Raw genomic sequence first — 115,343 nt, forward strand, 5'->3', positions numbered from 1 at the left:
ACATTTATGAACAAGATTCGTAAACATAAAACATACCGTAATTCTGTTCATACAATGTCAATCTTAACAATCACATCTAACGTTGTATACGGTAAGAAAACTGGTAACACTCCAGATGGACGTCGTACTGGAGAACCATTTGCACCGGGCGCAAACCCAATGCATGGCCGTGATACAAAAGGTGCATTAGCGTCATTATTATCTGTAGCTAAATTACCATATGAAGATGCACAAGATGGTATTTCAAATACATTCTCTATTATTCCAAAAGCACTTGGTAAAGAAGATGATGTACAAGTACGCAACTTAGTATCTATGCTTGATGGATATGCAATAAAACAAGGACACCACTTAAATATTAACGTATTTAACCGTGAAACATTAATGGATGCAATGGAGCACCCTGAAAAATATCCACAATTAACAATTCGTGTATCTGGTTACGCTGTTAACTTTATTAAATTAACTCGTGAACAACAAATTGATGTAATTAACCGTACAATGCATGAAAGCATGTAAGTGAAAAAAGTGTTCCTCCGCTTTTAATATATAGCGGAGGGAGGCTGTTTCAATAAAGGAGGAAGTAACATGGTAAAAGGAAGAATACATTCTGTAGAGTCTTGCGGTACTGTTGATGGCCCAGGGATTCGTTATGTCATATTTACACAAGGGTGTTTATTACGTTGTCAATATTGTCATAATGCTGATACGTGGGAAATCGGTAAAGGTAAAGAAATAACAGTTGAAGAAGTGATGCAGGATGTGACATGTTACCTTCCATTTATTGAAGCTTCTGGAGGCGGTATAACAGTTAGCGGTGGAGAGCCACTATTACAGCTAGACTTCTTAATTGAGTTGTTTAAAAAGTGCAAAGAAGCTGGTATCCATACAACAATCGATTCTTCGGGCGGTTGTTATTCTGAAGAACCAGAATTCCAAAATAAGCTAGATATTTTAATGGATTATACAGATTTAGTTTTATTAGATTTGAAGCATATTGATTCAAAGAAACATCGTAAATTAACAGGGAAACCAAATGAACACATTTTACAATTTGCTCGTTATTTATCGGATAGAAAGAAACTAATTTGGGTAAGACATGTATTGGTTCCCGGTGTTACCGATGGTGAAGAGGATCTGCAAAAATTATCAAACTTTATTCAAAGTCTATCTAATGTTAAGAAAGTGGAAGTGTTACCATATCATAAACTCGGTGTTTATAAATGGGAGGCACTTGGACATAAGTATCCACTTGCGGATGTGAATCCACCGACAGAAGAAAATGTTGAGCATGCAAAACATATTTTAAAAGCAGTCTAATCCAAATATTGGATTAGGCTTTTTGTTTCTTTACCCCGCTATTTGTGGGACCCCTGCTGCCCGTAAACCCCCACTGATTATTAGCCTTCACTTTATAATAAAATCTAGAGTATATATTTAGAAAAGAGTATACTGAAGAGAGAATATCCATATTTTTGTAAAGGATAGGCGGAGAAATTTACATAATTGTAAAGGGAAAACAAAATAGTAAAAAGAATTAAGAAGTAAAAGAGTGAGTATCATGAAATATAGAACATTTGTAAGTTATTGCGAAAGCCCTTATAGGAAAGTATAATATAAAGATATGAGCACAGATAGGATTAAGGGGTCAATCTTATATGCTTTGCATATCCACGACAGGTACATAGCTAACAGGGGAATATTGGAATCCGAGTATGTAATGTTTAAGGAAAATGTTTTTCCTATTGTCGTATATGCAATATGGAGAAACAAAAAGCTAGGAGTGGATTTGTTTGATAAAAAACCCCAAGGTTTTAATATTAACTGCACATTACGGTAACGGTCATGTGCAAGTAGCGAAAACATTAGAACAAACCTTTCGTCAAAAAGGAATCAAAGATGTAATTGTATGCGACTTGTTCGGAGAATCACATCCAGTTATAACCGATATTACAAAATATTTATATTTAAAAAGCTATACGGTAGGAAAAGAATTATATCGTTTGTTTTATTATGGTGTAGAGAAAATTTATGATAAAAAAATAGCATCTTGGTATGCGAATTTTGGAAGAAAGCGTTTGAAGACGCTATTACAGGTGGAGAAACCGGATATTGTTATTAATACCTTTCCAATCATCGCTGTACCAGAATTGAAAAAGCAAATAGGTATTTCTATTCCTGTTTATAACGTATTAACGGATTTTTGTGTGCATAAAATATGGATCCATCGAGAAGTAGATCGTTATTTTGTAGCAACCGATCATGTGAAAAAAGTGATGGTTGATATCGGTGTACCTGCAGAGCAAATTGTTGAAACAGGGATTCCGATTCGCAGCAGTTTTGAGCTAAAGATAAATCCAGCAATTATATATAATAAATATCAGTTATGTAAGGATAAAAAGATGTTACTAATTGTAGCAGGTGCTCATGGTGTGCTAGGGAGTGTAAAAGAGCTATGCCAGTCATTTATGTCAGTACCAAACTTACAAGTAGTTGTCGTTTGTGGGAAAAACGAAGCTTTAAAGCAGGATTTAATGGAACTACAGGAACAAAGTTCTGATGCTTTAAAAGTATTTGGTTATGTTGAAAACATTGATGAGTTGTTCCGTGTTACTTCTTGTATGATTACGAAGCCAGGTGGTATTACATTAAGCGAAGCAGCAGCATTACAAGTACCTGTCATTTTATATAAACCTGTCCCAGGACAAGAGAATGAAAATGCGTTGTATTTTGAAAAAAAAGGGGCTGCAGTTGTCATTCGTGATGATAGTGAAGTTTTTGCAAAAACAGAGGCGTTATTACAAGATGATATGAAGCTTCTTCAAATGAAAGAAGCAATGAAAAGTATTTATCGTCCTGAGCCAGCTGGTCATATTGTGGATACAATTTTGGCAGAAAATCATGCAGAGCCGAATCATATACCTATTAAATCACCAGCTCTTGCCGAATCTTTTACTTAATATGAAACCCCTCTTTTAAGCATTTAAAGAGGGTTTTTTTATTGTTGTAAAAAAAGTAAACGTGAATTATTAACTTATCCACAAGGTATTACGCTTCTATTAGACAGTAAAGTCGGAATATTAACAACTATATCCACATAGTCCACAATTTTTAGAAAATTATCCACAATTCTCACGTTTAGAATTCATTTAAATAGATGAATTCGTAAAATACTTTTGGAATTTATGCACAATTCTACGATTTTTGTGGATAAAGTTGTCCACAAAAAAGATTCCTTATTTATAAGGAACCTTTTTTGCCAATCTATTGGAAAATCTTATGTAATGAAACTGAATAATTAGGGGGGAAACCTTCTAATTATTCAGTTTCACTTTAAATGCTTTTTGAGCGATAGCCCGCTGCACGATCTGCTTTTCGAAATTCTCGTTGATAGAGAACTTCTTGTGTACTAGATAATGTGTTTTTTGCTTTATCACGTTTCTTTTTATCCATTACAAATCACCTCGTGTCCTAAAGTCACTATCTATCGTTTCCAAAGACATGGGGTGATATACATATATGTCAAATTAGTAATGATTAATTATTATTTCTGAATTTTTAGATTATGCTTCTTTTAATTGGTGTGCTTCTTGGAATGTTGTATCTCGCATTGTTGCAAGTGTATATTGATCTTTTGGAATTTCATATAAATTATATACTTCTTCATGCGCGTTAATTTCATCATAAACGGCTTTTCTTGTTTCGTTTGCTAGATTTACATATTGTAGTTTTTCGGCAGCCTTAATAGACCGGATATTTATTTTACGAATACGCATAAAAATCGTTTCAATATCTAATTCGTAGAAAAGTTCGCTAAAAAATGAATCTTTCGCTAATTTATTATATCCTTTGCCATGATAGGGTTTGCCAAGCCAGGTTCCGAGGAATCCGGCTTTTTCTTGCACATCAAATAAAGTAATTGTACCGATAGGGTTACCCCATTCATCTAAAATTGTGCGTGAGATTAATTCTCCACGCTCTTCGGCTTCAATTGTTTGTTTCGTTAAAAATAAATATTCTTCATAAGAATAAGCCTTTTGACGCACAAAAGGGAAGACAGCTGGATCCACCATTAACTCGTATAGAACGTGGCTGTCGTGTAAGTCGCGTTTTTTCAACACACTAACTCCTCCTCACACGAGGGTAGCATGACGAAAAAACACCCACCCTCGAAATTTTTATATCAATCTTTAAAAAATTTCGGGGTGGGAATCGAACCCACTAGAACCAGTTTATAACGCTGGTGGCGCACCATTTGCCTTCCCCATTCATCAATTTGAAAATGATAATCACGACACAAATTGATTATGGTTTCATTCAGTTTATAATCGTATAATACTTTATCTAGTCAAAAAAATAAACTAGTTTTTTTTATTTTTTTTGTAAATTATTTTTCCGTCAATCATGGTGAGTACAGGCTTGGCTAAATAATGGAAAGGATGGTGAGTCCATAACACGAGATCAGCATCTTTTCCAACTTCAATGCTTCCAATTCTATTCTCTAAACGTAAATTACGAGCTGGAAAAATAGTTATTCCTTCCAAGGCCGTTTTTTCATCTAATCCTTCTCGAACAGCGATAGCGGCACAAACATTTAAATATTGAATGGGTGTATAAGGGTGATCTGTTGTAATAGAAACTTCTATGCCACTTTTAGATAATATATGATAAGTATCCCATGTTTTGTTTTTAAGCTCGATTTTCGAACGTCGTGTAAGGGTCGGACCAACTGAAATCTTTAAATTATGTTTCGAAAGTTCCTCAACAATAAAGTGTCCTTCTGTACAATGTTCAATACGTAAATCAAGATTGAATTCTGTCGCAAAGCGTAAAGCTGAAGTGATATCATCTGCGCGGTGAGCGTGGATACGTACTGGTATTTCTCGGCGGAGTGCTTTTAAAATAGGGAGAATTCGAAAATCAGCTTCATGCCCGTAGTGTTGTGCGTCATAGAATGTTTCACGAAGTAACCCCATAATTCCCATACGTGTTATTGATTCTTTTGTGCCGTTGCTATGGACCTTTTTAGGGTTTTCTCCAAAGGCAATTTTTAAACCAGCGGGTTCCTGAATAATCATATGATCAATACAAGTTCCAGCAGTTTTTATTACACAAGTAGTACCGCCGATAATATTTTGGCTTCCGGGCATAACGTGAACAGTCGTAACCCCATTTTGTACAGCGTCTTGAAATGCAATATCAAAAGGATGGATCCCGTCTAAAGAACGGATATGTGGTGTTGAAACTTCAGATGTTTCATTTGCATCATTACCAGCCCAACCAGTGCCTTCGTCATAGAGACCAAGATGAGTATGCACATCAATAAATCCAGGTAAAAGATGAAGAGCTCGTGCGTCTATAACAGTCATATCTTGAGTAGGCTTAATATAAGGTTTGACCTCGGTGATTCGTTCTCCTGTAACCAGTACATCTCCTTGAAATTTTGGAGAGGTAATAGGATATACGATGGCTTGTTTGAGCAATGTTTTCATAGGTACCTCATTTCTGTTACTTTGTAATATTTAGTGTAAGTTAAGACAAAGTAACTGAAAGGTTGTTCGTGTAGTAATGCTCCGGAGTTTAGAAAGTGAGAAGTTTTGAAGGAGATAAACTACCCGTAAAACTATTTTAGAAGTACTACATTGTATGCAAGAGTATATTTTGTAATGCATGGTTAACTGTAGGAAATGTGTATCGATATCCATGTTCAATCGCTTTATTGGGTAATACATGTTGCCCTTCTAATACAAGTATACTCATCTCACCGAGTAAAGCGCGCAGTACAAATGAAGGAACAGGTAACCAATGAGGTCGCCTAGTTATAGTGGCAATAATTTCACCGAACTCTTTCATCCGTATTGGCGTTGGCGCTGTAATATTAAAAGGTCCGTCAATTTCTTTTTTGTGAATGATGAAATCAATCATGCGAACGACATCGTCTATATGAATCCATGATAACCATTGGTTTCCAGATCCAATTGTCCCCCCAATATATAATTGATAGGGAAGTAGCATTTTTGGAAGAGCTCCTCCGTCTGCACCTAATACGACTCCAAATCTTGAGTAGATTGTTCTTATTCCAAGAGAACGTGCTTTAGATGCTTCTTGCTCCCATAAAAATACTGTTTCTGCTAAAAAATCATTTCCGGGAGTTTCTTGTTGCTCAGTAAAAGACTCTGTTTCAGATGTTCCATAGTATCCAATAGCGCTTGCGTTAATAAATGTGTGTGGTTTTGTTGCGAGTGCTTGTAATTGTTTCATGAGTCCTTTTGTTGTTTGAATCCTACTGTTTAAAATTGTTTCTTTTTGTTTCTTTGTCCATCTACTATTAATAGACTCTCCAGATAGATTAATAACTACATCGATAGAGGAGAGGGGGAAGGTCTGTAAATCCGGTGTCCACTGTACGTATTGAAGGTTAGTATGTGAAGTTTCAGCAGTTTTTTTTCGAGTAAGAATGTAAACAGTATACCCCTTTTGAATAAAAAAATTAGAAAGGTATTTGCCGATAAAGCCAGAGCCACCAGAAATTGCGATTTTCACAATCATTTCCTCCTCATTATATATATTCTTGAAAAGCAAAAACGTTCCTTGACTATGTTAAAATAATAGAGAGGTGAGAGTATGACTGTCATTACAAAAATAGAAGTGCAAAAACGCTCGAAAGAACGATTTAATATTTATATTGATAAAGGTCAAGGTGAAGAGTACGGGTTTAGTGTGAATCAATCAATCTTAATGAAACATGGGTTACAAAAAGGCTTAGAAATTGATGAAGTAGCGTTAGGGAATATTTTGTACAATGAAGAGGTACAAAAAGCATATTTACAAGCAATTTCCTATTTATCCTATCAAATGAGAACAAAACAAGAAATAGAAGATTTCTTACGAAAAAAAGAAGTGGGACAGGCCATCATCTCTGAAGTCATTTCGAAATTATTACATGATCGATATATTAATGATAAAGAGTACGCTATTTCATACGTGCGAACGCAAAGTAATGTGAATCAAAAAGGTCCAACTGTTATTAGGAGAGGGCTATTAAGTAAAGGTGTTCAGGATTTAATCATTACACATAGTTTACAAGAGTATCCAAAGGAGAAGCAAATTGAGAATGCTTTGTTTCTTATAGAAAAGAAAAAAAAATCTTATCAAAAGCATTCATTTTTACAAATGAAACAAAAATTAGAAGAAATGCTTGTTCGTAAAGGGTATTCTAGAGAGGTAATTCAAATTTGTCTGGAAGAATTGAAAGACGAAAAAGATGACGAACAGCAACAAGAAGCGTTACACTATCATGGGAATAAATATTATGAGAAATATAAGAAGTATGATGGTTGGACATTCGAAAATAAGGTGAAGCAAGCGTTATATCGAAAAGGATTCTCTATTGATGAGATAGATATATTTTTACAAATGAAACGTGAAGAGGGATGAGGAAATAAGATGGGTATGCCAAAACGCTACAGTGAAATGACACCACATGAGCTAAGGGAAGAAATTGGGGTTTTGAAGGAGCAAGCAGTAAAGGCTGAGCAACTTGGAATTGTAAATGAATTCGATGTATTAATGAGAAAAATGGCTATGGCTCGTGCTTATATGATAGATATAAATAAATTCCATATTGGTGAGACATATGAATTAGTAGAAGAACCTGGTGTGGTATTTAAAATTACGTATTTCAATGGGGTATTTGCTTGGGGATATAAGCAAAATGATAATGAAGAGATTGGAATACCAATTTCCTTGCTACAAGAAAAATAAAAACCAGAGAGCGAATCTCTCTGGTTTTCATCTTTGGTAGGCGTTAAAGGAGATAGGAGATTCTAAAATTGGCGTTTTTTACATTCGTTTGCCAGTATAATGAGAGACTGGGTTTGTTGCGTCTGTCCGTTAACTTGCGCCTTCGCATGTTTTGGACGAGTCCACGTATGGTTAAATAATTCAGAACGACGATCTAAATGGTCACGGTAGCTCATCTTTATCACCTCGTGTAGGAATTTAATTTGGACTACTCTTCCTGCTGATTTGCAGCACGCATACGTTCTTGTGGGTGCGTGTTAATTGTGCCGTTAGGTCGTTTCGAAGCGAAGCGTGATTTCGCTTTTGGTTGACCGTCGATTTTGCTGTTGTTTTTTGACTCAGACCAAAATTCGGCTTGTCTACCCATTAAGAACGCCCCCTCATTATCAGTCGATACCCCTTTAAGAAGTATCACTTATAGAATGTGCAAAATAGAAGAAACTATCCTTTAGAAATGAAGGGAATAAAATGCAACTTTAACCAGTGGTTTTTTTATCCCCCACTGGTTATTAGCCCGCACCAATCGGGATAGATAAAAGGAGAATGGAACATGAATGATATTTATGAAACATTAACGAAAGAATTATTAGATAAGAATGACAACCTTTCTTACGCACAAGCTCGTGCATGGGTTGAATTACTGTGGGAAGACTTCCGAACAACTTATGCTAAATCAGGTCGTTACCAAGGTGAGGAAATGACTGAACAAGTGGTACGAACATGGGTTAATAATCATGGAGAGCGCCTTCATGAAATGCGTACGAATAATCCGAAGTATAGCCATTTAATCAATCAAGAAGATCATTTGAAACATTAAAAAAAGCGACTTAGGTCGCTTTTTTTAATGTGGAAGCAATTCCAGTTTCTTTCGAAGTTTTTCTTCGCTGAAAATCCATCCTGTATATGAATTAATAATATTTAAATTTTGATCGAGCTGGACGATTGCGACGAATGGATAATAATCTTTACTTCGATACCGCAAATCAATAAATCGAACTTCATAATAGTTATCATAATCGAAAATATCCCAGCGATATACAGGCGAGAAAGATAAGAAAGCAGATATATTTTCATCTCGCACAGCAGCTTGCATAATGGCAGTATTCGGGAACGGTACGCGATTAAATTTATCGTATACAAGGATATTACCGCGGTGCCATCTTGCGACGTAGTAATGTTCAGTTGTAACGACGGCTAAATGATAATGATAAAATTTGTAAGAAGGAGAAATAATCACTTTCTCTACATTTTTGAAACGTTTGTATACTACACTTTTGATATTTCGATGCATCATAATGCGGCCGATGTAGTAAACAAACATTAATATATACGCTGCTAAAGCAGTATAGCCTTTATGTGCTCCGACAAGCATACAGGCGATAGCGAGTATATGGATAAAGAAAATGACCGTATCAAACGTATTAATTATGCCGAGCGCTACCCATTTTTTTGTGAAGGGCCTTAAAGCCTGTGTACCATAGGCATTGAAAATATCCACAAAGACATGAAGAAAGACGGCAATAAATGACCAAAGTAGTAGATGCAGATAGGGAGCGTCTGAAAAGAAGGCGAAAGAGATGCCACTTATAAGGAGTGACCAAAGAATCACTGCAGGAATGGAATGAGTAATCCCGCGATGATTTCTTATATATTTAGCGTTATTACGCAATTTTAAAACTGTATCGATGTCAGGAATATTGGAACCGGCAATTGTTGCAAGCATCACTGCTTGTGGCCCAATATCACTTTGTGCTATAGCTGGATCTAATGTTGCCAAACTGCCTAGAGTAACGCCCATAACAAGGTGAGTGGCTGTGTCCATAGAAATCCACCTCCGTTTTTTATTAATGTAACTCTTTTTATTCGATACCTCAAGTCCTTTGCCTTCTATTTCCTATGTCATCTTACTTAAATTTTTTCCTAAAATCTTTATAATAGTACATATATGCAAAAAAATGAGGGGGATCAAGTTTGACACTTGAAATATTAAATGAGTTTAACATAGAACAGTTTCAAAATGATTTAATTGGTTGGTTTGAAAAAGAACAACGTGATTTACCGTGGCGAAAAAATAAAGATCCATACCGTGTTTGGGTTTCGGAAATTATGTTACAGCAAACAAGGGTAGAGGCTGTAAAACCATATTACGCAAATTTTATGGGGAAGTTTCCTACGCTTGAAGCGCTAGCAACTGCCGATGATGAAGAAGTATTAAAAGCATGGGAAGGCTTAGGTTATTATTCTAGAGCACGAAATTTACACGCGGCAGTAAAAGAGGTAAAAGAAGTATATGGCGGGACAGTACCGAGCGATGTAAAGAAAATTGAAAAATTAAAAGGAGTAGGACCATATACAAAAGGTGCCATTTTAAGCATTGCATATGGCATACCAGAGCCAGCGGTTGATGGAAATGTTATGCGCGTATTATCTCGTATTTTATCAGTGTGGGATGATATTGCAAAGCCGAAGACGAGAAAAGTTTTTGAAGAGATTGTGCGTGAAATTATTTCGGTAGAAAATCCATCTTATTTTAACCAAGGTTTGATGGAATTAGGGGCATTAATTTGTATCCCGAAAAATCCATCTTGTTTACTTTGTCCTGTACGTGAACATTGCAGAGGGTATGCTGAAGGTGTTCAAAAAGAACTACCAGTGAAAAGTAAAGCGAAAGCACCTACAATGGTACCGCTCGTTGCAGGAGTACTTCAAACTGAAGATGGCCGTTACGTAATTAATAAACGCCCAAGTACGGGATTACTGGCTAATATGTGGGAGTTCCCGAATATTGAACTAGGTGAAGGTATTCGTAATCAGAAACAACAGCTTACGGATTATATGAAGGAGAGCTTTGATCTCTCTGTTTCAATTGATGAATACGCGATGAATGTACAACATACTTTTACACATCGTACTTGGGATATATTTATATTTTACGGAAAAGTAACAGGTAATATTGTCGAAACGGATACATTAAAGTTTGTGTCGAAAGAAGCGTTCGAACAGTTACCTTTCTCGAAATCACATCGTACAATTTACGAAAAGTGTGTTGAAAAAATTACAATGCAATAAAGTGAAACTTTAATCAGTGGGGGTTTTCTTCATCCCCCACTGATTATTAGCCTTCACCAATCGGGCTTTTACGGGCAGTTGATCCCTACCTAACTTCTTTGCTTTCGCTGCATTTTGAGGTGGGGGTCTTACTGCCTGGCGAATAGCGGGATAAATAATAAAAACGTGTTCCAGAAATTTGGAACACGTTTTTTATATTGAAAATAAATTTGTATTTTGAGGTTGGAAATCCACGCGTTTATAATCCGCCCCGTGACTCGATTTCTTTCACAATTTCTTTATAAATCGTTTGTCCCTCTACATTTAGATAAGGCATAATTTGCTGAAATGAATGATGAAAATAAGCTAATTCATCCTCTTTCCATTCATTTTTGGAAATCATAGTTAGCTCAGTCATATCACGCCCAGTATACATATTCCCACCTCCATCATATGTAGTTTGAATGAGTGATAAGAGATATATACGTGAATTTTTAAAAAGAAAATTAGGGATAACTTCTAAGCGAATTGGTTACATTATTGATTGTGGAGGTGAGAAAGATGAGTAAAAAACAACAAGGTTATAATAAGGCAACTTCTGGTGCTAGCATTCAAAGTACAAATGCTAGCTATGGTACAGAGTTTGCAACTGAAACGAATGTACAAGCAGTAAAACAAGCAAACGCACAATCAGAGGCACAGAAAGCACAAGCTTCTGGTGCTCAAAGTGCAAATGCTAGTTATGGTACAGAGTTTGCAACTGAAACAGATGTGCATGCAGTGAAAAAACAAAATGCACAGTCAGCTGCAAAACAATCACAATCTTCTAGCTCAAATCAGTAATGAAGGAAAAACACTTCTCCGTTCGAGAGAAGTGTTTTCTTTGTGTGCGTGTCACTGTAATGAAAATAAAGGGAACGACATAACTTCTAATAAGTCAACAAATATAGTCAAAGGAGAAAGAAGTTCACGATTAGAAATATGTAATAGGAATTATAACTGGCGAATGAATCAAAAGGGGGTAAGTGATGAACGATTTTGATAAGTTGGTAGGAGAGCAGTTGGAAACGATGGATGAGCTTTTAAAGTTACAATCACATTTAGAGAAGTATCAGCAAATTGAAATGAGTGGAAGGGATACGTGCGATAAAAAAGAATTGCATTTTATCCGTCAAGAAATATACAGAACAGAAATAGCATTAAAACTTTTGCATGAAAAATTTGAGCAGCAAACGAATAATGTGATTCAATCTTTTGAAACCGAAAAAATAATTTCAAATTAAGGGTGAGATATGTTGTTGATTTTAGGGGAAAGTCCTTTCTTAAACAGAGATGAGGGGGACTTTTCTTTTTGTTATATCTTCGTTTAATCTTCTAAAATACGTATTGCTAATTCATAGAGGATTTTCCTTTAGTAAAAGGGTTGGTGATGTGGTATTCAATAATACAAACTTCATTATATTCCTCATGAAAACAAGTGTCCTATCGCTTTAGTTTTAAAATTTTGACAAAAAAGTTATAATAGAAAAAAAGTGAATGCAGTTCAAGGGGTAGTTAAGACAACTTAAGAATGGCATTTGCAGTTGAAAGAAGGGAGCATATATGGGATTTCCCAAAGAAGGAGAAAAGGTACAAATACATAGTTATAAACATAATGGCTCCATTCATAGAATGTGGGAAGAGACAACGATTTTAAAAGGGACGCAGAGTCTTGTGATCGGAGCGAATGATCGTACAGTAGTTACGGAATCAGATGGCCGAACATGGATTACTCGCGAACCTGCGATTTGTTACTTTCATGCCAATTATTGGTTTAATGTGATTGGAATGCTAAGGGAAGAAGGAGTATATTATTATTGTAATTTAAGTTCTCCTTTTGCATATGACTCTGAGGCATTAAAGTATATTGATTACGATTTAGATATTAAAGTGTATCCGGATATGACATATACACTTTTAGATGAAGATGAGTATGAGAAGCATAGTCAAATCATGCAGTATCCACCTGTTATTGATACTATTTTAAAACGAAATGTAGCACATTTAACACAGTGGATTCATCAAAGAAAAGGACCATTTGCACCGGATTTCGTAGATATGTGGTACGAAAGATATTTAATGTACAGAAATTAAAACAAACCTGCAGGGGATTTCCCGGCAGGTTTGTCCTATTAGAGGGGGGATTATGTGCAAGGTATAAAAAGATATTTACAATTTGTTAAACCATATCGATGGCTTATTGCTATTACAATTATTATTGGTCTTGTGAAGTTTGGTATCCCGCTTATTATGCCATGGTTATTAAAGTATATTATTGATGATGTTATTCAAGGCACGGGATCGCTTCAAGAAAAAACGTCTCAATTAATAACCGCAATTGGGATTGCTTTTTTTATTTTTGCAGTAGTAAGACCGCCGATAGAATATTATCGTCAATATTTCGCGCAGCGCATTGCCAATACAATACTATACGATTTACGAAAATACATTTTTGGGCACTTGCAAAAATTGAGCTTACGTTATTATTCGAACACAAAAACAGGGGAGCTTATTTCACGTGTAATCCATGATGTAGAACAAACGAAGGATTTTGTAATTACGGGTCTTATGAATGTCTGGTTAGATACTGCAACAATTGTTATTGCCATTATCGTTATGTTTTCTATGAATATAAAATTAACCTTTGTTGCTTTATTAATTTTACCTATTTATGTAGTTGCAGTGAAATATTTTTTCGGGCGCCTTCGAAAATTGACGAAAGAGCGCTCACAAGCGTTAGCAACTATGCAAGGGTATTTACATGAACGTATTCAAGGGATGCAAGTGACACGTAGTTTTGCATTAGAAGAGTATGAAAGAGGACAGTTTGAAAAGAGAAATAATGAATTTTTAACGAAAGCACTAACTCATACGAGTTGGACAGCGAGAACATTTTCGGCAGTGAATACGTTAACGGATTTAGGGCCATTACTTGTTATTGGTTTTGCGGCGTATGAGGTAATTCAAGGATCGTTAACACTGGGTACTATGGTTGCTTTTGTTGGATATATGGATAGTTTATATAGTCCGCTTCGTCGCCTTGTTAATTCATCTACAACATTAACACAGTCTTTCGCCTCGATGGATCGAGTGTTTGAATTGTTGGATGAAAAATACGATATTGTTAATGTGCCAAATGCGGTGCAAACGAAAAGGTTAGATGGGGAAGTTATATTTGATAATGTTTCTTTTCGTTATAATGCGGATGAAAAAGAAATATTGCATAATCTGTCATTAACTATGCGCCCGGGAGAGAAGGTTGCGCTTGTAGGGGCAAGTGGAGGAGGAAAGTCATCTCTTGCTAGTTTAATTCCGCGTTTTTATGATGTTTCTGAAGGTGCAGTTTATATAGACGGGATAGATGTAAGAAAGTATAATATGAGAAATTTACGTAGTCATATTGGAATTGTGCTACAAGATAATTTATTATTTAGCGATACAATCGGGGCTAATATTTTATATGGCAATCCGAAAGCTACAGAGGCGGAAGTGATTTCAGCTGCCAAAGCTGCACAAATTCATAATTTTATTACAGAGTTGCCAGACGGCTATGATACTGTCGTTGGGGAACGTGGTGTGAAATTATCTGGTGGACAAAGACAGCGTGTAGCAATCGCGCGGGTTTTTCTAAAGAATCCGTCTTTACTTATATTAGATGAAGCAACGTCCGCTTTAGATTTAGAAAATGAACGGTATATTCAAGAGGCACTGCAAACGTTAGCTGCAGATCGGACAACAATTATCATTGCACACCGATTAGCGACGATCACGCATGTCGATACAATTATTTATGTTGAAGATGGTGAAATAAAAGAAAAGGGTTCTCATGAAGAGTTAATGAAAAAAAGGGGATTTTATTACAATCTATATCGACTTCAGCATATAACAGAAACAGCTCCTTTAGCGTAAAAGGAGCTGTTTTTTATTCGTCTTCTTTTTTATCTTCGATTTGGAGTTCGCTTTCTGGTTTATGGTATGTGTAGAAGCTATCCACAAGTAAATCTAAATGCTCTACTTCCTCACTGTAGTTAATAATTGAAGAAATAAGAGGGAAGAGGTGTAACCATATTTTATATGCTTCCTCATCGTCCTTATTTTGATAATCCATAAAGATATCAATCAATTCTTGTTTACCTGTTTCAACTTCATCAAGCATCTCAACAGATTGTTGTTTCTTTGCTTTACCAATAAATTTTAATAACACTTGTTCGTGATAATGCGTTAATGAATCAAGTTCGTTTTGAATAGATTCCTGAAACTCTTCTGGCATATAGCGCAGTTCATTTTCAGTGCGATGTAATGACTTTAACGTGCTTAAAGCACGGCTTGTTGTCGCTAACATTTGTCTGAATAAAACGAGCTTACGAATTTTCGCGAATTGTATTTTTTTCGTATAGCTTCTTTCTTCTTTATACAGCAAATAGTAATGATTTAGTTTAATCATTTTTTCTTTCATGCGATCAATATCGGTTTTTAGCGTTGTAAAATCAGAAGCTTGCCTACTGTTCATACGAATCCATTTAACAATTTCCTCTGTATTATCAACGATACGATGGTAAAGTTTTGTTTCATATTTTGGCGGCATAAATACTAAATTTACAAGCGAAGCCGCAATAATTCCAATCATAATCGTCGCGAATCGAAGTAAGGCAAAATTAAAGAAATCTTCGCCTTGATACTCCATAATGGCGATAACTGTTACTAAAGCGAGTGATATTGTTTTTTCTAAGTGTAATTGTAAAGTAAGAGCAATTACTAATATACACGTTAATCCAATAATAAAAGGATTATGTCCAAAAGCAGTAGCAAATACGATAGCGAATACCGCACCAATTACGTTTGCTTGAATTTGCTCAAGAGCTGTTAAATACGAGCGATATACAGACGGTTGAACAGCAAAGATAGCTGAGATTCCCGCAAATACTGGACTCGGTAATTGAAGTAAAATACAAGCAAATAAAGCTAATGTAATGGCAATACCCGTTTTTAAAATGCGAGCACCAAGTTTCATACCCTTATTGATATCCTTTCTCTTGTCATAATGAATGTACAACATGATACTATACATTCATTACAATATGTTAGCAAGTGATATTTTAGTGACGTTAAAAAGTTTAATAAATAAATTACAATCAATTTATAATTTCTCCAAATTCTCTTTAAACATCTATTCTTTAATAAAAAAACCTGCTGAATTTCAGCAGGTTTCAAATTGTTATTCTAGATTACTATGCGATGCTCGCTTCGTCAATTTTTTTATGAAAATAAATATTGTACATATCATTCAGTTGAAATAGATGGATCCGCCTGTTCTTTTTTCGGGATAATTTCATAGAAGTGAAGCTGGATATCATCTAATAATGGTGTTAACAAAGCGACTTCTTCATATTGTTCATGCTCATTTAATACACGAATGTAGTCTAATAATAATTCATTCACATCTTGCAAACCATTTTTACTAATTGGCTGCAATGTTACATTTGCACCTTTAGCAATTCTTCTTTTTAAAGCGTGTTCTGTTAAACCTAAGTTTGGCTCATGACGTAAATAAACAACACCACCAGTCATGCCGGCACAAATCCATGGACCAGGATCTCCTAAAACAAGAGCGCGACCATTTGTCATATATTCAAAAGCAAATCCTTTTATATTAGAATATACTCCGATATTTCCTTGTTCTTTTTCGCGGAGTGGTTTTGTAATTCTGCCTCCAATTATCATATCTGCTCCAGAAAGGCGAATGCCAGCACGAGCATCAGCGTTACCTTGCACGTATAATGCACCTTTTTGAGCGCCGTATCCAAATCCTTTTCCGACAGAACCGTTATAATATGTTCCATCTTTTCCTTTTGCTTTCGTTATATAAATGCCACCGCCAAATGAAGTTTTTCCAATTCCATCTTGCGCGCCACCATTTACGTGTATAAATAAGTTCTCGCTATTGTACGCGCCTAATCCGTTTCCGGGAACAGATCCGTTTGTATACTTTAATGTAAGTGGTTCAAGATGAGTGTTTTCATATAATTTGCTACGAATACGATAACAGGATTCTAGACCGCCCATTACGCGTTGCTCTACGCCGACGCTTACTAATTCTTTTGACTGGAGAGAATTTGTTGTTTCAAATTGTTTTTCTTGTACAGATGCCGTTATTTTCACGGATGAATCTTCTATCGTTTGTATTAAATTACGTAAGTCTAATAAGTCCTTGCCTCGAGTTTGTTCTAATAAATCCGATCGTCCGATAATATCTTGTAAGTTTGTGTAACCGAGCTGCCCTGTTAAACGTTTCAATTCTGTACCGAAAGTAGTGAATAGGCTTAATAGCCCTGTAACTGCGCTTTCTAATTCACGTGGAACGAAACGGCGCAGTCCATGTTCTTTCGCTTGAGCTTCAGATTCAATTTGTGTTGCAATTCCGACGTGGCACGTATCGAGATGACAACCACGGCAAGTTGTACAGCCAATTGCAATCATTGATAATGTGCCAAATCCGATCCGGTTTGCTCCAAGGAGCATGATTTTTAAGGCGTCATTGACACTTCGAATACCGCCGTCTGCCCAAATTTCTACTTTATGTCTCATATTTGCTTCTAGTAACGCATTGTGAGCAGCTTTAACACCGATTTCTACAGGAAGACCTACATGTTGCAATGCGTGAATACGCGCAGCGCCTGTTCCGCCATCAAATCCACTAATGTTAATAAAGTCAGCACCAGCTTTTGCGATACCGACAGCAATTGTTCCGATGTTAGGAACGACAGGAACTTTTACAGCTACTTTTGCAAGATGATTAGCCGTTTTAATTTCTGTAATCATTTGAGCCAAGTCTTCAATTGAATAAATATCATGGTTGTTAGAAGGTGAAATTAAATCTGAACCGATTGTAGCATTACGCGCTTCTGCAATTTTGGCAGTCACTTTTGAACCAGGCAAATGTCCACCTTCACCAGGCTTTGCTCCTTGACCGATTTTTATTTCAATTAAATTTGATGAATTTAGTAGTTCAGCGTTTACTCCAAATCGGCCAGATGCAACTTGTTGTCCGCGTGTATGTGGGTATTTACCAATCATATCTTTAATTTCGCCGCCTTCACCGTTCAAACTAATCATATTTAACTGATTGGCAGCTTCTGCATATGCACGAAAGGCAATTTCATTTTGAGAACCGAATGACATAGAACTAATAATAAATGGTAAATCATGATTGTGAATGCCGATGGACACTTCTTCAGTTGGAATTACATGTTTTGTTTGTTTTGTTTGAATAAGGTGCCTGATTGCGATAGGGTTATTTTCTTCTAATTCACTTAACTTGTCGCGGTAATCATCATAAGAGTTTCCTTTTGCAACATCACCAATTGCTTTCCAAATCCGCGGGAATATATGAAATGATTTTCGCATTCTAACTTTTGGATTGTTATAATCATCAGCTCGAATTTTCGCATCTTCAGCAAGTGATTCAAGTGAAAAAGCTAAATCATTTGAACCGAAGAAGTTTGTAATTTGTAATATGTTTGCGATTTCCTCATGTAATCCAATAGAGGAGAAGAGGCGACCGTAACCGCGTAATTCATGAATTCCAATCGTTGAAATTACTTTCTCTAGTCCTTTATTAAGTGCGGTATACAAATTAGTAATTGGTGCTTTTGTTCCATCATTTACCGTTGCGAACAATAAATATGGATTAATACCATCTGCCCCTAATCCGTATAGCGTGACGATATCGTGTAAGGAGCGAAGGGCGCCAGAACGTATAACGAGAGAGCATTTCCGGCGTAATTTATTTTCAGTTAATGTTTGATGTACTTTAGCAGTAACTAAATGTGGATCAATCCATAACAGTTCATTTTGATGAGATTTAGCGTCATCTAATAAAAGTAGGGAAGCCCCGTCTTTAACGGCTGCTATCGCCTCGGAACTAATTCGATTTAATGCGCTTTGTAAAGTTTCTGATGGGCTAAATGTAACAGGAATTGTAGAGACAGAGCTATGAGTGATGAATAGCTGTATAAGTTGTTCGTACGTAATCGTCTGTAAGTCTGCCGCGATAGATTGAGCTAAACTCCCTTCTAAAATAATTGGTGAGAGCATCTCAATTACAAATGGTTGTTTAGAGTTATCTAATAAACTCGGACGCTCTCCGAGTACAGTACGTGTGGAGAAGTGTTCGACTTCTCGATCACGATCGATTGCTGGATTGGTAACAACGGCTACACTTTCTTTAATGAAATCAGCAATATTTCGTCTATCTGTATCAAGTGCGGCAAGTGGTGAGTCATGCCCAAGTGACCGAATTGGTTCGACGCCTTTTGTTGCCATCTGTTCAAGGAGCTGAATATGTTCTCGATCCCAGCCGAAAGCGACGTATTGATTCGTTTCAACTTGAACCGAATCACATAATCCCTCAGTTTCTTTCGTTTCAGGGATAGATAAGTTTACATGATAGTTGGTAACATCGATTCGTTTATTAAAACGGTTGAATACTTCAATTTGATAATTGTCGTATTCATAGAGAACGAGCTCATCTTGTTCATTCCATTTTAATCCAACTTTTTCTCCAGGAGCGAGTGGTTTCGGCTCTGCTACATATTCGGCTGGTGATACAACTCCAGGTTCAGAAGAGAAAATATAGGAGCTCTCTGTCTCTACTTTCCAAACTGGGCGTAATCCAAGGGAATCGACACTGAAAACAGCTTCATCTTTATAACGTGAAATGATGCCAGCTGGACCTTGTGCGAAATGCCCCCAAGCCTCACGTATATAAGTGTATAAGTTTTGTAAGTTTGTTTCGTAAAGTTTTATTTCATTAATAATTGGTGGAAATAATATATCCATTGCTTCAAATAAACTGTAGTTATACTGAACGAGAAGGGTTTCTAAGGTGCGGTTTAAATCTTGGGAATCACTGCCCCCGGCAGTAAGTGGTACATTAATCATGTCAGCTTGATCACGTAATTTTGCAATCGTGTTAATTTCACCATTATGCCCGAGAATACTAAATGGTTGTACACGAAAAAAATTAGATAACGTATTAGTAGAATAGCGATTATGTCCTAGTGTCATAGTTGAAGCGATAAGTGGGTGTTGTAAATCATTGTAATAAGCAACGAGTGTATCACCAGCGCCCAGAACTTTATATACAACATGTTCATGACTTAATGAGGCAACATGAATTGCTTCATTTTCTTCGATTTTTATTGTTACAGAAAATAATGTTTGTTCAATATTTTTAACTTCACTTTGGGCGATAAGGGCAATTTGCCAAAATAAAGGTTCTTCTTGTTTACCAAGAGGACCGAGTGCATCTGAGTTTATTACATCATCATTTTCGAGAACAATTGTAAAGTTTTCATTGTTTAGTTGCGTACGAATGTAATCTTTTAACTCAGCAATGTTTTCTTTTTTGTTTAGAAAAAAATGTCCAACGATAAAGTGGGGATGATCCACAATCGTTGGATTATATCCGCTACTTTTTAGTTTTTCATTCCAAAGTGCTTTTGGCATGTCGATATGAATTCCGATGCCATCTCCTTCGCCATTAATGAAACCAGCTCTATGATTCATTTTGACTAGTGATTGTATACAAAAATCGATGTTTTCTTTTGTAGGAATTCTTCGTTTTTCCATAACGGAAACGATTCCACACGCATCATGTTCTGCATTTTTATAATTCCGAAATAAAGACGGTGTCCATTTATTTTTTTTATTGAGCATCCGTCAATCCCCCCTCTGGAAAATGAATTTTGAATAATCTTACTATTTAAGGCGTGAACTGCCTTGTATACAGGGATAGTAAGGATATAAAAGAATATAAAACAGATAATTATGAATAATTATACTATTAATGAGGGATTTATGAAATAGAAAAAAGGAAAAAAGAAAGATGGGCTTTCTTTTTTCCTTTTGAATGAAGAGATTATTTATTGTTCGCTAGGGTAGAAAATGCTCTGCCAACAGCTTCAATTGTATATTCAATATCTTCTTTTGTATGTTCTGTCGTTAAGAACCATGCTTCATATTTAGAAGGTGCTAAATTAATACCTTCTTGAAGCATCAGCTTGAAGAATCTACCGAACATTTCACCATCTGTATTTTTGGCTGCATCGTAATCTTCAATTGTATTTGTCGTGAAGTATACAGTTAATGCACCCTTTAGACGGTTTACTGTAATATCAATGTTATGTTTTGTAGCTTGTTCTAAAATTCCTTTTTCAAGCATTGCGCCAAGTGCATCTAATTTCTCGTATACGCCTTCTTGTTGAAGTACTTCTAGGCAGGCAATACCTGATGCCATAGAAGCAGGGTTCCCGGCCATTGTACCAGCTTGGTATGCAGGGCCGAGCGGTGCAACTTGTTCCATAATTTCTTTCTTACCACCGTAAGCACCAATTGGAAGTCCACCGCCGATAACTTTACCAAGTGCTGTTAAATCTGGGGTTACGCCAAGTAAGTCTTGAGCGCCGCCATACATAAAGCGGAAAGCAGTAATAACTTCATCATAAATTACTAGTGCACCAGCTTCGTGAACAAGTTCATTAACTTTTTCAAGAAAGCCAGGTTTTGGCTCAACAATACCGAAGTTTCCAACGATTGGCTCTACAAGGATAGCTGCTACTTCATGTCCCCATTTATCTAATGCTTCTTTTAAAGTTTCTACATTATTAAATGGAACAGTAATAACTTCTTGGGCGATACTTTGTGGCACGCCAGCTGAATCAGGAATTCCAAGGGTAGAAGGACCAGAGCCAGCTGCTACAAGTACTAAATCGGAATGACCGTGGTAACAACCAGCGAATTTCATAATTTTTGTGCGGCCAGTGTAAGCACGAGCAACACGAATGGTTGTCATAACGGATTCTGTACCAGAGTTTACGAAGCGGACTTTATCTAAAGCGGGCATTGCTTCTTTTAACATTTTTGCGAATTTTACTTCTAATGCTGTTGGAGTACCGTATAGTACGCCGTTTTCAGCCGCTGTTTTAATTGCTTCTGTTACGTGTGGGTGAGCATGTCCAGTAATAATTGGGCCATACGCTGCTAAATAGTCGATATATTTATTTCCATCTACATCCCAGAAATAAGCACCTTTCCCGCGTTCCATTGCAACAGGGGAACCGCCTCCAACTGCTTTAAAAGAGCGAGAAGGACTATTAACACCACCAACGATATGTTCTAACGCTTCTTTATGTAATGCTTCTGATTTCGTGAAATTCACTACAATTCATCTCCTTACAAAAATCTATGTATTATTCTAACATGTTTTTCGAAAAGACGTATTGTTTGTGATAGAAGGAGCAGTTGGGTAAACTATTCGTTGTGACATTTAGGAAGGGGGTCCGATTATGAAATCGGTAATTGAGGTACAAGGATTACGTAAAGAGTTTACAGCTTATTCAAGTCGTCCGGGCTTAAAGGGTGCATTTCGCGATTTATTAAATCGTAATTATAAAATAGTGCCAGCAGTAAATGATGTTTCTTTTACTATAAAGCAAGGTGAAATGGTTGGTTATATTGGTGAGAATGGTGCTGGTAAATCAACGACGATTAAAATGCTTACAGGGATTTTGACTCCGACATCAGGACAAATTACAGTGAACGGAATGAATCCACACAAACAGAGAGAAGAATTTGTAAGAACAATCGGTGTTGTGTTTGGACAGCGTTCGCAGCTTTGGTGGGATATTGCTGTACAAGAATCATTTCGTTTATTGAAGAAAGTGTACGGTGTATCAGACGCTCAGTATAAGGAACATATGGAACATGTTATTGAAACGTTAGATATCGGTCCTTTATTAGATAAACCGGTACGGAAATTATCTCTTGGTCAAAGAATGCGTTGTGAATTAGCAGCGGCGTTAATTCATAATCCGCCGTTATTATTTTTAGATGAACCAACAATTGGACTAGATGTTCTTGTGAAATTGAAAATACGAGAATTCTTAAAAGAGATGAATGAACGTTATAAAACAACAATTTTATTAACGACACATGATATTACTGATATTGAAGCTTTATGTGAACGCGTCATCATGCTTGATGAAGGAAATATTATGTATGACGGATCTTTAGATAATCTTCGTACGCAGTGGGGAGTAGAGAAGGAAATACATTTTCAGTTTGTTGCCCCAGTTTCATACCAGGAGTTATCAATGGTTATGCCAGATAGTCATGTTGTTTGGTCAAAAGCGAAAGAAGAAAACGCATGGGTTGCAAAAATACCGAATGAAGAAGTTATCATTTCTATGTTGATTTCTAAAGTAGTACAAGCCTTTCAAATTAAAGATTTGAAAATTAACGAAGTGTCTACAGAGGAAATTATTCGTAACATTTATGAAGAAGGTATTATGCATGGGTAAGTATATTGAAATGATTCGGATTCGTTTTTTAATGATGCTTGCTTATCGTACAAATTATTACAGCGGGATTTTAATTTATACGATTAACATTGGTGCGTATTATTTTTTATGGCAAGCAATTTATAGCGGAAAAGAGAATATTGAAAGTTTATCTATTTCGCAAATGACTACGTATATTGCGATCGCATGGATGGCACGCGCTTTTTATTTCAATAATATAGATAGAGAAATTGCGATGGAAATTCAAGAAGGACGTGTGGCGGTAGAGCTAATTCGTCCATATAACTATTTAGGTATGAAAGTTATGCAAGGGCTTGGAGAAGGGATATTTCGTTTTGCTTTCTTTTCAATTCCGGGTATGGTTATTGTTACGTTATTATTTTCATTACAAATTACAACGAATTTTCAAACGTGGTTATATTTCTTCTTATCTTTAATATTTAGTTTTATCATTAATACACAAATAAATTTAATGACAGGAATGCTTACATTCTTCTTATTTAATAATAGTGGAATTATGTATGCGAAACGTGTTGTTATCGATTTATTTTCTGGTTTATTATTACCGATTAGTTTTTATCCGTTATGGGCCCAAAAAGCAATGGTGTTTTTACCGTTTCAAGCAATTAGTTATATTCCGAGTATGATTTTCTCTGAAGGTATACAAGGAAGTAAGTTATATGAAGCTTTATTATTTCAAATGATTTGGGCAATTATACTTATTATTCCAATTGTACTGATGTGGAAAACGGCGAGAAAACGTCTAATCGTACAAGGGGGATGACGAGATGATATATATAAAATTATTTTTGCAATATGCAAGTCAATATATAAAAACAAAATTGGAGTATCGTGGCGATTTTATCGTCGGATTACTTTCAGATTTATCACTACAAGCTGTTAATTTAATCTTCATTCTCGTTGTGTTTGGGCATACTCAAGCACTAAAAGGGTGGAGCCGAGAAGAAGTAATCTTTATCTATGGGTTCTTTTTAGTACCGTTTGCCATTTTTTCAGCTTTCTTTAATATATGGGACTTTAATGATCGTTATATTATTAAAGGAGAAATGGACCGTATATTAACGAGACCGATTCATAGTTTATTTCAAATTATATTAGAAAGAATGGAACTTGAATCTTTAATTGGAGCTATTACGGGGATTATTGTGATGGGTTATGCAGCAATGGAGCTACAATTATCTTTTTACTGGTATGATTTCTTCTTATTCCTAATTATGGCAGGGGGAGGGGCACTTGTGTACGGCGGGATATTTGTTACGCTTGCAAGTCTTGGCTTTTGGTCGGATGCGAAAAGTTCCATTATGCCGCTTATGTATAACATAGGGAATTATGGACGCTATCCTGTTGATATTTATAACCGTGTTATTCGCTTTGTTTTAACGTTTGTTTTACCGTTTGCATTTGTTGGGGTATATCCAGCAGCATACTTTTTAAGAAAAACAGAGTGGAATAGCTATGCTTTCGCAACGCCAATTGTTGGTGTTATCTGTTTTACTATTGCAATTACCCTCTGGAATCAAGGGGTTAAACGATATCGTGGTGCAGGAAATTAATTATAGAAGCTTGTTCGTTTCTAAGGGATAAATCAGCTATAGTCCTCATACATATAAAATGAGGTGGAGGACATGTTATGGGGATTTATTCTATTAATTGCAGCAATCGCTATTTTGAGAAGTGTCCAATTATTATGGAGTTCATATTCAAACTCCAATCGTTTCTTTTCGCTGTACAATTTAGCTACGTTGTTTTTAATTTATACAACGGTACTGATTGCGTTTGGATTAAGTTATGTTGTGCTAGAGGAAATGGGTTTTGCAGTTTTGAAAGAAGATGGGGATAGGTTAAGTGCTCATTCCTTTCAGCTCGTTGAAATATGTTTATATTTTAGCGCGGTTACTTTATTGTCCGTTGGATATGGTGATATAGCTCCGATTGGAATCGGAAGATGGATTGCAATTGGAGAAGCGCTAATTGGATATACATTACCGTTTGCATTTGTGGTAAGGACTGTAATGGACAATGAAAAATAAGGTAGCATTTGTTATAGTAATAGAAAAGAAAAGGAGTGATAACAATGATCACAGTAGGAGAAATAGCACCGGAATTCACATTAGAGGGAAGTACCGGAGAACAAATTCGCTTAGCTGACTTCCGAGGTAAAAATGTAGTTTTATATTTTTACCCGAAAGATATGACTCCAGGGTGTACAACTGAAGCGTGTGATTTTCGTGATGCATATGGATTATTCCAAGAGAAGGACACGGTCATCCTTGGTGTCAGTCCTGATTCGGTGAACAGACATATGAAATTCATCGAGAAGCATGAGCTTCCATTTGTACTTTTAGTAGATGAAGATCATAAAGTAGCAGAATTGTACGATGTTTGGAAGTTGAAAAAGAACTTTGGAAAAGAGTACATGGGAATCGAGCGTTCTACATTCCTTATCAATAAAGATGGTGAACTTGTAAAAGAATGGCGTAAAGTGAAAGTGAAAGGACATATTGAGGACGTTCTTTCTTATATAAAGTGAAACTTTAATCAGTGGGGGGGTGTCTATCTACACTGATTATTAGCCCGCACCAATTGGGCTTTTACGGGCAGTTGATCTCCCGCCTAACTCCTTTGCATTTGCGGAATTTTGAAGTGGGAGTCTTACTGCCCGCAAATAGCGGGATAAAATAATCTATATTAATGTGGAGAAAAAATATATATGTAAGGCATGCGTCTATACATATTTTCTTGCGATACATAAAGTGAAAGTGTAGGGCATACCTCCTCAGATGATAGTATTCCAAGTGCGATTATGTCGCACTTTTTTCTATGTAAATGTATAGGAAATGGGGGAAGGTATATAAGAATAAAGATATATACAAAAATAAACCACATACTTATAGTAGAAATATTGACGATTTATAAGAAAAAGAGTACACTCTTTATAAGAATTATAAAATAATAATCCGTATAGAATCGGGGTGCATGACGGTGGTCAAAGAAGAATTAAAAGAAGCGCTAGAAATGCTGAAAAATACGGGTGTACGCATTACTCCACAGCGTCATGCTATTTTAGAGTACCTTGTGGAATCTATGACGCACCCAACAGCGGATGACATTTATAAAGCATTAGAAGGTAAGTTTCCAAATATGAGTGTTGCAACTGTCTATAATAACTTACGTGTGTTTAAAGAAGTTGGACTTGTAAAGGAATTAACTTATGGGGATGCTTCAAGTAGATTTGATTATGTTACAAGTCAACATTATCATGTGATTTGCGAAAAATGTGGTAAGATTGTTGATTTTCCTTATGGAGGTTTGGAACAGCTTGAAGAGGAAGCTGCGAAAACGACAGGCTTCGTTATTAATAGTCATCGCTTAGAAATTTATGGCGTTTGTCCAGAGTGTCATAAGGCGTAATATATAATGAAGAAAGAGGGTGACGAAATCGTCACCCTCTTTCTTCATTATATGGAGATGAAAAAATACTAAAGTGAAAGTACGTGTTATCCTTTATAGCTTTTTTTATTGTACTTCTCATTAAATTCTTTTCCTTCTAAACTCGGATCGAGTGTTAAAGGTTGGTTGCAATGCATACATGCGTCGACACGACCAAGCATTTTTGTTGGCTTATCGCAGCTTGGACAAATAATTTGTATCGTTTTTGTAGATAACATACCAATCCAAAAGTAAACAACAGTGCTAGCGATGACAGCTAAAAAACCAACCATCATAAAGGTTGTCATAATAATGATGTTTTCGCGAAAAAAGACACCTAAGTATGCAATGAAGAGACCGATAAATACTAAACTCAATGCAAAGGTTCGGATTTTATTAATTTTGTTCGAATATTTAATACCCATTCCCACCACACTCCTATAGGGATAATATAACACACAATTTAGAATATTTTATGAAAACGAAGGCAATGATTAAATTTATCACTTATTAAAGAACAGTAGTGCTTTCTTTTAAGATGCAATACAGAAAGAGATTAGGTGGAAGAAGTATGTCTATAAAAGAGGAGTAGTAATTTTTTTTCTATAGTTAATTTAGCTTTTTAACGGGATGTGAAATTTTTTTGTGAAAAGTATTGACCTTACATATACTGCATGATATATTAATAAACGTCGCTGATGCGGAAACGCAGTAAACGACAAAAAAGAAATTGAAAAACTTAGTTGACATCGAAAAACGAAGATGTTAACATAAGGAAGTCGCAATTGAGCGATGAAGTAGTTCTTTGAAAACTGAACGAAACAAACAACGTAAACGTCAATTTTTATTTTTAGATGCTAGACAAACTAACTTTATTGGAGAGTTTGATCCTGGCTCAGGATGAACGCTGGCGGCGTGCCTAATACATGCAAGTCGAGCGAATGGATTAAGAGCTTGCTCTTATGAAGTTAGCGGCGGACGGGTGAGTAACACGTGGGTAACCTACCCATAAGACTGGGATAACTCCGGGAAACCGGGGCTAATACCGGATAATATTTTGAACTGCATAGTTCGAAATTGAAAGGCGGCTTCGGCTGTCACTTATGGATGGACCCGCGTCGCATTAGCTAGTTGGTGAGGTAACGGCTCACCAAGGCAACGATGCGTAGCCGACCTGAGAGGGTGATCGGCCACACTGGGACTGAGACACGGCCCAGACTCCTACGGGAGGCAGCAGTAGGGAATCTTCCGCAATGGACGAAAGTCTGACGGAGCAACGCCGCGTGAGTGATGAAGGCTTTCGGGTCGTAAAACTCTGTTGTTAGGGAAGAACAAGTGCTAGTTGAATAAGCTGGCACCTTGACGGTACCTAACCAGAAAGCCACGGCTAACTACGTGCCAGCAGCCGCGGTAATACGTAGGTGGCAAGCGTTATCCGGAATTATTGGGCGTAAAGCGCGCGCAGGTGGTTTCTTAAGTCTGATGTGAAAGCCCACGGCTCAACCGTGGAGGGTCATTGGAAACTGGGAGACTTGAGTGCAGAAGAGGAAAGTGGAATTCCATGTGTAGCGGTGAAATGCGTAGAGATATGGAGGAACACCAGTGGCGAAGGCGACTTTCTGGTCTGTAACTGACACTGAGGCGCGAAAGCGTGGGGAGCAAACAGGATTAGATACCCTGGTAGTCCACGCCGTAAACGATGAGTGCTAAGTGTTAGAGGGTTTCCGCCCTTTAGTGCTGAAGTTAACGCATTAAGCACTCCGCCTGGGGAGTACGGCCGCAAGGCTGAAACTCAAAGGAATTGACGGGGGCCCGCACAAGCGGTGGAGCATGTGGTTTAATTCGAAGCAACGCGAAGAACCTTACCAGGTCTTGACATCCTCTGAAAACTCTAGAGATAGAGCTTCTCCTTCGGGAGCAGAGTGACAGGTGGTGCATGGTTGTCGTCAGCTCGTGTCGTGAGATGTTGGGTTAAGTCCCGCAACGAGCGCAACCCTTGATCTTAGTTGCCATCATTAAGTTGGGCACTCTAAGGTGACTGCCGGTGACAAACCGGAGGAAGGTGGGGATGACGTCAAATCATCATGCCCCTTATGACCTGGGCTACACACGTGCTACAATGGACGGTACAAAGAGCTGCAAGACCGCGAGGTGGAGCTAATCTCATAAAACCGTTCTCAGTTCGGATTGTAGGCTGCAACTCGCCTACATGAAGCTGGAATCGCTAGTAATCGCGGATCAGCATGCCGCGGTGAATACGTTCCCGGGCCTTGTACACACCGCCCGTCACACCACGAGAGTTTGTAACACCCGAAGTCGGTGGGGTAACCTTTATGGAGCCAGCCGCCTAAGGTGGGACAGATGATTGGGGTGAAGTCGTAACAAGGTAGCCGTATCGGAAGGTGCGGCTGGATCACCTCCTTTCTATGGAGAATTGATGAACGCAGTTCATCAATAAACGTTGACTTGTTTTGTTTCGTTCAGTTTTGAGAGAACTATCTCTCAAGTTTAAATGTATGTTCTTTGAAAACTAGATAACAGTGTAGCTCATATTTTTTTAATTTTAGTTTGGTTAAGTTAGAAAGGGCGCACGGTGGATGCCTTGACACTAGGAGTCGATGAAGGACGGGACTAACGCCGATATGCTTCGGGGAGCTGTAAGTAAGCTTTGATCCGAAGATTTCCGAATGGGGAAACCCACTATACGTAATGGTATGGTATCCTTACCTGAATACATAGGGTATGGAAGACAGACCCAGGGAACTGAAACATCTAAGTACCTGGAGGAAGAGAAAGCAAATGCGATTTCCTGAGTAGCGGCGAGCGAAACGGAATCTAGCCCAAACCAAGAGGCTTGCCTCTTGGGGTTGTAGGACATTCTATACGGAGTTACAAAGGAACGAGGTAGACGAAGCGACCTGGAAAGGTCCGTCACAGAGGGTAATAACCCCGTAGTCGAAACTTCGTTCTCTCTTGAATGTATCCTGAGTACGGCGGAACACGTGAAATTCCGTCGGAATCTGGGAGGACCATCTCCCAAGGCTAAATACTCCCTAGTGATCGATAGTGAACCAGTACCGTGAGGGAAAGGTGAAAAGCACCCCGGAAGGGGAGTGAAAGAGATCCTGAAACCGTGTGCCTACAAATAGTCAGAGCCCGTTAATGGGTGATGGCGTGCCTTTTGTAGAATGAACCGGCGAGTTACGATCCCGTGCAAGGTTAAGCTGAAGAGGCGGAGCCGCAGCGAAAGCGAGTCTGAATAGGGCGTTTAGTACGTGGTCGTAGACCCGAAACCAGGTGATCTACCCATGTCCAGGGTGAAGTTCAGGTAACACTGAATGGAGGCCCGAACCCACGCACGTTGAAAAGTGCGGGGATGAGGTGTGGGTAGCGGAGAAATTCCAATCGAACCTGGAGATAGCTGGTTCTCCCCGAAATAGCTTTAGGGCTAGCCTTAAGTGTAAGAGTCTTGGAGGTAGAGCACTGATTGAACTAGGGGTCCTCATCGGATTACCGAATTCAGTCAAACTCCGAATGCCAATGACTTATCCTTAGGAGTCAGACTGCGAGTGATAAGATCCGTAGTCAAGAGGGAAACAGCCCAGATCGCCAGCTAAGGTCCCAAAGTGTGTATTAAGTGGAAAAGGATGTGGAGTTGCTTAGACAACTAGGATGTTGGCTCAGAAGCAGCCACCATTTAAAGAGTGCGTAATAGCTCACTAGTCGAGTGACTCTGCGCCGAAAATGTACCGGGGCTAAATACACCACCGAAGCTGCGAATTGATACCAATGGTATCAGTGGTAGGGGAGCGTTCTAAGTGCAGTGAAGTCAGACCGGAAGGACTGGTGGAGCGCTTAGAAGTGAGAATGCCGGTATGAGTAGCGAAAGACGGGTGAGAATCCCGTCCACCGAATGCCTAAGGTTTCCTGAGGAAGGCTCGTCCGCTCAGGGTTAGTCAGGACCTAAGCCGAGGCCGACAGGCGTAGGCGATGGACAACAGGTTGATATTCCTGTACCACCTCTTTATCGTTTGAGCAATGGAGGGACGCAGAAGGATAGAAGAAGCGTGCGATTGGTTGTGCACGTCCAAGCAGTTAGGCTGATAAGTAGGCAAATCCGCTTATCGTGAAGGCTGAGCTGTGATGGGGAAGCTCCTTATGGAGCGAAGTCTTTGATTCCCCGCTGCCAAGAAAAGCTTCTAGCGAGATAAAAGGTGCCTGTACCGCAAACCGACACAGGTAGGCGAGGAGAGAATCCTAAGGTGTGCGAGAGAACTCTGGTTAAGGAACTCGGCAAAATGACCCCGTAACTTCGGGAGAAGGGGTGCTTTCTTAACGGAAAGCCGCAGTGAATAGGCCCAAGCGACTGTTTAGCAAAAACACAGGTCTCTGCGAAGCCGTAAGGCGAAGTATAGGGGCTGACACCTGCCCGGTGCTGGAAGGTTAAGGAGAGGGGTTAGCGTAAGCGAAGCTCTGAACTGAAGCCCCAGTAAACGGCGGCCGTAACTATAACGGTCCTAAGGTAGCGAAATTCCTTGTCGGGTAAGTTCCGACCCGCACGAAAGGTGTAACGATTTGGGCACTGTCTCAACCAGAGACTCGGTGAAATTATAGTACCTGTGAAGATGCAGGTTACCCGCGACAGGACGGAAAGACCCCGTGGAGCTTTACTGTAGCCTGATATTGAATTTTGGTACAGTTTGTACAGGATAGGCGGGAGCCATTGAAACCGGAGCGCTAGCTTCGGTGGAGGCGCTGGTGGGATACCGCCCTGACTGTATTGAAATTCTAACCTACGGGTCTTATCGACCCGGGAGACAGTGTCAGGTGGGCAGTTTGACTGGGGCGGTCGCCTCCTAAAGTGTAACGGAGGCGCCCAAAGGTTCCCTCAGAATGGTTGGAAATCATTCGTAGAGTGCAAAGGCATAAGGGAGCTTGACTGCGAGACCTACAAGTCGAGCAGGGACGAAAGTCGGGCTTAGTGATCCGGTGGTTCCGCATGGAAGGGCCATCGCTCAACGGATAAAAGCTACCCCGGGGATAACAGGCTTATCTCCCCCAAGAGTCCACATCGACGGGGAGGTTTGGCACCTCGATGTCGGCTCATCGCATCCTGGGGCTGTAGTCGGTCCCAAGGGTTGGGCTGTTCGCCCATTAAAGCGGTACGCGAGCTGGGTTCAGAACGTCGTGAGACAGTTCGGTCCCTATCCGTCGTGGGCGCAGGAAATTTGAGAGGAGCTGTCCTTAGTACGAGAGGACCGGGATGGACGCACCGCTGGTGTACCAGTTGTTCTGCCAAGGGCATAGCTGGGTAGCTATGTGCGGAAGGGATAAGTGCTGAAAGCATCTAAGCATGAAGCCCCCCTCAAGATGAGATTTCCCATAGCGTAAGCTAGTAAGATCCCTGAAAGATGATCAGGTTGATAGGTTCGAGGTGGAAGCATGGTGACATGTGGAGCTGACGAATACTAATAGATCGAGGACTTAACCATATAATATGAAGCAACGTTATCTAGTTTTGAGAGAATATAAAAAACTTATTGACTTTCTAAGTGAATCAAGTATAATAATATTTGTCTCAAGCGAATATAGTCTGGTAATGATGGCAGAGAGGTCACACCCGTTCCCATACCGAACACGGAAGTTAAGCTCTCTAGCGCCAATGGTAGTTGGGACCTTGTCCCTGTGAGAGTAGGACGTTGCCAGGCAATATTATTCCGCAGTAGCTCAGCGGTAGAGCTATCGGCTGTTAACCGATCGGTCGTAGGTTCGATTCCTACCTGCGGAGCCATTGGAGAGCTGTCCGAGTTGGCCGAAGGAGCACGATTGGAAATCGTGTATACGTCACAAGCGTATCAAGGGTTCGAATCCCTTGCTCTCCGCCATAAGCATTTTATAATATTTGGCCCGTTGGTCAAGTGGTTAAGACACCGCCCTTTCACGGCGGTAACACGGGTTCGAATCCCGTACGGGTCACCACTTTTGGAGGATTAGCTCAGCTGGGAGAGCACCTGCCTTACAAGCAGGGGGTCGGCGGTTCGATCCCGTCATCCTCCACCATATAAATTATATGAATAATATTGTCGCGGGGTGGAGCAGTACGGTAGCTCGTCGGGCTCATAACCCGAAGGTCGCAGGTTCAAATCCTGTCCCCGCAACCAAATATTTTCGTAATTTGGTTGCTAACACTTATCATATAATTATATAAATAATATTGTCGCGGGGTGGAGCAGTACGGTAGCTCGTCGGGCTCATAACCCGAAGGTCGCAGGTTCAAATCCTGTCCCCGCAACCAAATGGTCCCGTGGTGTAGTGGTTAACATGCCTGCCTGTCACGCAGGAGATCGCCGGTTCGACCCCGGTCGGGACCGCCATTTTAATAAGGCTCGGTAGCTCAGTCGGTAGAGCAGAGGACTGAAAATCCTCGTGTCGGCGGTTCGATTCCGTCCCGAGCCACCATTTTAATAAAATATGCCGGCTTAGCTCAATTGGTAGAGCAACTGACTTGTAATCAGTAGGTTGGGGGTTCAAGTCCTCTAGCCGGCACCATGTAAGTTTCGGAGGGGTAGCGAAGTGGCTAAACGCGGCGGACTGTAAATCCGCTCCTTTGGGTTCGGCAGTTCGAATCTGCCCCCCTCCACCATTTACACAGGGGCATAGTTTAAAGGTAGAACTGAGGTCTCCAAAACCTCCAGTGTGGGTTCAATTCCTACTGCCCCTGCCAAATATATAAACACAACATGGCGGTTGTGGCGAAGTGGTTAACGCACCGGATTGTGGCTCCGGCATTCGTGGGTTCAATTCCCATCAGTCGCCCCATTTTATTTTTTAAAATTACAAATAAATTAATGGATACTTACATATAATTAAGTAAAACTTCGGTGGGCTATAGCCAAGCGGTAAGGCAACGGACTTTGACTCCGTCATGCGCTGGTTCGAATCCAGCTAGCCCAGCCATTTTTGCGGAAGTAGTTCAGTGGTAGAATACAACCTTGCCAAGGTTGGGGTCGCGGGTTCGAATCCCGTCTTCCGCTCCATTTTAACTTCATATGGCGGCATAGCCAAGTGGTAAGGCAGAGGTCTGCAAAACCTTTACCACCGGTTCAAATCCGGTTGCCGCCTTTCTTATTATGCCGATGTGGCGGAATTGGCAGACGCGCACGACTCAAAATCGTGTTCCTTCGGGAGTGTCGGTTCGACCCCGACCATCGGTATCGGTGAATTAAAAAAGACCCTAACAGAAATGTTAGGGTCTTTTTTGTTAAATTATGCTATGTGATTCTAAAATTCGTAATAAACTTAGGAATTCATGTATAATATAACTTGTCGAAAGAACAAAATGATAGTGATTTATATTATGTCTGTAATATGAATCAAAAATGAACTTTTTATATTTCTTTTAAAAATGTGTTGAATACACATTATATTTTATATTAATATTTTTATGTAGATTTAAAATGGGAAAGAGAGTGGAAAGTATGGGTCGTAAATGGAACAATATTAAAGAAAAAAAAGCATCAAAAGATGCAAATACAAGCCGTATATACGCGAAATTTGGACGTGAAATTTATGTGGCAGCAAAACAAGGCGAGCCAGATCCAGAATCAAACCAAACGTTAAGAGTTGTATTAGAACGTGCGAAAACATATAACGTGCCAAGAACAATTATTGACCGTGCGATTGAAAAGGCAAAAGGCGGTTCAGAAGAAAACTATGACGAGCTTCGTTATGAAGGCTTTGGACCAAACGGATCTATGGTAATTGTAGATACACTGACAAATAACGTAAACCGTACTGCAGCAGATGTACGAGCTGCATTTAGCAAAAATAGTGGTAACATGGGTGTAAATGGTTCTGTGGCTTACATGTTTGATGCGACAGCTGTTATCGGTCTTGAAGGTAAAACGTCAGATGAGGTTCTTGAAATCTTAATGGAAGCAGATGTAGATGCACGTGACATTCTAGAAGAAGAAGATTCTGTTATCGTTTATGCTGAACCTGATCAGTTCCATTCAGTACAATCTGCACTTAAAGATGCTGGTGTTGAAGAATTTACAGTTGCAGAATTAACAATGCTTGCACAAAGTGATGTAGAACTTCCTGAAGATGCTCAAGAACAATTTGAAAAAATGGTTGATGCATTAGAAGATTTAGAAGATGTACAACAAGTTTACCACAACGTAGACTTAGGAGAATAATAAAAGACAGGAGACCCTTTCGTTTAACGAATAGGGTCTTTTTTTATGGAGTTAATTAAGGTGGTAAAGTATTAAAGGTATTTTGTAGCTGTTAGGGAATATGGTTATAGGTTTGTATTTTAAATAATCGTATCTCTAGGAGGTATTTCTGTGGAGCATAAAACACCAAAGCATATTGTTGCCGTAGCAGGTTATTTAACAAATGAAAAGAATGAGGTGCTTTTAACGAAAGTGCACTGGCGAGCTGATACGTGGGAAATGCCTGGAGGACAGGTAGAAGAAGGGGAAGCGCTCGATCAAGCTGTTTGCAGAGAAATAATGGAGGAAACAGGATTAACGGTGAAGCCAATCGGAGTTACAGGGATTTATTATAATGCTTCTATGCATATTGTAGCTGTTGTTTTTAAAGTAGCATATGTTAGTGGTGAAATAAAAATTCAACCTGAAGAAATACAAGAGGCTAAATTTGTTGCTTTAAACGAAGAGAACATTGATGAGTATATAACGCGTCCGCATATGAAATCAAGGACACTTGATGCGATGAAAGCAATGCATTTCATTCCATACGAAACATGGGAAGTTCAGCCATATAATCTTATAGGAAGATTGTAAAGTTTTGGTTAGTTATTTGAGGACATCTCAAATTGCTAACCTTTTCTTTATGTATACTGTTTCAGAAAAAGGTCACAATAATAAAGTGTAGGCTAATAATTAGTGGAGGAAGCAGGGCTACTACCTAATTTTCTAGCTTTAGCCAAGTTTTGAGGGAGAAGTCTTACTGCCCACAAATAGCGAGATAATCCGAAAGCTACTATTGATTTACGGAACGTTTGTTCTGTATAATAGTGATATATCATATATAATTAGATTGCTAGATGTTTAAAAGTATAAAAGCATAAACTGATATAATAAAAGAATAAAGTGAAATGAAGGAGAGTCCTACTTCCTATAAATAGTGTGATAAATAAATGTATATTCAATATTTCATATGAATAGTAGATAAAAAAGGACTGTGATACAATACATTTTTACACCTTACAATGTTGTAAGGTAGGTGTAAGAGAAATCGATGGGATATTCTTTTACAACAAGGTATTCTTAAATTAAGAGTTATATGCTGTGTAGAAAAGAGGTGTTCGAGATGAAAGAACGAGTATTATCTAGAGTGAATTATCATCAAAAAGTTGCATTAAATCCATTAAATAAATTTCTTTATAAAGCCATTATATTATTATTATTGTTAAGTTTTGCATTATTATTCGTTGGAAATGTAATGATTGAGCGAAGTGATATTAGTAAATTACATGTACCCGCTAAGTTAGAGGTGCCAGAATCATTAACACACGCATTTATTGCGACGGAAGATAAAAGGTTTTATCATCATAACGGTTTAGACTATATAGCAATTATTCGAGCTTCTATTGAAAATATAAAAGCTGGTGGTGTTGTGCAAGGAGGAAGCACGATTACACAGCAGCTATCTAAAAATGCTTTTTTATCTAATGAACGTACATTTTCTCGTAAGTGGAAAGAAATTTTTTATACGAAAAAAATTGAACGTACATTCACAAAGGATGAGATTTTAAAATTATATGTGAGTAATATTTACTACGGAGAAGGAGCATGGGGAATTGAAAAAGCAGCAAACCTTTACTTCGGTAAAAAGGTGGATCAATTAACATTGGCAGAGAGTGCAATGATGGCTGCTGTAGTAAAAGCACCAGCTTATTACTCACCTGCACAAAATTATGATAAAGCAGTTGAAAGACGAAATGTAGTTTTAAGACTAATGGAGAAAGAAGGATATATAAATCATGATGAGTATGTGCAAGCAGTTAGTGAGAAATTAGTAATTCGTCATGATATAAAAACAGAGCAGTCCATGTTAAAAAATGCACGTGAAAAAGCAGTAAGTTAAAAGAAGTTCCTATATAGGGGCTTCTTTTTTTGAATAATTTGTGACAAAAGACGACACAATATTGTCACAAATGTTGTATTTTTGTAATTTATGTGAGCGTGTTCATTGCGTGACCTATGTAAGTATTGATATTATGTGTATTGTGTACAATGCTGTATACAGAATATGAATTTAAAGAGGAATGTATATGAAATCATCGAACAAACTCATGGTTCTTGGTGTAGTTTTTTCTATCGCAGTATTGATTGTAATCGGGACGATTGTGTATAGCATCATAAATGACAAGAAAGATAAAGGGAATGAGATGTTTGCTTATTCTACGCAACAATCTTTAGGGAAAGATGATGCTCCAGTTAAGGTAGTTGAATTTGGAGACTTTAAATGTCCTGCTTGTCGTACTTGGGATGTAACGGTATTACCACGATTAAAAGAAGAGTATATTGATAAAGGTAAAGTGCAGTTATATTTTATTAACTTCCCGTTTATCGGAAAAGACTCTGATTTAGGTGCAGCTGCCGGTGAAGCAATTTATAAACAAGATCAAGATTCATTCTGGATTTTCTATGATGAGATTTATCAAAATCAAAAGAAAGATACGGAAGAATGGATTACAGAAGAATTACTTCTTAATATTGTGAAAGAAAAGCTTCCGAAAATTAATGTAGAACAGTTTAAAAAAGATTTACACAGTAAAGAAATGAAAGACAAAGTACGTAAAGATTCAGATCGTGCTCAAAAATTAAAAGTTCAAGGTGCTCCTTCAGTATATATAAATGGGAATCTTGCAAACCCTGATTTCGATAGTATGAAGAAAGCGATTGATAAAGAATTGAAAAAGTGATGAGGTATCTCATCACTTTTTCGACTTTTTTCGATAAATTTCTTGCTTCGATTTTTTTTACATGCTATACTACTTTACATAAGTTATTTCAATATCTTATATTTATTCATATTTGCGGGTGTAGTTTAGTGGTAAAACAAGAGCCTTCCAAGCTCTGGTCGAGAGTTCGATTCTCTTCACCCGCTCCAAATTTTATTTAATGTTTTTCTGATAAATTGTGATCAACGCAGTGTTTCGTTTCTAAGATAAACGAAGCATTGCGTTTTTTTAATGTTTGAAAATCATAATTATATGCGAAAATAGAAGTAAAGAATATTATTCCAAAAGTGAATTGCTAACCAATATAGTCGTTACATAAGGGATGGATTCATCGGAGGAGGCGATAAAGAATGGATTTTGAACAATTAAAGCAAGATGTAATTGCGTATAGTAAAACGATTGGTATAGATAAAATAGGTTTTGCCAGTGCTTCACCATTTGAGGAGTTAAAGCAGCGTCTAATCCAGCAACAACAGTTGAATTATCAGTCTGGATTCGAAGAACCTGATATAGAGAAGAGAACGAATCCACAGCTATTGTTACCTGGTGCGAAATCAATTATTGCGATTGCTTTAGCGTACCCTTCAAAATTAAAAAATGCACCATTAAGTAAGCGTGGAGAACGTCGCGGGATTTTTTGTCGTGCTTCTTGGGGCCAAGATTATCACCTTGTTTTACGAGATCGTTTGCAAAAGTTAGAGGCGTATTTAATCGAAAAGCTTCCGGATATAGAAGTGAAATCAATGGTTGATACAGGGGAGCTAAGTGATCGAGCTGTTTCAGAGCGTGCCGGTATTGGATGGAGTGGTAAGAACTGCGCTATTATTACGCCGGAATTTGGTTCGTATGTATACTTAGGAGAAATGATTACGAATGTTCCATTCCCTCCTGATCGGCCAATAGAAGATCAATGTGGAAGTTGTACGAAATGTATTGATATTTGTCCTACAGGTGCTTTAGTACAAGGCGGCCAGTTGGACTCGAAGAAATGTATTGCATTTTTAACACAGACAAAAGGATTTCTGCCTGAAGAATATCGCGATAAAATAGGAAATCGTATATATGGATGTGATACGTGTCAGACTGTTTGTCCGAAAAATAAAGGAATGGATTTTCATAACCATCCTGAAATGGAGCCTGATCCTGAATTAGTTAAACCATTATTAACACCACTTTTAACAATTAGTAATCGTGATTTCAAGGGAAAATATGGGGTTATGTCTGGTTCATGGAGAGGTAAAAAGCCATTGCAACGAAATGCTATTTTAGCACTTGCACATTTTAAAGAAACAGCAGCAATTCCTGATTTAATCGGTGTTATGAAAGATGATCCAAGACCAGTACTTCGGGGAACAGCAGCATGGGCACTTGGGAAAATTGGTGGAGATGGAGTAGGAGAAGACATTGAGAAAGCGATGGAACGTGAGAAAGATGAAGAGGTTCTTCATGAAATGAATCGTGGACTTGAATTGTTAGCACAGAAAAAAGAGTAGATAATATCTCCCTTTTTCATATTGTAATATGGGAGGGAGACGAAATGGTTGTAAAAGCGAATATTGAAAAGCAAGTGCAACAGTTTTTAGCATATATAACAGAGAAACGAACAGATGTAGATGGTATTGCAATAGATTTGTTACAAATGGTACAGAGAAAGAAACAATTGTTTCAAAAGCGTAGTGCACATATAGTGAAAGCAACTGCAGATATTTCTTTCATTAGACAATTAAATAGTAATGAGCATCAAGAAATTGATTATCAAATACACTTGAAATATTTAATTAAGCATAAAGAATTATTTTATATCGAAGAGGAACAATTAAAACGACGGGTTTGTTTGAAAAATAGTCGTATAATAGATGATTATGCTCTTGAAGTGTCAGAAGAAATAGAAATAGGTGAAACGTTAGAACGGGAAGTCACGAAAGAAAAATACGGTTCATATCAATATAATCGTTTAGAGGCAGTGAAATATGCAGAGCGTTGGTGGGATGATCGCAATCCTGCATACCGTAATTTTCCTGATAATTGTACAAATTTCATTTCACAATGTCTGCACACTGGAGAAGTGCCAATGAATGGACATCCTAATATTCGTAAAGGGTGGTGGCAAAGGGGAAACCAGTGGAGTTGGAGCTGGGCTGTAGCACACTCTTTTTATTGGTATTTGTCAGGTGCTACAGCTGGTCTTCGAGCAGAAGCAGTAGAAAAGCCAGAAGACCTTATTCTTGGCGATGTAATTGCGTATGATTTTGAGGATGATGGTAGGTGGAATCATACGACAATTGTAGTAGCAAAAGACGCAGATGGTATGCCGCTTGTAAATGCACATTCAGCGAATAGCCGCAGGCGTTATTGGAACTATGAAGACTCTAGTAAATATACACCACAAATGAAATATAAATTCTTTCATATTATTAATGGGTAGAGATTTTTCGTTCAAGTGGTATAATACGTAGTAGACAAAAAATAGAGGTGAATATCGCGTGGGAGTACATGTTGTTTTATATCAACCAGAAATTCCAGCAAATACAGGGAATATTGCACGTACTTGTGCAGCAACTGGAACAGAGTTACATTTGATTAGACCGCTTGGATTTTCAACGGATGACAAAATGTTAAAGCGTGCAGGACTAGATTATTGGCAGCACGTAAAAGTTACGTATTATGATTCAATCGAAGAATTTTATGAGAAAAATAAAGATGGTGAATTCTTCTATTTAACAAAGTATGGCGAGAAAGCTCATACAGCATTTGATTATAGCAAACGTGAGAAGGATTACTATTTCGTATTTGGAAGAGAAACAAATGGATTACCAGCTAATGTAATTGAAGAAAACTTCGATCATTGTTTACGTATTCCAATGACGGATAAAGTACGTTCATTAAATTTATCTAATACAGCAGCAATTTTAATTTATGAAGCGTTCCGTCAACAAAATTATCCAGGATTAGATTTAGAAATCGTTTATTAAAAGTCGCCATTTGGCGACTTTTTTATTTTTTAAAAAAATATGTAATCATACATTTTAAAAAAGGTACATATTCATATAGAATGAGATATATGAATAAAAATAGATAAGACGGGTTGAGATAAATATGAAGGAACAATATAATAATCAAAATACCTTTTTAAGTATGATAGATATGGATTTAGTAAGACAGGGACTGTTACATGCTATTCAAGATTTAGTGTTTATTGTGAAAGTTATTGACGATGAAACTTTTAAATATATTTATGTGAATAAAATAGGAATGGATCACGCCAGGCTAGGGAAAGAATGTTATGGAAAAACTTTTGCAGAAGTATTACCAGAAGATACGGCAAGGTTATTGCAAGGACAATATGAAAAAGTAATGAGAGAAGCGAGAGCAAATACGTTTTGTGATGTAATTAGTTTGCCAGCTGGTGATATACATTATGAATCTTCACTTAATCCAGTATGCGATGTAAATGGAACATGTCAGTTTATTATTTGTATTACTAGAGATATTACAGCACAGGTTAAGAAAAAAGCGGAAATAGAAGAAAAACAAATGTTATTTAAGTCATTACTAGAATATAATAATGATTCCATTGTATCTGTAGATTCTATTGGAAGAATTACATATGCAAATCCAGCAACTTATGAAATTTTTGGGTATCGATATGAAGAGTTAAAGGACCAATTTATTTTTCAGTTTATAAATAAAGAATATGAAAAAACTGTTCAAACTATATTTAAGAATGCTTTACAGGGAAAAGCAAAACAAATTGTTGCAAAGAAATATGTTCATAAAGAAGGATATGAACTTTATATTTCTGTGAGGACTATCCCCATTATTGTGAATAGTGAAATCGTCGGGGTGTACATTGTTACGAGGGATGTTACGAGGCAAGTATTAAATGAGATGAAAACAGAGTATTTGGCTTACTTCGATCAGTTAACGGGGTTAATGAATAGAATATCATGTACAAATAAACTAAATGAATTTTTAGATGATAATAAAGAATTTGCATTGGTTTTTATAGATTTGGATGAATTTCACCTTATTAATGATACATTTGGTCATAAAGAAGGGGATCAAGTATTAAAAAAAGTTACTGAATGCCTACGAGAACTAAAAATAGAAGATATGCATTTATTTAGAGAACATGATGATCAATTTGTTATGTTAATAGAAAATATAACGAAAGAATGCGTAGAGGAAGTGGCACAAACAATATTAAAAAGAATTAGTGAGAATTTTGTAATAGAAGAAGAGGATGTTTATTTGAGTGCATCAATTGGGATTGTAATGGCTCCAAAAGATGGAATGGATGAAAAAATGCTTTTCCAAAGAGTCGACACAGCTTTGGAAAAAGCAAAGGAAAAGGGAAAAGGATATTATCATTTTTATTGTAGTGGATTAGATTGTGAACGTGAACAAAGGTTTATAATAGAGAATCAGTTACATCGTGCTATAGAGAAAAATGAATTTTTCCTATATTATCAACCTCAAATTAATATTGAAACGGGAAAGATAGCCAGTATGGAAGCATTAATAAGGTGGGAGAATAAGGAGCTAGGATTTGTCTCGCCAAATCAATTTATCCCACTTGCTGAAAGAACAGGATTTATTATTAAACTTGATGAATGGGTAGTACATCAAGTTTGTGAACAGATACGTGAATGGTTAAATAAAGGGTATGAAGTTGTACCAATTGCAGTTAATATTTCAGCTAGACATTTTCGTTCTATTACACTAATAGAGATGATTACACGTGCTTTAAATAAGTACAACGTCCCCCCTCATTTATTAGCAATAGAAGTTACAGAAGGGGCTCTTATACATAAAGATTTATCGAAAAGAGTGTTAATGCAGTTAAAAGAACAAAATTTAAAGATTCATTTAGATGACTTTGGAACGGGATATTCATCTTTAAGTTATTTAAAAACATATCCGATTGATACGTTAAAAATTGATCGTTCTTTTATGGAAGGTATATATAAAGATGAAAGAGATACGAATATTACAGCTGCAATTATTCATTTAGCACATACTCTAGGGTTAAATGTAATTGCAGAAGGAGTAGAAAAAGCGGAACAAATACAATTTTTAAAGGAAAAGAATGTGAAACTCGTACAAGGTTATTTTTATAATCGTCCTTTATCGATATACGATGTGGAAAATATTTATTTTAAATAGTGTATAAAAAACAAGAAAAAAAGTGATGTGCTTTTCAGCACATCACTTTTTATGTGTACCTGGTTTATCGTTATAACCAGATGTGAAAATAGCTGTAAGAAATGTGAGTGATACACCTAAAATTAATAATAACTTCATCCTAATTTCCTCCTTACTTTTTCGGTTTACGAATCCTATTTGTGAATCGAAATGTATGTAAGGTTCCTAGAAGAAAAGAATTTATTTACAATGAATAGCAGCGTAAAAACTTTAATACCTTTATTATACAGAATTTTCTTTGAATTTTGGAGAGAATTTTATAGCGCTATTATATATTTCGTTTTGATTTAAAGAATGTTTAAGGACATCCTAGCATACCTTTTATAATAATCCGATTGAACAAGGAGATGGGGGAGGAGCTATAATGGATATTCTAAAGAAAGTTGAACAATATCGGGAAGCAGAAGAACGTTTACAATGGGAAGGTACGTTTGCGGAGTATTTGGAGCTTGTGAAAGAAAGACCATGGGTGGCTCAAACAGCACACTCTCGCATTTACAATATGATAAAAGATGCTGGGATTGAAGAAGTTGATGGTAGAAGAAAATATAACTTCTTTAGTAATCAGCTATTTGGATTAGAGGATGCTTTAGAACGCCTTGTGGAAGAATATTTTCATCCATCTGCAAAACGATTAGATGTTAGAAAACGTATTTTGTTATTAATGGGGCCTGTTAGTGGGGGGAAATCAACATTAGTTACGATGTTGAAACGAGGATTAGAAACATATTCACGAACAGATCGTGGAGCGATTTTTGCATTAAAAGGCTGCCCAATGCATGAAGATCCACTTCATTTAATTCCGCAGCATTTACGGAATGATTTCTTTGATGAGTATGGAGTAAGAATTGAAGGGAATTTATCACCATTAAATGTTATGCGTCTAGAGCAAGAATACGGGTCAAGAATTGAGGATGTAGTTGTAGAGCGTATTTTCTTCTCTGAAGATCGCCGTACAGGAATTGGTACATTTAGTCCTTCTGATCCAAAATCACAAGATATTGCCGATTTAACAGGTAGTCTAGACTTTTCTACAATTGCAGAATACGGTTCGGAATCAGATCCTCGTGCATATCGATTTGATGGAGAATTAAATAAGGCGAACCGTGGAATGATGGAATTCCAAGAGATGCTAAAATGTGATGAGAAATTTTTATGGCATTTATTATCGCTTACACAAGAAGGAAATTTCAAGGCAGGCAGATTTGCGCTTATTTCAGCAGATGAATTAATTGTAGCGCATACAAATGAAACAGAGTATCGTTCCTTCATAGCAAATAAGAAAAATGAAGCATTGCATTCACGAATTATTGTAATGCCGGTTCCATATAATTTACGGGTTAGTGAAGAAGAACATATTTATGAAAAAATGATTCGTGAAAGTGATGTGTCCAATGTTCATATTGCACCGCATACACTTCGCGTTGCAGCAATGTTCACTATTTTAACTCGTTTAAAAGATCCGAAGCGTCCGGATATTGATTCAATTAAAAAGATGCGTTTATATGATGGAGAAACCGTAGAAGGGTATAATGCGATTGATGTAGAAGAATTGCAACGCGAATATCAAGATGAAGGTATGAAGGGGATTGATCCTCGTTATGTCATTAACCGAATTTCTTCTACAATTATTCGAAAAGAGGTACCATCTATTAATGCACTAGATGTACTGAGATCGTTAAAAGACGGATTGGATCAGCACCCGTCAATTAGTAGTGAAGACCGAGAGCGCTATATGAATTTCATCTCATTAGCGAGAAAAGAATACGATGAAATTGCTAAGAAAGAAGTACAAAAAGCGTTTGTTTATTCATACGAAGAATCAGCTAAGACACTTATGGATAATTACTTAGATAACGTCGAAGCGTACTGCAATAAATCAAAATTACGTGATCCTTTAACAGGTGAAGAAATGAGCCCAGATGAAAAACTTATGCGTTCGATTGAAGAGCAAATTGGAATTTCAGAAAATGCTAAAAAGGCATTCCGTGAAGAAATTTTAATTCGCATTTCTGCTTATGCACGTAAAGGGAAGCGCTTTGATTATAATTCACACGAACGTCTTCGTGAAGCGATTCAGAAAAAACTATTTGCTGATTTAAAAGATATAGTGAAAATTACAACATCAACGAAAACACCAGACGAAAATCAGCTTAAGAAAATCAATGATGTTGTTGCACGCTTAATTGATGAGCATGGCTATAATTCTTCATCCGCGAATGAATTGTTACGATATGTAGGTAGTTTGTTAAATCGATAGTTTGATAACAAAACGCTGTCTCTTATTCTTGGGACGGCGTTTTGTTATCTATTGATATTTGTAAAAAATGTCATAGCTTGTCCGAATATAATAAATTAAGATGCGATTTTATGAATTTATTGTCAATTATTTTTACAATATGCATATGATAGAGTAACCAACCATTCATACAAAAAAGCCAACACAATACAATATGTTGCAAAACGAAAATGTGTGCAACAATGCATTGTGTTTCTTTCTTATCAACGGCTGAATGTTTCTTTCTATTATGTGAGTGGCAAAATTTTGTTTAAGATGCTCGGAGTATTGTATGAAAAACGCTATATATGTTTATGGGATGATTTTCGATGAACAGTTATTTTTCAAATATTATAGTTACGCACACTAGAAAACAAAATTATAGATTGCTGTTCATAAGAGAAAACCAATACAGTAAGGGGGGAAAGGCATGGGCGAAGAAAATCAACCAAACTATACAATTTCACAGGAAAACTGGTCCCTCCATCGCAAAGGATATGACGACCAACAACGCCATCAAGAAAAAGTACAAGAGGCAATTAAAAATAATTTACCAGATCTTGTAACGGAAGAAAATATTGTTATGTCTAATGGTAGGGATGTTGTGAAAATACCGATTCGTTCTTTAGATGAATATAAGATTAGATACAATTATGATAAAAATAAACATGTTGGGCAAGGGAACGGTGACAGCAAAGTTGGCGATGTCGTTGCGAGAGATGGATCAGGTGGTCAAAAGCAGAAAGGACCAGGAAAAGGGCAAGGGGCAGGAGATGCAGCTGGAGAAGATTATTATGAAGCAGAAGTCTCAATTTTAGAATTGGAGCAAGCGTTTTTCAAAGAGTTAGAGTTGCCTAATTTAAAGAGAAAAGAACTGGATGAAAACCGGATTGAACACATTGAATTTAATGATATTAGAAAAACAGGATTATGGGGAAATATCGATAAGAAGCGAACGATGATATCTGCATATAAACGAAATGCAATGCGTGGTAAAGCATCTTTCCATCCAATTCACCAAGAAGATTTAAAGTTCCGTACTTGGAATGAAGTGTTAAAGCCAGATTCAAAAGCTGTTGTATTAGCGATGATGGATACGAGTGGATCGATGGGGATATGGGAGAAGTATATGGCACGTAGCTTCTTTTTCTGGATGACAAGATTTTTACGCACAAAGTATGAAACCGTAGACATTGAGTTTATTGCCCATCATACGGAAGCGAAGGTCGTTACAGAAGAAGAATTTTTCTCAAAAGGAGAAAGTGGTGGAACGATCTGTTCTTCCGTATACAAAAAAGCACTTGAGTTAATCGATAATAAATATTCACCAGACCGTTATAATATTTATCCATTCCATTTTTCAGACGGTGATAATTTAACTTCAGATAATGCTAGATGTGTAAAGCTTGTTGAAGAGTTGATGAAGAAGTGTAATATGTTTGGGTATGGGGAAGTGAATCAGTACAACCGCCATAGTACGCTCATGTCAGCCTATAAAAATATTAAAGATGAGAACTTCAGATATTATATTTTAAAACAAAAAGCAGATGTATTTCATGCGATGAAGAGCTTTTTTAAAGAAGAATCAGGAGAGAAAATGGCATAACCCCTTTTGAAGGGGTTTATTTTTTTGTAAACTTTTTATTTTTTTAGTTGACAATGATAATGAAAATCATTATCATTTATTCGAGAATGATTACATTTTGATTTATATATTTCGGAGGAGATGTAAAGTTGAAAAAAAATAAAAGAAAACATATAAATGCAATGTTAATAGCGGCGACGTTATCGTTACCGTTTGCTGTATATTCGACACCTGCTTTAGCGGCAGTAGCAATTGAGGCAAATAAAACTGGATATGCTTTAGAAAATGGTACATATGATGCTGTTATTAAAGCGTATAAAGATAAAACAAATGAAGAGTCCATGGCAGCTGTTTATATAAAGGATCCGAAATTAACAATCGAGAACGGAAAGAAAATCGTAACGGCAACGTTAAGTGATAGTGATTTCTTTCAATACTTGAAAACAGAGGATATTCATACTTCTGGTGTGTTTCATGATGTGAAAGTAATATCTGAGGATAAAAAGAAAAATGGGACGAAGGTTATTCAATTTGAAGTTGGAGAATTAGGAAAAAGGTATAATATGCAAATGCATATTTATATTCCGACAATGGGATATAACAATAAATATCAAGTACAGTTTGAAGTAAATACTTTAAATTTAGAAAATAATGTTCCAGAAAAGCAAAAGGAAAATAAAGAGGATAAAGTGGAACAACAAGAAAAAGTTGCGAATGTAATAGTTGATAAGAAATTACAACAGCATATTAATAAGTACAATTTAGATAGAAAAAATATAAATGAACCTATAACGAAGGAAGATTTATTAAAGATTAAAACATTAACCATATATTCAGGTGAAGGAATAAATGAAATAGCTGGTTTAGAATATATGACAAACTTAGAGAAGTTGACATTAAGAGAGTCTAACGTAACAGACATATCTGTTATCTCAGAATTGAGACATTTGAAATATTTAGATTTATCCTCTAATCCAATTGAAAGCATTCAACCCGTTTCTAAGCTAGAGAATCTTGACATGCTCTTTTTAAGAGATAATAAAATTGCAGATCTTACACCGTTAAGTCAAATGAAAAAGATTAAAATATTAGATTTAATCGGTAATAATATAAAGGATCTTACACCATTATTTACAGTGTTATCGTTAGAAGAAGTATACTTAGCAAATAATCAAATTAGTAATCTTTCGGGTATTGAGAAGTTAAAGAATGTGAAACTACTATGGATAGGAAATAATAAAATTAGTGATGTTGAGCCTATTAGTAAAATGAGTAATCTTATTGAACTAGAAATTGCTGATAGTGAACTAAAAGATATATCACCATTATCTAAATTAGGAAAATTACAAGTACTGAATTTAGAAGAGAATTATATTTCTGATATATCAGCACTTGGCGAGCTAACAGATTTATACGAAGTAAACCTTGCAGCGAATGAGATTTTTGATATAAGGCCTGTTCAAGAACTAGGTAAGCGAATTGGGATTGACATTCAGAGACAAAAAATCTTTTTAGATGAAGCAAGCGTAGATGAAGAAATAACAATTCCAATATATAATCTTAAAGGAGAACCACTTCAAAATATTAATTTGAAAAGTGAGGGAGCTACTCTGAATAACGGATTTATAAAATGGAATAGTCCTGGAGAAAAAATATATGAATTTAAACTAGATATGAATTCTGCTGAAAGTAAAATAAGATTTAATGGGATGGTTGTCCAGAAAATAGTTGAAAAACAAAAAGAAAGTCAAAATGTAATCCTGGATAAACATTTACAACAACATATTAATAAAGAGAATTTAGGTAGAGAGAATTTAAACGCTCCTATAACAAAAGAAGATTTATTACAGATTAAAACATTAGAGATACTTAAAGAAAAAGAAAAAGAGATAAAAGATGTAACAGGTTTAGAGTACATGACGAACTTAGAAAACCTCACTTTAGAAGGAGTAGGCTTGAAAAATATTGAGTTCATCTCGAACTTGAAACAATTGAATAATGTGAATGTATCTCATAATCAAATTGAAGATATAACACCGTTATCTTCATTAAAAAACTTACAATGGTTAAATCTTGCAGACAATCATATTAAAGATGTAACGGTTATTGGTTCAATGCTAGACTTACTTAGCTTGAATTTAGCAGGGAATGAAATTCGTGATGTAAGACCGTTAATACAATTAGGGCAGTGGTTTTCAATTGATGTCGGGAGACAAAAAATCATTTTAGATGAAGCAAAAGTAAATGAAGAAATTCAAGTCCCTGTATATGACTTAGAAGGAGAAGCTATTGACAATATCAAAATGACAGGTGAGGGCGGAACGCTTAATAACGGAGTAATAAAATGGAGTACCCCAGGTGAAAAGGTGTATAAATTTGATTTGGATTCTGATGAAATTAGTATAAGTTTTAACGGAACGGTAATCCAAAATATAGTTGAAAAAGAAGAAGTGACAGAACCGACAAAAGAAGTTGAAGAAACAAAAGAAGAAGTAAAAGAACCGGAAAAAGAAGTTGAAGAAACAAAAGAAGAAGTAAAAGAGCCGGTAAAAGAAGTTGAAGGTACAAAAGAAGAAGTGAAAGAACCAGCAAAAGAAGTTGGAGAAACAAAAGAAGAAGTAAAAGAACCGACAAAAGAAGTTGAAGAAACAAAAGAAGAAGTAAAAGAACCAGCAAAAGAAGTTGGAGAAACAAAAGAAGTTGAAGGTACAAAAGAAGAGGTAAAAGAAGTGACAACTAGATTGGATCAAGAGCCAAAAGGGGATAATCAAGTTGGGTCAGTGAAAGTGGTAGAACAAGAGAGTACGAAAGAAAAAGATTCAAATAAACAACATGCTAAGAAGCAAGAGGAAAATCAGAAATCTTTAGCAGCAACTGGTGGTCAAGCTAACACATCGAGTTTACTTTCTGGATTAGCACTTGTTCTTTCAGCATTAAGTATGTTTGTATTTAGAAAGAGATTATTTAAGAAATAAATAACGTTTTATCTTATTATTACAAATAATATATATTTTTTTGAGAAGACCTTATCATAGCAATTTCATGTTGAAATATGCTTATGATAAGGTCTTTTTGAATAGGGGAAGGATATTAATACGAGGATGTTTTGATCACTTAAATAATGGAGAAACTGTAGCGGAAATTGTGAGTACTTTTCGTTCACGATACGTTCAAAATGTATGAAGAAATAATATGAAATATTGCATTTTATATCATTTTATCCAGATAATATGTTAATTTCGTGAATGGAATATATAAATAGGGGGTAATGATATGAACAAGAAATTAAAGATTAATAAAGTGATGCTTAGTATTAGTACAATGGCGCTATCGTTAGGAGCAATTCAAACGAATGTATTAGCAGAAGAAAAGGTCCCATATAATGTATTGCATTCGAAACCAGTTGGAATTGAAAAACCAGTAGATGAGATCGGACACGCTTCTAAAGCTGAGGAAACATTATCATTTCAAGAACGTTTAAAAGTAGGAGACTTTTCACAGCGACCAGCATCTATTATGAAGAGTTCAAAAGTAAAGCAGGTTAAAGAAAGTTATTCAATGGCGGATTTAAACAAAATGAGTCATCAAGAATTGATTGAAACGTTAGGAAGTATTAAGTGGAATCAAATTACAGACTTGTTCCAGTTTAATGAAGACGCGAAAACTTTTTATCAGGACAAAGGAAAAATGCAAGTAATTATAGACGAATTAGCTCATAGAGGTAGTACATTTACGAAAGATGATTCAAAAGGAATTCAAACGTTTACTGAAGTGTTACGTTCAGCTTTTTATCTTGCATTTTATAATAATGAATTAAGCGCCTTGAATGAAAGAAGCTTTCAGGACAAATGTTTACCTGCTTTAAAAGCAATCGCAAAAAATCCAAACTTTAAGCTTGGAACAAATGAGCAAGATACAGTAGTATCTGCATACGGTAAATTAATTAGTAATGCATCAAGTGATGTTGAAACGGTGCAATACGCATCGAATATTTTAAAACAATATAATGATAATTTTAATGCATATGTAGACGATCGTATGAAAGGACAAGCTGTGTACGATATGATGCAAGGCATTGACTATGATATACAGTCTTACTTAATTGAGGCTCGTAAAGAAGCGAATGAAACGATGTGGTATGGAAAAGTAGATGGGTTTATTAATGAAATAAATCGTATTGCTCTTCTAAATGAAGTAACGCCAGAAAATAAATGGCTCGTTAATAATGGAATTTATTTTGCTAGCCGTTTAGGGAAGTTTCATAGTAATCCAAATAAAGGATTAGAGGTTGCTACACAAGCGATGCATATGCATCCACGTTTAAGTGAACCGTATTTTGTTGCGGTAGAACAAATTACAACAAACTATAATGGGAAAGATTATAGCGGGAATACGGTAGATTTAGAGAAGATACGTAAAGAAGGAAAAGAGCAATACTTACCAAAAACGTATACATTTGATGATGGATCTATTGTATTCAAAACGGGAGATAAAGTATCCGAAGAGAAAATTAAGAGATTATATTGGGCAGCAAAGGAAGTAAAGGCTCAATATCATCGTGTAATTGGAAATGATAAAGCTTTAGAACAAGGCAATGCAGACGATGTATTAACGATAGTAATTTATAATACTCCGGATGAATATCAGTTAAATAGACAACTGTACGGATATGAGACGAATAACGGTGGAATTTATATTGAAGAGACAGGTACATTCTTTACATATGAGCGTACGCCAGAGCAAAGTATTTATAGTTTAGAAGAGTTATTCCGTCATGAGTTTACTCATTATCTTCAAGGAAGATATGAAGTACCAGGTTTATTTGGAAGAGGAGATATGTATCAAAATGAAAGATTAACTTGGTTCCAAGAAGGGAATGCAGAATTTTTCGCAGGATCTACTCGTACGAATAACGTTGTACCGAGAAAGAGCATAATTAGTGGGTTATCATCTGATCCTGCAAGCCGTTATACGGCAGAGCGTACACTATTTGCTAAATATGGTTCTTGGGATTTTTATAATTACTCGTTTGCATTGCAGTCGTACTTATATACTCATCAATTTGAAACGTTTGATAAAATTCAAGATTTAATTCGTGCGAATGACGTGAAAAATTATGATACATATCGTGAAACTTTAAGTAAAGATCCGAAGTTAAATAAAGAGTACCAAGCTTATATGCAGCAGTTAATTGATAATCAAGATAAGTATAATGTACCAGAGGTAGCAGATGATTATTTAACTGAACATGCACCAAAATCGTTAACAGAAGTGAAGAAAGAAATTAGTGAGAAGTTGTCTATGAAAGATACAAAAATGACAAAATATGAGTCTCAATTCTTTAATACATTTACATTAGAAGGTACGTTTACAGGTAGTGTAACAAAAGGTGAATCAGAAGACTGGAACGCAATGAGTAAAAGAGTAAATGAAGCTTTAGAACAATTGCCGCAAAAAGAATGGAGCGGCTACAAAACGGTTACAGCATATTTCGTCAATTATCGTGTGAATAGTTCCAATCAATTTGAATATGATGTAGTCTTTCATGGTATCGCAAAAGATGACGGAGAAAATAAAGCTCCGACAGTTAATATAAACGGTCCTTATAATGGGCTTGTAAAAGAAGGAATTCAATTCAAAAGTGATGGATCAAACGACGAAGATGGAAAAATCGTTTCTTATTCATGGGAGTTTGGAGACGGAAGAACAAGTACAGAAGTTAATCCAGTACATGCATATGAAAGAGAAGGAACTTATAAAGTAGCGTTAAGAGTAAAAGATGATAAAGGAAAAGAGAGTAGAAGCGAAACAAATGTTACGATTAAAGATGGAAGTTTAACAGAATCTGAACCAAATAATCGTCCAGAGGAAGCAAATCGCATCGGGCTAAACACTACTATAAAAGGTAGCCTTATCAGCGGGGATCACACCGATGTTTATACATTTAATGTAGCATCAGCGAAAGATATCGATATTTCTGTTTTAAATGAGCATGGAATCGGGATGACATGGGTACTTCACCATGAATCAGATATGCAAAATTATGCAGCTTACGGTCAAGCTAATGGAAATCATATAGAAGCAAAATTTAATGCAAAACCAGGTAAGTACTACTTGTATGTATATAAATATGATAATGGCGATGGAACATACGCATTATCAGTAAAATAAATGCTTTTCCAATGTATGTTTAACTTTACTTTTTGTGGAAAATAATATATTATATAGATATATAATATATCGGTTATTTACTAGGAGGAGCCTGTCACAATAGGTTTCTCCTGTTCTTTTTTAGGGGCCTGTCTTACAGGTTTTTCTTTAAAAATAAATAACTGAAAATTAAGAACAATAATCTTTGAAAGAGGTGATTCATACAAATAAAAAGAGGGTTGTTTAAGAAAGGGGGATAAGGAATGATCTTGTTTGGTTATCCACTTGAAACAATTTATTTATACGGATTTACAATTGCAACTATACTTACTGTTATTTATATCTTTTTTGGAGATATTTTTGAATCAATATTTAGTTTTGGAGGCGGATCTGTATCCGTTGTAACGTTGCTACTTAGTTTTTTCGCCATGTTATGTGGACTTAGTTATATAGGAGAATATTTATATTCCTATAATAGTCTCGTTATTTTCGGGGCCTCATTTGCTATATCTTTTATCGGTGTTTTCATAATGAAAATACTAATTTTAAAACCAATTGCAGAGGCTGAACAAAATACTGTACAACGTATGGATGAATTCATTGGTTGCAAGGGAGAAGTCATTACGACAATTCCTACAGAAGGATTTGGTGAAGTATTAATCTCCTCTAAATTTGGAAGTAATGCAATCCCAGCTAAAACAATTGGAAAGAAAGATATTTCACAAGGAACGGAAGTTATTATCGAGGGAGTTCAAGATGGTGTTTTGCTTGTACAAAACATCGCTTATTCTTTAAAAAAACCAAAATTATAAGGGGGAATTTACATGACGATTCCATTAATTATCGGTGGAGTTTTACTCGCAATTTTACTTCTACTCATTTTAGTATTCATTACGAAGTATCGTACAGTTGGTCCAGATGAAGCATTAATTGTAACAGGGAACTGGCTTGGTAGTGGAAAGAATGTTGTTACCACTGATGATGGAAAGAAGATTAAGATTATCCGCGGTGGTGGTACTTTCGTTGTGCCAATTATGCAACGAGCAGAACTTCTTAGCTTATTAAACTACAAATTAGAAGTTGGAACACGTGATACGTATACGAAACAAGGTGTACCGATTACAGTAAACGGTGTTTCTATTATTAAAGTAGGATCGACAATTGAAGAAGTTTCTACAGCAGCTGAACAATATTTAGGAAAAGAAACGGAAGAGTTAAAAGTAGAAGCAAAAGAAGTTTTAGAAGGGCATCTACGTGCTATTTTATCTTCTATGACAGTAGAAGATGCTTATAGTAATAGAGAGCAATTCGCACAAAAGGTGCATGAAGTAGCTTCGACTGATTTGAAGAAGATGGGACTTCGTATCGTTTCCTTTACAATTAAAGAAATAATGGATAAAAACGGTTACTTAGATGCACTTGGTCAGCCGCAAATTGCAATGGTTAAGCGTGATGCAACAGTTGCAAATGCAGAGCGTGAAAAAGAGGCGAGAATTGAAAAAGCTCGTGCTGAGAAAGAAGCAAAAGAAGCAGAATATCAACGTGATGCACAAATCGCTGAAGCTGAAAAACATAAAGAATTAAAAGTACAATCTTATAAGAGAGACCAAGAACAAGCTCGCGCAGATGCAGATCTTTCCTATGAATTACAACAAGCGAAAGCACAACAAGGTGTTACAGAAGAGCAAATGCGAGTTAAAATCATTGAGCGTGAAAAGCAAATTGAGTTAGAAGAAAAAGAGATTGCGCGTCGTGAAAAGCAATACGATGCAGAAGTAAAGAAAAAGGCAGATGCAGATCGCTATGCTGTTGAACAATCAGCTGAAGCGGAAAAAGTAAAACAAATGAAAAAAGCAGATGCGGATCAATATAAAATTGAAGCAGAAGCAAGAGCACGTGCAGAAGAAGTTCGTGTAGAAGGTTTAGCAAAAGCAGAAATTGAAAAAGCACAAGGTCAGGCAAAGGCAGAAGTACAAAAGGCACAAGGTACAGCGGAAGCAGATGTTATTAGGTTAAAAGGTTTAGCAGAAGCAGAAGCGAAACAAAAAATTGCAGAAGCATTTGAATTATATGGGCAAGCCGCGATTATGGATATGGTTCTTAAAATGCTTCCAAGCTATGCGAAAGAAATTGCAAGCCCGCTTAGCAACATTGATAAAATTACAGTTGTCGATACAGGCGGCGGTGGAAAGAATAGCGGCGCCGGAAAAGTTGCAGGGTATGCGACTGATTTAATGGCAACAATGCAAGAAACGCTAAAAGCTTCTTCTGGTATTGATTTAAAAGAATTACTAGAAGGATTTGCTGGAAAAGGCGCAGTACAGCAACTATCAAACGATAAACCTGTCGTATCTGTAGTAGAAGGTGAGAAAAAAGAAGTAGAGAAAGATAAGGAATAGTAAGGTGAAAAGCCCCTCTAGTAAATAGATATTAGAGGGGCTTTTGTGTGTTTATAGGACTCTCTGCTAACACTAAGGCAGAGTAGTGAATAATGATATAAAAGTAAAGAAATAAATGTGGTATGATTAAGTTGAAAAATCTGTATATTCTTTGAATTCTATCTTCAGTAATGTTAGGGGAATGATTTTGAAATTGAAGAAATTGAAACTACAACCGAGAATTACATTAACTATTAGTACACTTATTCTTGTTGTACTGCTGTTAACGAGTTATTTATTTTACTATATATTATCTGAAACAGTAGAAGAGCAAATTGGAAAAAGGGCGTTGCATGTTGCGAAAACAGTTGCTGCTATACCGGAAATCGGGGAAGCTTTTCAAAAAGAAAATCCAGCTTCTATTATTCAGCCAATTGCAGAAAAAATTCGAATCGAAACAGATGCGGACTTTATTGTAGTTGGAAATAAAGATGGTATTCGTTATGCACATCCTAAGCGAGAGAAAATAGGAGAAGCTATGGTGGGCGGAGATAATAAAGGGGTCCTATTAGAAGGGAAATCTTACGTTTCGAAAGCAACAGGATCATTAGGGCCTTCATTACGCGGAAAAGTCCCAATTCGTAATCAGGATAATGAAATTATTGGTGTAGTATCTGTTGGTTTTTCAATGGATGATATTCATGGAGCGATAGACGTGTATGGAAAGCGTGTGTTTTGGATTACAATAACAGGTCTGTTAATTGGGATAATTGGCTCTGTATATTTAGCAAAAAGTATTAAGCGGATGATGTTTGGAATGGAGCCAGAAGAAATTTCATCTTTATATGAGGAGCATAGTACAGTTATTCAATCTGTACGTGAAGGGATTGTAGTAATCGATAAAAATGGAATGGTTAGTTTAGTAAATCAAGCGGCATACGATATCCTTTCTTTAGATAAACAACAAAATATAATGGGAGAATTTATTTTAGATGTTATTCCTAATTCATCGATACTGGATGTACTTCAAACCGGAGAAGAACAATTTGATCGCCAATTAAATATAAAGGGGCAGGATGTTATTGCCAATCGTCTACCTATTAAAGTTAATCATAAAGTAACTGGTGTAGTATCCAGCTTACGCCTGAAATCTGAAATGGATCAATTAACAGCAGAATTGTCTCAAACGCGGCAATATACAGAGGCATTGCGGGCACAAACGCATGAATATAATAATTTATTGTATACGCTTTCAGGTCTTATCCAATTAGAGTCGTATGAAGATGCTTTAGAGCTTATTCATAAGGAAACGGCAGTATATCAAGAATTCGTTCAATTTATTATGAAACGAATTCAAAATCCGTGGTTAGGCGGGATTTTAATTGGATTTTATAATAGGGCGCGAGAGTTGAAGATTGATTTTATGTTAGATCGGGAAAGTAGTTTAGAAAAGTTAAGTCCGCATATTGAGAGTAATTACGTTGTTTCTATTTTAGGGAATTTGATCACGAATGCATTTGAAGCAATTGAAAGAAATCACGAGCATGATAAGAAAGTAAGAATGTTTGTAACAGACATTGGAGAAGAAATATTAATTGAAGTGGAAGATTCAGGACAAGGTGTTCATGATGAAATAATTACAAGCATATTCTATAAAGGTTTTTCGACGAAAGCGGGCGAAAAACGTGGATATGGGTTAGCAAAAGTGAAAGAGTTAGTGGAAGATTTAAATGGAAGTATTGCGATTGAAAAAGGGGATTTAGGTGGTGCTTTATTTATCATTGCATTACCGAAAGAGAGAGGCGAATTGTAATGAATGAGGGGATTGAAGTATTGATTGTAGAAGATGATATTCGGATTGCGGAAATTCATCGTCGTTTTACTGAAAAAATTGAGGGGTTTAAAGTAATTGGAACAGCAACGACTGGGGAACAGGCGAAGGAATGGTTAGAGTTTGTAAAGCCGCAACTCGTTTTATTAGATGTATATTTACCTGACATGCAAGGGACTGAACTCGTCACATATATTAGGCATAATTTGCATGATACAGATATTATTATGATTACAGCCGCATCAGAGACGGATGTAGTGCGGCATGCTTTACGAGGCGGAGTAACAGATTATATCGTAAAGCCACTTACGTTTGATCGGTTTAAAACAAGTTTAGAAAGTTATCAAAAGAAGATTACGAAGTTAAAGAAAAATGCTCAATTATCTTCAGAACAGATTGAACATCTATGGTCCCAAAGAGGGGTGCAGGCAAATCAAATAGAATATGCACCAAAAGGAATCGATCCTTTAACGTTAGCAAAAATAAAAAAGCATATGTTAACTGTTAATGAGGAGGGAATTACTGCAGAGATGCTAAGTTCAATGGTAGGTGTAAGCCGATCAACTTCGAGGCGCTATTTAGAGTATTTGATCTCTGGAAAGAAAGTGCATGCGGAGCTTATATATGGAAGTGTGGGGAGGCCAGAAAGAAGGTATTTCCGCGTTTCTTCATAGGGGACTTCCGCAACAATAAAAACAGTAGAGGATTACATTTCCTCTACTGTTTTTTCTAGTTTCATCTTATATTGGAATAATTCCAATTGCAATTCCAGTAATCAACATAACCATTGTCGTTCCAACAGCCCAAAGTAAAGTAAATCGTTGGTGTTCACCAAAATCAACCTTTGCCATACCGACTAATAAATAAGTGGAAGCAACGAGGGGACTCAGTAAGTGAACAGGTTGACCGAGTAACGAAGCACGTCCCATTTCTGCTGCACTAATTCCGTAAGCTGCAGCAGCTTTCGTTAAAATAGGTAATACACCGAAGTAAAAAGCATCATTAGACATGAAAAATGTGAACGGCATACTTAGTAAAGCTGTAATAATTGGAAGCTGGGGGCCAAGTGCATCTGGTATAAGAGTAACAACACTTTGAGCCATCGCATCTACCATTTTTGTTCCAGATAGAATACCTGTGAAAATTCCAGCAGCAAAGACGAGAGAAACAACCGCTAATACGTTTCCAGCGTGAGACGCAATACGCTCTTTTTGTTGTTCTAAGTTAGGGTAGTTAATCATAACAGCAATAGCAAAAGCGACTGTAAATAAAACAGGTAACGGCATAACTTCTAGTATGAGACAGACGAGGAGGGAAGCAGTTAATAAAAAGTTAATCCATAGCAGTTTCGGGCGTTTATGTATTTCAGCTTCAACTGTCGCAGCTTGCTCATCCATTGTTTGCATGTGTTTTAAGTATTGTACATCCATAATTCCTAAACGTTTTCTTTCTTTTTTTCCAAGATAGTAGGCAACGAAAACTACCCAAATTGCACCAGCAATCATTCCTGGTATAAGTGGTGTGAAGAGTTCTGATGCATCAAGTCCAAGAGCACTCATAACCCGAGCTGTTGGTCCACCCCAAGGTGTAAGATTTGTCACACCTGCTCCTAACATAACAACCCCAGCTAATATAAGTGGATTCATCCCAAGACGTTTATATAGTGGATACATTGCGGAAACTGTAATCATATATGTTGTTGTTCCGTCCCCATCTAATGAAACGATAATAGTAAGGATAGCCGTACCAACAACAATTTTTAAAGGATCACCTTTTACAAATTTCAAAATTTTACTAATGACAGGATCAAATAAACCACTATCAATCATAATCCCAAAATATAAAATGGCGAACATAAGCATAATACCAGTAGGTGCTAACTTTTTAATACCGTCTAACATCATAGGACCCATATTTGCATAAAATCCACCAATTAATGCGAAAATAATTGGAATTAATATTAATGCTACTAATGCTGACATACGTTTAGTCATAATCAAAAACATAAAGACAAATACCATTGCAAATCCAAGTAATGCTACCATGTAATTTCCCCCTCAGAAAATGATTGCGCTTTCAAAATAAAATAAAAATTCAGATAAAAGGTTTTTTATTTATAATAAAAGGTTCAATTCGAATGGTAAATAATTAAGAAAATAACATCATTAGAAGCATAATCTTTATTTTGATCATTTTGTTCACGAGGTAATTTTGAATTTTTAAAAAGATAAATACCTGTATACAAGAATGGTAGAATAAGGTGAAAAAGAGAAGCGCGTGAAGTAGGGAGTAGATTTTGAATGGAAACAAGAATAGAAGAGATTTATAGTTCATGTACAGGAATAGTAGAAGAGATTTGTATTAATGAATCCTCTTACGTATATGAATGGGAGAAATTAATGATGATCCGAAAAAATGACGGTGAGATTGAAAAAATCGCAGTAGGGATCAGTGGAAATATAAGATTAGTAAATGTAGAAGTTGGACAGAAAATTGATGCGGACACATTATTAGTTAAGTTAGAAGATGATTTATTAATTACTGGTTGTGAATGATGAGAGATGTGTAGAAGTAACTGCACATCTCTTTTTTGTTCCATATATTACAAAAATAACATTGTTTTTTCACAAATTTCACACAGTTTTTTGATATTCTTCTAGTTGAATATAAATATAACGAATAGATATTTTAGAATAATGTATTCTCGTTGAGGGGGATTATATTGTTTTTTAGGGAGGAAATAAAGATGAGAGTAAAGTATGTTGTGCTTGCTATATGTTTATGTTTCTTATTTACGATAGTGGGATGTGGGAAAAAGGAAACAACAGCTGTGGCAATTGATGAGAAACATGATAAGTGTGATATTTGTCAAATAGGGGTAATGGATAATCAATTCGCAACAGAAATTATTTTAGATAATGGAAAAGCCTTAAAGTTTGATGATATTGGCTGTATGTATAAATGGATGGATAACAATAAAAATGAGAAGACGAAAGAAAAGTTTGTACGAGACTATAATACGAAAGATTGGGTTCCATTACAGGACGCAACTTATGTATATGATAAAACAATAACAACACCTATGGCTTATAACGTGATCTCGTTTAAAGATAAAAAAGATGCGGAAAGTTTTGTATCTAAATATAAGGGGAAGGTCCTTTCCGACAAAGAATTATCAGAGCATAAGTGGGAAATGAATAAAGAGATGATGGGGAAACCGAAAAATGGGAATAGCGGAGGACATTCTCATTAATACGAAAAAGTAGCTAGAGTAAGGACAACCACCCCAAGGTTGTCTTTTTCTATTGTTAGTGAGATGCAAATAGAAAGATAAAAGGTGTAAAATGGTTAGAAGAACAGTTACAATATAAAATAGTGACATCTTTAGGGGAATTAAGGGTAACAAAGATGTACAAGTATCGCTGAAACATGCTAAACTAATTGCTCCATAATATTAATGATGGAGCTGGGTGGCATATCATTCCAAACATGAATTATATGTTGAGAAAACATGAGCATAAGTATACTATGACAATTGAAGAAGGAATATAAGGTACTTATGGATAAATCTATTGAAGAAGAGTTATTGCATGTGATGGAGGAATGGTTAAGAAAACATTATCTTTCATAGGAGCTGTAGTTGTGAGAAAACAAAAAATTTTATTATGTACATTATTAGGACTTTTAATGATGGTAGTGGCTTGTGATAAGCAAGAAGAACCTGAATCGAAACCGGTTCACGTGAAAAACGAAAAAAAGCAAGAAAAGCATAAAGAAAAGGAAAAAGATAAAGAAGAGACTGGTATAAATTTAATGGATAAGCAATTATTGCTTTCTGCGACCCTAGGTGATACAGAAACGACTATGAAATTAATAAAGGACGGGGCAAATATAAACGTAGAGGGCGATAATGGAGAAACACCTATCTTGGCAGCGGTGTATCAAAATCATATAGAGACAGTTAAAGCGTTAATTGATGCAGGAGCCGATATTGAAATCCAAGATGAAAAACAAAGCAATCCATTTCTTTATGCTAGCAGAGAGGGCTATACAGACATCGTAAAACTACTAATTAATGCAGGTGCTAATACGAAAGAAACTACTAGGTCGGGTGGAACAGCATTAATTTCTGCATCAGAGCGTGGTCATGTAGAGGTCGTAAAAGAATTATTAGAACATACGGATATTGATGTGAATTATAAAAATAATCGTGGTGGGACAGCATTATTAGAAACGATTGTGTTAGGAAATGGTAGTGACAGCCATAAAAGGGTAATTCAAATGCTTATTGAGCATGGAGCGGATGTAAATATGGCTAACAATGAAGGGACTACGCCATTGCAACATGCTGAAAAAAGAGGCTTTAAAGATATTGCAACTATGTTGAGACAAGCTGGGGCGAATGAAGTAGTGCAGCCACAACAACCAATGGAGTAAAAAGAAGAAGAAATAAAGGGTACGAATTAATCCCATTTAGATAGACAGAATGAAGAAGTCATTTAGTATGATGGATTCAGTAATGTGTATTTAAATGGGGTTTTTGTTTTGAACATGAAAAATAGAGTATGGATAGTATATGGAGACTACACATAGTAACTAAGGAGGATATAAATGAGGCTTTCAGAACTTGAGTTAATAGCAATTCAGGCAGAGGTTTTATTTGTTCATAATCAAGTAGGAAAAATGATATGTGTAAATGAACAGGGAAATCCGAAAGCACCGCGTTTTTTTCTTGGCAGAACTCGTGAAGGGAATATAAAGAGATATCATTATAATCTGGATAGTGAAATGATAAGTAAGATTGAGAAATTAATTTTAGAATGTTCAAATCATATAGAGATAGCAAAGATTATTAAAGTATTAAATGATGAGAGAACGGTGGAGAATATTTGGATGGGTTCTGCTTACATGTTTCCAAATAATTCAAATAAGCCGACTAGGGCGATACAAATAACAGAGAAAAATAAAGAGCTTTTGCGAGAAAATTTCCCTAATCTAATAGAACAGATGGAATGGAGGCAACCTTATTTTGCAATTGTTGAAAATGAACAAGTAGTTTCTATATGTTGTAGTGCAAGAAGCAGCCCAGAGGCTTCTGAAGCGAGTGTAGAAACGTTAGCTGAGTTTCAAGGGAATGGATATGGTTCGGATGTTGTTACAGCCTGGGCGATGTCGGTAAAAGAAGAAAAACGTATTCCACTGTATAGTACTTCTTGGGAGAATTTTGCCTCGCAAGCAGTGGCGAGAAAACTAAAATTGATTAAATACGGAATGAATTTACATATCACTTAAATTTTAAACACAGTTGTTTGCTGTTGGAGTTTATTCGAATATCTAGATTACTGTAAAGAAAGCCGCATCCTTGTTCAGGATGCGGCTTTCTTTACAGGGAGATAAGGGATCAAAGAAATGATGAAGTCTTATCTCTTTTATATGAGTAAAGGGTCTAGAATGAATTTTGTCCTTGTCATTATTTGTTTAACTCCATTGCAACCTGTTTCCCATTTACGAAAACCTCTGCCACCGCTACTAAAACTTCCATCACTTTTTTCATATCTTATCTCTCCTTGTTTTTTGTTTTATTTCTTACTTTTAGTATAAGGAAATACAGTAATTGCAACCATCGAATTGGATGACAAGAGACTTACAGTGTTGTAAGGATAATAGTTTTAGTTTGTAATAAATGTGATTTTGAATATCGATTCAGAAATTTCTGACGTTTTGAATTATAATTAGAAAGAGAATGGTTTAGAAAGAAGAGGATAATATGAAAAGAATTCTTGTTATTAGTGATATTCATGGAGAAATAGAAAAGTTCGAACAGTTATTGGAAGAAGCTCACTACGATGCAAAACAGGATCAACTAATTTTATTGGGGGATTATGTAGATCGTGGCCCGAATGCACGTGCTGTAATTGAAAAGGTGAAAGATTTAAAAGAAGAAGGAGCGTTCGTTTTAAAGGGGAATCATGAAGATATGATGATTAAAGCGTTAACGACTGATGAGGAACGTTCATGGAACCATTGGGTAAAAAGCAATGGTGGGGATAAAACATTATATAGCTATGGATTCGTAGAAGAAGACATTGCGGTTAATGAGGAGGACTTCCAAAAGCCGATTTTAAAATCTCATGTATTAGAGGAACATGTAAAGTTTATTCAAGAATTAGATCATTACATTGAAACAGAAGAGTATATATTTGTACATGCTGGTGTTGAGCCAATGAAACAAGTTTCTGAATCTGAACCGTACACGTTAATGTGGATCCGTAATGAGTTTCATAGTGGGTATAGTGGCGAAAAGGTTGTTGTATTTGGCCATACGGAAACAAAAACGCTTCATGGTAGTGAGAATTGCGGAGTGTATTTTGGTAGTAATCGTATTATTGGAATTGATGGCGGGGCTGTGTATGGTGGTCAGTTAAATTGTTTGGAGTTGCCGAGTAAAAAGGTGTATGTAGTAAAAAATTGAAAGAGATAAGGGCAATCTTATTTCTTTCAATTTTTTATTAAGCGAAATTTAAGAAAGAGCTTTTATAATAAAGGTTTAAAATTCTCTATCGAGCAAAAATTCAGCAGGGGATATGTGGGAATGGAATTACATGATATGATTACATTCTTTCGTTAGGAAGAGAAGAAATGTAATAATAAATAGAATTGAACTATATTGTGGAAGGTGAGAAAGGCCGATGCGCTTACTTGTAGTAGAAGATAATGCTTCTTTATTGGAGTCCATAGTACAAATTTTACGTGATGAATTTGAAGTGGATACGGCAATGAATGGGGAAGATGGTTTATTTTTAGCATTACAAAATATATATGATGCGATATTACTTGATGTCATGATGCCAGAAATGGATGGATTTGAAGTTATCCAAAAAATACGAGATGAAAAGATTGAAACGCCAGTTTTATTTTTAACAGCGAAAGATTCTTTGGAGGATCGAGTTAAAGGCTTAGATTTTGGCGGGGATGATTATCTCGTTAAGCCGTTTCAAGCACCGGAACTAAAAGCGAGAATTCGTGCTCTATTAAGACGAAGTGGTAGTTTAACAACAAAGCAGACAATTCGTTATAAAGGAATCGAATTGTTTGGAAAAGACAAAGGCGCGCAAGTCGATGGGCAAGCAATTAAGTTGACCTTAAAACAGTATGAACTTCTAGAGTACCTCATTCAAAATAGCGGTAAAATTTTAATGCGTGAACAAATTTTTGATCGTGTTTGGGGATTTGATTCAGATACAACAGTAGCTATCGTAGAAGTGTATGTTCATCACTTACGTAAAAAATTAGAGCCATTCGGTTATCAGAAAGATATTCAAACTGTTCGTGGTATTGGATATATATTAAAAGGACAATGAAAAAGGGAAGTATGTTTCAAAAAACACGTATTCGTCTGACTATAGTAAACTCATTAGTATTTATCCTATTAATAGGAGTATTAGGGAGTATTATTTATTCATACACATATAAGCGCATTTATAATGAAGTAGATACATCCATAGAAAAAATGGTTCAGCATAGAGAGATTTCAGATGATAAAAAACTACCTAAAAAAATCAGGGGATATCTTCCAATTGGGGATCCAAGGATAATAGAGTTAACTTGGAGTGGAAACAGAGTGGAGATAGGTGGCGAAAACGGCAAACGTCGTTTTATCTTCGAAGACAATTTGGAAAAGTTTTCTCCAAAAAAATTAGGATCTTTGCAAGATATTGAAGTGCAAGGGCTATATTTTAGAACGTTCGCGTTTCAAAAAGATGGAAAAATAGTTCAAATCGTACGCGATATAACAGCTGAAGAAGAAATGCTAAATACTTTATTTTTAATTCTTGTTATAGGTTGTAGTGTAGGGAGTGTATGTGCAATAGGAATCGGCTTTTTCTTAGCTGGTAGGGCACTCGTACCCATTCAAAATTCATGGGAGAAACAGCAGCAGTTCGTTTCTGATGCATCACATGAATTAAGGACACCACTTGCGGTTATTCAATCAAAAACAGATATATTATTCCAGTCACCATCTGCGACGATAGAAGAAAAAGCGATGGATATTTCTACGATTTCAAAGGAGTGTAGACGGTTATCGAAGCTCGTAGCTAATTTATTATTGTTAGCACGTTCGGATTCTAATCAAATCGAGGTGGATAAGAAAACATTTAAAATGGGTAAATTGTTAGAAGAAATAGTAGATCCATATAAAGAGCTTGCTTCTTATCAAAAAAAAGAGATGATATTAAAAGTAGAACGTGACATATCGTTTATTGGCGATAGAGAGAGAATCCATCAATTGATGGTTATATTGCTAGATAATGCGATGAAGTATACGAATGAAGGTGGACATATTCAAATTAATTGTATGCAAACGAGTAGTTCAATTCGCATACAAGTGAAAGATAACGGGATAGGAGTTAAAGAAGGGGATATTCCAAAGTTATTTGATCGCTTTTATCAAGGAGATAAAGCGAGAAGTCCATCAGAAGGAGCGGGATTAGGTCTTTCAATCGCTAATTGGATTGTAGAAAAGCATTATGGGAAAATATCGGTAGAGAGCAAATGGGGAGAAGGAACTTGTTTTGAAGTGATTTTCCCAAAAAATCAAAGATTATAAGTGAGAAGACGACCTTGTTTTTACAAGGTCGTCTTTTTTAAGGGAAAGTTAAGGAATAACTTGTAGCATGTATTACATAATGGAAACTTGTGATAGAAAGAAAAGCTGTAAGGTTTTTTGAATGAACTGGATAAATCAAAAGGTTATTTCTAACAGAGAGGAAGTTTATGTATAGTATAAAAAAATTTATGGGAAAGCTGGAAAAAGAAAGCGTGCGAGGGAGGAAGAAGTCTTGAAAAAGAAAATGATGACGGTATTTACTATTGGAGTAATGAGTTTAAGTATATTAGGGGGTGCCTCTCCTTCTGGAATGACAAAAGGAAAGACAGATTACACGCAGCGTAGTAAAGAACAATTAAATGATGGAAAAATACATGCAATGCATACGGAAGAAAAAGCGGAAAAGTTAGGCATTGAAACGGATGGGAAAGAACAAATTACGTTAGAAAAAGAAATTCATGAGACGGAAGTAGGAAGAGAAGCTGATCAATTAGGTATCTCGGCAGAAGGAAAAGATGTTGGAATTCTTTCAGAAGAAATTTATGAAACAAAAGTGAGGCAGGAAGCGTTGAAACTAGGAATATCTATAGAGAATACGTCGATTGTAAGTTTAATTGATCAAATTAATAACATTAAAATTAATAATGAAGCAGAAAAGCTTGGTGTTTCAACTGAAGGAAAAGAAATAGAAGAAATTGAGGAAGAAATCTACGGCACGAAAGTTAGAGAAGAAGCAGAAAAGCTAGGTATTGCTCAACAAGGAAAAGAGATGGAAGGGTTAGCACAAGAAGTGTACGAACAAAAAGTACAGGAAGAAGCAAAAAAATATCATATTGATTTATATGGCAAAGATATATATCAAGTATTAAGAGAAATAAATGAGCAAAAGGTAATAGAGATAGCAGAGGAGCTTAATATGGATAGAACGAATATGGGCATTCAAGAGCTAGCGGAAAAAATAAAACGAGAACAACCTGAAAAAGGAAACGAACTAAAATTTATACCAATGATTCAAACAGATGCAGATGCGTTTTATTCGTATTTAACGAATTAAAAAGGGCGTGAGAGTGATACGAAAATGGAAGTGGTATATATGTATTACCGTACTATGTATAGGAATATGGTGGGCATATACAAATGGGATTACAACGTATGTGGAGAAAGTAAAGGGGTTACTATTATCAAGTATACAAAGTCAAAAACGAATAGAGTTTAGTAATAACGATGAAACAGTCATGTTATCAAATGTGCCCTTAATTCAGCAGTTACCAGAGCTAGAGAGAGGCTGCGAAGTAACAAGCTTAGCGATGATGTTACAATACGCAGGCGTTTCAGTAGATAAGATGAAATTAGCAAATGAAATAAAAAAAGTTGATTTTATGGCCGATGGTGTACGTGGGAATCCGAATGAAGGATTTGTAGGGAATATTTATACCTTTTCTGAATCCGGATACGGTGTATATCACGGACCACTTTTTCAGTTAGCGAAAAAATATTTACCTAATAAAGCTGTGGATTTAACAGGAAAGAGTATAGAGGAAATGTATAAGAGTGTAAAAGCAGGGCAACCGGTAGTCATGATTACGAATGCAACATATGCTCCTTTAGATGAAGATGAATTTACTACATGGGAAACAAATAGTGGGGATGTTTCTATTACGTATAATGAACATTGTGTTGTACTTGTTGGGTACGATAAGGAATCTGTATATATTCGAGATCCCCTCGATGATAGCTTAGATGTAAAAGTGCCAAGAGGAAACTTTGAACAGGCATGGGTGCAGATGGGGAGTCAGGCAATTAGCTATATAAATAACTCCAAATAAATTAGGAAGGAGAGCATGAACTATATAACTATAAGGTGAAGGATAAAGATTTAAGGAATTGTAAGAGAAGTTTTGCAGGTTTTTTTTGAAGAGAAGCTGTTAAGAAATAAGAGAACTTTAGCTTATTATATATGCTAAAGTTCTCTTATTTTTTATGATTAAAATGTTTAGGAGAAGTGGATATGTAAAAATGCATAATTGAAGAAAAAAAATTACATGTTATCATTATATATTGTTTTATACATGTTGGTTGTATAAAATTACACAAGTGTTCTATTACATAAAGGAGGCTTATTATGCAAAATATATTCAATTGGGTTAAAAGTATGAGTATCAAGAAAAAATTAATCATTTCATTTTTTATTATTTTAACTATACCGGGACTTATTATCGGTAGTGTTTCATATCAAACTGCCAAAACAAATTTTGAACAACAAATTACAGGTAAAACAAAGGAAAACATTTCAGTTTTAAATACTGTTATTTCTCAAAATATAGAAGAGAAATTTGTTGATGCGACGTACTTTGCAGACATCTTAACAGAGGATACATATCCAAATGGACAAGAAGAGCTAGTAAGAACGAAGTTAGCGCAATATATAAAGCTTCATCCAGAAGTAGAAGGTATTTATATTGGAACGCAGACGGGAAAGTTTATAAGAGAACCATTTATTCAAATGTCTGATGGGTATAATCCAACAGATAGATCGTGGTATAAAGAAGCGCATGAAAATAAAGGAAAAGTAATTGTTACTGCACCGTATCAATCAGCATCTACAAAAAATATGGTAGTGACAATTGCTAAAGAAGTAAAAGATGGTAAAGGTGTTATAGGCATTAACTTGAATTTGGATAACATCCTAAAGGTTTCAAAAATGATTAACATTGGTGAAAAAGGCTATGCGGTTATTTTAGATCAAAATAAGCAAATTGTTAGTCATCCATCTAGAAAACCAGGTTCAAAGGTTACTGAGCCTTGGATTAAACCAATTTATGAAGACAAACAAGGAAATGTATCTTATACAGAACAAGATGATAAAAAGAATTTAATCTTTGCAACAAATGAGAAAACGGGATGGAAAGTAGTTGGAGTTATGTTTGACGAAGAAATTATTCAAGCTGCGAATCCAGTTTTTTATAAGACTTTGGTTGTCATAGCCATCGCTATTGTATTTGGTAGTGTATTAATTTATTTCATTATAAATTCTATTACAAGACCATTACGAAAAATAGCTGACTCGGCATATAAGATTAGTAAGGGGGATTTAACAGAGAAAATTACTATTTATTCCAAGGATGACATAGGAAAATTAGGGAATTCATTTAATGAAATGTCTGCTTCTTTACAAGACGTGATTACCCAAATTAGCTTTTCAGCAGAACATGTCGCAGCATCGGCAGAAGAGTTAACAGCGAGCGTACAGCAAGCGAATGATGCGACAGATCAAATTACAATTGCAATGGAACAAGTATCAGGTGGGGCTGAATCACAAAGCCAAGGTGTTGAAGAAGGCGCGGCTACATTACAACAAGTAAATACAGCAATTCAAGATGTAACTGGAAGTGCGGAGGGAATTTCCATCTCCTCACTACATGCGAGAGGAAGAGCTGTAGAGGGAGAAGAATTGGTTGAACAAACCGCAAAACAAATGCAGTCTATTTCTAGGTCGGTATCCCAGTCAGACGCTATTATTAAACTTCTTGATGAGAAATCAAAGCAAGTAGGGGCTATTTCTGAAGCAATTCAAAACATTGCTACTCAAACGAACTTATTAGCTTTAAATGCAGCTATTGAAGCAGCAAGAGCAGGTGAACAGGGACGAGGATTTGCTATTGTAGCAGATGAAGTTAGAAAATTAGCAGAGCAATCAGGAGAATCATCTGGAGAGATTGCAAATTTAATTGCAGAAATTAAGGCTGATATTGAACATACTGTTAAGGCGATGGATAATGTGAGTGTGGAAGTTCAACAGGGCTTAGAAGTTGTAACCAAAACGAAAGTAAGTTTTGCAGAAATTTCAAGTTCTACTACTCATATTGTTTCTCAAGTTAATCAAATGGTAGAAACAACGAAGAAAATCGCTGGAGATGCAAATGAAGTGACAAATGCTATTGATGAAATTGCAGCGGCGGCAGAAGAAAATACAGCTAGTATGCAAAGTGTTGCGGCTTCAACAGAAGAACAAGTGAATTCGATGGAAGAAATTAGTTCGGCTTCGCAAAACTTAGCTGAGATGGCAGAAGAACTACAAGCAATGACTAGTAAATTTAAAGTATAATAACAGCAAATAAGTAAGGTGAAAATGATACCACCCTACTTATTTTTCTATTTAATAACTAGGGGAGCTATTGAAGGAATGAGAAAAAGAAAAAAACTATGGAATTTATGGAAAACGATTACATTATTAGTGTGTACAGTTGTAATTTTTTCTTTACTCGTAACAGATATTTTAATTAGCCATAATGTTGAACGAACGACAGAAGAAAGCCAAGCAGAGAAGGCAAAAACGATTGCACATATTGTAGCGAATGATTCGGTGGTAATCGATGGTTTAATTGGGAAAGCAGATACTTCCGCCATCCAAACGTATACAAATAGGATATTAAAAAATACAGGTGTTCAATTTATTGTCGTTATGGACATGGATGGAATAAGAAAATCTCATCCAAATCCCCAAAAAATAGGTCATCATTTCGTTGGAGGGGATGAAGGAACGGTATTGAAGGGAAAGGAACATGTATCTTTAGCAGAAGGAACTTTAGGGATTTCAATGCGAGTATTCGTTCCTGTTTTTGCTGACACAGGTGAACAGCTTGGTGCGGTTGCTGTTGGTATTTCAGCTGATAATGTAAAAGAGAGAGTTAAGGAAAGTAGACATATTATTTATATAGGTGTCGGAGTTGGATTGTTAGTTGGCATTATAGGAGCGATATTGCTAGCTAGACATATAAAGAAAAGTTTATTTGGTCTTGAGCCGCATAGGATAGCGAAAATTCTTGAAGAAAGAAATACGATGTTACAATCGGTCAAAGAAGGTATTATTGCTGTGGATAAAGAAGCGAAAGTAACGTTAATTAATAATGAAGCAAAACGGCTATTTAAGAAAAGTGGACTTGAAGAAGACTTTATTGGTAAAGATGTTGAATTGTATATGCCGAATTCACGTATAAAAGAAGTGTTACAAACTGGAGAGGTACAATTAAATGAAGAACAAAATATTTATGGAATTACGATTGTTACGAATCGTGTTCCTTTATATGTAAAAGGTGAAATAGTTGGTGCGATTGCAACATTTCGTGATAAAACAGAAATCAGAAAATTGGCAGAAGAACTAACTGGTATTAGGCTATATGCGGAAGCATTACGGGCTCAATCTCATGAATTTATGAATAAAATGCATGTCGTATTAGGGCTAACACATATGAAACAGTATGAAGAATTGCAGAAATATGTAAGTAGTATGGTATCAGAGCATCAATATGAAATTGGGGGGATTATGAAAAAAATTCAAAGCCCAGTATTTGCTGGGTTTTTACTAGGTAAACTTAGTTATGCTAGAGAGAAAAATATAAAGTTAATTATAAAAGAAGATTCTTACTTACCAGAAATATATGATGAACGTATCATTCATGAACTGATCACCATTGTCGGAAATTTAATTAATAATGCATTAGACGCGGTGACGAATTGTGAGAAGAAGCAGGTTGAAGTTGGAATACAATATGGGGATACATTAATCATTACAGTACAAGATACGGGGAAAGGCATAAAAGAAGATGAAATTGATGCATTATTTATAAAAGGTTATTCCACAAAGGGTGATAATCGGGGGTATGGTTTGCATCTTGTAAAGGAAAGCATACAGCGAATAAATGGGGAAATTTATGTTCATTCATTGTTAGGAACGGGAACGACAATAACGATTGAAATACCTAAAAGTAGGGATGAGAGATAAGATGATCAAAGTTTTGATTGTAGAAGATGATCCGATGGTTGCGATGTTAAATACGCATTATTTAGAGCAAGTTGGAGGGTTTGAACTGGTCCATGCAGTTAACTCAGTTAAATCGGCGATAGAAGTGTTAGAGAAGTCACGAGTAGACTTCATATTACTTGATATTTTTATGCCTGAGGAGACTGGATTTGAGCTTTTAATGTATATTCGAAATCAAGAAAAAGAAATTGATATTATGATGATTTCAGCTGTACATGATATGGGAAGTATAAAAAAAGCATTACAATATGGAGTTGTAGACTATCTAATTAAACCATTTACATTTGAACGCTTTAAGGAAGCATTAACTGTGTATCGAGAAAAATTTACTTTCATGAAAGAACAACAAAAAATTAGTCAATCGGAATTAGATTCGCTAATTTTACAAAAAGAAAAAAGAGAGTCCTTTGACTATAAAGAGCTTCCGAAAGGATTAACAAAGCAAACATTGCAACTAATTTGGCAGCAAATCAAATCGCTTCACGGACAAGCATTTACAACAGATGAAATGGCGAAATTAGTAGGGGTTTCAAGAGTTTCTATTCGAAAGTATGTAATGTTTTTGACTGAAATTGGAGTTTTAGAGAATGAAATGGTGTATCAACATGTGGGAAGGCCGGTAAGTAAATTAAGGTGTATTGACCAAAACAAAATAGACTTTTACGTATAAGCGACTTATTATAGGTCGCTTATACTTTTTTTAATTACAAAAGTAGTTACAAAACTTACAAAAACTATTTTTACTATTGAAAGCGTTTTAATATTGTTATTAAGAAAACAAGGGGGTGCCATATGGGAATTCAAAAGAATGTGGAAGCGGTATCATTTTCTGAGGGAAATGAGGTACAAAGAGAATCGTTCGCTTCTAAAATTATGAATGTAAAAATCGGTGTAATACCTTTACCGTTATATGTAGTATTGGCTGCTATTATTTATGGGGCATCTGTATATAATAAATTACCAGCAGACATGATTGGTGGATTTGCAGTTATTATGATTATGGGTATTTTCTTAGGTGACATTGGGATGAGAATTCCAATTCTAAAAAACATCGGTGGTCCAGCAATTCTTTCATTATTTATTCCATCGTTACTTGTATTTTTCAACTGGATGAATCCAGCTTCAATGGAAGCTGCGACTATGTTAATGAAAAAATCGAACTTTTTATATTTATATATTTCTTGTTTAGTAGTAGGAAGTATTTTGGGAATGAATCGTAAAGTGTTAGTACAAGGTTTCGTTCGCATGTTTATTCCTTTAGTAGTAGGAACGTTAGCTTCTATAGCAGTAGGCTTATTAGTAGGTTCACTATTTGGATTTGAAATGAAGCAGACATTCTTCTTTATCATCGTACCAATTGTGAGTGGTGGTATTGGGGAAGGGATTTTACCGCTATCACTAGCTTACGGTGATATTTTAAATGAATCATCAGCAACATTTGTATCACAGCTTATTCCTGCAGCTATTATCGGAAATATGTTTGCAATTGTGAGCGCAGGCTATATGAAGCGTTTAGGTGAGAAGAGACCTGAGCTTAGTGGGAATGGTGTATTAGTAAAAACAGATAATCAAGCAGAGTTATTAAAAGAGCAAAATACAGAAAAACCAATTGATTTCTCATTAATGGGAGCAGGGTTATTGATTGCATGTACATTCTTTATTTTCGGAGGATTCGCTTCTAAGTTTATCGGTATTCCTGGGGCAATCATTATGATTTTCTCAGCAGCACTTGTGAAATACTTTAAATTAATGCCAGCAAAAATGGAGCAAGGAGCATTCCATTTATATAAATTTATTTCAAAGAATTTAACTTGGCCGTTAATGGTCGGTTTAGGATTGCTGTACATTCCGTTAAAAGACGTAGCAGCAGTTCTTTCTGTAGGATATGTTGTTGTTTGTGCATCAGTTGTTCTTACAATGGTAGCATCAGGTTTTCTTGTAGGGAAAGTGATGAAAATGTATCCAGTTGAATCAGCAATTGTAACTGGATGTCATAGTGGTTTAGGTGGAACTGGAGATGTTGCTATTCTATCAGCTTCAAATCGTATGGAATTAATGCCGTTTGCGCAAATTTCAACGCGTTTAGGTGGGGCTGCAGTGGTCGTAACAGCAACAATTTTATTGAAAATGTTTTCATGATCAAAACAAGCTAGCTATATTCGTATAGCTAGCTTGTCAAATTAAGGGGAGATTATAAGTATGTTAGAAAATCAAATTAATGAAAGATCATTGTTATTGCATAAAGAGTTAGTAGGGAAAATTGAAATTACAAGTAAAGTAGAAGTGAATACAGCGGACGATTTAAGTTTGACTTATACACCGGGGGTAGCAGAGTCTTGTAAAGCAATTGCAGCAGATGAGGAAACAGCGTATGACTATACAGCAAGAGGGAATATGGTTGCAGTTGTTTCAGATGGAACAGCAGTACTTGGTTTAGGGAATATTGGACCGAAAGCGGCTATGCCTGTTATGGAAGGGAAAAGTATTTTATTTAAGAAGTTCGCGAATGTAGATGCTTTCCCGCTATGTTTAGGGACGACTGATGTGGATGAAATCGTTACCCTTGTGAAAAATCTAGAGCCTACATTTGCAGGTATTAATTTAGAGGATATTGCAGCACCACGCTGTTTTGAAATTGAAAAACGATTAAAAGAAGAAACGAATATTCCTGTATTTCATGATGATCAGCATGGGACGGCTATTGTCGTTTTAGCAGCTGTTATTAATGCATTAAAAGTTGTAAGTAAACAAATGGATGATGTGAAAATTGTTATTAACGGTGCGGGTTCGGCAGGAATTGCAATTGGAAAATTATTATTAAAAGCTGGCGCAAAACACATTACGTTAGTTAGTTTAGAAGGTATTGTTTGTGAAGGTGAAACATGGATGAACGAAGCGCAAATCGAAGTTTCACAGAAGACAAATCGAGAATATGTACGTGGAACATTAAAGGAAGCGATTCATCAAGCTGATATTTTCATCGGTGTATCTGCTCCAAACGTATTAACGAAAGAACTTATACAGACGATGAACGAGAAACCAATTGTGTTTGCAATGGCGAATCCAATTCCAGAAATATTCCCAGAGGACGCATTAGAAGCTGGGGCAGCTGTAGTAGGAACTGGGCGTTCTGATTATTCGAATCAAGTAAATAATGTATTGGCGTTCCCTGGAATATTCCGGGGTGCGTTAGATGTACGTGCGACTGATATTACAGAAGAGATGAAATTAGCGGCAGCATATGGGATCGCTAACATAATTACAGACGAAGAGCGTAATGCGAATTATGTAATTCCAAATCCATTAGATAAAAGAGTTGTTCCAAGTGTTGCAGAAGTAGTAGCGAAAGCAGCCATTGATTCAGGGGTGGCGCAAATTACGAAAATGCCAAGTTATAGATAGTCAAAAGCAGTGCCTTAAAAAGGCACTGCTTTTTTTGAGATAAGAAATCAAAATAATGAAGAAGGGTAGAATTATTTATGTCCCTTCATTATTTATTTAATTCCATTGCAACTTGTTTACCATTTACTAAAACCTCAGTTACTGCTACGATCACTTCTATCATTTTTTTCATCTCTCATCTCTCCTCGCTTCATTTCTTACTTTAAGTATAAGAGAAGAGAGAGAATCCAACTATTGAAGTACGTGACGTAGAAATTACATTGTTGTAAGGAAGTGTTCCAGTTTTGTCACTTTATTCGGCAGTGATTACAAATTGATCATAATATCTTTCATTCACATATATGTTTAATACCCATAATCCAGATGAAGGTAGTGACATTACGAGAGGGAGTTCTTTTATTGTAGTATCGATTGTATTTGAAGTAGTCCAATTTGGTTCGGAAGTTTCCTTTGGAACGATTATTGGTGTTGGAAGGATAGAGCCTTGTTTTAAAGCAATAATAGATAGTTTTCCAGTTGGCATTTCAGGATCTAGGAAGAACCACATTATTTCATTTTGTTCATTTGCGATAATAGAGCTATCAGCCATGGCGATTTTTCCTTCGATGCCTTTTAACGGTATTTTTCCTTCTACGAATGATGGAGCTTCTTCCCAATTTACATCTTTTAAAACACTAAGATGAAAAAAAGAAGGTGCGTTAATTTGAGAAGATGACGTTTCTAGTACTTCTTTTTTAGGTACATTTGAATCTGGCTGCACTTGTGCGCAGCCAGTAATGAGGAAGGAGAAAAGTAGCATAGTTCCGATTTTTTTCATGGTGCCACACTCCTAATTTTTATTGTTAGTGTAATTGTATTTGCTAGCAGGCGGGACAATTCCTTTAAATCATAAAAAGAGGTCGTAAGTTTTGTACGACCTCTTTTGACATTTTCTATATTTGTTTAGTTGAAAAGGTTGGTTCTCTCTCTTTTTGAGGCATTGTTAAGAAAATAACAGAAAGAACGATACATACTCCGCCTAATAATTGATATGCTCCAAAAGATTCATTAAGCCAAGCAATTGAAACGATGGCAGCTACAAGTGGTTCAATGCTAGATAAAATACTTGTTTCTGTTGCTGCTAAATATTTAAGACTCCCGATATAAAGAAGGAAAGAAAGAGTGCCACTTGTAATGATAAGAATAAGCATAGAAAAAGTTTGAAGTGTGAACGTTTGCGAAATCTGATTCAATCCAAAAGAACGATTACAAATAAGCAGTGCAATCCCTCCAATTAACATCCCCCAGCCAATTACTATAGTTGTTCCACATTCTTTAATAAGAGAAGCCGGATGAAGGGTATAAAAAGCAAAACCAATCGCTGTTAATAGGCCGAAAGTAATAGCTGCTTTAGATAAAACAATATTTTCAATTGAACCGTTTGTAATAATAAAGTATGTCCCTGTTAGAGCAGTTATAATTGCGAGTATTTGCATAGAAGCAGGGAATTTTTTTTGCTCAAACGCAACGTAAATGGTAATAAGAACAGGACCTAGAAATTGAAATAGTGTTGCCGTTACGGCATTACTAATATGAACTGTTTCGATAAAAGCGTACTGCGCACCAAGCATGCCAAGAATAGAGAAAATTATAAGTTGTATAAAGTGTTTAGGATGTTTCCAAATGTGAAATATGTTTTGTTTTTTAATAAGCAAGAAAGCCAAAATGAATATTCCTGCGAGTAACAGGCGAATTGTTAAAAAATCAATTGATGATACGTTCGTATGTTGAAATAGCCACTGAATCATGGGACCAGATAATCCCCACAGGGTAGCTCCTGTAATAATCATCATAAGTCCGATGCGTCTACCATTGTTCATTATCATGCATCTCCTCTCTAGTATTTGATTATTAATGTGTTACATGATAAAAGGAATTATATAGAACTTCTGGTACTGCGAAAAGTATCAGTTATGTATTTTTGGGAGGGGTCAGATGTTGTGTTAGAACTAACGCCTAATTTGAGTGCAAATAGTAAGACAGCATTGTATGTACAATTGTATGAGTATATAAAAAAAGAGATTAAAGATGGAACGATTCCGGCCTTTACGAAATTACCGGCTAAGAGGAAGCTGGCGACATATTTACAAGTGAGTAAAAATACAGTTGAAGCTGCTTATGAGCAACTTCTTGCTGAAGGATATATTGAGTCGATTTCTAGAAAAGGTTATTTTGTATGTGAAATCGAGCAAATGATTCATGTGGAAGGCAGCGAAGAGGTAATAGGAGAAGCGCCTTTTCAAGATAAGAAGTATAAATTTGATTTCACTCAAACGGGTGTGGATACTAATACTTTTCCGTTTCATGTATATCGAAAAATTACGAACGAGGTATGGCAATTTGAAAATAAAGATTTACTTTTTATTGGACATCCGCAAGGGGAGGTAAGTTTACGAGAAGAAATCGCGAGCTATTTGTATGAATCTAGAGGTGTACGATGCGTAGCTAGTCAAATTGTAATAGGAGCGGGTACGCAAATATTAGTAAAAATGTTATTTCAGTTGTTAAAGGGAAGTCGTTATGCGGTTGAGAACCCTGGGTACCATCGGAAAATGGTTGTTTTCGAGCAAGGGGAACAAAATGTACAAATGTTATCTTTAGATAGAGATGGAATTCGTATGTCACAGTTAGCGGATAGCCATGCAAATGTTGTATTTGTTACACCTTCGCATCAGTTTCCTTGCGGGATGATTATGCCAATTACGAGAAGAATACAGCTTTTGCAATGGGCGAAAAAAGAAGAAGGAAGATATATTATTGAAGATGATTATGATAGTGAATTCCGCTATTCAGGAAAGCCAATTCCAGCGCTGCAAGGGTTAGATAGAGATGGGAAAGTAATTTATATGGGGACGCTGTCTAAAGCGCTATTGCCATCATTACGGATGAGTTATATGGTGTTGCCAAAACCCCTCATTAAGCAGTATCAGGAGCAATATTTATTTTACACACAAAGCGTTTCAAGAATGGATCAAGAGATCATTAGGAAATTTTTAAATGACGGGCATTGGGAAAAGCATATTCATAAAATGCGTGTTGTGTACCGAAAGAAGAGAGACCGTCTTGTTTCGGTAATAGAAAAATATTTTTCTAATCGCATTGAAGTAATAGGGGAAGATTCTGGCCTACATATTTTATTAAAAGTGCATAACGGGATGGAAGAGAAAGAATTAATGGAATCTGCAGCCGAAAGGAGTATTAAAGTGTATCCTGTTTCGATGTATTATAAGGAAGGGACTTCTCCCAAAAGTACAGTATTACTTGGATTTGCGACTTTATTAGAGGAAGAAATTGAAGAGGCCATTCAATTATTATATACAGCATGGTTTACAAGAAAGTAAAAAACATCCTCATAAATGGAGGATGTTTTTTTATTATTTTTCTTCATCTAGGAAAAGAACCATATGCTCTTCATCCCAATATTGTCCGTTATATTTTAATGAGCGTTCTTGCACACCAAATGTTTTAAATCCTAATGACTCATAAAGTTTTTTTGCACCATCGTTTCCGACAACAACATCAAGCATAACTTGCTCTACTTCTAAAGATTTAGCAAGCTCAAGACATTCTTTAATAAGTGCTTTTCCCGCTCCAAGTCCGCGTGCTTTTGGAGACACGTATACTGAACCAATTTTCGCTTTATGTTCTTGTTTTACATATGGTTTCGTTTCCAGTGTTGCAACTCCGATTAATTCTCCATCTTTAAATGCACCTAGTGTATAGTTTTCATCTTGTGCTAATTTTTGGGCTTTATATTCAATAGCACACTCTTTATTAATAATATCTTCATAAGAAGAGCTGAAAGCTTCCGGGTTTTGTTTTAACCCTTCTACTCGAAGTTCTAAGTAAATTTCTGCTTCGTCTTTTGTTAATACATGGATATCCAATTATATCACCCTCCAAATCTTTGACAGTTGTACCTATATTTTATATTGAAATAAGAATAATTTCAAAAGCTTAGCTTATATGAGCTGGTTTTATAAATAAAATAGCACCAGTAGTGTTGACTACTACTGGTGATTTCACACATATATTATTCAAATGGTAATTCAATTATAAATTCTGTTCCGACTTCTAATTCGCTTTTAACTTCGATAGAACCATCATGAAGTTCTACAATTTCCTTTGCAACAGCTAGTCCGATACCTTTTCCTCCCGTAGCTCGTGTTCTAGATTTATCGACACGGTAAAAGCGATCGAAAATGTGTGGGATATCTTCTTTTGGAATACCTTCACCTTCATCTTGTATACTTATTGTAAAGGTATTTGCACTGGTTAGTACACGTATTGTTATAGAAGTGTTTTCTGGCGAATGTTGATAAGCATTATGCAATAAATTTAACATCACTTGTTCCATACGCCTTTCATCTATACAAACTTCTAAATCATTTTTACAGTATACATGAATTTCTATTTGTTTGTTGGTTAATGTTGTTTTTGTTTTTTCAACCATGCGTTCTAAAAATGGTCTCAGGAGCATTTTTTGTTTTTTAATAACGAATTGATGTTGCTCTAATTGTACGAGCATAAATAAATCTTGTACGAGATCAGTTACACTATCGGTTTCATCCTCGATGATTTGTAAATACTCTTCACGTTCTTCCTTCGTTAAAGAATTCCTCTTTGCCACTTTCGCATAACCTTTCATATAAGTTAGTGGAGTTAGTAACTCGTGCGCTACACTGGCAAGAAATTCGTTTCGCTCTTTTTTCATATACGTCAGTTCACTAGACAGTTCCTCAATGGTTGTGGCTAAACTTCCAAGTTCGTCATTTCGTTTAATCCCTAATTGAATTGGTTTGTTTAATTTTGACATTTTTTCTGTTGCTCTCTTCATCTTTATAAGAGGATCTGTAATAACTCGAGAAAAAACAAAGACAGAAATAGTTGTTAAAATAAGTGTCAAAATACTCACGATAATGAATTGATTCATGAGTCTAAGTAGCATATCTTCTAAGAAGGATGTTTTTAAGAACATGTGTAATTTACCTTGAAAGTCTTTTGTGTCAATTGGTGTTACTGTTGAGATGAATTTTGATTCTTTCCAATTCTTTTCTACTATTAATCCCCCCTTTTTAACTGGGGGGATTTTACAATGAAGTTGTTTTTGCATATCTTTTGTTACTGTTTCTGAGGCCGAAGTGATTTTTCCATTACTGTCAGTTATAACAATGGCTATATCAGAATTAGTAAGTGCTTCTGTTTCCATTAAGTCTTCAGCGGCATCTTCAATAGAGAAGCCAGAAGAGGCGGGGCGGTTGAGATGTTCAGCATGTTTTTTTTGCTCAGCGTATTTGCCGTATTTGCTCCATTTTGCACGTCGTTCAATCGTATCACGATAGCGGTTTCCCTTCTCTAAAAGAGCAATGGTTTCCTCTTCAACACGCATTTTTGAAAGACTTTTATAAAAAGATACGAAAGCGATTGTCTCAATACATAAAGCTAATATTAAAAAGTATGTCCCAACTTTAAGGGAAAGTCTGCTCATTTTCTCACCATACCTTATTTCATATAAAGGGTCAGTGGTCTACTATTGTCCACTGATCAAATTAATTATTCGCTTTTCCATTTATATCCAACTTTATAGACGGTTTCTAAGTAATCTTCAACTGGAAATCCTTTTTTGCGTAACTTATCCCGTATATTACGAATATGTGAATCGATAGTTCTGTATTCGATATCTGTTTGATAGCCCCAAATCTTCTCGATTAAATCGTCTCGGCTGTAGGCACGGTTTGTATTTTGTAAAAATAGTCCGAGTAACGAAAATTCAATAGGAGTTAGTGAGATTTTTTCATTATAAACTGTAACAGTATGTTTCGTTTTATCCCACTCAATACCATTGAAGCTAACAAAGCTATTTTTCTTTGTACGACGTAATATAGCCTCGATTCGCGCGACTAATACATGTTCATCGAATGGTTTTGTAATATAGTCATCTGCTCCCATGGTCAGGCCTTTGACCATATCATAATTTTGGTTGCGAGCTGTTAGCATAATAATTGGAACGTTGGAAATTTGACGGATTTGATAGCAAGTATCCCACCCATCCATATTTGGCATCATAACATCTAATAAAATAATATCGAAGTCCTTTTGTTCGATTAATTCTAGCGCTTCAAGGCCAGAGGTAGCTTTCATACAAAAATAGCCACGAGGGCTTAAGAACAGATCTAATAATCGTAACATACGTTCTTCATCGTCTACTAATAAAATTTTCACCATAATCTTGTGCACCCCAAACTCTTCATTCTACTTGTATAGTTTACATGAAAATAATAAAAAACTCTTTTTATGTGATTGAATGGATGGCTGATTTTTTCAATCAGGGCAATTGACATAAAAAATGCACTAGTTTTGCACAACTATTTTTTATAATAGAAAACGTAGCGACACAAATACCCTATGTTGCGACATAACGTCATGTCATTTTATTTATAAAATGACAATTCCATTCTATTGTGTATGTGAGATAGAGAGGGTTTTCGTATTCACCTCGCATCGGATAAGAAAAATTTCCTATCTCACACTTTTTTTAATATAAAGGGGATTGTACACATGAGTAAAAAAGTAGAACATTTACAAAAAGAAAAGCAAGATCGTAATGCGATTGTAATGTGTGTTGCGGTATCTATGCTTATTATGATAAGTTGTGTAAATAAATTTTTCGGGATTTTATAATAGAAAAAAAGCTTATTGCTTCTTAAGAAGCAATAAGCTTTTTTAATGTTTTCTATATAATAAACCAAGGTAGAATTGCCAGTCCAGAAGTTACAATTGCTGTAGCAAATATTAAAAACATAGCTCGTTTGTTTTGTTTCATGTCACATTCTCCTCTACATATCAATTGAATGCTGTTCGTTCATTTTATATTTTTAGTATAACGAATGGAAAGGATTGGTACGATCGATAAAGGTGACATGAAGATTACATTGTTGTAATGAAAAAAGCATCTTAATTAATAAGAAGATGCTTTTGAAAAATTATATTAAAATGTTAATCATTTAAGAATAAAACCATATGCTCTTCGTCCCAATATTGGCCATTATGCTTTAAGGACCGTTCTTGCACACCGTAAGTTTGGAAGCCGAGGGACTCATATAATTTTTTTGCAGCAGTGTTATCAGCAACAACATCAAGCATAAGCTGTTCTACATGTAATTTATCGGCATTTTCAATAATCGCTTTAATTAAAGCTCGTCCTGCACCGAGACCGCGCGCTTTTGGAGAAACAAAAACGGAGCCGATTTTTGCCTTATGCTCTTGCTTAATAAATGGCTTTGTTTCTAGAGTAGCAATACCGACTAAATCATTATCTTTGAAGACACCTAGAGTATACTTATCCGGATTGCTTAATCGCTTTGCCATAGCAGCGACAGGGTTTTCATGTTTAAGAACATCTTCATAAGAAGAGCTAAAAGCCTCAGGGTTTTTCGTTAAACCTTCCATACAAACTTTCAAATAAATTTCTGCGTCCTCTGTTGTTAATAAGCGAATTTCCATAGTTGTAACCTCCTAGGTTGATCTTAATTTAATCCATTAACTTTATAAGAATAAAGATAGCTAAATACATTCTGTGATTATTCATTCTTAATTTGTAAAATAATGAAAAGATTATGCTACTATGTTTTCATTTTATTTATGTAATGAAATTATATATTAACTTCATTAACTATTCAAGTATTTAATATATTACATTTTTATAACTAAAATTCCAGCTTTGTAAAGGAGTCATTTTTATCCCACTATTCGTGGGAGTCGGGTTGCCCGTAAAAGCCCAATTGGTTTGGGCTAATAATCAGTGGGGAGGGAAAAAACCTCCACTGATTAAATTTTCACTTTCTTTTACGTAGTCAATCGTTTATTTTGTAGCCATCGATTCGTTCTGGATGTGTATAAATATTGCAAGATCCATTTCGAATAAATCCTACTACGGTAATACCTAAATCATGGGCGAGTTGCAGAGCTAGTTTAGTTGGAGCTGATTTAGATAGAACAATTTCGCAACCTATTTTTGAAACCTTTAACAAAATTTCAGATGAGATGCGTCCGCTAAACGCAATGATTTTCCCTTGAACAGATATATTGTTTCGTAAACAATGACCGTATATTTTATCTAGCGCATTATGTCTTCCGATATCCATTCGTGCTAAAAGAATGTTTTTTCGATCACATAGAGCGGTATTATGCACACCACCCGTTTGGCGAAATGTAGTTGAAGATTGTTGTAAGGAAGTCATTAGGTGAAAACATTCTTCCGGAGTAATAGTTATATGTATATCATGTAACTTCTTTGCTTTTGCTGCATCGTTGATGAAAACAAAACCTTGTCTACTTTTTCCGCAACAAGAAGTTACGTACCGTTTATTATATAAAGTTTGATAGAGCGGATTAATTTTTGATGATTTTACATGAACAATACCGTTTTCTTTTTGGATCCATAATTCTTCAATATCTTTATAAGAAGAAATAATTCCTTCAGAAATTAAAAAACCGATTACCATATCTTCAATGTAATTAGGAGTGCATACAACTGTTACGTATTCTTCGCTATTTAATTTAATTGTAATAGGAGATTCCGTAACAACCTCATCGGTTTGTTTTGAAAATGTACCAGATTGATAGCGTACAATCGTATATGTTTCTTGAGTAGGCCCCATATTAAATTCCCCTTTATATATATTTTTCTCCATATTTATCATAAAACATCGAAAAAACAAAAGCATCTACTAGTAAGAAGATGGCAGATTATTTTGGTTATTATTGTATATGTACGATATAATAGATTTATAGAATAGTGACATTTTCAAGCTTTCGTAGTTATACCTTATAACATCTAGAATCGACTTCCAAAGGAAAGTATTTCAACAGGGCGTTTCAAAAATATGTACAGCAACGCATTTTTGAAAACGGATTCAAAAATGTGTTGTACAGTTAGTTGTAAGGAGAGGGGAAACTATGACAGAACAGACAGTCCGTGTAACCGTTGATGGTAAAGAATTTTTCGCATCAGGTGAAAAGACGATACTCCAATTATTTAACGAAAGTAATTTAGAACATCCTCAAATTTGTCATGTACCAGAGGTAGATCCTATTCAAACTTGTGATACATGTATTGTAGAAGTAGATGGAAAGTTAATGCGTGCTTGTTCAACAAAGTTGGAAGATGGCATGCATATTGAGAGGCAATCGGAACGTGCGAAGGAAGCACAAACTGAAGCGATGGATCGAATATTAGAGAATCATTTATTGTACTGTACGGTATGTGATAATAATAATGGTAACTGTAAAGTCCACAATACAGTAGATATGATGGGAATTGAAGAACAGAAATATCCATATGAACCGAAAGTAAGTGCATGCGAAGTGGATACGTCGCATCCATTCTATCGATACGACCCAAATCAATGTATTGCTTGTGGGCAGTGTGTAGAAGTATGCCAAAATTTACAAGTGAATGAAACTTTATCGATTGATTGGAGTTTAGACCGCCCACGTGTTATTTGGGACAATGGTGTGAATATAAATGACTCGTCTTGTGTTAGCTGTGGGCAATGTGTAACAGTTTGTCCTTGTAATGCATTAATGGAAAAAACGATGCTAGGAGAAGCTGGATTTATGACTGGTTTAAAACCAGATATGCTAAATCCAATGATTGATTTTGTAAAAGATGTAGAGCCTGGATATAGCAGTATTTTAGCAGTTTCAGAAGTAGAGTCCGCGATGCGTAAGACGAAAATTAATAAGACAAAAACAGTGTGTACATTTTGTGGTGTAGGTTGTTCATTTGAAGTCTGGACGAAAGATCGTCAAATTTTAAAAGTGCAACCTGTTTCAGATGCACCGGTTAATGGTATTTCCACATGTGTAAAAGGCAAATTCGGATGGGACTTTGTGAACAGTGAAGAGCGTATTACAAAGCCGTTAATTCGCCAAGGAGATATGTTTGTTGAGGCTTCATGGGAAGAGGCTCTTGAAGTTGTTGCATCTAATATGCAACATATTAAATCAGAATATGGTAGCGATGCGTTTGGGTTTATTTCTTCTTCGAAAGTAACAAATGAAGAAAACTATCTTATGCAAAAACTAGCTCGTCAAATATATGGAACAAATAATGTAGATAACTGTTCCCGTTATTGCCAATCTCCAGCAACAGACGGTTTATTTAAAACTGTCGGTATGGGCGGAGATGCTGGAACAGTGAAAGATATTGCTGAGGCAGGTCTTGTTATTATTGTTGGTGCAAATCCAACAGAAGGACATCCTGTACTTGCAACTAGAGTGAAACGTGCTCATAAATTACATGAACAAAAACTAATTGTCGCAGACCTTCGTAAACATGAAATGGCGGAGCGTGCTGATATATTTGTTCACCCGAGTCAAGGGACGGATTATGTATGGCTTGCTGGGATAACGAAATACATTATCGATCAAGATTGGCACGATAAAAAGTTCATAGCTGAAAATGTAAAGAATTTTGATGAATATAGCAAAATGCTAGAGAAATATACGCTTGATTATACTGAGAAAATTACAGGGATTTCTAAAGCTCAGTTAAAAGAAATGGCTCGTATGGTATATGAAGCAGATGGTACTTGTATACTTTGGGGAATGGGTGTAACTCAAAATACAGGAGGAAGTACAACGTCGGCAGCAATTTCAAATTTACTTCTCGTTACAGGTAACTACCGTCGTCCTGGTGCCGGTGCGTATCCGTTACGCGGGCATAATAACGTACAAGGTGCTTGTGATATGGCGACATTACCGAACTGGCTTCCGGGTTACCAAGCAGTTTCAGATGATGTGCATCGTGCGAAATTTGAAAAAGCATACGGTACTACCATTCCGAAAGAACCGGGATTAAATAATATCGCAATGTTACTTGCGGCCGAAGAAGGAAAACTGCGTGGTATGTATGTTATGGGAGAAGAAATGGCTTTAGTAGATTCAAATGCCAACCATGTACAACATATTTTAGCGAATTTAGACTTCCTTGTTGTTCAAGATATGTTCTTATCGAAAACAGCTCGTTTTGCCGATGTTATTTTACCGGCAGCACCAAGCTTAGAAAAGGAAGGAACATTTACAAATACAGAGCGCCGTATTCAAAGATTGTATGAAGTATTGAAGCCACTTGGTGATTCTAAACCAGATTGGTGGATTTTACAAAAAGTAGCTCGTGCACTGGGCGGAGACTGGAATTATGGAAGTCCAAGTGAAATTATGGATGAAATTGCATCGCTTGCCCCGTTATATTCACAAGCAACGTATGACCGTTTAGAAGGCTGGAATAGTTTATGTTGGGGTAGCCATGATGGTAGTGATACACCGTTATTATATGTAGATGGATTTAACTTCCCAGACAAACTAGCACGATTATCACTAGATGAATGGGTTCCGCCAGTTGTAGCACCAGATGAGTATGATTTACTATTAAATAATGGCCGTATACTAGAGCATTTCCATGAAGGAAATATGACGAATAAGTCGGCTGGAATTTTATCTAAAGTGTCTGAAGTATTTGTTGAAATTTCACCTGAACTTGCTAAAGAACGCAATGTGAAAGATGGTGGTCTTGTAGAGTTAGCATCACCATTTGGAAAGATTAAAGTACAAGCGCTTGTTACAGATCGTGTAACTGGAAATGAGTTATATTTGCCGATGCATGCGACAGTAAATGAAGAGGCAATCAATATTTTAACAGGAACAGCAACAGACATTTATACGTGTACACCAGCTTATAAACAAACAATGGTGAAACTGCGCGTATTACGTGAAAAAGGAAATCGTCCGTTACCATCTTCAAACCCGAGAGATAAAAAACGTCATCCGCAAAATGGTGTTGAAATCGAGAAAAAGTGGCAAAGAAAACAATACGTATCACTTGTGGACCAGAATTAGGGGGCGGAGATAGTGGCAAAAGAGATTACTTTAATTAAAAAGAAGATTGTAACAGAAGAAGAAAAAAAACAGCAAGTAACAGATGAGTTGTTAAATGATCTAGCTGAAAATAGAGAAGCAGTAGAAGAGACGATGCAGCTATTAGCGCAGTTGCACAAAGCTGGAATTTTAGATGCAGCAATTAGTTTACTTGCTGCAAAAGAAGATGTTTCCAAAATAGCTGTTGAACAATTGAATCGTGAACCAGTAAAAAACGCATTAAACAATATGATGGGGGCAGGAGAGGCATTATCTTCAGTGGACCCAGAAATAACGAAACAAATAACATCTAGTTTAGTCACTGGATTACAATTTGCAACGGATGAGCTGAAAAATGGAAAGAAAACAAAAGTGATGGATTTCTTTAAGGTATTAAAAGATCCAGATATCAACAGGGCGATTACATTCGGTTTTAGTTTCTTAAAAGCATTTGGACAAGGATTAGAGAAAAAATAGAGTGAGTGAAAAAAAGTGATGGGATTAGCCATCACTTTTTTCATTATATGTATAAGAGTGTTCATGTTAAGCGGAATATATTATTATTAAAAAGATGGATTGGAACTGGAAATGTGGAATCCATCTCAAATACCGTTTTAGAATTTGGAGGAATATATGCAACACCGTAAAAAACTATCTATACCAGGAGTAATGGGACATTCCTTTCAAACAGTTAGATTTGCTTTTTGGAATGTATTAACCTTTCAACTTGTTTATAAATTATTAGCAGCGATTGTATTTGTCCCGCTATTTGGGATCATTTTTAATAAGTTATTGTATTTTGGTGGTTATGCAAATGCAACGAACGATGAATTATTAGCGTTTTTAAAGACACCATACGGCATCTTGGCAATCGTAATTTTGTCATTGTTAGCACTGTTTCTTATTTTTACGGAATTTGCGGTACTTATTATTATTTCGTATTTTGCTCATAAAAGACAAAAGGTGAAATTACGTCCGATTTTATATAAAACGGTAACGTATTTACCTACTCTTTTCACATATTGCTTACCAGGATTTATTTTATATGCTGTCGTATTATTACCTCTTTTAAATATGGGATATGAAACGGCATTAATTCCGCAAATTCAAATTCCTAACTTTATTACAGGAGAACTCTTCAAGACAACGATGGGACAAGTTGGTTATTACACGTTCTTTGCTGTAGTCGCGTATTTGAACCTTCGCTGGATTTTTGTTCTACCTATTGTCGTTTTAGAGCAAAAAACATTTCGCGTGGCAGCACGCAAAAGTGCAGCTTTAGTAAAAGAAAGCTTTTTTAAAGTACTATTCTTTTTAGTAGGTTTTTTCATTTCAATAGGGATTGTGTATATTGTATTTTGGGGAATATATTTATTGTGCCTATGGGGTGTGTATGAATTTACAAACCCGAAAGGAACATTCGCATTGTTAGCTGAATCAACAATGTCTGTATTCCTAACAAGTACATTGTATTTATTTAGCTTTATCGTGACACCATTTTATATTATGGCGATTACGCGATTGTATTTGCAAAAGGTTCCGGTTGAAGATGTTTTACTAGAAGAAGGATTAGACTATTCAAAATCGAAAGCAGATAAATGTTTCTTCCAAAAACATCGTTGGAAATTTATTGGTGTATATATTGTGGGAATTATTACTGCTGGAATGGTCGTTGCCTTCATTGTGACCTTTATTTCAAACACATATAAAGAACCAATTATTATGGCGCACCGTGGATATATATCAAAAGGTGTAGAGAATACGAAAGAAGCAGTGCAAGGTGCCATTGATGCAAAAGCAGACTATGCTGAAATAGATGTCTTGCAAACAAAAGATGGCGAACTAGCAGTCATACATGATTTGAAGTTGAAACGTCTTGCGAATGCGAATGTGCATGTATCAGATTTGACGATGGATGAGCTAAGGGAGCTTACTCTTAGTCAAGATGGGCTCACAGGAGAAATTAGTACATTAGATGAGATTATTAAGCTTTCAAAAAATAAAATAAAACTCAATATAGAAGTGAAGCTTCACGGTAATGAGAAGGACTTCGTAAATAAAGTATTAAAAGCAATTAAAGATAATGACTTTGAGAAACAATGCGTTATTCAAACATTACATTATCCCCTTATTAAAGAGTTTAAGCGTGCAAATCCAGATATAAAAGTAGGATATATACTGTATGCAAGTAGAGCTAACTTAAAGAATGTGAAGGCTGATTTTTATGTAGCAGAAGAATACATGTTAAATAAAAAATTAGTAAAAGAAGCAAGGAAGTTAAATAAGCCAATTTACGTATGGACAGTAAATGATATGGAAAGTTTAAAGGCATATTATAAGTTAAACGTAGATGGTATCATTACCGATTATCCTGAAGACGCACGTGAAACAATTAAGATGTTAAAAGAACAAGAAGCTGAAGAAAGCGATATATTTGATAAAATTACAGAAACGACAGAAGACTTGTTTTCAAAATTATTTATAAGTTACCCAGCTGCTGGCTAAATGCTAGTAGCTGTTTTTTTATGAAAAGAATATATTTCTAAAGTATTGTACAAAGTAATAAGTGTATATGTATACGTAACTACTTAGTTTTTTTACATTGTTACGTTATTGTCAAATAATAAATAATAACTATGCATTTTGAATGGATATAATAGAAATAGAGTGATAGATGATGAAGTGGTACGCAGAACTCAATAGAATCAATGTTTTATATATTTACACTATTCTAAATATATAAACTTTAAAAAAATAGTATGTTAGCGTTTTCATAACTTTTAAGTTATGCTAGAATAAGGACATAAGTTATTAATTATTTAAAAAAGAAAAAAGAATTCCTTTTTTCTGTTAATTATAAGGGGGCATTTCATTATGCGTATTGGGGTACCAGCAGAAATTAAAAACAACGAAAACCGTGTGGCAATGACACCAGCAGGTGTTGTACATTTAGTTCGTAACAATCACGAAGTATTCATTCAAAAGGATGCAGGTGTAGGATCTGGTTTCACAGATGCTCAGTATGTTGAAGCGGGAGCAAAAATTGTTGATACAGCTGAAGAAGCTTGGAACATGGAAATGGTTATGAAAGTTAAGGAACCAGTTGAAAGCGAATACAAACACTTCAGTGAAGGTTTAATCTTATTCACATACTTACACTTAGCTCCAGAACCAGAATTAACAAAAGCGTTAATTGAAAAGAAAGTTGTTGCTATCGCATATGAAACAGTACAATTAGAAAACCGTTCATTACCATTACTTGCACCTATGAGTGAAGTAGCTGGTCGTATGGCTGCACAAATCGGTGCGCAATTCCTTGAGAAAAACAAAGGCGGTAAAGGTATCTTACTTGCAGGTGTTCCAGGAGTTAAACGCGGTAAAGTAACAATTATCGGTGGTGGACAAGCTGGTACAAATGCTGCTAAAATTGCAGTTGGACTAGGTGCGGATGTAACAATCATCGACTTAAGTGCAGAACGTCTTCGTCAATTAGATGACATTTTCGGAAACCAAGTAAAAACTTTAATGTCTAATCCTTACAATATTGCAGAAGCTGTAAAAGAATCTGATCTTGTAATCGGTGCAGTATTAATCCCAGGTGCAAAAGCGCCAAAACTTGTAACAGAAGAAATGATTAAATCAATGGAACAAGGTTCTGTTGTTGTAGATATCGCGATTGACCAAGGTGGTATTTTCGAAACAACTGACCGTATTACAACTCATGATAACCCAACTTATGAAAAACACGGCGTTGTTCACTATGCAGTTGCAAATATGCCAGGTGCAGTTCCACGTACATCAACTCTTGCATTAACAAACGTAACAGTACCATATGCAGTACAAATTGCTAACAAAGGCTACAAAGAAGCTTGCCTAGGCAACGCTGCATTATTAAAAGGTATTAACACATTAGAAGGCTACGTAACATTCGAAGCAGTTGCAGAAGCTCACGGTGTAGAGTACAAAGGTGCTAAAGAATTATTAGAAGCAGAAACAGTATCTTGCTAATAGAAGCATTATACAAAACAAAATCGAACAATATATAAAACAACATGATAAGAGCTAAGAGATAATACCTCTTAGCTCTTCTTGGTAAAAGGGGGCATTCATCGTGGCCAACCTATTTAAAAAGAAATCCGTTACGCAATTGTTAGGGGAAAGTAAAAGTAAAACTTTGACGAAAACGCTAGGGGCATTTGACCTAACAATGCTAGGGATTGGTGCGATAATTGGTACAGGAGTTCTAGTATTAACGGGATTAGTAGCAGCAAGAGATGCTGGTCCAGCAGTTATTTTTTCATTCATGATTGCAGCAATTGTTTGTGGATTTGCAGCTTTATGTTATGCAGAGGTTGCATCTGCACTTCCTGTTTCAGGTAGTGTGTACACATATTCATATGCAACAATTGGTGAGTTTGTTGCCCATTTAATGGGGTGGACATTGCTATCCGTATATGTCGTAACGACTGCCGCAGTAGCTGGTGGATGGACGGGTTATTTCAATAACTTAGTGAGTGGATTAGGAATTGAAATTCCAAAAGCATTGTTAACGATTCCATCGCAAGGTGGTATGGTGAACTTACCAGCAGTTATCGTTACGTTGGTGATAACTTGGTTATTATCACGAGGTACAAAAGAAAGTAAGCGTGTGAATAACATAATGGTATTAATTAAAATTGGTATTGTTGTTTTATTCATTGCAGTTGGTGTATTCTACGTGAAACCAGAAAACTGGATACCATTTGCACCGTACGGCTTAAGTGGAGTCTTTGCCGGAGGAGCAGCAGTATTCTTCGCTTTCTTAGGATTTGATGCATTAGCAACTTCTGCTGAAGAAGTGAAAAATCCACAACGTGATTTGCCGATTGGTATTATTGCTTCATTAGTCATTTGTACAATCATTTATGTTGTAGTTTGTCTCGTTATGACAGGTATGGTTTCTTACAAGGAATTAGATGTACCTGAAGCGATGGCCTATGTACTAGAAGTTGTAGGACAAGATAAAGTGGCTGGTGTAATTGCTATTGGAGCTGTAATTGGTATTATGGCTGTAATTTTCGCATACATCTACGCTACGACACGTGTATTCTTCGCGATGAGCCGTGACGGTTTATTGCCAAAATCTTTCGCGAAAATTAACAAGAAGACAGAAGCACCAACATTTTCAGTTTGGTTAACAGGAATTGGTAGTGCTGTAATTGCTGGATTTATCGATTTAAAAGAATTGTCGAATTTAGCGAATATTGGAGCGTTATTAACATTCGCGATGGTTGGTGTAACTGTCATCATTCTTCGTAAAACGCATCCGAAATTACAACGTGGATTTATGGTACCACTTGTACCAATCTTACCGATTATTTCAGTTGCATGCTGTCTATTCTTAATGGTAAATCTACCGTTAAAAACATGGATATACTTCGGTGTTTGGTTGGCAATTGGAGTAGTTGTATACTTTGTATATTCGAAAAAACATAGTCATCTAAAAGAAGATGAAAGTTCGCAGGATAATTTAGAAGAAGCTAATTAAAGGGATATAAAGTTAGTAAGCCTTGTGCGTCTAGGGAGCGCGCAAGGCTTTTTCTTTTGGGGAAATAAAGGAGACCAATGTTATGTTGTCGAATTTTTATGTCGGAATATAAGAAGGGGTGGAAAGATGGAGACGAAAGTTGTCGTTGGAGCAGAGGGATATAATAATAACCCAGGTTGGTTACATACGAATGAAGAAGAATTAAATGTATTAAAAAGAGAAACGTGGCTTAATAAATTTCAGCCTAATTCTTTATCAGTAATTTTGGCTGAACACGTATGGGAGCATTTATCGTATGAAGAAGGTATAGAAGCAGCTAAAATATGCTATGAATTTTTACAAGATGATGGTTACATTCGTTGTGCGGTACCAGATGCATTTTTTCCAAATGAAGAATATCAGCAAGGTGTGCAAGTAGGAGGGCCAGGTCCATTAGATCATCCGGCTGCAAGTCATAAAATTGTACATAACTATAAAACGATTGTATCTATGTTTGAAGTAGCGGGTTTTCAAGTAAAGTTGCTAGAGTATTGCGATGAAAATGGGGAATTTCAGTATAATGATTGGAATGAGCAAGGAGGTTTTATTTATCGATCGAAACGTTTTGATTATAGAAATCAGGATGGTAAATTAGGATTCGCTTCGTTAATTGTGGATGCAGTGAAAGTTAATAAATAAGAAAAGGATGTGCGATAGCTTTCGTGCATCCTTTTTGTATGAAGAGCATGATAGATGCGGAGAATATTTATGTGTTTATTTTGAAACGTGAACGAAATTGTCAAAAAAATCTTACGGATTTTATTGACACATATGAACAGACGCTCATATAATAAGAGTATAAGATATATGAATGATTGTTCATATGTTCAATTAAAGAGGTGAGCTATAATGGCTGGAAATAAAATAGAAACGCAACAGGAAGCATGTTCTCAAACGGTAATTCACGAGGAAATCGTGGATCAAGTAAAACAAACAATTCCGACTGATGAAAGTTTAAGTAAAGTAGCAGAATTATTTAAAGTATTAGGTGACCGTACACGTACGAGAATATTACATGCATTATTTGAAGCTGAAATGTGTGTTTGTGATTTAGCTTATTTATTAGGAATGACGCAATCTTCAATCTCACATCAGCTTCGTGTATTAAAGCAAGCAAAGCTTGTAAAGAACCGTAAAGAAGGAAAGGTAGTTTATTATTCATTAGCTGATCAACACGTAATTCATATCTTCGAGCAAGCGTTTGAACACGTAAACGAGGAAGAATAAAAAAGCGAGGAGGGAGAACGATGGCAGAGGCATTAGTGAAAAAGAAACTTATGCTAGAAGGTTTAGATTGTGCAAATTGTGCAATGAAAATTGAAAAAGGTGTTGGGAATATAGAAGGAGTAACGTCTTGTTCAGTAAACTTTGCAACAAAAACGATGCTTTTAGAAACACCGCAAAATAAAGAAAATCAAGTTGTTACGGAAGCGAAGCAACTTGTTACAAAATTAGAGCCGCATATTAAAGTGCAAGAAGAGCAAAAAACAAAATTAATAAAAGAAGTGTTTGTATTAGAAGGCTTAGACTGTGCAAATTGTGCAATGAAGATTGAAAATAAGGTAAAGGAAATGCCAACAGTTTCAGAAGCGACTGTTGATTTCGTATCAAGGAAATTACGAGTAGAAGTTGCAAATAAACGAGAACTTGAATCGACTGTACAAAATATAAAAAATGTTGTTCAAAAGTTAGAGCCTGATGTAAAAGTTGTTCGTGAAGAGGAAAAAGGACACGACCACGGCCATGATCATGGTGATGGAAATGTGAAAAAGATGATAGGACGATTAGTAGTCGGCGGAATTTTGACAGGAATTGCTGCATTAGCTGGATTACCGCAAATGATAACAATTCCATTATTCGTCCTTGCGTATCTATTAATTGGTGGAGATATCGTTTGGAGAGCGGTAAGAAACATAACTCGCGGCCAAGTGTTCGATGAAAACTTTTTAATGGCAATTGCAACTTTAGGAGCTTTCGCGATTCAACAATATCCAGAAGCGGTAGCAGTTATGCTATTTTATCAAGTAGGGGAACTGTTCCAAAGTATTGCAGTAAATCGTTCTCGAAAATCAATTACGTCATTAATGGATATTCGTCCTGACTATGCGAATGTGAAAGTTGGAAACGAAACGAAACAAGTATCACCAGAAGATGTGCAAATTGGTGAGTATATTATCGTAAAACCAGGTGAAAAAGTACCGTTAGACGGGAAAGTAATTGAGGGAACATCAATGATGGATACTTCAGCGTTAACAGGTGAGTCTGTACCGCGAGAAGTGGAAGTTGGTAATGACGTATTAAGTGGTTTTGTAAACCAAAATGGTGTATTAACTGTTGAAGTTACAAAAGAGTTCGGTGAATCGACTGTATCGAAAATTTTAGACTTAGTACAAAATGCAAGTAGCAAAAAAGCGCCAACAGAAAACTTTATTACGAAGTTTGCACGTTATTATACTCCTGTTGTAGTTATAACAGCGGCAATAATGGCATTTATTCCACCACTTATTTTAGAGGGTGCTACATTCTCCGATTGGATTTACAGAGCTTTAGTGTTCTTAGTAATCTCTTGTCCATGTGCGCTCGTTGTATCGATTCCTCTTGGATTCTTTGGCGGTATTGGTGGGGCATCTAAAAGTGGTATTTTAGTAAAAGGAAGTAACTATTTAGAAGCATTGAATGATGTGAAATATATCGTTTTTGATAAAACAGGAACATTAACAAAAGGTGTCTTTAAAGTTACGAAGATGGATCCTAGTGAAGGTACTACAGCTGAAGAACTATTAAAATATGCAGCATTTGCAGAAGTATATTCAAATCATCCAATTGCACAATCTATTCGAAAAGCATATGGAAAATCAATCGATGAAAATGCTATTGAAGACTATAGTGAAATTTCTGGTCATGGTACGGTTGTAAAAGTACAAGGAAAAGAAATTTTCGCAGGTAATGCAAAGTTAATGAAGAAAGAAAATATTACATTTAAGCAGCCAGAAACAGTAGGTACACTCGTTCATGTTGCTGTAGATGGTAAATATGCGGGTTACATCGTTATCTCTGATGAGGTAAAAGAGGATTCAAAACAAGCAATTCAAAAGTTAAAAGAACTAGGTATTAAGAAGACAGTCATGTTAACTGGTGATGCAAAATCAGTTGGTGCAGCTGTTGGTAAAGAATTAGGTTTAGATGAAGTTCATGCCGAATTATTACCACACCAAAAAGTAGAAGAAATCGAAAAAATTGATGCAGCAAAACGCGGTAAAGAAAAGATTGCATTTGTTGGTGATGGTATTAATGATACACCAGTATTAGCACGAGCAGACGTTGGTATTGCGATGGGCGGTTTAGGGTCAGATGCAGCAATTGAAGCTGCTGACATCGTTATTATGACTGATGAGCCTTCAAAAATTGTGACAGCAGTAAAAATTGCAAAACGTACACGTAGCATCGTATGGCAAAATATTATATTTGCATTAGGGGTAAAAGGGTTAGTGTTATTACTCGGCGCCTTTGGTATTGCAACAATGTGGGAAGCAGTCTTCTCAGATGTTGGTGTGACGCTACTTGCAGTTTTAAATGCAATGCGTGTACTGAGAGTGAAAGATTTATAAAAATAAGAGAGGGCGCGATTACGCCCTCTCTTATTTTTATTATTTTACTGTGTTATTGAGGATGACTGTTGGTAACGTAATATTGAAAAAAACAGAGAAGGAGAAACTTCTCTGTTTATTTTTGTATATTTTTCGCAACCTTTTCTCGAACAGTTTGAATATAATTCATTTTATGATCCCAACATTCTTGGCTTAAATCGACAGGGTACTCTTCAGGGTTTAAAGTTCGCATATACTCTTCCCAAAATAGTGAGAGGCTGCGTTCGTTATATTTTTGGATATCTAATATATTGGGTAATTCATACGTTCTTTTACCGTTAACGAAAATATCTTGATGCAGTTCGCGTGCTTCAAAGTTTGTTACGAATTTACTTATATATGTGTGAACAGGATGGAACATTTTTAAACGTTCTTCTTTTCCAGGTTCTTCTGACTCTAACGCAATATAATCGCCTTCTGCATGATCGTTAACACGGTTAATAATACGATAAATTCGTTTAAGTCCTGGAGTGGTAATTTTTTCAGGGTTAGATGAAATTTTAATTGTATCATTTAATTTTCCGTCAGTATCTTCAATAGCGACTAGTTTGTAAACAGCCCCTAATGCTGGTTGCTCAAAGGCTGTAATCAGCTTTGTGCCAACACCCCATACATCAATCTTTGCCCCTTGAGATTTCAAATGCATAATCGTATATTCATCTAAGTCGCTAGAAGCGATAATTTTTGTGTTTGTAAATCCAGCTTCATCAAGTTGTTTTCTTGCTTCCTTTGATAAATATGCCATATCACCACTATCCAAGCGAATGCCATAAAAATTGATACGATCCCCGAATTCTTTTGCGACACGAATCGCATTTGGAACACCAGATTTCAAAGTGTCGTATGTATCGACGAGAAATACGCATTTTTTATGTGTTTCAGCATATTTTTTAAACGCAACATATTCATCACGATATGCTTGAACGAAAGAGTGGGCATGTGTGCCGGCTACAGGGATGCCAAAGCGTTTCCCTGCCCGAACGTTACTTGTAGAAGAGAAACCGCCAATGAAAGCAGCTCGTGTTCCCCAAAGGGCAGCATCAAACTCATGAGCACGTCTTGTACCAAACTCTAAAAGTTCATCATTATTTGCAGCGTGCTTCATACGTGCAGCTTTTGTAGCAATTAATGTTTGGTAATTTACAATATTTAAGAGGGCGGTTTCAATTATTTGTGCCTCGCCAAGTGGTGCATCGACACGTAATAAAGGCTCATTATTAAAAACAACTTCGCCTTCTTGCATACTACGAATTATTCCAGTGAACTTCATATTTTGTAAATAATGAAGGAAGTCTTCTTCAAATTGCAGCTCGGCTAAATAAGCGAGATCACTTTCGGTAAAGCTGAAATTTTCTATGTACTCTACAATTTTTTCAAGCCCAGCAAAAACAGCATAGCCGTTTTCAAACGGAAGCTTTCGAAAGTATAGATCAAAAACAGAACGGCGAGTATGAATACCATCTTTCCAATATGTATAAGCCATGTTGATTTGATATAAATCTGTATGTAAGGCGTAACTATCGTCTTTATAATGATTCATTGCGAAAACACCTCCGTAAATTGGTTATAGTATACCAATTTTTCCCCTTTCGTAGCAAAGAAGTAATAGGGGATTGAAGTCAAGAGAGAAAAAAATGAAATAATGCATATTTTTTAGAAAATTTACATTTATCAATTTATATTTCTTTAGATTTTATGTATTATTAGAGTAATGGGGGTAATGAGAATGGAGGAGGACAATGCAACAAACATTAGAAAAAATAGGCAAGCAAGTCTTTTATAAACGGCTACAGCAAAAAATGACACAAGAAGAATTATGTCAGGGCATTTGTTCTGTCTCATACTTAAGTAAGATCGAAAATGGAAAGATTGAAGCATCAGAAGAAATTCTACAATTGCTCTGCACAAGACTAGAAATTGCTGTGACAGATTTGAGAGATGTAGAAGAAGATGTGAAGGTGAAGTTGGACGAGTGGTTGAATGCACTAATTCATTTGGACAAGCAACAGGTAGAACGCATATATGAAGAGTTACAAGGTGAAATAAAACATGTTGTAGATTTTGAAATTATAAATTATTATAAACTGCTTTATACACGTTATTTAATTATGAAAAGGGATTTTCCTGCTGTTGAAGAAGAGTTAGAGAGCTTAAAGAAGATGTACAAAAAGTATTCACCATTCCAGAAATTATTATATACGTATAGCAAAGGGTTATATTATTTTTTACAACATAAATATAAGAGGGCTTTGGAGTACTTGGCTCGAACAGAAGTAATGGCAAAGGAACAAGGTTATCACGAAAATGGAATATATTTTAATTTAGCTCTTGTTTATAATGAATTAGAAGTTGAACATATGACTTTACATTTTGCTAATGTAGCGATGGAAGGATTTAAGAATGAATATAAGTTCCGTTATGTGATAAATTGCCAATTACTTATTGCGCTGAGTTATATACAAAAAAAACAATATAATGAAGCGCTATCTATTTATAACAATATTTTGAGAGAAGCAAATTCTTTCGCTGATAAAGAAAGCATAACAGCTATTGCTTTAAATAACTTAGGATTCTTGTACTATAACTTAAAAGATTATGCAAAAGCTAAAGATTATTATTTGCAATGCTTACAGTATAAGAAGGAAGAGGATTTAAATTATATTGATGCAGTATATGAGATTGCTTTACAATGTATTGAATTAAAAGAATTTGAAGAAGCGAAAGATTGGATCGGTAAAGGGATAGATGTCGCGAAGAGGGATGAAAAGTATAAAAGTATGCTATATATACTTTTAATGCTTAAGTATAAATACTTTGAAACTAAAGATGTTTATAAAAAATTTTTAGAAGTTGAGGCAATCCCATTTTTTAGAGGTGAAGAGAATAAAAAGGAATTAAAAATGGTGTATTTAGAACTAGCAGGGTATCATGAAGAATTATTAGAGTTTCGAGAAAGTAATAACTATTATAAATTAGCAATTAATTTATTAGAAGAAAAGGGAGGAAAATAATATGAAGAAAATAATTATTGGTGCTTTGGCTTTGGTAGCTGTATTAGTGGTATTGGAACCGCAATATGCTTGGACATCGGATATCTATGGTCAAGGAGAGAAAGTAGTTGAAGTGATAAACTCTTAATAAAAACCCCTTTCCAAACGGAAAGGGGTTTCTCATTATTTGTTCCCTAAAATTCTACAAAACTTGAGAAAAAAGTTATTTGAATTTTTAGTATATTAATAGTGGAAACATAATGCTAATATGAAATTACTCTTTTTCAAAAATTTTTTATTAGGGGGAAGGTTATATGAAAAGGAAGAGTTTAGCGTTAGTGTTAGCGACAGGAATGGCAGTTACTACATTTGGAGGGACAGGCTCTGCATTTGCGGATTCTAAAAATGTGCTCTCTACAAAGAAGTACAATGAGACCGTACAGTCACCTGAGTTTATTTCTGGTGATCTAACTGGAGCGACTGGTAAGAAAGCGGAATCTGTTGTGTTTGATTACTTAAACGCGGCAAAAGGTGATTATAAGTTAGGAGAAAAGAGTGCCCAAGATTCTTTCAAAGTGAAACAAGTGAAAAAAGATGCTGTAACTGATTCAACAGTAGTACGTATGCAACAAGTTTATGAAGGAGTACCTGTATGGGGGTCTACTCAAGTAGCTCACGTAAGTAAAGATGGTTCTTTAAAAGTACTGTCTGGAACAGTTGCGCCTGATTTAGACAAGAAGGAAAAGTTGAAAAACAAAAATAAGATTGAAGGCGCAAAAGCAATTGAAATCGCGCAACAAGATTTAGGGGTAACACCTAAATATGAGGTGGATCCAAAAGCGGACTTATATGTATATCAAAACGGTGAAGAAACAACATATGCATATGTTGTGAATTTAAACTTCTTAGAGCCAAATCCAGGAAACTATTACTATTTCATTGAAGCGGAAAGCGGTAAAGTGTTAAATAAATATAATAAACTTGATCATGTAACGAATGATGATAAGTCACCAGTTAAACAAGATGCTCCGAAACAGGATGCGAAAGCGGTTGTAAAGCCTGTAACAGGAACGAATAAGGTGGGAACCGGTAAAGGTGTATTAGGAGATACAAAATCGCTTAATACAACGTTATCTGGATCGTCTTACTACTTACAGGATAATACGCGCGGAGCAACAATTTTCACATATGATGCGAAAAACCGCTCAACATTACCAGGAACATTATGGGCAGATGCAGATAATGTTTTCAATGCAGCGTATGATGCAGCGGCAGTTGATGCTCATTACTATGCAGGCAGAACATATGATTACTATAAAGCTACATTTAACCGAAATTCTATTAATGATGCGGGAGCACCATTAAAATCAACAGTTCATTATGGAAGTAAATATAATAATGCGTTCTGGAACGGCTCACAAATGGTCTACGGAGATGGTGATGGTGTAACATTTACTTCGTTATCTGGTGGCATTGATGTAATTGGCCATGAATTAACACATGCTGTTACGGAAAACAGTTCAGATTTAATTTATCAAAATGAATCAGGAGCGTTAAATGAAGCAGTTTCTGATATTTTTGGTACGTTAGTAGAGTATTATGATAACCGTAACCCAGATTGGGAGATTGGTGAAGATATTTATACACCTGGTAAAGCTGGAGATGCACTTCGTTCTATGAGTGATCCTGCAAAGTATGGTGACCCAGACCATTATTCTAAGCGTTACACTGGTTCAAGTGATAACGGTGGAGTTCATACAAACAGTGGAATTATTAACAAACAAGCTTATTTATTAGCAAATGGCGGTACGCATTCTGGTGTAACTGTAAATGGTATCGGCAAAGATAAATTAGGTGCAATTTACTACCGTGCAAATACACAGTATTTCACGCAATCTACTACATTTAGCCAAGCGCGTGCTGGCTTAGTGCAAGCAGCAGCTGATTTATATGGTGCTAGCTCTGCAGAAGTAGCAGCAGTTAAGCAATCATTTAGTGCTGTTGGTGTAAACTAAGATATTTCTATTCGTAAGATATATATATTAATAGAATATACTTCAAAAAATAAAGAAGGAGCCTATGCTCCTTCTTTATTTTTTTCTCCATTTTTTCCACAAATAAAATAATCCAACACAACCTGCGATTGTAATAATCCATTTCGCTTCATTTGTTCCGTTAATGACATGATATGCAGAATATACTTCAATCAATAAGGCTGGTACTTTCCCTATTGTACTGGCAATACTGAAAGAGAGTAATGACATTTTGCCGAGAGCTGCAAATAAAGTAACGATACTGGACGGAATGAAAGGAATAAAACGAAAAGATAGGACGAGTAGAAATGCCTCTCTGCCTTCTACGTAAAGAAGACGTTCTACCTTTGGATACTTATTTACTTTATCGTGAGTGAACTTTTGAAGGCCTATGCGATAAATATAAAACGAGATAATAGCCCCTAATGCCTCACCTGAGATCGAAATGATTGTGCCATTTGTTACACCGAAGAGCTGTATATTAATGGCGGTCAAAAAAATACTAGGGATAAAACCTAAAAGACTGATGATGATGTTGATTAAGATACTAAGTGGAATTGCGATTGAATAATAGTCTGTTAAGAAGTTTTGAATTGTTTCAGCCATTTTATAAAATCCTTTATCTTTTTTTGCATTACACCATATTTCCATTGTATAGGCAAGTGCAAATTTACATAATGTAGAAAACAGTTGATAGAAAGGGATTTGTATACATTATATAGGTATTGGGTATATAAAAGTAGGGGTATATTTATTCTATTTAAAAAACACTCCATAAACCCTATATTTAAAGGGTTTATGGAGTGTTGTGATTGGTGTTTTTATCTGGGAAATAATCAAAAAAACATGGGGGTATATTTTAAGGGGGGCGAAAAACAGTGATTTGATGAAAGGGGGTTGGAAAATATAGTGAAATGAATGAGGGATTTTAAAATTGTATACATTTTTCTTTGTGAAATTGACTTTTAGTGGAGTTACGATAATAATCATGGAAGAGGTGATACGATGAAACGACTAAGTAGTCTTTTCCTAAGTAGTTTATTAGCACTAATGCTGATTTTAAGTGGATGTGCAGGAAAAGAACAAAAAACAGAAAAACCAAAAGAGGATCATTCTACATCAGTAGAAAAAATTAGTGATAATATTTTAGATGAAATGGAAGGGCCACCTAAAAATGGTCATACGATTGAAAGGCATGTAGGAAAATCAGAAGAGGATTTGAAGAATCGTTTGAAGACAGATAAAGTTTCAGCGGCAAGTACATACTATGATAAGGAAACAGCGACAAAGGCTGTGAAAGATAGTTTAAAACAACATGATAAAGAAATTCAGGATTGGTTGAAAAACTCTAAAGAGGCTCGCCTTGTATTGAATACAACTCATTCATTCCCAGTTGGAAAAACAGTAATAAAGAAAAATATGAATGTAAAAGACAAACTAGTAAAGACTGTTACTGTTTTAGCGAGAGATAAATCAGGAGATCTAGGATTTAAGATTATTACTTCTTATCCATCAGATAAATAAAGGGGGGAGTATATATGTATCCAACATTACAATACTTTCTTAAATCATACTGTACGTTAAGTATTCATGAGGATGAAATAGTAAGCGTGATGGAAGAGTTCATAGAGCAAGAAGACGAAGAAATTGTTTTGAAATTACGCGATGAATTAGTAAATATGAAGAAAAAGAACGCGTGGGAAGAAGCGTGCGTATTAGCTGCGAAGCAAGGGAATCGTATGTGGTCTTTAGAAGAAACGAAAGACCATCTTGAAACTTTTTTACTATTATTGCAAAAGAAAAAGGCGTGAGTAGATCACGCCTTTTTCTTTTGCTTTTTGAAATTTGTCCGTTTGATATTATCTTATTGTTTTGGGGCACTTTTATATACGCTTTTTGAAATTTGTCCATTTGATATTACTTCACCGTTTTGTGTTACTTTTTTGTACGTAACCGCTGTTATTTTATCACCAGTATTACTAATTACTTGAGAAGAAACTTCAACATTTTTACCAGTATTTGTACCGAAAATACGTGTAGTAATACTGCCGCCATTTGAAAATGCTTGAATGTAAATATGCTTACCTGTATTGTTTTTAAATTTTAAATCCGGACCATAATCTGCCACTGCTGCATCTTGCCCAAGTGGTAAATAATTTACGGGCATAGAATGATTGCTTCGAGAAACAATTCCTAAATCTGCCCTTAAAGCTGCACTATATAAAGTACTACTTACTTGGCAAACACCTCCGCCTGCACTTTGTATAACTTTACCTTGTGAATATACTGCTGCGGATTTATAGCCATTTGCAGCATCAGTTACGCCAACACGGCCATTAAAACTAAACGTGTCATCAGGTGCAACAATAACTCCACTTAAAGTATTAGCTGACTTATTTACGTTATAGGACTGATTTCCATTACGGCCAGCCATTGGGGTAGAGTATTCAGCAATCACTTCTTTAATCCCCATCTGTTGTATATCTTCTGTAGAACGTTCAGGTTTTATTAGTGTAACTGGTAATGCAACATCGGATGTGCCAGAAGTAATAGCTGCGCTTGTTAAATCGGTTAATTTTTCTTTATTAATTTTTTCCCCATTTTGACTTTGGCTAATATTTACTGTAGAGCCTTCAACATTTAATTCGGCGTTGACAGGATTTTTTAATGTTTCATTATATTTATCCTTTATAAAGGTTTCATAAGTTGTTGTATTTAATTGTGGTGTTAATTTATAGTCACGTTTTACTTCACCGTTTTCAGCTTGCTTACGCATGTTGTAACGATTCATTACGTTCCCTTCTTGCTCTTTAAAGATATTGTCGACAATATCCTTCTCTTTATAATCTACTCCTAAATCTTTCCATGTGTAATTTTGTTTATCATTTTGGAATACGTAGTTAAGAGATTTTTGATTTAATTCATTCACCTTTTGATTAACAATAGCTTGAATATCTGCTTTATTTTTTCCATCAAGAGAAATACCTTCAAATGTAGTGTTTGGTAGTGCAGTTGTATTTAGTTGAGTATTTAATTTGGATACATATTGATATCCACCAACACCACCAACACAAAGTAATATGCCACCAGCAATAGCGGAACCAATCAGTATTTTGCTTAGCTTCATTTATTTCCCCCCAGAAAAATTTGTATAAATATATGTATTACATTTTTTGTATAAAAATGATGAAAATAACATTATGTACGTACTAGTATACTATTATTTTCACTATGTGTGTAATGTTTTCATAAAAAATGTTACACTGCTGTAATAATTGTCTCTTTTTGTCACAATATGCATGAGAAATATGTTGAAAATTATAATAAAAAGGCTGCTTAGAAAAATCTAGCAGCCTTTTTATTATAATTTTTTATGCTCATTTTTATTCGTAACACCGAGATGTTCTTGAAGTGTTGTCGATATATTATTAACACTCTTTTCGTTTGGAACGTAATAATAAATACCACCTATATATTTATCAGTACCTTCCACTTGCAATTTATCCATTTTTAAATTTGAACCCATTGAATTTTTTGCAATAGTCATCATATCATCAAAAGTTAAATTTGTTTTTAAGTCTGTATCGACAGCATCTAATAGGCTTCCGATTTTATTAATGGAATTGAGAGATAGTGCTTTTTCAGCAATAGCTTCTAAAACAAGTTGTTGTCGTTGACCGCGCATATAATCACTGTCAATATGGCGAGTTCTAGCTAGTGCAAGTGCTTCTTCTCCATTTAAATGTTGACGCCCTTTTTTTAGGTGAATTGCATCTGCTTCGTCGCTACTGTTTTGTTCTGTGAACTCAACTGGAACGTCGACAGTTATACCACCTAGAGAATCAACGATCTTGATAAAGGATTTGAAATTAAATTTTACGTAGTAATCAACTGGGACATCTAAAAATTTTTCTACTGTATCAATTGTGCTGTCTACACCACCGAATACGTGTGCATGTGTAATTTTATCATATTTATCACGTGATTTAATGTAGACGCGTGAATCACGTGGAATGCTGACTAGTTTAACAGATTTATCATTTTTATTAATTGTTGCAAGTAGTAATGCATCTGTACGAGTCGCTTTTCCGTAACCTTTTTCCCTAATATCACTTTCATCAACACCCATGATCAGGACAGAAATATTATCAGTCATAGGTTTAACAGCTTTTTCACGTTTGCTGGATTTATCTCCTCGGCCGAGTTCAGAATAGGCGTTGCTTAAGACGGATTTTGCTTTACTGTATATATGGAAGGAATAGCCTCCTGCTCCCATTGCTACAATAAGTAAGGGAATAAGAAGGAACCAAAGTAGGCGCTTTTTCTTTGAACGTCCTTTTTTGGCTCGAGTTTCGTTGTTAATGTCGGATTTCATCATTTTTTCTCCTTTAAAACAATCAAAGTGTATACATCTAAAAGTGTATTAAAACACATAAAAAATATTTTACGCTAAATAAAAGGTATTGTACATGTATAAAAAATAGATGTCTTGATTATTTATCCCGCATTAACGGGCAGTAAAACTCCCACCTCAAAGTCCAGCGAATGCAAGGAAGTTAGGTGGGAGATAACTGCCCGTAAATGCCCGATTGGTTCAACTAATAATCAGTGGGGGATAGCCCCCTCTGATTAAAGTTTCACTTTATAAGACATCTATTCGTTATTGTATACAAAAGACAGGGATAAGAAAATGATAAAATTTTACCTAATTAAAGCATAATACTTACAATAATCGCAGATAAAATACTAACAAGAGTAGCTCCGTATAGTAATTTTAGGCCGAAGCGGGCAACAACATTTCCTTGTTCTTCGTTTAACCCTTTTACCGCACCGGAAATAATTCCAATGGAAGAAAAGTTGGCAAAAGAAACGAGGAAGACAGAAATAATACCAACTGTACGGATAGAGAGAGTGCTGGAAATTTTACTAAGATCCATCATTGCTACAAATTCATTTGTTACAAGCTTTGTTGCCATAATGCTACCCGCTGTGACAATTTCAGAACTTGGTACGCCAATAAGAAATGCAATAGGGGCGAATACATAGCCTATTAGTTGTTGGAAAGTAATGCCGAATATAATGAGGAATAGGTCATTAATGCAACTCATTAATGCGACGAATCCAATGAGCATAGCGCCGACGACAATAGCTACGCGAAAACCATCAAGAATGTATTCTCCAAGCATTTCAAAGAAACTTTGTTTTTCCCCTTTTATTACCAAAATGTCTTCCTCATCGTTAACGTCGTAAGGGTTAATAATGAGTACGATAATAAAACCACTAAATAAATTGAGAACGAGTGCGGTTACTACATATTTTGGTTCAATCATTGTCATATAGGCACCGACAATGGACATAGATACTGTTGACATAGCAGAGGCGCAAAGTGTATATAGTCGATGTTTTGGAATTTGGGCTAATTGTTTTTTAACCGTAATAAAAACTTCTGATTGGCCGACAATAGCGGAAGCGATGGCGTTGTAAGATTCTAATTTCCCAAGACCGTTTATTTTACTAAGAAAGAAACCAATCCAACGAATAAAGAATGGTAGTATTTTGAAATGTTGTAATATACCAATTAAGACGGAGATAAAGACAATCGGTAATAATACGTTAAGGAAAAATGGCATTTCCCCTTTATTTGCAAGGCCACCAAATACAAAGTTTATACCACTGGCAGCATACTCAAGTAGCCTCGTAAACAGGCTGGAAATTATCGTAATAAGTATGAGACCAATTTCTGTATTTAATAATAAATAGGTTAAAATTACCTGTATAATAAGCATGATGAAAATTGGTTTAAATTTAATATGCTTTTTATTGTTGCTAGCAATGTAGGCGAGGAAAAAAACAACGATAAGTCCAACGAAAAAAGTGATAAATTTCATAATAAGCCCCCTAAAAGAGATATTCTGATATATATGTTTTTCATTTAAAGTGAGAATATGCATGTTTGGTAAAGAGAGGAATAGAGGAATCATGAATATATGTAGAGTACATCACGTTGCAATTATTTGTTCAAATTATGAAGTGTCAAAGGATTTTTATACACGAATATTAGGTTTCAAAGTGAAGAATGAAGTATATAGAAAGGAACGAAATTCTTATAAGTTAGATTTATGTGTAGGAGGAGAGTATCAAATTGAATTATTTTCATTTCCAAGTCCGCCTGATCGCGCAAGCTTTCCAGAGGCTGCTGGACTTAGACATTTAGCTTTTGCGGTTACTGATATAGAAGAAGCTGTTAAACATTTAAACCGATGCGATGTTGAGACGGAATTGATACGTGTTGATGAGATAACGGGAAAAAAATTCGTCTTTTTCCAAGATCCTGACGGTTTGCCATTAGAATTGTATGAAGGCTGAAAATTGGTGAATTTTATATAGGGTTGCTTTCAAGTAAATGAAGAAACTAAAGTGAAACTTCTTTATTTAAAGGAGGTGTAACTTTAGCTAAGAAAAGCTAAAGGACATATGTGGATATTTTAAAATTATTGATGGTAGCTGTTCTTATTGCGCTGACAGGTTTCTTTGTAGCTGTAGAGTTTGCAATTATAAAGGTGCGTAGCAGTCGTATCGATCAACTTGTTAGTGAAAAAAGACGAGGCGCATTGGCAGCTAAAAAAGTAACTTCAAATTTAGATGAGTATTTATCTGCATGTCAGTTAGGAATTACGATTACTGCTTTAGGGCTCGGGTGGTTAGGAGAACCGACGATTAAACATTTACTCGAACCGCTGTTTTTAAAATTGGATTTATCTCCTGCAATTGCAAGTACAGTTTCATTTATTATTGCATTTGCAGTTATTACGTTTTTACATGTTGTAATTGGTGAACTCGCTCCAAAGACTTTTGCAATCCAAAAAGCAGAGCAAGTTAGCTTATTATTATCAAAGCCCATTATTTATTTTTACCGAGTTATGTATCCATTTATTTGGGCTTTAAATGGCTCTGCGCGATTTGTGACAGGCTTATTTGGTTTACATCCGGCTTCTGAACATGAAGTTGCGCATTCTGAGGAGGAACTAAGATTAATCTTGTCTGAGAGTTATGAAAGTGGCGAGATTAATCAAACTGAATTTAAATATGTAAATAACATCTTTGAATTTGATAACAGGGTAGCAAAGGAAATCATGGTACCTCGTACTGAAGTTGTTGGTTTATATGAAGATGAGCCTTTTGAGACACATATTAAAGTAATCGCACAAGAAAAATATACGAGATATCCAGTATTTGGTGAAGATAAAGATGAAATTATTGGGATGGTTAATGTAAAGGACTTATTTATTCGTTATATGGATGGTAATCGAGATGAAGAGTGTTCGATTACACCATATACACGTCCAGTTATTGAAGTGTTAGAAAATATCCCAATCCATGATTTACTATTGCAAATGCAAAGAAGGCGCATTCCATTAGCTGTATTATATGATGAATATGGTGGCACAGCAGGGATTGTTACATTGGAAGATATTTTAGAAGAAATTGTTGGAGAAATCCGAGATGAATACGATGAAGATGAGCATCCACCTATAGAACATATAAGTGAAGTGTGTAAAATTGTAGAGGGGAAAGTGCTTATTAGCGAAGTAAATGATTTATTTGGCATACATTTGGTCGCTGATGATGTTGATACAATTGGTGGTTGGATTATGGTACAAAAGCAAATCGTTGCTGAGGGGGATATTATTGAGAAACACGGCTTTTCTTTTAAAGTTCTTGAAAAGGATATGCATCAAATTAAGCGAGTTGAAATAAAGAAAGTAGAAGAATGAATGGATTTTCTATTATATAAACTTTAATAAAAAGTATATATAGAAAAATAAATGTTTGCGCTTTCAAAAAAGGGTGCTATATAGTGAAGGTGGATACTGAAGAATTCTTTTAATGATACTCGTATTTTATAGGGCGAATTCTTTAGATAAGGATTTAGAATGAAAAGTATAGGTGATGAAAAATGATAGCAACGAAGGATATACGTATAGAAAAAGATTTTTTAGGTGAAAAGGAAGTACCGAGTTTAGCTTATTATGGTGTACAAACATTACGTGCCGTAGAAAACTTTCCTATTACAGGATACCGCATTCATCCGTCACTCATTACGGCAATGGCAATTGTAAAGAAAGCGGCAGCGCTTGCGAATATAGATACAGGTTACTTAGCTAAAGATATCGGGCAAGAAATTGCAGAAGCTGCACAAGAGATTATGGATGGAAAGTTCCATGATCAATTTATTGTAGACCCAATTCAGGGTGGAGCAGGTACTTCAATTAATATGAATACTAATGAAGTAATTGCTAATAGAGCGTTAGAACGTATGGGATACGAAAAAGGTGAATATGCGAAAATTAGCCCAAATACTCATGTGAACATGGCCCAATCAACAAATGATGCGTTCCCAACTGGGATTCATATTGCAACTCTTATGATGCTAGAAGAACTTCTTGTTACAATGGAAGAACTTCACTCTGCTTTTCATGATAAAGCAAAAGAGTTTGATCACGTCATTAAAATGGGGCGTACACATTTGCAAGATGCAGTTCCAATTCGCCTTGGGCAAGAATTCGAAGCATATAGCAGAGTGCTAGAGCGTGATATAAAAAGAATTAAACAGTCTCGTCAACATTTATACGAAGTTAATATGGGTGCGACAGCTGTTGGTACGGGATTAAATGCAAACCCTACTTATATAGAACAAGTTGTGAAGCATTTACGAACTTTTAGTGGTTTCCCTCTTGTTGGTGCAGAGCACTTAGTTGATGCGACGCAAAACACAGATGCGTATACAGAAGTATCTGCATCACTAAAAGTATGTATGATGAATATGTCTAAAATTGCAAATGACCTTCGTATTATGGCGTCTGGTCCACGTGTTGGATTGGCGGAAATCCAATTACCAGCTCGTCAACCAGGTTCATCTATTATGCCGGGTAAAGTAAATCCAGTTATGGCAGAAGTAATTAACCAAGTTGCTTTCCAAGTAATTGGAAATGACCATACCATTTGCTTAGCGTCAGAAGCTGGACAATTAGAGTTAAATGTAATGGAGCCGGTATTAGTATTTAATTTAATTCAATCCATCAGTATTATGAACAATGGATTCCGTGTATTCCGTGAATATTGTATTAAAGGAATTACAGCGAATGAAGAGTTGCTTAAGCAATATGTTGAAAAAAGTGTTGGAGTTATTACAGCAGTGAACCCTCATATTGGTTATGAAGCAGCTTCTCGCATTGCACGTGAAGCAATTGCGACAGGAAAGTCTGTTAGGGAGCTATGCTTAGAACATGGTGTACTTACAGCAGAAGAGCTTGATATTATTTTGGACCCATACGAAATGACGCATCCTGAAATTGCTGGTGCATCTTTATTAAAAAATAAAAAAGTATAAAATAAAACACCGATCCCCCTTATATAGGGATCGGTGTTTTATTTTAAAAGATATTAAATACAGAGTTAAGTTGAAGTAAGCTAATAATAGCTAAGAAGATTAAACTATATTTCATCACTGTTTTAAATAAGGCAGATTCTTGACCAACTAGTCCAACTGCTGCACAAGCAACTGCTACAGATTGTGGTGAAACCATTTTTGCGATTGTACCACCAACTACGTTTAATGAAACGAGAGTAGATGGAACGAGGTTTAACTGATCGGCAGTTACTGCTTGAAGTGGTGCGAATAATGAACCACTTGATACGACTGAACCTGTAATGAATACGCCAATCCATCCTAAAATTGGAGAAAGAACTGGGAATGCATTTCCTGTAGAAGAGAATGCAAGTCCAAGTGTAGATGACATACCAGAGTAGTTCTCTACGTAAGCTAAAGCGATAACGCTACAAATTGTATATACTGGAACTTTTAATTCTTTTATTGTTTCGATCATTAATTCTTTAATCATTTTGCCGTTTACGCGGTAGACGATAAGTGAAACGATAATTGCTAATACAATCGCAGTAGTTGTAGAAGAGAATACATCTAGTTTGAAAATAGCTGCGAAAGGTGTATCAGCCTTTGTAATTGGTGCAGTTTTCATAACCGCATTATGAAGACCAGGGAATTGAATGTTAAATACTAAGTTTGCTAATGGACCATCCGGAGCAAATAAAGCTTTAATTGGTTTTAAATTAAAGATTGTTACAAATGCAGTTAAGAATACGAATGGAGACCAAGCATATAAAATTTGATTGAATGTATGAGATTCTTTTTCTTCTTGTTTTTCTTCTTTAGCAGAAGATTTTGGTTGCCACACACGTAAGAATAATGCAAGAGAGACCATACTTACAACGGCTGCGAAAATATTAGTAAGTTCTGCACCTAAGAAATAAGTTACAAGGAATTGAGTAATTGCGAAAGAAACACCACTTACAAGAATACCTTGCCAAGTTTCTTTAATACCTTTAATTCCATCGACCATTGAAACAAGTAAGAAAGGTAAAACAATGCTAATGAATGGTAAAATATAAACAGTTTGACGACCGACAGTTAATGCATCAATTTGAGTTAATTGTGCAGGTACTGTAACTGGAATACCCATAGCACCCATAGCGCCACCAGCGATATTAGCTACTAAGCAAATACCTGCTGCTTTTAATGGATTAAAGCCCATACCTACAAGTAATGCTGCTGTAATAGCAACTGGAACACCGAAACCAGCTGCGCCTTCTAAGAAAGCACCGAAAGAATAAGCAATTAATAATACTTGTAAACGTTGATCATTTGTAATGCTTGAAATACTATCACGAATGACATTGAATTGTTCTGTTTTAACAGTTAATTTGTAAAGGAAAATAGCTGCGATAACGATAGTACAAATTGGATAAAATCCAGATAAAACACCAAATCCGGCAGATGCTACGGCCATAGTTGCTGGCATTTTATAAACAAATATTGCAAGAATAATAGCTACAATTACACTATAGAGACCAGCGATATAACCTTTCATTTTGAATCCCACTAAACAAATAATGAAGCAAAAAATTGGGAGTGCAGCGATTAGTGCAGATAACCAAATGTTGTTTAACGGGTCATAAATTTGTGTCCAAGTACTCATAATGATGACAACTCCTATCTATTTATATGTGAAGAAATTCACATTATTTGTGAAACTATTCACAATCAACTTACATGCTTAGTATATTCTCCTTCAACACTATTGTCAACGTGAAAAAGTATAATTATTCCATAATAGTGTTAAAAGTAACATTTTGTTCATAAAGTGGACAAAAAGCGTAATCAAATTGATTTGAATACGCTTTTATAAATTATTTACATATTCTTTCATTTTTTCATATGTCATTGGTCCTACATGCTTATATTGAATGACACCGTTTGTATCGATGACAAAAGATGTTGGAATGCTGATGATTTGATATGCGGCACTTGCCTGTCCTTTCTGATCTAATAGGACGGGGAAGGTATATTTGTTTTCTTCAAGAAATTGTTTTACATTGTTCGGGTCTTTTTCAGTAGCTGTCGCATTTACAGCGACAATTTCAATCCCCATATCTTTAGTATCATGATAAAACTTTTCCATATCAGGCATTTCTATTTTGCATGGACCACACCAGCTTGCCCAAAAATTCAATATTACTTTTTTTCCTTTATAGTCTGTAAGGCGAACTTCTTGACCAGTGGTTGTTTCCAGAAGGAAATTGAGGGCAACATTGCCAACTTCAGTTCCAACTGGGGTGTTTGATTTTGAAGCTATATCTTCTTTGTTGTCTAATAGGAAGTGATCGATAATAGTCCAGCTAACCGCAATGCTAATTAACGCAATAATAAACCATTTTTTAATATTACATCATCCTCCTTACTTAAATTTCCTTTTTATCGTAACAAAGTGGTTAAATATGGTCAAATTACTTTACGATAGGTTATCAATTATAGACGATATTTTACAATATCATTACTGTACATTTCAGTGAGGTGAAAATATAACAAAAAGCCTGATAAAACAACGTTTGTAAGCAAAGTATTGCGATCCCTTTGTTTTGCTTTTTTATTGTATCATATAGTATAATATTCAAAATCAGGTGGGATTTTTTCTTGAACTGTGTGCTGATAAAAGTCGGAAAATTTTCTCAGCATTATAGGTTGATAAAGTTATGTCGTAACAGGAAATATAAGAACAGATATATAAATAAATAATAAAGAAAATAAAAAACGAAAATGAGGGGAATTTTATGAACCAAAACCAATTTGACTGTCGTATTTCAGAAGAAGACGTACAGATGTTAAGAGCATTAGCTCATCCATTGCGTCTACGTTTAGTAATGGAACTAATGCAGCGTGGAACATGTAATGTAACACAATTACAAGAGGTATTAGAAATTCCGCAATCAACTGTTTCGCAGCATTTAACGAAATTAAAACAAAATAAAGTAGTACGCTTTGAGAGACGCGGGTTAGAAGTGTACTATCAAATTCATAACGATAAAGTAAGTGAAGTAGTAAAAACATTATTTTCTTAATTTTTGAATATTATGGAAAAAAGACGTGTGAAATATACGTCTTTTTTTATTTGGAAAGGATGTAATAATAGGAAGATTTGAGAGCGTATATATTAGCGCGTGAGAAACAAACAAACTATCGGTTGAAGTACTAAATTGACGGAATATATTCTGAAGGGATATGAAAAGATAGAAAGGAGTGTTGTAAGCCAAAGGAGGAACAATATAATGGATGTAAAACGTGTGAAACAGATATTATCTTCTTCAAGTAGAATTGATGTTACATATGAGGGAGTCCCCGTATGGATTGAGAGCTGTGATGAGCAGAAGGGGAGTGCTCAAGTGTATGACATATCCAATCCAGGAGAGAGCGTTCACGTGGATGTGACGGCTTTAGAAGAGATGTAATAGAAAAGACGCTTCTAATTGTAGAAGCGTCTTTTTTGTGTTATTCCATCATACTTGCAACTTTTTTAGAGCAGAGAAGAAGTACAAATCCTAGGACGATAACGATAATACCGATACTTGCAAATACTTCAAGATAGCCTAATGATTGTGTAAAGGAAGCAAGCTTACCAGCTAACCAGTTAGCCATACCTGAACCAGCTAACCATACACCCATTAGTAATGATGCTAATTTAACAGGTGCAATTGCACTTACCATTGATAGACCGATTGGTGATAAGAATAGTTCGCCAATTGTATGGAACATATAAGTGATAACGATGAATAATAAGTTTGCTTTAACAGTTATATCAGCTTCATTACTTCCAGTTTTTAGAACCGCTAATGTTAAAACAAGGTAACCTATACCTAGTAAAATCATACCAAATGCCATTTTTGTTGGTACTTTTAAATCGCCACGCTTTGATTTAGAAAGTTTTAACCATAGCATAGATACGAATGGTGCAAGTAGTACGATGAATGCTGGGTTAACTGATTGGAACCAAGATGTTGGAACTTCCCATCCGAAAATTGTACGATCTACGAATTTATCTGTATAAAGTGTTAAAGAACTACCAGCTTGTTCAAATCCTGCCCAGAAGAATACAACGAAACAAGTTAAAATTACAATTGCCCAAGTGCGATTTTTTTCTTGTTTTGTTAAAGGTTTCTTTTCAGTTGCAGGTTGATTTTTTGTTTTTTTACCAACAACTGTTGTTCCTGCTGTACCAAGGTAGCGAGGAGCTAATAAGTTGAAAACAATTTGGCCAATAATCATACCGATACAAGCTGCTAAGAATCCGTATTTATATCCCATAACCATAACGCCATCAACGCTTGTTTTAAAGAAATCTTCTGCTAAAAATCCACAAATAAGTGGAGCGAAGAAAGCACCTACGTTAATACCCATATAGAAGATAGTAAATGCACTGTCACGACGTGAATCATTTTCGTCATACAATTCACCTAACAGTGTAGAAATATTTGGTTTAAAGAATCCATTACCAATAACTAATAGTACTAATCCAAGTAATAGTCCTGTTTTTGTATTCATGGAGAATAGTACAAAGTTACCAATCGCCATAATAATTCCGCCGAGAGTAATGGCATGACGTCTTGTAATATAATGATCAGTTAGCCATCCGCCTATAATTGGCATGAAATATACTGCCGCTGTAAAAGTACCATATAATTGCACTGCAACTGCCTTATCAAATCCTAACCCGCCACTAACAGCAGCAGTTGTTAAATAAAGAACTAAAAGGCCACGCATTCCATAATAACTAAATCTTTCCCACA

General features: G+C 35.8%; 95 protein-coding genes, 17 tRNA genes, 3 rRNA genes and 1 pseudogene (2 of these 116 running past the window's edge). 88 read left to right on the forward strand and 28 right to left on the reverse strand.

All coding sequences use genetic code 11. The annotated features are described in order from the left end of the window. The 3 genes from pflB to NSQ47_RS23165 all read left to right on the forward strand — a co-directional run. Nucleotides 1-519, forward strand: partial view of a formate C-acetyltransferase gene (gene pflB, locus NSQ47_RS23155; protein WP_088077393.1) — the final stretch only. Its footprint begins 1,731 nt before the window's first position; the window shows 519 of its 2,250 coding nt (coding positions 1,732-2,250); its start codon lies off the left edge, out of view; the stop codon is at nt 517-519. Between the two features lie 69 nt (nt 520-588). Next, the gene (gene pflA, locus NSQ47_RS23160) at nt 589-1,320 is read left to right on the forward strand and encodes a pyruvate formate-lyase-activating protein (RefSeq protein WP_002159384.1); all 732 of its coding nucleotides are present in this window, start codon (nt 589-591) and stop codon (nt 1,318-1,320) included. Between the two features lie 473 nt (nt 1,321-1,793). Beyond that, nucleotides 1,794-2,960, forward strand: a complete 1,167-nt coding sequence (locus NSQ47_RS23165) for a diglucosyl diacylglycerol synthase (protein WP_002113823.1) — start codon at nt 1,794-1,796, stop codon at nt 2,958-2,960. A gap of 373 nt (nt 2,961-3,333) precedes the next feature. On the opposite strand, the gene NSQ47_RS23170 is transcribed toward NSQ47_RS23165, so the two are convergent. From NSQ47_RS23170 to NSQ47_RS23185, 4 genes are all read right to left on the reverse strand, one after another. Then, nucleotides 3,334-3,453 (reverse strand): YfhE family protein, encoded by a 120-nt coding sequence (locus tag NSQ47_RS23170; protein WP_000358484.1) that lies wholly within the window; start codon nt 3,451-3,453, stop codon nt 3,334-3,336. A 110-nt stretch (nt 3,454-3,563) separates the two neighbouring features. Beyond that, nucleotides 3,564-4,121 (reverse strand): GNAT family N-acetyltransferase, encoded by a 558-nt coding sequence (locus tag NSQ47_RS23175; RefSeq protein WP_002091129.1) that lies wholly within the window; start codon nt 4,119-4,121, stop codon nt 3,564-3,566. A gap of 240 nt (nt 4,122-4,361) precedes the next feature. Further along, nucleotides 4,362-5,492 carry an amidohydrolase gene (locus NSQ47_RS23180; RefSeq protein WP_341038065.1) on the reverse strand — a complete coding sequence of 377 codons (1,131 nt, stop codon included), beginning with the start codon at nt 5,490-5,492 and terminating at the stop codon, nt 4,362-4,364. A 145-nt stretch (nt 5,493-5,637) separates the two neighbouring features. Then, entirely contained in the window at nt 5,638-6,543 is a 906-nt protein-coding gene (locus NSQ47_RS23185; protein ID WP_033710494.1) for a TIGR01777 family oxidoreductase, read from the reverse strand. 81 nt (nt 6,544-6,624) lie between these two features. Here NSQ47_RS23185 and recX point away from each other — a divergent pair, with 81 nt between their 5' ends. Both recX and NSQ47_RS23195 read left to right on the forward strand, forming a co-directional pair. After that, nucleotides 6,625-7,437: a recombination regulator RecX gene (gene recX / locus NSQ47_RS23190; protein ID WP_078173494.1), complete on the forward strand. Its 813-nt coding sequence runs from the start codon at nt 6,625-6,627 to the stop codon at nt 7,435-7,437. A gap of 9 nt (nt 7,438-7,446) precedes the next feature. After that, nucleotides 7,447-7,764: a YfhH family protein gene (locus tag NSQ47_RS23195; RefSeq protein ID WP_002113842.1), complete on the forward strand. Its 318-nt coding sequence runs from the start codon at nt 7,447-7,449 to the stop codon at nt 7,762-7,764. Between the two features lie 62 nt (nt 7,765-7,826). On the opposite strand, the gene NSQ47_RS23200 is transcribed toward NSQ47_RS23195, so the two are convergent. After that, complete coding sequence (locus NSQ47_RS23200; protein WP_002010325.1) at nt 7,827-7,979, reverse strand: YpzG family protein; 153 nt, start codon at nt 7,977-7,979, stop codon at nt 7,827-7,829. 32 nt (nt 7,980-8,011) lie between these two features. After that, on the reverse strand, nt 8,012-8,170 hold the full coding sequence (locus NSQ47_RS23205) for a small, acid-soluble spore protein K (RefSeq protein WP_002010326.1): 159 nt from the start codon (nt 8,168-8,170) through the stop codon (nt 8,012-8,014). A gap of 183 nt (nt 8,171-8,353) precedes the next feature. On the opposite strand from NSQ47_RS23205, the gene NSQ47_RS23210 reads away from it, so the two are divergent. Continuing rightward, a complete protein-coding gene (locus NSQ47_RS23210; protein WP_002159380.1) occupies nt 8,354-8,620 on the forward strand; it encodes a YfhJ family protein in 267 nt (88 codons plus the stop codon). Nucleotides 8,621-8,644: 24 nt separating this feature from the next. On the opposite strand, the gene NSQ47_RS23215 is transcribed toward NSQ47_RS23210, so the two are convergent. Then, nucleotides 8,645-9,625 (reverse strand): metal-dependent hydrolase, encoded by a 981-nt coding sequence (locus NSQ47_RS23215; protein ID WP_002151725.1) that lies wholly within the window; start codon nt 9,623-9,625, stop codon nt 8,645-8,647. A gap of 149 nt (nt 9,626-9,774) precedes the next feature. Between NSQ47_RS23215 and mutY the strand changes: the two genes are divergently transcribed. Next, a complete protein-coding gene (gene mutY / locus NSQ47_RS23220; protein WP_002159378.1) occupies nt 9,775-10,872 on the forward strand; it encodes an A/G-specific adenine glycosylase in 1,098 nt (365 codons plus the stop codon). Between the two features lie 238 nt (nt 10,873-11,110). On the opposite strand, the gene NSQ47_RS23225 is transcribed toward mutY, so the two are convergent. Continuing rightward, nucleotides 11,111-11,287 carry a hypothetical protein gene (locus NSQ47_RS23225; protein ID WP_002159377.1) on the reverse strand — a complete coding sequence of 59 codons (177 nt, stop codon included), beginning with the start codon at nt 11,285-11,287 and terminating at the stop codon, nt 11,111-11,113. Between the two features lie 125 nt (nt 11,288-11,412). Between NSQ47_RS23225 and NSQ47_RS23230 the strand changes: the two genes are divergently transcribed. The 4 genes from NSQ47_RS23230 (at nt 11,413) to NSQ47_RS23245 (ending at nt 14,799) form a co-directional block, all read left to right on the forward strand. Next, complete coding sequence (locus tag NSQ47_RS23230; protein WP_002151730.1) at nt 11,413-11,694, forward strand: gamma-type small acid-soluble spore protein; 282 nt, start codon at nt 11,413-11,415, stop codon at nt 11,692-11,694. Nucleotides 11,695-11,879: 185 nt separating this feature from the next. Further along, the gene (locus NSQ47_RS23235; RefSeq protein ID WP_002010338.1) at nt 11,880-12,134 is read left to right on the forward strand and encodes a YgaB family protein; all 255 of its coding nucleotides are present in this window, start codon (nt 11,880-11,882) and stop codon (nt 12,132-12,134) included. A gap of 319 nt (nt 12,135-12,453) precedes the next feature. After that, complete coding sequence (ntdP, locus tag NSQ47_RS23240; protein WP_000506627.1) at nt 12,454-12,984, forward strand: nucleoside tri-diphosphate phosphatase; 531 nt, start codon at nt 12,454-12,456, stop codon at nt 12,982-12,984. Nucleotides 12,985-13,038: 54 nt separating this feature from the next. Further along, on the forward strand, nt 13,039-14,799 hold the full coding sequence (locus NSQ47_RS23245) for an ABC transporter ATP-binding protein (protein ID WP_341038066.1): 1,761 nt from the start codon (nt 13,039-13,041) through the stop codon (nt 14,797-14,799). Between the two features lie 13 nt (nt 14,800-14,812). Here the strand turns inward: NSQ47_RS23245 and NSQ47_RS23250 are convergent, their stop codons facing one another. From NSQ47_RS23250 to hemL, 3 genes are all read right to left on the reverse strand, one after another. Next, on the reverse strand, nt 14,813-15,901 hold the full coding sequence (locus tag NSQ47_RS23250; protein ID WP_002159375.1) for an aromatic acid exporter family protein: 1,089 nt from the start codon (nt 15,899-15,901) through the stop codon (nt 14,813-14,815). A 269-nt stretch (nt 15,902-16,170) separates the two neighbouring features. After that, entirely contained in the window at nt 16,171-20,607 is a 4,437-nt protein-coding gene (locus tag NSQ47_RS23255) for a glutamate synthase-related protein (RefSeq protein WP_341038067.1), read from the reverse strand. Nucleotides 20,608-20,809: 202 nt separating this feature from the next. After that, nucleotides 20,810-22,108 carry a glutamate-1-semialdehyde-2,1-aminomutase gene (gene hemL / locus NSQ47_RS23260; RefSeq protein ID WP_002159373.1) on the reverse strand — a complete coding sequence of 433 codons (1,299 nt, stop codon included), beginning with the start codon at nt 22,106-22,108 and terminating at the stop codon, nt 20,810-20,812. Between the two features lie 127 nt (nt 22,109-22,235). Here hemL and NSQ47_RS23265 point away from each other — a divergent pair, with 127 nt between their 5' ends. From NSQ47_RS23265 to perR, 6 genes are all read left to right on the forward strand, one after another. Next, nucleotides 22,236-23,249 carry an ABC transporter ATP-binding protein gene (locus NSQ47_RS23265; protein WP_002113870.1) on the forward strand — a complete coding sequence of 338 codons (1,014 nt, stop codon included), beginning with the start codon at nt 22,236-22,238 and terminating at the stop codon, nt 23,247-23,249. Then, nucleotides 23,242-24,033 carry an ABC transporter permease gene (locus tag NSQ47_RS23270; RefSeq protein ID WP_002113871.1) on the forward strand — a complete coding sequence of 264 codons (792 nt, stop codon included), beginning with the start codon at nt 23,242-23,244 and terminating at the stop codon, nt 24,031-24,033. Before NSQ47_RS23265 ends, NSQ47_RS23270 begins: the two co-directional genes overlap by 8 nt. A gap of 4 nt (nt 24,034-24,037) precedes the next feature. Further along, on the forward strand, nt 24,038-24,823 hold the full coding sequence (locus tag NSQ47_RS23275) for an ABC transporter permease (protein WP_002159372.1): 786 nt from the start codon (nt 24,038-24,040) through the stop codon (nt 24,821-24,823). A gap of 72 nt (nt 24,824-24,895) precedes the next feature. Next, entirely contained in the window at nt 24,896-25,300 is a 405-nt protein-coding gene (locus NSQ47_RS23280) for a potassium channel family protein (RefSeq protein ID WP_002091112.1), read from the forward strand. Between the two features lie 44 nt (nt 25,301-25,344). Next, nucleotides 25,345-25,800, forward strand: a complete 456-nt coding sequence (bcp, locus tag NSQ47_RS23285) for a thioredoxin-dependent thiol peroxidase (protein WP_002010353.1) — start codon at nt 25,345-25,347, stop codon at nt 25,798-25,800. Nucleotides 25,801-26,252: 452 nt separating this feature from the next. After that, complete coding sequence (gene perR / locus NSQ47_RS23290; RefSeq protein ID WP_000237831.1) at nt 26,253-26,681, forward strand: peroxide-responsive transcriptional repressor PerR; 429 nt, start codon at nt 26,253-26,255, stop codon at nt 26,679-26,681. Nucleotides 26,682-26,767: 86 nt separating this feature from the next. Here perR and NSQ47_RS23295 read toward each other — a convergent pair whose 3' ends face one another. Further along, nucleotides 26,768-27,124 carry a YgzB family protein gene (locus tag NSQ47_RS23295; protein ID WP_002159371.1) on the reverse strand — a complete coding sequence of 119 codons (357 nt, stop codon included), beginning with the start codon at nt 27,122-27,124 and terminating at the stop codon, nt 26,768-26,770. A gap of 447 nt (nt 27,125-27,571) precedes the next feature. Between NSQ47_RS23295 and NSQ47_RS23300 the strand changes: the two genes are divergently transcribed. The 36 genes from NSQ47_RS23300 (at nt 27,572) to NSQ47_RS23475 (ending at nt 57,796) form a co-directional block, all read left to right on the forward strand. Beyond that, nucleotides 27,572-29,123, forward strand: a 16S ribosomal RNA gene (locus tag NSQ47_RS23300). Nucleotides 29,124-29,269: 146 nt separating this feature from the next. Then, a 23S ribosomal RNA gene (locus NSQ47_RS23305) occupies nt 29,270-32,191 on the forward strand. A 100-nt stretch (nt 32,192-32,291) separates the two neighbouring features. Beyond that, nucleotides 32,292-32,407, forward strand: a 5S ribosomal RNA gene (gene rrf / locus NSQ47_RS23310). Together the 16S, 23S and 5S rRNA genes with 16 tRNA genes alongside form the textbook arrangement of a ribosomal RNA operon. Before the next feature lie 8 nt (nt 32,408-32,415). Continuing rightward, nucleotides 32,416-32,490: transfer RNA gene (locus NSQ47_RS23315), tRNA-Asn, on the forward strand. A gap of 2 nt (nt 32,491-32,492) precedes the next feature. Continuing rightward, nucleotides 32,493-32,584 (forward strand) — tRNA-Ser (locus tag NSQ47_RS23320). A 19-nt stretch (nt 32,585-32,603) separates the two neighbouring features. Beyond that, nucleotides 32,604-32,678 (forward strand) — tRNA-Glu (locus tag NSQ47_RS23325). A 5-nt stretch (nt 32,679-32,683) separates the two neighbouring features. Then, nucleotides 32,684-32,759: transfer RNA gene (locus NSQ47_RS23330), tRNA-Val, on the forward strand. A gap of 24 nt (nt 32,760-32,783) precedes the next feature. After that, nucleotides 32,784-32,860 (forward strand) — tRNA-Met (locus NSQ47_RS23335). A gap of 57 nt (nt 32,861-32,917) precedes the next feature. Further along, nucleotides 32,918-32,994 (forward strand) — tRNA-Met (locus NSQ47_RS23340). 3 nt (nt 32,995-32,997) lie between these two features. Continuing rightward, a tRNA-Asp gene (locus tag NSQ47_RS23345) sits at nt 32,998-33,073 on the forward strand. 9 nt (nt 33,074-33,082) lie between these two features. Continuing rightward, nucleotides 33,083-33,158 (forward strand) — tRNA-Phe (locus NSQ47_RS23350). Nucleotides 33,159-33,172: 14 nt separating this feature from the next. Next, a tRNA-Thr gene (locus NSQ47_RS23355) sits at nt 33,173-33,248 on the forward strand. A 10-nt stretch (nt 33,249-33,258) separates the two neighbouring features. Beyond that, a tRNA-Tyr gene (locus NSQ47_RS23360) sits at nt 33,259-33,342 on the forward strand. 7 nt (nt 33,343-33,349) lie between these two features. Then, nucleotides 33,350-33,423 (forward strand) — tRNA-Trp (locus NSQ47_RS23365). 19 nt (nt 33,424-33,442) lie between these two features. Continuing rightward, nucleotides 33,443-33,518 (forward strand) — tRNA-His (locus NSQ47_RS23370). Between the two features lie 63 nt (nt 33,519-33,581). Continuing rightward, a tRNA-Gln gene (locus NSQ47_RS23375) sits at nt 33,582-33,656 on the forward strand. Nucleotides 33,657-33,661: 5 nt separating this feature from the next. Beyond that, nucleotides 33,662-33,736, forward strand: a tRNA-Gly gene (locus NSQ47_RS23380). A gap of 14 nt (nt 33,737-33,750) precedes the next feature. Then, nucleotides 33,751-33,821, forward strand: a tRNA-Cys gene (locus tag NSQ47_RS23385). 10 nt (nt 33,822-33,831) lie between these two features. Then, a tRNA-Leu gene (locus tag NSQ47_RS23390) sits at nt 33,832-33,913 on the forward strand. A gap of 264 nt (nt 33,914-34,177) precedes the next feature. Beyond that, complete coding sequence (locus NSQ47_RS23395) at nt 34,178-34,897, forward strand: YebC/PmpR family DNA-binding transcriptional regulator (RefSeq protein ID WP_340821791.1); 720 nt, start codon at nt 34,178-34,180, stop codon at nt 34,895-34,897. 150 nt (nt 34,898-35,047) lie between these two features. Further along, complete coding sequence (locus tag NSQ47_RS23400) at nt 35,048-35,509, forward strand: NUDIX hydrolase (protein WP_002063701.1); 462 nt, start codon at nt 35,048-35,050, stop codon at nt 35,507-35,509. A gap of 529 nt (nt 35,510-36,038) precedes the next feature. Next, complete coding sequence (locus NSQ47_RS23405) at nt 36,039-36,815, forward strand: transglycosylase domain-containing protein (protein ID WP_341038069.1); 777 nt, start codon at nt 36,039-36,041, stop codon at nt 36,813-36,815. 187 nt (nt 36,816-37,002) lie between these two features. Then, nucleotides 37,003-37,656: a DsbA family protein gene (locus NSQ47_RS23410; protein WP_002113880.1), complete on the forward strand. Its 654-nt coding sequence runs from the start codon at nt 37,003-37,005 to the stop codon at nt 37,654-37,656. A 114-nt stretch (nt 37,657-37,770) separates the two neighbouring features. Further along, a tRNA-Gly gene (locus NSQ47_RS23415) sits at nt 37,771-37,844 on the forward strand. Between the two features lie 201 nt (nt 37,845-38,045). Next, nucleotides 38,046-39,188: a tRNA epoxyqueuosine(34) reductase QueG gene (gene queG, locus NSQ47_RS23420; protein WP_002159370.1), complete on the forward strand. Its 1,143-nt coding sequence runs from the start codon at nt 38,046-38,048 to the stop codon at nt 39,186-39,188. 44 nt (nt 39,189-39,232) lie between these two features. Beyond that, entirely contained in the window at nt 39,233-40,120 is an 888-nt protein-coding gene (locus tag NSQ47_RS23425; RefSeq protein WP_002159369.1) for an amidase domain-containing protein, read from the forward strand. Nucleotides 40,121-40,178: 58 nt separating this feature from the next. Beyond that, a complete protein-coding gene (gene trmL, locus NSQ47_RS23430; protein WP_000538149.1) occupies nt 40,179-40,667 on the forward strand; it encodes a tRNA (uridine(34)/cytosine(34)/5-carboxymethylaminomethyluridine(34)-2'-O)-methyltransferase TrmL in 489 nt (162 codons plus the stop codon). Nucleotides 40,668-40,791: 124 nt separating this feature from the next. After that, a complete protein-coding gene (locus NSQ47_RS23435; RefSeq protein WP_341038070.1) occupies nt 40,792-42,861 on the forward strand; it encodes a sensor domain-containing protein in 2,070 nt (689 codons plus the stop codon). A 403-nt stretch (nt 42,862-43,264) separates the two neighbouring features. Then, on the forward strand, nt 43,265-45,160 hold the full coding sequence (locus NSQ47_RS23440; protein WP_341038071.1) for a PrkA family serine protein kinase: 1,896 nt from the start codon (nt 43,265-43,267) through the stop codon (nt 45,158-45,160). A 448-nt stretch (nt 45,161-45,608) separates the two neighbouring features. Then, nucleotides 45,609-46,784 carry a sporulation protein YhbH gene (gene yhbH, locus NSQ47_RS23445; RefSeq protein ID WP_002113900.1) on the forward strand — a complete coding sequence of 392 codons (1,176 nt, stop codon included), beginning with the start codon at nt 45,609-45,611 and terminating at the stop codon, nt 46,782-46,784. A gap of 128 nt (nt 46,785-46,912) precedes the next feature. Continuing rightward, nucleotides 46,913-49,738 (forward strand): leucine-rich repeat domain-containing protein, encoded by a 2,826-nt coding sequence (locus NSQ47_RS23450; RefSeq protein ID WP_341038072.1) that lies wholly within the window; start codon nt 46,913-46,915, stop codon nt 49,736-49,738. A gap of 298 nt (nt 49,739-50,036) precedes the next feature. Continuing rightward, nucleotides 50,037-52,934 (forward strand): collagenase ColA, encoded by a 2,898-nt coding sequence (colA, locus tag NSQ47_RS23455; protein WP_341038073.1) that lies wholly within the window; start codon nt 50,037-50,039, stop codon nt 52,932-52,934. A gap of 242 nt (nt 52,935-53,176) precedes the next feature. Then, nucleotides 53,177-53,725, forward strand: coding sequence for an NfeD family protein (locus NSQ47_RS23460; protein WP_002159362.1), 549 nt, complete (start codon nt 53,177-53,179; stop codon nt 53,723-53,725). A 12-nt stretch (nt 53,726-53,737) separates the two neighbouring features. After that, on the forward strand, nt 53,738-55,312 hold the full coding sequence (locus NSQ47_RS23465) for a flotillin family protein (protein ID WP_002159361.1): 1,575 nt from the start codon (nt 53,738-53,740) through the stop codon (nt 55,310-55,312). A 181-nt stretch (nt 55,313-55,493) separates the two neighbouring features. Beyond that, entirely contained in the window at nt 55,494-57,104 is a 1,611-nt protein-coding gene (locus NSQ47_RS23470) for a sensor histidine kinase (protein ID WP_341038075.1), read from the forward strand. Next, complete coding sequence (locus NSQ47_RS23475; RefSeq protein WP_002113922.1) at nt 57,104-57,796, forward strand: response regulator; 693 nt, start codon at nt 57,104-57,106, stop codon at nt 57,794-57,796. Before NSQ47_RS23470 ends, NSQ47_RS23475 begins: the two co-directional genes overlap by 1 nt. Before the next feature lie 66 nt (nt 57,797-57,862). On the opposite strand, the gene NSQ47_RS23480 is transcribed toward NSQ47_RS23475, so the two are convergent. Further along, nucleotides 57,863-59,167, reverse strand: a complete 1,305-nt coding sequence (locus tag NSQ47_RS23480; protein ID WP_002113923.1) for a CitMHS family transporter — start codon at nt 59,165-59,167, stop codon at nt 57,863-57,865. Nucleotides 59,168-59,422: 255 nt separating this feature from the next. On the opposite strand from NSQ47_RS23480, the gene NSQ47_RS23485 reads away from it, so the two are divergent. The 15 genes and pseudogenes from NSQ47_RS23485 (at nt 59,423) to NSQ47_RS23550 (ending at nt 74,953) form a co-directional block, all read left to right on the forward strand. Beyond that, a complete protein-coding gene (locus NSQ47_RS23485; RefSeq protein WP_341038076.1) occupies nt 59,423-59,677 on the forward strand; it encodes a hypothetical protein in 255 nt (84 codons plus the stop codon). A gap of 191 nt (nt 59,678-59,868) precedes the next feature. Further along, entirely contained in the window at nt 59,869-60,375 is a 507-nt protein-coding gene (locus NSQ47_RS23490; RefSeq protein ID WP_341038078.1) for a nitrous oxide reductase accessory protein NosL, read from the forward strand. A gap of 350 nt (nt 60,376-60,725) precedes the next feature. Next, complete coding sequence (locus NSQ47_RS23495) at nt 60,726-61,559, forward strand: ankyrin repeat domain-containing protein (protein ID WP_341038080.1); 834 nt, start codon at nt 60,726-60,728, stop codon at nt 61,557-61,559. A gap of 174 nt (nt 61,560-61,733) precedes the next feature. After that, nucleotides 61,734-62,414, forward strand: a complete 681-nt coding sequence (locus tag NSQ47_RS23500) for a GNAT family N-acetyltransferase (protein ID WP_341038081.1) — start codon at nt 61,734-61,736, stop codon at nt 62,412-62,414. A 475-nt stretch (nt 62,415-62,889) separates the two neighbouring features. Continuing rightward, complete coding sequence (locus NSQ47_RS23505) at nt 62,890-63,594, forward strand: metallophosphoesterase family protein (protein WP_199661430.1); 705 nt, start codon at nt 62,890-62,892, stop codon at nt 63,592-63,594. A gap of 217 nt (nt 63,595-63,811) precedes the next feature. After that, nucleotides 63,812-64,483, forward strand: coding sequence for a response regulator transcription factor (locus NSQ47_RS23510; protein WP_002159355.1), 672 nt, complete (start codon nt 63,812-63,814; stop codon nt 64,481-64,483). 11 nt (nt 64,484-64,494) lie between these two features. Beyond that, complete coding sequence (locus NSQ47_RS23515) at nt 64,495-65,730, forward strand: sensor histidine kinase (protein WP_341038082.1); 1,236 nt, start codon at nt 64,495-64,497, stop codon at nt 65,728-65,730. Nucleotides 65,731-65,962: 232 nt separating this feature from the next. After that, nucleotides 65,963-66,784 carry a transporter gene (locus NSQ47_RS23520; RefSeq protein ID WP_341038083.1) on the forward strand — a complete coding sequence of 274 codons (822 nt, stop codon included), beginning with the start codon at nt 65,963-65,965 and terminating at the stop codon, nt 66,782-66,784. Nucleotides 66,785-66,827: 43 nt separating this feature from the next. After that, the gene (locus tag NSQ47_RS23525; protein WP_341038256.1) at nt 66,828-67,556 is read left to right on the forward strand and encodes a C39 family peptidase; all 729 of its coding nucleotides are present in this window, start codon (nt 66,828-66,830) and stop codon (nt 67,554-67,556) included. Nucleotides 67,557-67,882: 326 nt separating this feature from the next. Beyond that, nucleotides 67,883-68,896, forward strand: a pseudogene (locus NSQ47_RS28270) (HAMP domain-containing protein); the annotation flags it as partial. A 120-nt stretch (nt 68,897-69,016) separates the two neighbouring features. Further along, nucleotides 69,017-69,835: a methyl-accepting chemotaxis protein gene (locus tag NSQ47_RS28275; RefSeq protein ID WP_445662106.1), complete on the forward strand. Its 819-nt coding sequence runs from the start codon at nt 69,017-69,019 to the stop codon at nt 69,833-69,835. A 78-nt stretch (nt 69,836-69,913) separates the two neighbouring features. Beyond that, on the forward strand, nt 69,914-71,512 hold the full coding sequence (locus NSQ47_RS23535; protein ID WP_341038085.1) for a sensor histidine kinase: 1,599 nt from the start codon (nt 69,914-69,916) through the stop codon (nt 71,510-71,512). Nucleotide 71,513: 1 nt separating this feature from the next. Then, a complete protein-coding gene (locus NSQ47_RS23540) occupies nt 71,514-72,221 on the forward strand; it encodes a response regulator (protein WP_002113945.1) in 708 nt (235 codons plus the stop codon). A 122-nt stretch (nt 72,222-72,343) separates the two neighbouring features. Further along, nucleotides 72,344-73,690, forward strand: a complete 1,347-nt coding sequence (locus tag NSQ47_RS23545; RefSeq protein ID WP_002113946.1) for a 2-hydroxycarboxylate transporter family protein — start codon at nt 72,344-72,346, stop codon at nt 73,688-73,690. Between the two features lie 60 nt (nt 73,691-73,750). Then, nucleotides 73,751-74,953 carry an NAD(P)-dependent malic enzyme gene (locus NSQ47_RS23550; RefSeq protein WP_016103493.1) on the forward strand — a complete coding sequence of 401 codons (1,203 nt, stop codon included), beginning with the start codon at nt 73,751-73,753 and terminating at the stop codon, nt 74,951-74,953. 292 nt (nt 74,954-75,245) lie between these two features. On the opposite strand, the gene NSQ47_RS23555 is transcribed toward NSQ47_RS23550, so the two are convergent. Both NSQ47_RS23555 and NSQ47_RS23560 read right to left on the reverse strand, forming a co-directional pair. Then, complete coding sequence (locus NSQ47_RS23555) at nt 75,246-75,770, reverse strand: DUF4871 domain-containing protein (protein ID WP_002159347.1); 525 nt, start codon at nt 75,768-75,770, stop codon at nt 75,246-75,248. Nucleotides 75,771-75,885: 115 nt separating this feature from the next. Continuing rightward, complete coding sequence (locus NSQ47_RS23560; RefSeq protein WP_341038086.1) at nt 75,886-76,812, reverse strand: DMT family transporter; 927 nt, start codon at nt 76,810-76,812, stop codon at nt 75,886-75,888. Between the two features lie 120 nt (nt 76,813-76,932). Here NSQ47_RS23560 and pdxR point away from each other — a divergent pair, with 120 nt between their 5' ends. Further along, nucleotides 76,933-78,333: a MocR-like pyridoxine biosynthesis transcription factor PdxR gene (gene pdxR, locus NSQ47_RS23565; RefSeq protein WP_088077429.1), complete on the forward strand. Its 1,401-nt coding sequence runs from the start codon at nt 76,933-76,935 to the stop codon at nt 78,331-78,333. Nucleotides 78,334-78,366: 33 nt separating this feature from the next. Here the strand turns inward: pdxR and NSQ47_RS23570 are convergent, their stop codons facing one another. The 3 genes from NSQ47_RS23570 to NSQ47_RS23580 all read right to left on the reverse strand — a co-directional run bounded on the left by NSQ47_RS23570 (nt 78,367) and on the right by NSQ47_RS23580 (nt 81,217). Then, entirely contained in the window at nt 78,367-78,879 is a 513-nt protein-coding gene (locus NSQ47_RS23570; RefSeq protein ID WP_000351210.1) for a GNAT family N-acetyltransferase, read from the reverse strand. Nucleotides 78,880-79,025: 146 nt separating this feature from the next. After that, complete coding sequence (locus NSQ47_RS23575) at nt 79,026-80,480, reverse strand: sensor histidine kinase (protein WP_204208720.1); 1,455 nt, start codon at nt 80,478-80,480, stop codon at nt 79,026-79,028. A gap of 65 nt (nt 80,481-80,545) precedes the next feature. Continuing rightward, complete coding sequence (locus tag NSQ47_RS23580; protein WP_341038087.1) at nt 80,546-81,217, reverse strand: response regulator transcription factor; 672 nt, start codon at nt 81,215-81,217, stop codon at nt 80,546-80,548. A gap of 333 nt (nt 81,218-81,550) precedes the next feature. Between NSQ47_RS23580 and NSQ47_RS23585 the strand changes: the two genes are divergently transcribed. After that, entirely contained in the window at nt 81,551-81,673 is a 123-nt protein-coding gene (locus tag NSQ47_RS23585) for a hypothetical protein (RefSeq protein ID WP_002113959.1), read from the forward strand. 315 nt (nt 81,674-81,988) lie between these two features. On the opposite strand, the gene NSQ47_RS23590 is transcribed toward NSQ47_RS23585, so the two are convergent. Together NSQ47_RS23590 and fdhD are read right to left on the reverse strand one after the other, a co-directional pair. Continuing rightward, entirely contained in the window at nt 81,989-82,495 is a 507-nt protein-coding gene (locus tag NSQ47_RS23590; RefSeq protein WP_131231952.1) for a GNAT family N-acetyltransferase, read from the reverse strand. A 350-nt stretch (nt 82,496-82,845) separates the two neighbouring features. After that, nucleotides 82,846-83,652 carry a formate dehydrogenase accessory sulfurtransferase FdhD gene (gene fdhD, locus NSQ47_RS23595; protein WP_002159342.1) on the reverse strand — a complete coding sequence of 269 codons (807 nt, stop codon included), beginning with the start codon at nt 83,650-83,652 and terminating at the stop codon, nt 82,846-82,848. A 298-nt stretch (nt 83,653-83,950) separates the two neighbouring features. Here fdhD and fdhF point away from each other — a divergent pair, with 298 nt between their 5' ends. The 8 genes from fdhF to NSQ47_RS23635 all read left to right on the forward strand — a co-directional run bounded on the left by fdhF (nt 83,951) and on the right by NSQ47_RS23635 (nt 96,085). After that, nucleotides 83,951-86,893, forward strand: coding sequence for a formate dehydrogenase subunit alpha (gene fdhF / locus NSQ47_RS23600; protein WP_341038089.1), 2,943 nt, complete (start codon nt 83,951-83,953; stop codon nt 86,891-86,893). A 12-nt stretch (nt 86,894-86,905) separates the two neighbouring features. Next, nucleotides 86,906-87,388 carry a DUF1641 domain-containing protein gene (locus NSQ47_RS23605; protein ID WP_002113965.1) on the forward strand — a complete coding sequence of 161 codons (483 nt, stop codon included), beginning with the start codon at nt 86,906-86,908 and terminating at the stop codon, nt 87,386-87,388. Nucleotides 87,389-87,544: 156 nt separating this feature from the next. Beyond that, the gene (locus NSQ47_RS23610; RefSeq protein ID WP_016103501.1) at nt 87,545-89,416 is read left to right on the forward strand and encodes a glycerophosphoryl diester phosphodiesterase membrane domain-containing protein; all 1,872 of its coding nucleotides are present in this window, start codon (nt 87,545-87,547) and stop codon (nt 89,414-89,416) included. A gap of 369 nt (nt 89,417-89,785) precedes the next feature. Beyond that, a complete protein-coding gene (ald, locus tag NSQ47_RS23615) occupies nt 89,786-90,919 on the forward strand; it encodes an alanine dehydrogenase (protein WP_219917088.1) in 1,134 nt (377 codons plus the stop codon). A gap of 103 nt (nt 90,920-91,022) precedes the next feature. After that, on the forward strand, nt 91,023-92,438 hold the full coding sequence (locus tag NSQ47_RS23620) for an amino acid permease (RefSeq protein WP_002159338.1): 1,416 nt from the start codon (nt 91,023-91,025) through the stop codon (nt 92,436-92,438). A 126-nt stretch (nt 92,439-92,564) separates the two neighbouring features. Then, a complete protein-coding gene (locus NSQ47_RS23625) occupies nt 92,565-93,116 on the forward strand; it encodes a class I SAM-dependent methyltransferase (RefSeq protein ID WP_199709483.1) in 552 nt (183 codons plus the stop codon). A 210-nt stretch (nt 93,117-93,326) separates the two neighbouring features. After that, the gene (locus NSQ47_RS23630; RefSeq protein ID WP_002113975.1) at nt 93,327-93,704 is read left to right on the forward strand and encodes an ArsR/SmtB family transcription factor; all 378 of its coding nucleotides are present in this window, start codon (nt 93,327-93,329) and stop codon (nt 93,702-93,704) included. A 20-nt stretch (nt 93,705-93,724) separates the two neighbouring features. Beyond that, nucleotides 93,725-96,085, forward strand: coding sequence for a heavy metal translocating P-type ATPase (locus tag NSQ47_RS23635; protein ID WP_341038092.1), 2,361 nt, complete (start codon nt 93,725-93,727; stop codon nt 96,083-96,085). Between the two features lie 115 nt (nt 96,086-96,200). On the opposite strand, the gene NSQ47_RS23640 is transcribed toward NSQ47_RS23635, so the two are convergent. After that, nucleotides 96,201-97,664 carry a nicotinate phosphoribosyltransferase gene (locus NSQ47_RS23640; RefSeq protein ID WP_002159335.1) on the reverse strand — a complete coding sequence of 488 codons (1,464 nt, stop codon included), beginning with the start codon at nt 97,662-97,664 and terminating at the stop codon, nt 96,201-96,203. 199 nt (nt 97,665-97,863) lie between these two features. On the opposite strand from NSQ47_RS23640, the gene NSQ47_RS23645 reads away from it, so the two are divergent. From NSQ47_RS23645 to NSQ47_RS23655, 3 genes are all read left to right on the forward strand, one after another. Next, a complete protein-coding gene (locus tag NSQ47_RS23645; protein WP_002113979.1) occupies nt 97,864-99,135 on the forward strand; it encodes a tetratricopeptide repeat protein in 1,272 nt (423 codons plus the stop codon). A 1-nt stretch (nt 99,136) separates the two neighbouring features. Beyond that, on the forward strand, nt 99,137-99,262 hold the full coding sequence (locus NSQ47_RS23650; RefSeq protein ID WP_002113982.1) for an NprX family peptide pheromone: 126 nt from the start codon (nt 99,137-99,139) through the stop codon (nt 99,260-99,262). 166 nt (nt 99,263-99,428) lie between these two features. Further along, nucleotides 99,429-101,129: a M4 family metallopeptidase gene (locus tag NSQ47_RS23655; protein ID WP_341038093.1), complete on the forward strand. Its 1,701-nt coding sequence runs from the start codon at nt 99,429-99,431 to the stop codon at nt 101,127-101,129. Nucleotides 101,130-101,204: 75 nt separating this feature from the next. Here the strand turns inward: NSQ47_RS23655 and NSQ47_RS23660 are convergent, their stop codons facing one another. Then, nucleotides 101,205-101,753 (reverse strand): TVP38/TMEM64 family protein, encoded by a 549-nt coding sequence (locus NSQ47_RS23660; protein ID WP_002159331.1) that lies wholly within the window; start codon nt 101,751-101,753, stop codon nt 101,205-101,207. Between the two features lie 399 nt (nt 101,754-102,152). Here NSQ47_RS23660 and NSQ47_RS23665 point away from each other — a divergent pair, with 399 nt between their 5' ends. Next, entirely contained in the window at nt 102,153-102,671 is a 519-nt protein-coding gene (locus tag NSQ47_RS23665; RefSeq protein WP_002204496.1) for an RNase A-like domain-containing lipoprotein, read from the forward strand. Nucleotides 102,672-102,685: 14 nt separating this feature from the next. Further along, nucleotides 102,686-102,958 carry a hypothetical protein gene (locus NSQ47_RS23670; RefSeq protein ID WP_002113995.1) on the forward strand — a complete coding sequence of 91 codons (273 nt, stop codon included), beginning with the start codon at nt 102,686-102,688 and terminating at the stop codon, nt 102,956-102,958. A 53-nt stretch (nt 102,959-103,011) separates the two neighbouring features. Here the strand turns inward: NSQ47_RS23670 and NSQ47_RS23675 are convergent, their stop codons facing one another. The 3 genes from NSQ47_RS23675 to NSQ47_RS23685 all read right to left on the reverse strand — a co-directional run bounded on the left by NSQ47_RS23675 (nt 103,012) and on the right by NSQ47_RS23685 (nt 107,035). Next, nucleotides 103,012-104,274, reverse strand: coding sequence for a VanW family protein (locus NSQ47_RS23675; protein ID WP_002159329.1), 1,263 nt, complete (start codon nt 104,272-104,274; stop codon nt 103,012-103,014). A 234-nt stretch (nt 104,275-104,508) separates the two neighbouring features. After that, entirely contained in the window at nt 104,509-105,525 is a 1,017-nt protein-coding gene (locus NSQ47_RS23680; RefSeq protein ID WP_002159328.1) for an LCP family protein, read from the reverse strand. Nucleotides 105,526-105,856: 331 nt separating this feature from the next. Continuing rightward, nucleotides 105,857-107,035 carry a NupC/NupG family nucleoside CNT transporter gene (locus NSQ47_RS23685; RefSeq protein WP_002159327.1) on the reverse strand — a complete coding sequence of 393 codons (1,179 nt, stop codon included), beginning with the start codon at nt 107,033-107,035 and terminating at the stop codon, nt 105,857-105,859. Between the two features lie 91 nt (nt 107,036-107,126). Here NSQ47_RS23685 and gloA2 point away from each other — a divergent pair, with 91 nt between their 5' ends. The 3 genes from gloA2 to aspA all read left to right on the forward strand — a co-directional run bounded on the left by gloA2 (nt 107,127) and on the right by aspA (nt 110,538). Further along, nucleotides 107,127-107,513 carry an SMU1112c/YaeR family gloxylase I-like metalloprotein gene (gloA2, locus tag NSQ47_RS23690; RefSeq protein WP_033710652.1) on the forward strand — a complete coding sequence of 129 codons (387 nt, stop codon included), beginning with the start codon at nt 107,127-107,129 and terminating at the stop codon, nt 107,511-107,513. A 110-nt stretch (nt 107,514-107,623) separates the two neighbouring features. Next, the gene (locus NSQ47_RS23695; RefSeq protein WP_002159325.1) at nt 107,624-108,922 is read left to right on the forward strand and encodes a hemolysin family protein; all 1,299 of its coding nucleotides are present in this window, start codon (nt 107,624-107,626) and stop codon (nt 108,920-108,922) included. Nucleotides 108,923-109,104: 182 nt separating this feature from the next. Next, a complete protein-coding gene (gene aspA, locus NSQ47_RS23700) occupies nt 109,105-110,538 on the forward strand; it encodes an aspartate ammonia-lyase (RefSeq protein ID WP_078173856.1) in 1,434 nt (477 codons plus the stop codon). Nucleotides 110,539-110,581: 43 nt separating this feature from the next. Here aspA and NSQ47_RS23705 read toward each other — a convergent pair whose 3' ends face one another. Next, nucleotides 110,582-112,201 (reverse strand): L-lactate permease, encoded by a 1,620-nt coding sequence (locus NSQ47_RS23705; protein WP_078173855.1) that lies wholly within the window; start codon nt 112,199-112,201, stop codon nt 110,582-110,584. 204 nt (nt 112,202-112,405) lie between these two features. Then, on the reverse strand, nt 112,406-112,945 hold the full coding sequence (locus tag NSQ47_RS23710; RefSeq protein ID WP_307839164.1) for a redoxin domain-containing protein: 540 nt from the start codon (nt 112,943-112,945) through the stop codon (nt 112,406-112,408). A 388-nt stretch (nt 112,946-113,333) separates the two neighbouring features. Here NSQ47_RS23710 and NSQ47_RS23715 point away from each other — a divergent pair, with 388 nt between their 5' ends. Both NSQ47_RS23715 and NSQ47_RS23720 read left to right on the forward strand, forming a co-directional pair. Continuing rightward, nucleotides 113,334-113,621, forward strand: coding sequence for an ArsR/SmtB family transcription factor (locus tag NSQ47_RS23715; RefSeq protein WP_001075217.1), 288 nt, complete (start codon nt 113,334-113,336; stop codon nt 113,619-113,621). 207 nt (nt 113,622-113,828) lie between these two features. Continuing rightward, nucleotides 113,829-114,008 carry an acid-soluble spore protein H gene (locus NSQ47_RS23720; protein WP_215598089.1) on the forward strand — a complete coding sequence of 60 codons (180 nt, stop codon included), beginning with the start codon at nt 113,829-113,831 and terminating at the stop codon, nt 114,006-114,008. 40 nt (nt 114,009-114,048) lie between these two features. Here NSQ47_RS23720 and NSQ47_RS23725 read toward each other — a convergent pair whose 3' ends face one another. Next, nucleotides 114,049-115,343, reverse strand: the 3' portion of a protein-coding gene (locus NSQ47_RS23725; protein ID WP_002169176.1) for a peptide MFS transporter. Its footprint extends 91 nt past the window's final position; only the last 1,295 of its 1,386 coding nucleotides appear in the window; its start codon lies beyond the right edge, outside the window — the gene reads right to left on this strand; the stop codon is at nt 114,049-114,051.

It is taken from the genome of Bacillus sp. FSL R10-2780 (assembly GCF_038006125.1).
GTDB classification, from domain to species: Bacteria; Bacillota; Bacilli; order Bacillales; family Bacillaceae_G; genus Bacillus_A; species Bacillus_A cereus_U.

Bases quoted from the DNA above. Each gene is read 5' to 3' on its own strand.
- pflA (WP_002159384.1), top strand. From the start codon at position 589: ATGGTAAAAGGAAGAATACATTCTGTAGAGTCTTGCGGTACTGTTGAT.
- NSQ47_RS23170 (WP_000358484.1), bottom strand. From the start codon at position 3,453: ATGGATAAAAAGAAACGTGATAAAGCAAAAAACACATTATCTAGTACA.
- NSQ47_RS23180 (WP_341038065.1), bottom strand. From the start codon at position 5,492: ATGAAAACATTGCTCAAACAAGCCATCGTATATCCTATTACCTCTCCA.
- recX (WP_078173494.1), top strand. From the start codon at position 6,625: ATGACTGTCATTACAAAAATAGAAGTGCAAAAACGCTCGAAAGAACGA.
- NSQ47_RS23195 (WP_002113842.1), top strand. From the start codon at position 7,447: ATGGGTATGCCAAAACGCTACAGTGAAATGACACCACATGAGCTAAGG.
- NSQ47_RS23200 (WP_002010325.1), bottom strand. From the start codon at position 7,979: ATGAGCTACCGTGACCATTTAGATCGTCGTTCTGAATTATTTAACCAT.
- NSQ47_RS23205 (WP_002010326.1), bottom strand. From the start codon at position 8,170: ATGGGTAGACAAGCCGAATTTTGGTCTGAGTCAAAAAACAACAGCAAA.
- NSQ47_RS23210 (WP_002159380.1), top strand. From the start codon at position 8,354: ATGAATGATATTTATGAAACATTAACGAAAGAATTATTAGATAAGAAT.
- NSQ47_RS23215 (WP_002151725.1), bottom strand. From the start codon at position 9,625: ATGGACACAGCCACTCACCTTGTTATGGGCGTTACTCTAGGCAGTTTG.
- NSQ47_RS23225 (WP_002159377.1), bottom strand. From the start codon at position 11,287: ATGTATACTGGGCGTGATATGACTGAGCTAACTATGATTTCCAAAAAT.
- NSQ47_RS23230 (WP_002151730.1), top strand. From the start codon at position 11,413: ATGAGTAAAAAACAACAAGGTTATAATAAGGCAACTTCTGGTGCTAGC.
- NSQ47_RS23235 (WP_002010338.1), top strand. From the start codon at position 11,880: ATGAACGATTTTGATAAGTTGGTAGGAGAGCAGTTGGAAACGATGGAT.
- ntdP (WP_000506627.1), top strand. From the start codon at position 12,454: ATGGGATTTCCCAAAGAAGGAGAAAAGGTACAAATACATAGTTATAAA.
- NSQ47_RS23250 (WP_002159375.1), bottom strand. From the start codon at position 15,901: ATGAAACTTGGTGCTCGCATTTTAAAAACGGGTATTGCCATTACATTA.
- NSQ47_RS23255 (WP_341038067.1), bottom strand. From the start codon at position 20,607: ATGCTCAATAAAAAAAATAAATGGACACCGTCTTTATTTCGGAATTAT.
- NSQ47_RS23265 (WP_002113870.1), top strand. From the start codon at position 22,236: ATGAAATCGGTAATTGAGGTACAAGGATTACGTAAAGAGTTTACAGCT.
- NSQ47_RS23270 (WP_002113871.1), top strand. From the start codon at position 23,242: ATGGGTAAGTATATTGAAATGATTCGGATTCGTTTTTTAATGATGCTT.
- NSQ47_RS23275 (WP_002159372.1), top strand. From the start codon at position 24,038: ATGATATATATAAAATTATTTTTGCAATATGCAAGTCAATATATAAAA.
- NSQ47_RS23280 (WP_002091112.1), top strand. From the start codon at position 24,896: ATGTTATGGGGATTTATTCTATTAATTGCAGCAATCGCTATTTTGAGA.
- bcp (WP_002010353.1), top strand. From the start codon at position 25,345: ATGATCACAGTAGGAGAAATAGCACCGGAATTCACATTAGAGGGAAGT.
- NSQ47_RS23295 (WP_002159371.1), bottom strand. From the start codon at position 27,124: ATGGGTATTAAATATTCGAACAAAATTAATAAAATCCGAACCTTTGCA.
- NSQ47_RS23395 (WP_340821791.1), top strand. From the start codon at position 34,178: ATGGGTCGTAAATGGAACAATATTAAAGAAAAAAAAGCATCAAAAGAT.
- NSQ47_RS23405 (WP_341038069.1), top strand. From the start codon at position 36,039: ATGAAAGAACGAGTATTATCTAGAGTGAATTATCATCAAAAAGTTGCA.
- NSQ47_RS23410 (WP_002113880.1), top strand. From the start codon at position 37,003: ATGAAATCATCGAACAAACTCATGGTTCTTGGTGTAGTTTTTTCTATC.
- queG (WP_002159370.1), top strand. From the start codon at position 38,046: ATGGATTTTGAACAATTAAAGCAAGATGTAATTGCGTATAGTAAAACG.
- NSQ47_RS23425 (WP_002159369.1), top strand. From the start codon at position 39,233: ATGGTTGTAAAAGCGAATATTGAAAAGCAAGTGCAACAGTTTTTAGCA.
- NSQ47_RS23435 (WP_341038070.1), top strand. From the start codon at position 40,792: ATGAAGGAACAATATAATAATCAAAATACCTTTTTAAGTATGATAGAT.
- NSQ47_RS23440 (WP_341038071.1), top strand. From the start codon at position 43,265: ATGGATATTCTAAAGAAAGTTGAACAATATCGGGAAGCAGAAGAACGT.
- yhbH (WP_002113900.1), top strand. From the start codon at position 45,609: ATGGGCGAAGAAAATCAACCAAACTATACAATTTCACAGGAAAACTGG.
- colA (WP_341038073.1), top strand. From the start codon at position 50,037: ATGAACAAGAAATTAAAGATTAATAAAGTGATGCTTAGTATTAGTACA.
- NSQ47_RS23460 (WP_002159362.1), top strand. From the start codon at position 53,177: ATGATCTTGTTTGGTTATCCACTTGAAACAATTTATTTATACGGATTT.
- NSQ47_RS23465 (WP_002159361.1), top strand. From the start codon at position 53,738: ATGACGATTCCATTAATTATCGGTGGAGTTTTACTCGCAATTTTACTT.
- NSQ47_RS23470 (WP_341038075.1), top strand. From the start codon at position 55,494: ATGATTTTGAAATTGAAGAAATTGAAACTACAACCGAGAATTACATTA.
- NSQ47_RS23475 (WP_002113922.1), top strand. From the start codon at position 57,104: ATGAATGAGGGGATTGAAGTATTGATTGTAGAAGATGATATTCGGATT.
- NSQ47_RS23480 (WP_002113923.1), bottom strand. From the start codon at position 59,167: ATGGTAGCATTACTTGGATTTGCAATGGTATTTGTCTTTATGTTTTTG.
- NSQ47_RS23485 (WP_341038076.1), top strand. From the start codon at position 59,423: ATGGAAACAAGAATAGAAGAGATTTATAGTTCATGTACAGGAATAGTA.
- NSQ47_RS23490 (WP_341038078.1), top strand. From the start codon at position 59,869: ATGAGAGTAAAGTATGTTGTGCTTGCTATATGTTTATGTTTCTTATTT.
- NSQ47_RS23495 (WP_341038080.1), top strand. From the start codon at position 60,726: ATGGTTAAGAAAACATTATCTTTCATAGGAGCTGTAGTTGTGAGAAAA.
- NSQ47_RS23500 (WP_341038081.1), top strand. From the start codon at position 61,734: ATGAGGCTTTCAGAACTTGAGTTAATAGCAATTCAGGCAGAGGTTTTA.
- NSQ47_RS23505 (WP_199661430.1), top strand. From the start codon at position 62,890: ATGAAAAGAATTCTTGTTATTAGTGATATTCATGGAGAAATAGAAAAG.
- NSQ47_RS23510 (WP_002159355.1), top strand. From the start codon at position 63,812: ATGCGCTTACTTGTAGTAGAAGATAATGCTTCTTTATTGGAGTCCATA.
- NSQ47_RS23515 (WP_341038082.1), top strand. From the start codon at position 64,495: ATGTTTCAAAAAACACGTATTCGTCTGACTATAGTAAACTCATTAGTA.
- NSQ47_RS28275 (WP_445662106.1), top strand. From the start codon at position 69,017: ATGGAACAAGTATCAGGTGGGGCTGAATCACAAAGCCAAGGTGTTGAA.
- NSQ47_RS23535 (WP_341038085.1), top strand. From the start codon at position 69,914: ATGAGAAAAAGAAAAAAACTATGGAATTTATGGAAAACGATTACATTA.
- NSQ47_RS23540 (WP_002113945.1), top strand. From the start codon at position 71,514: ATGATCAAAGTTTTGATTGTAGAAGATGATCCGATGGTTGCGATGTTA.
- NSQ47_RS23545 (WP_002113946.1), top strand. From the start codon at position 72,344: ATGGGAATTCAAAAGAATGTGGAAGCGGTATCATTTTCTGAGGGAAAT.
- NSQ47_RS23550 (WP_016103493.1), top strand. From the start codon at position 73,751: ATGTTAGAAAATCAAATTAATGAAAGATCATTGTTATTGCATAAAGAG.
- NSQ47_RS23555 (WP_002159347.1), bottom strand. From the start codon at position 75,770: ATGAAAAAAATCGGAACTATGCTACTTTTCTCCTTCCTCATTACTGGC.
- NSQ47_RS23560 (WP_341038086.1), bottom strand. From the start codon at position 76,812: ATGAACAATGGTAGACGCATCGGACTTATGATGATTATTACAGGAGCT.
- NSQ47_RS23575 (WP_204208720.1), bottom strand. From the start codon at position 80,480: ATGAGCAGACTTTCCCTTAAAGTTGGGACATACTTTTTAATATTAGCT.
- NSQ47_RS23580 (WP_341038087.1), bottom strand. From the start codon at position 81,217: ATGGTGAAAATTTTATTAGTAGACGATGAAGAACGTATGTTACGATTA.
- NSQ47_RS23585 (WP_002113959.1), top strand. From the start codon at position 81,551: ATGAGTAAAAAAGTAGAACATTTACAAAAAGAAAAGCAAGATCGTAAT.
- NSQ47_RS23590 (WP_131231952.1), bottom strand. From the start codon at position 82,495: ATGGAAATTCGCTTATTAACAACAGAGGACGCAGAAATTTATTTGAAA.
- fdhD (WP_002159342.1), bottom strand. From the start codon at position 83,652: ATGGGGCCTACTCAAGAAACATATACGATTGTACGCTATCAATCTGGT.
- fdhF (WP_341038089.1), top strand. From the start codon at position 83,951: ATGACAGAACAGACAGTCCGTGTAACCGTTGATGGTAAAGAATTTTTC.
- NSQ47_RS23610 (WP_016103501.1), top strand. From the start codon at position 87,545: ATGCAACACCGTAAAAAACTATCTATACCAGGAGTAATGGGACATTCC.
- ald (WP_219917088.1), top strand. From the start codon at position 89,786: ATGCGTATTGGGGTACCAGCAGAAATTAAAAACAACGAAAACCGTGTG.
- NSQ47_RS23625 (WP_199709483.1), top strand. From the start codon at position 92,565: ATGGAGACGAAAGTTGTCGTTGGAGCAGAGGGATATAATAATAACCCA.
- NSQ47_RS23630 (WP_002113975.1), top strand. From the start codon at position 93,327: ATGGCTGGAAATAAAATAGAAACGCAACAGGAAGCATGTTCTCAAACG.
- NSQ47_RS23635 (WP_341038092.1), top strand. From the start codon at position 93,725: ATGGCAGAGGCATTAGTGAAAAAGAAACTTATGCTAGAAGGTTTAGAT.
- NSQ47_RS23640 (WP_002159335.1), bottom strand. From the start codon at position 97,664: ATGAATCATTATAAAGACGATAGTTACGCCTTACATACAGATTTATAT.
- NSQ47_RS23645 (WP_002113979.1), top strand. From the start codon at position 97,864: ATGCAACAAACATTAGAAAAAATAGGCAAGCAAGTCTTTTATAAACGG.
- NSQ47_RS23650 (WP_002113982.1), top strand. From the start codon at position 99,137: ATGAAGAAAATAATTATTGGTGCTTTGGCTTTGGTAGCTGTATTAGTG.
- NSQ47_RS23655 (WP_341038093.1), top strand. From the start codon at position 99,429: ATGAAAAGGAAGAGTTTAGCGTTAGTGTTAGCGACAGGAATGGCAGTT.
- NSQ47_RS23660 (WP_002159331.1), bottom strand. From the start codon at position 101,753: ATGGCTGAAACAATTCAAAACTTCTTAACAGACTATTATTCAATCGCA.
- NSQ47_RS23665 (WP_002204496.1), top strand. From the start codon at position 102,153: ATGAAACGACTAAGTAGTCTTTTCCTAAGTAGTTTATTAGCACTAATG.
- NSQ47_RS23670 (WP_002113995.1), top strand. From the start codon at position 102,686: ATGTATCCAACATTACAATACTTTCTTAAATCATACTGTACGTTAAGT.
- NSQ47_RS23675 (WP_002159329.1), bottom strand. From the start codon at position 104,274: ATGAAGCTAAGCAAAATACTGATTGGTTCCGCTATTGCTGGTGGCATA.
- NSQ47_RS23680 (WP_002159328.1), bottom strand. From the start codon at position 105,525: ATGATGAAATCCGACATTAACAACGAAACTCGAGCCAAAAAAGGACGT.
- NSQ47_RS23685 (WP_002159327.1), bottom strand. From the start codon at position 107,035: ATGAAATTTATCACTTTTTTCGTTGGACTTATCGTTGTTTTTTTCCTC.
- gloA2 (WP_033710652.1), top strand. From the start codon at position 107,127: ATGAATATATGTAGAGTACATCACGTTGCAATTATTTGTTCAAATTAT.
- aspA (WP_078173856.1), top strand. From the start codon at position 109,105: ATGATAGCAACGAAGGATATACGTATAGAAAAAGATTTTTTAGGTGAA.
- NSQ47_RS23705 (WP_078173855.1), bottom strand. From the start codon at position 112,201: ATGAGTACTTGGACACAAATTTATGACCCGTTAAACAACATTTGGTTA.
- NSQ47_RS23715 (WP_001075217.1), top strand. From the start codon at position 113,334: ATGAACCAAAACCAATTTGACTGTCGTATTTCAGAAGAAGACGTACAG.
- NSQ47_RS23720 (WP_215598089.1), top strand. From the start codon at position 113,829: ATGGATGTAAAACGTGTGAAACAGATATTATCTTCTTCAAGTAGAATT.